We start from the raw sequence: 113810 nt of genomic DNA on the forward strand, positions 1-113810 counted from the left end.
TTCACGCCGCATCTATGTGACCGGGCTCTCCGCCGGTGGCGCCATGACCTCGGTGATGCTCGCGACCTATCCGGACGTGTTCGCGGGCGGCGCCGTCATCGCCGGCTTGCCATATGGCATTGCCGGCAATGTCCGTGAAGCATTGAGCGGCATGATGCAGTCGCCACAGCGCCCAGCGGCCGAATTGGGCGACCTCGTGCGTAACGCTTCCAGGCATAAAGGGCCGTGGCCGAAATTGTCGGTGTGGCACGGCAGCGCCGATCGCACGGTGAGCCCGGGCAATGCCGATGAGATCGTCAAACAGTGGCTCGATGTGCATCAATTACCGCTCGCGCCGATGTCGACGGGCGATGTCGACGGCTATCCGCGTCAGGTCTGGTGGAATGCCGACGGTGAGACCGTTGTCGAATCCTACACCATCACCGACATGGCCCACGGCACGCCGCTTGGCGCGACCGACAATGACGAGCGCTATGGCGAGCAAGGTGCCTTCCTGATCGAGGCAGGCATCTCGTCGTCCTATCACATTGCGAATTTCTTCGGCCTGACCGACCAAATTCGTCAACCCAGGACAGCGCCTCATGCGGCTTCAAAGGCCGTTTCCAAGACCATTCCGGTCGACCCGACGGGCATCTCGCGCGAACGCGCCGGCGTCATCGCGATGACGGTTCCGGTGCCTGCACCCGAGCCGGATCTGGCCACGGATTTGGTACCGCGCCCGACGCGGGTTCACTACGCCAAAAGGGTGCAGTCTCCGCGCCGCCGCGGCATTGATGTCGGTGAAGTCATCACCCGGGCGCTGACCGCCGCGGGCCTGATGAAATAGCGATCGATTGCGGCTCACATCTCGCCGGTGAGGAACGGATTGGTCATCCGCTCCTGACCGATGCTGGAGCCTGCGCCATGGCCGCAGACGAAGCCGACATCGTCGCCGAGCGGCAACAGCTTTTCCTTGATCGAGCTGATCAGCGTGGCATGGCTGCCGCCGGGCAGGTCGGTGCGCCCGACTGAGCCTGCGAACAACACGTCGCCGACATGGGCGAAGCGCAATTCCTTGTTGTAGAACACCACGCTGCCCGGTGAATGGCCGGGGCAGTGCAGGATGTCGAAGGTCAGATCGCCGATCGAGACCTGATCGCCTTCGTCGAGCCAGCGGTCGGGCCCGAAATTGCGCACGCCGGTCATGCCGAAGCGCTCGCCGCTCGAGACGACGTTGTCGAGCAGATATTTGTCGGCGATGTGCGGCCCTTCGATCTTCACGCCCAGCGCGTCGCGCAATTCGGCTGCACCGCCGACATGGTCGATATGGCCGTGCGTCAGCCAGATCTTCTCGACCGTGACGCCGGTCTGCTGGATCGCGGCCTGGATTTTTGGCACGTCCCCGCCGGGGTCGATCACCACGGCCTTCTTCGATGGCTCGTGCCAGATGATGGTGCAGTTCTGCTCGAACAGCGTCACCGGAACGATGATCGCGCCGGCCTTCGGCGGAATGTCATTCTGGTCGTGGTTTTGGTTCTGGTTTTCCTGGGTCATGGCCGCAGATTGCCGATTTTTGGCCTCTCGCCAAGGAAAAGATTCGCGAAAGATTCGGAAAAGATTTGCGCATACGGCGAGCAAGGACTGCCCGCAACCGATTAGGTCTTGGCTCGACCACGGCGTGCCGCCAGGTTCCGCAGCGCCAATATTTCGCGCAACCACTGCCGTCTGGGCTGGGCGGGAAAGCCGCCCCAAACCGCGCCGGCGGGGACGTTGTCATAAACGGTAGACCTCGAAAGCAGCATCGCGCCCTTGCCGACGGTGATATGCGGGATGATGCCGGTGCGCGGTCCCAGGATGACGAAATCCTCGATGGTGACGCTGCCGCTCAAGCCTGATTGCGCAACAATGATGCAATGGCGGCCGATCATGCAGTTGTGCCCGATCTGGCACAAATTATCGATCTTGGTTCCTTCGCCGATGATGGTGTCGCGCAATCCGCCGCGGTCGATCTTGGTGCCCGATCCGACCTCGACGTCGTCGTGAATGACGACGCGCCCGATCTGCGGAATCTTGATATGTCCCTTGCCGTCGGACACGTAGCCGAAGCCATCCTGGCCGATATGGCACCCGGGGTGGATCACCACCCGGTCTCCGACTTGGGCGTGGGTGATGGTGCTGCCGGCGCCGATGGCGCAGTCGGTCCCGATCTGAACCCGTTCGCCGATCATGGCGTGCGCGGCGATCAGCGTGCCGGCGCCGATTTTGACGGAGGGCCCGATCACCGCGAACGGATCGATCGTAACGTCAGGTCCGATCTGCGCCGTGGGATGCACCACCGCGCTCGGCGCGATACCTTGCGTGCCGAACGCCGAGACCGGACGCAGCGCGCTGCCATACATCTGGCGTGCGACCGTGACGAAGGCCTCATAGGGCTTGCGAACGTTCAATGTGACGACCCCGGCAGGGGCCTGGTGGGCGAACCGTTCGGTGGTCAGGACGGCGCCGGCTCGGCTCGTCGCGAGCGCTTCGGCATATTGTGCGTCTTTGACAAAGGTCAGATCATCAGCGCCGGCGCGGTCGATCGGCGCGATGCCGGTGATGATTCGGGACAGGTCGGCGCCCGCACACGGGTTTGCTCCCGTGAGCGCGGCAATCTCTGCCACGCTCAAGCCCGAAGAGTTCGAGAAAAAACTGAACTCGACCACGAGCTCTACCCCCTGCGGATCACGATAGCCGGGCCAGCCGACGATCCCAAGTCTATTCGGAAGTCTATCGGGGCAGGGTCGCGCGAATCGTGCTTCCGGGACGGAACCGGCCGCCGGTCAAATCGTCGCGGCGCCTGCGGCGCCGGCTTTTGCGGCCGACATATCGGGGGCCAACCCGGCCATCCCGGCCCGGTGCGATTGCGCACCAGGCCGCGACGACACGCGAAGGTTTAAGGCGCCGGCGTTACCGCTTGATCTGCGCCTTCAGCGTATCCTCGACCACGCGGTCGAACGATGACGCCTTCGCCGGAGCCTTGGCGCGCGCATCGGCGACATATTTGTCGCGCTTCGCCACCAGTGCGCCGAGTTTCTCATTGAGTGCCTTGCGCTGGCTCATCTGCTTGTTGACTTCGTCGACGCGCTGCTCGGGCTTCATCGCGCGCAGATTGTCGGGCAGGTCTTCCTCCTTGATCGAGGAAAAGCTGCTGCGGCCGGCCGAAACGTCGGCGACCAGATCGCCGTCGCCGGTGACGGCTTCCGACGTCGCCTTGGAGCGCTTGTTGATGTAGCTCGCCATTTCAGACGCCTGTGAAGGCGCTGCCGCGGCGACCCTCGATAATTGCTGCGTCTTGTCTTCGGTTCGCTTTTGCATCGCGCGCGGTCCGTATGGGATCACGGTGCCGTTGATCTCGCGCTGCAGGATGATGATGTCCTCGTCATACGGCGTTTCGATCACGACCACCTGTCCGCCATCCTGCGGAATCGGAATGAAGCGGCCATTGCCGTTCTGGGCGATATCGCGCCACACCCGTTCGGTGTCGGCGGCGTTGCCGGCGAGCACCGCGTTGACGATGATGTCCTTCTGCTTCGCCACTTTCAGCGTTACCGGATATTTGGTGTCCTGCGCGTAGTCCATGTGCGGCGGCGCGTCGCCGACCAGGAACACGATCCGCCTGACATCGCCGCCGTCGGTCCATTGCAGCTTGTTGACGGCGATATCGAGCGCCTCGTTGACGCTTTCCGGCCAGTCGCCACCGCCACGGGCCTTCAACTCCAGGAGGTTGGCGTAGAGATCCTGGATGTCGCGGGTGAGTTCGACCTTCCTTGTCACGTAGTCATCGCCGATGTCGCGGTAGGCGACGAGGCCCATGCGGATCTCGGCGTCGGGATTGGAATCGACGATTGCGGTCGCGATCGACCAGATCTTGCGCTTGGCGGCTTCGATCAGGCCGCCCATCGAGCCCGTGGTGTCCAGAACGAACGCGACTTCGACCGTGGGCTTGGCGACGGCCTGCGACAGGCCGGCGGAAAGGGGTAGCGTAGCGAGAGCGAATGCGAGCGAGCGAAGCGTGATGCCGTGATCCCTGAAGCGTTGCTTCATGGTTTCTCTCCTCCATGTGTTCCGTCCCTCGGAACCCAGGTTCCCTCGGCTTCGCGGTGGCGTGTGGTCCAAATCAAGGCGCCTTGGGTACGAATTTGCGGCGCATTCCGCGCCGCAGCCCGGATGGCGACCGGTGCGGAATCGGATAGGCTAGGGGGCATGGAATCGCCCGCCCGCCAGGTCAGCCTCGTACCGCCGCCGGACCGCCGCCAGTCGGAGACCGCGCTCGCGATCGCGCGCGGCACCGCCAGGATGCTGCGAACGCTGGGTTTTTCCTGCATCAGTGAATTGCCTTTGCCGTCCGGCCGGCGCGCCGATCTGGTGGCGCTGAACGAGAAAAGCGAGATCTGGATCGTCGAGATCAAGTCGTCGGTGGAGGATTTGCGCGCCGACCAGAAATGGCAGGACTACCGGATGCATTGCGACCGGCTGTTCTTTGCCTTCACGCAGGATCTGCCGTGCGAGATTTTCCCTGAGGGCACCGGCCTGATCGTTGCCGATGCCTATGGCGCCCATCTGCATTGCGAGGCGCCCGAGCATCGCCTGGCCGCGCCGACCCGCAAACTGATGACGGTGCGGTTCGCGATGGCCGCGGCGCAACGGATCAACCGGCTGGTCGATCCGCAGGGCCATTCGGAGTTTTAGCAACCGCCGTCACTGCGATGAAGTCAGCATCGACGACGTCGTTATTTGGGCCGGTTGATGATGGTGTCCTGGGTCGGCGTGACGATGCAGATGCTGCGATCGTTCCACTGGATGCCGTAGCCGAAGATGATGATGCTGCCCTTGGGCGACGCAAGTCCGCCACCGGCAACGATATCGAGCTCCTGCAGGCTCAGTTCGCGGGTCTCATGGCTGGTTGCGTTCATGTCGGTCTCTCCCTTGTCCCGGCGAAGGACTTGCTGCCGTTCGCAAAACCTTATGCGGCGGCACGGATCGTCGCCGTGACGCGAGTCACATTACGGGGACCTGGGAGCTTTTCTGACGTGCCAATCCCGCACGATGGTCCGTGATCAGGCGGACCATCGGCGATCACGCAGGCAAGAACCGCCTAAGCGGACTTGCCGTAATTATAGAATCCCTTGCCGGTCTTGCGGCCGAGATGGCCGGCGGCGACCATTTCCTTCAGCAGCGGCGCGGGCCGGTATTTCGGGTCGTTGAAGCCTTCGTAGAACACCTCCATGACCGACAGCATGGTGTCGAGGCCGACCATGTCGGCCAGCGCCAGCGGGCCGATCGGGTGGTTGCAACCGAGCTTCATGCCTGCGTCGAGGTCCTCGGCGGTGGCGATGCCTTCCTGCAGCGCAAAGATTGCCTCGTTGATCATCGGGCACAGGATGCGGTTGACCGCAAAGCCCGGGCTGTTTTTCGCCGTGATCGGCACCTTGCCGACCCGCTTTGCAAATTCTTCAGCCAGGGCGTGGGTGTCGTCGGACGTCTGCAGGCCGCGGATCAACTCCAGCAGCGCCATCAGCGGCACCGGGTTGAAGAAGTGCATGCCGATGAAACGGTCCGGACGGTCGGTCGCGGCAGCGAGTTTGGTGATCGAAATTGAGGAGGTGTTGGTCGCGACGATTGCGCGCGGATTCAGCGTCGCGCAAAGGTCCTTGAGGATCTTGATTTTCAAATCCTCCCGCTCGGTCGCGGCCTCGATCACGAGGTCGCAATTGGCAAGTTTGCCATTGTCCGTCGTCGCGGTGATGCGCGCCAACGCGGCCTGCCGGTCGGCGTCGGTCATCTTCTGCTTGTTGACGAGGCGCTCCAGGCTGCCGGTCAACGTCGCCATTCCCCGCGCCACTGCGGCATCCGAGATGTCGATCATGGTCACCTTCAGCCCTGCCGCCGCGCACACCTGCGCGATGCCGTTACCCATCGTACCCGCCCCGATGATGCCAATCGTTTCAATCATTGCTACGTGCCTCCATTGCTAAACGCCGGTACCCGAGGGATGCCGGCCTGCTCCAATCGCCCTTGATGGCCCTCGTTAGCAGAGCGCGGCGCTCATCGGTAGCGAAACCAGCCATGTTTTTCCCACGGCGTCGATCGGCATCATTTCACCCTTGCTGAGGCCGCGATTAGCTCCTTGCCATCAGCGGTCCTGATTGTCAGCTGGACCGGCTCGGCGCTGCTGCCTGCAGGAATCGGCGCAAAAATGCGATTCCCGTTTTTCGGATCGGCCGTCACGGCATCGTCGAACAATACCACTTCGCCGCGTTTCATGATGATGCGCAGCGGTGTCACAGGTTCAATGCTGAAGAACTGAAGGGTGGCACCGGACGCCTCGGCGACAAGATTGATCAGGATATTCGCGTTCGCATGCGTCACGTTGCTCATGCCGACGGTCGGGCTGTAGGTTTCCGGAATCGACACCTCGCTCCGTGCCGGAAACTCGGCGCTGTGGAAGAACTCGTCCGACACCCCCGCCCATAATTCGACATAGGGCCGCGCCGGGTTCGGATCCTTGCGCTGGTCGGTTTCGTTCGTGAACGAGGGATATCCCCACGTCCACATTTTTAGGCCCCGCGTGATCGTGTTGTCCGCGATACGGATGATCCCTTCTTCATTGTCGTGGTTGATCACGCCCCAGAAATTGCCGCCCTGCATATCCGGCGCCGCATAGGCGATGCCCATCGTCGGCCAGTTCTTGAAGTAGCGCAGTCTTTCGAAACGGCGGGTGCCTGCGTCTGCACTCGCGTCGCCCTCGGCTATATTCTTCGACCAGGCAGGCGTGTGGTAGGCCGCGACAGGCGCGATGATCTCGGCGCCGCCAGTGGTTTTGGGATTGTGCGGATCCGACCCCGGCGCCAGTGTCGTGCAGGTCCAGTACTCGTACGGGATTGTCTTGTCGTTTGGGTTCTTCAGCACCAGGCGCGCATCGACCGCGGCACGATCGGCCTTCAGCGTCACAAAGTAAGTCGCTTCGATGCCGCTCGATCCCTTCCTGAATTTCGCCGGCGCCGCCGTATACTCGAAATTATCCGTCAGCGACATCGACACCGTCACTTCGTCGGCGCTCTCCTTCACAACCCTGTAGTGCCACGGCTTTGACCACGTCCTGCCGTGCTCGGCATCCGGAAAGGTGGGAAAGATGCCGCCATACACCATCAGCCAGTCGTAATAGAAATTGCCTTCGCCCATCCCGTAGGGCACGCCGACTTCGGTGCGGTACAGCTGTTCGTGGCCGGTCGGCTTGTAGATGATGGAAAGAATGCGCCCGCCGAATTCGGGCAGCAGCACGACCTTCAGATAGCGGTTTTCGAGCACCCGGCCCTTGAACGTGCGATCGACGGTGGTGTTCTTGTCGAGCGACCCGTTGACGAAACCGTTCTCGCCGGAGGTCGTATATTTGACCGTGCTCCAATGCACCGTCTGCTCGCTGAGCGACACCTGGTCCGGCGCCGCCGACGCCGCAAGCGCGGCATGAAATGTCCAGATCGCCGAAATCACTCCGGCCGTGAAGCGCAGACCGATACGCGGGGGAGCACCAATTGCCATGGACGTGGCCTTTGACTGACCGGGCGATCCTATCGTGCAACGGCCGGTTTGTTGAGGCGATTTGGTGCGATTTCTCCCCTGCCGGCTCGAAGTATCTCACTTCGTGCCCGGCGAGGGCAACGCTGTCGCCGCCGCGCCCCGCCTCAAATGCAAAGGCTGAGTATCTTGATGCGGCAGTCGCTTGATTTTGGCCGGGATGCGGGAGCGGCCTCGCGTTTCACAGCAACAAGCGGCTCCGTCTCTTTCTTGTTCTTGCCCTTGGGCCGCTTCGGCTCGTAATCGCCGGCGATCACCATGGCCCAGTAGGTGCGCTTGCCGCTGGCATCCCTGGCGCTCGCGATCCCGACGCGTGACGCATTTTGCAACAGCAGGTTCTTGCGGTGCCCGGAGGAGTCGATCCACTGGCCGAGCGTCTTCTCGAAACTCTCGTATCCATAGGCAATGTTCTCGGCGGCGCGGCCCGCACCCGCCGGCGCGACCCGCCTGGTGAACGGGCCGAGCACCTCATGGCTGAGTTCATTCTTCGCCGCCATCGCGCGCGCCTGATCCATCGCGATGCGGTCCAGCGTTGCATCGCGCACGACGCGGACCTGGCCATGCTTGAGGCGGAAGCCGGAGATCAGTTCGGCCGGCGACTCGGCGGCCATCGCAGGCGCGGCGAGCAGCAAAAAGCCCGCCATCAGTCCGCCAACGGCGCGACGTGTCATCGTCCCCCAAATACCCATTGTTCAATAAACCAGCGCCATATCTGGCTGCTTATCCATCGTTAATGTGGACGACTCAAGGCACGGGGCGTGTATTCCCTGGCACTTGACCGACAGCCGGCGGGGGTCGCAGGCAATAGCTTGGTCAGCCGCAGTTCCAAACCGCGCCGATCGGCGTCCGCGTCCAGCACGGGCCAAAGCTGCCGCCATTGTAGCGGCCGCCGTAAAAACCGGGACGGCCGAAATAGCGCCAGGCGCCATCATAGCCGTAATAACTCGGGACCGGATCGATATACCAGGGACGCTGGTTGCGGCGCGCGGCGCGCAAAACCGCAGCTCTCTGGGTGTAAGCCGGGCGGCTGTTGTTCGGAGGCTGATGATAGCCCGGCAGGAAGCCGTAGCCCTGCCAGCGTGGCGCCGGCCGCTTATGGGCAGGAGCAGCCGGCGCGACGACCGGCAGGAGTGACAGGACAACAGCAATCAATGCAAACACGAAGCGCGACATGCGCGCACCATAGACGGCCGGCTGTTGGGAGGCGATTCAAATCTAAGTGCACGGTCCAGCGCAACTATTTCCGGTTCGCTTGCGAGCGGCTGCATGCGCCAACAGCGGCTATTCCCCTCAACGGACATTGCGCTAGCGTATTTCAGCTCAATTGGGCCGGTTCTCGCTCGCCTCTTCGCCTCAAAGTGCTAGAATTTGGTGTGCTGGGGGTTTGCAATGCTCAGCGCCGATCGGCGCCGGCTCACTCATAAGGGAGCGTGATCATGGCGAATGTAATCGATGTCGCAAAGGCCGCAGTCACCGCATACAACGAAAAGGACTGGAGCAAGGCCAGGGACATCCTGGCTGCCAACGCCGTGTACGACGAGAAGGGAACGAACCGTCGCATCAAGGGCGCCGGCGAGATCATCGAGGCCTGGCAGGGCTGGGCCAAGGCCTTCCCCGATTCGAAAGCCACATTCGTGCGCGAGTTCGCCAGCGGTGACACCGCGGTCCTCGAGCTTGTCTGGAAAGGCACGCACACGGGCCCGCTCCAGACTCCAGCAGGTACCATTCCGCCTTCGAACAAGCGGATCGAGGTGCCGGCCTGCCAGATCGTCCAGGTCGAGGGTGGTAAGGCCAAGAGCGCCGTGCACTACTTCGACCTCCTGACAATGCTTACACAGATCGGTGCCTCTGGCGCGGTAAAGACTGCCGCGTGAAAGGCAAAGCCGTTCCGTCCAGTTGGAGAAGCCCGCCGGCGTGAGCCGGCGGGCGCACGCATAAGGACGACGATCGAAGCCAGGCTCGTCCGCAGACTCTCGGGCAGCACCGCGACCTGCGAACTCGTCGGCTCTGCCGGGTTCGGCTGCGACGGTTCTAATGCCGTTCGTCCGTCCGAGCGGAAGACCGAGGATTGAAATAAGCAGGGCGCGGACTCATGAATGATTTCGTATTGCCCACCACGCGATACGCGCTCAGCGGCGATACAAACATCGCATATCAGACTATGGGCGGCGGCCCCATCGACATTCTCATGGTTCCCGGGATCGTGTCCCATGTCGAATTTTCACACGAGCTTCGAGGATACACGGCCTTTTTGCGTCGCCTTTCGACATTCGCACGCGTCGTCACATTCGACAAAAGAGGTCAGGGATTGTCGGACAGGCTTTCTGGCACTCCGTCGCTCGAACAGCGCATAGATGACGTTCGTGCCATCATGGACGATATCGGATCACGCCAGGCCGTGCTCTGGGGTTTCTCCGAAGGTGCCCCGATGAGCGCCCTGTTTGCCGCCACCCATCCCGACCGGGTGTCGCATCTCATTCTCTTCGGCGGCTATGCGAAGGCATTCGCCACGGAAGAAATGGTCCTGGAGCGCGTCAGGCTTTGGGGGACCGGCGCCATGATCAGGCAGCTCATCCCCGATCAAGCAGCGGATCCCGAAGCCGTCGCCCAGTGTGCGAAGTTCCAGCGGTTATCGGCAAGTCCGGGAACCTACAAGGCATTCGGCCTGTTGAATACCCTCATCGACATCAGGCCGATTCTTCCCAGCGTGCGCGTGCCGACGCTGGTCCTTCATCGGCGTACTGATACCCTCGTTCCCATTGAACATGGTCGCAGTCTTGCAGCGCAAATACCTGCTGCAAAATTCATCGAGCACGAAGGCGGCAATCACGCATTCTGGACCGGTGATGTGGATACGCTAATTGGCGACGTCGAAGAATTTGTAACGGGACACCGCGAAAGCTCATCGGAGAGTCTTGAGCGGGTGTTGGCCACCGTTCTTTTCACCGATATCGTTGAATCGACGCGCCGCGCCACTGAGATGGGCGACCAGACATGGCGGCGATTGCTGGATAGCCACGATCAAATCGCGAAGCAGATGATCGACAAACATCGCGGATGTTTGATCAAGACCACTGGCGATGGAATTCTGGCGACGTTCGACGGACCGGGGCGGGCTGTTCGATGTGCCCTGGCATTCGAAACCGCGGCCAAGCAGATCGGATTGCCGCTACGCGCGGGGCTGCATACCGGCGAGGTCGAAATGAGAGGTCGTGATATCGGCGGGGTCGCGGTGCACGCGGCGGCTCGCGTCATGGGGGAATGTGGTCCCAGCGAGGTTCTGGTATCGAGGGTCGTCACCGACTTGGTGGCCGGCGCAGGCCTGAAGTTCTCCGAACGCGGATCGCATGAACTGAAAGGCCTTCCGGGTCGTTGGGATCTCTTCGCGGCGAGCTTCTAAGCTTCGCATCGTGCGGGAAGATAAAATCGTCAGCTTACGGAAACGCGATCGTGATCTTGCCGAAATGGCCGGCCTGCTGCATCAGCCGCAGCGCGCCCGGCACTTCGGTGAAACCAAGCGTTCTGTCGATCACGGGTTTCATGCGGTTCTGCCCGATCGCCGCGGCCATGTTTTCAAACATTCTCCGGCTGCCGACGGAGAGCCCGATCACGTGCAGGTTCTTGCTGAACAGGGTAGGGATCGAGACCTGCTGGGAAAAGCCCGATAGCACCCCGATCACGAGGATGGTGCCGCCGACGCGCGCGGCCTCGAGCGATTGCTGAAAAGTGTCCTTGCCGCCGACTTCCACGATGTGATCGACGCCGCCGCCGGCCCAGTCCGCGGCAGCCTTGCCCCATTCGGCGACCGCGCGATAGTTGATCGTATGGTCCGCGCTGAGCGCTTTCGCGCGTTCGAGTTTTTCGTCGCTCGATGACGTCACGATGACCGTGGCGCCCGCCAGCTTGGCGAACTGCAGCGCGAAAATCGAAACCCCGCCCGTGCCCTGCACCAGGACGGTCTGGCCCGGCCGGAGCCGGGCTTCGTCGAACAGCGCGCGCCAGGCGGTGAGTGCCGCGCATGGCAAGGTGGCGGCCTCGGCAAAGGTCAAATGATCGGGAATGCGGCTGACGCCTTCGGCGTCAAGCAGCAGCAATTCCTGCAGCACACCTGGGCGCGTGCCGCCAAGCGCGAGGCGGCGGCCGCTGGCCGAAGGCCCGCCGTCGAACCAGGATTGAAAGAACATCGGGCACACGCGATTCCCGACCGAGACCCGGCTCACGCCTGGTCCCACGGCGACAATTTCGCCGGCTCCGTCGGAGAACGGGATCAGCGGAAGCCTGTACGCGCCGCCCTGGCCCTGGACGGTTATCAGGTCGCGATAATTCAGCGATGCCGCGCGCATCCGGACCACGACCTGGCCGGGGCCAGGCTCAGGCTCCGGCCGATCGACCAGTTCCAAGGCGTCGATCGACCACTCGCGTGCGACTTGCCAGACTTTCAACAAAGCCTCCTTTATTCGCCGATGCTACGCCGCGAAATACCCGCCGTCGACCACCTGCGACGCGCCGGTCATGAACGAGGCCTTGTCGGAACACATCCAGACCACGGCTTCCGCGATTTCCTCGGGCACGCCCATGCGGTTCATCGGCACCTTCGCCAACGTGGCATCGAGCCGCGTCTCCACCACCTCCTTGGTCATGGGTGTGGTGATATAGCCGGGATTGACGCAGTTCACGCGGATGCCGTCCTGCGCATATTCGATCGCCGCGGTCTTCGTCAGCCCAACCACGCCGTGCTTTGCCGCCACATAGTGCCCGGATGTCGCCAGACCAATCAGCCCGGCGATCGAGGCGGTGTTGACGATGGCGCCGCCACCGCCTTGCGCCAGCATTTGCGCGATCTCGTGTTTCATGCAGAGCCACACGCCGGTGAGGTTGATCGCGAGCATGGTGTCGAACGAGATCTGGCTGAGTTCGTGCAGGCGCTGGCGTCCGGGGCCAACCGATCCGCCGGCAACGCCGGCATTGTTGAAGGCGCAGTCGATCCGTCCATAGGCCGCCACGGTGCGCGCGACCATCGCGGCAACGTCGCCTTCTGCGGTGACGTCGCCGCCGATCGCAATGGCCTGACCGCCGGCCGCGTTGATCAGGGCGACGGTGCCGGCCGCGTTTTCCTCGGTGCGATCGGCTACCGCGACCCTCGCACCCTCGCGCGCCATGGCCAGCGCCGTCGCGCGTCCGATGCCCGAGGCGCCGCCCGTTACCAGCGCCACCTTGCGCTCAAGAATGCCTGCCATGTCTGTTTTCTCCTGCTAGCCTAGGCCGCCATCGACCGTGAAGCACTGGCGCGTAATTCGGCTGCTCTCGTCGGACGCCAGAAACAGCGCCAAGCACGCGATGTCGTCGGGCGTCACCGCGTCGGGAATGTCCTGACGCGTGCGAAGCTCGGCGATCTTCTGCTCGTCAGGATACCACAGCCGGCGCTGGCGCTCGGTGATCACCATACCGGGTGCGATGGCGTTGACGCGGATGCGGTCTGGTCCGACCGACCGGGCCAGGGAATTGGTGAAGCCGACAATCGCCGCTTTCGCCGCCGCGTAGACCGGCAGCGCCGGTGCGCCGCGGGTCCATGCCACGGATGACATGTTGATGATCGAACCGCCGCCGCGGGCCTGCATCTGCGGCACCACGGCCTGTGCGGCGAAGAAAACGTGCTTGAGGTTGACGGCGATCGACCAGTCGAATTCCGCCGGCGTCACTTCTGAAAGCACCTGGCGCTGGTCGTTGGCGGCGTTGTTGACCAGTACCGCGGCATCGCCGAGCGTGGCGTGGACCGTGGCCATCGCGGCGCGCAACGCGTCGATATCCAGCAAGTCGCAGGGCGCGAACAGCGGCGCGGAGCCGGACGCATCCGTCACCTCGCGCACCAGCGCTTCGCCGGCGACGGCGTCGATGTCGAGGAAGGCGACACGGGCCTTTTGTGCCGCGAACGCACGGACGAACGCGGCGCCGATGCCGCTGGCGCCTCCGGTGATCAACACGACACGGCCTGCAAGGCTGGGATAAAGGGCATGGGTCATGCGATCAGGCGCTCCGTCACCGGGTCGAACAGGCAAATCCGACGCGTGTCGAGCGCGAAGGCGGCAAGCTTACCCGGCTCAGGCCTGATGTCCGGCGAGATGCGCGCCAGCACCTGCTCCCCGCCGAGCCGCAGCAACACGATGGTCTCCGCGCCGGTGGGCTCGACCATCTCGACCGGCGCCTGGACGACGATCGGTGCGCCCGATGCGCCCGAAAAACTGCGGCTGCCCTCGGCAATGCATTCCGGCCTGATGCCAAGCACCACGTCGCGGCCGACAAAGGCTGCGGCCGCCTCGTACCCCTGCAGTCGAAGGCGGACCTCGTCCAGCCGCCCGGCGCCGATCACCACCACCGGCCCGCCATCTTCCGCTTCGAGCCGCGCCGGCATCGTGTTCATCGGCGGTGAGCCCATGAAGCGTGCGACGAACAAATTGGCTGGATAGCGGTACACCGTATCCGGATCGGCGAATTGCTGCACCTCGCCCTGATGCATGACGGCGATCCGCGTCGCCATCGTCATCGCCTCGATCTGGTCGTGGGTGACATAGACGATGGTCGCGCCGATGCGCTGGTGCAGCCGCTTGATCTCCATCCGCATCTCGACGCGCAGTTTGGCGTCGAGGTTGGAGAGCGGTTCGTCGAACAGGAACAGCAGGGGATCGCGCACCAGGGCCCGGCCCATCGCCACGCGCTGGCGTTGGCCGCCGGACAATTGCGATGGCTTGCGGCCGAGCAATGGCTCGATCTGCAGCAGCCGCGCGACATTGGCCAGCGCCTTCTCCTGCTCCGCCTTCGGAACATGGCGGCATTCCATGCCGAAGGTGATGTTCTGGCGCACCGTCATCGACGGATAGAGCGCATAGGACTGGAACACCATCGCGATGTCGCGGTCCTTTGGCGCGATGTCGTTGACGACCCGTCCGCCGATCTCCACGGTCCCCGCGCTCGGGCGATCGAGCCCGGCCACGATGTTGAGCAAGGTGGATTTTCCGCAGCCGGATGGTCCGACCAGCACGGTGAATTCGCCGCTCTCGATGTCGAGGTCGATCCCCTTCAACACTTCCAGATTGGCGTACCGCTTCGACAGGGCACGAATGCTCAACGCTGCCATGACTTCCCCTTCAATGACTTCCCCTTCATTTCACGGCGCCGGCGGTAAGGCCGCGTACGAAGTATTTGCCACCGATCAGGTAGATCAACAGGGTAGGTAGGGCCGCGATCATCACCGCGGCGCTTTGCACGCCATGATGCGGGATGTCGGCGACCGCGGCCGAGAGCGCGATCAGCGCAGCGGTGACCGGCTGCTGTTGGCCGGTCGTGAATGTCACGCCATAGAGGAACTCGTTCCAGATATGCGTGAACTGCCAGATCACGGTGACAACCAGGATGGGCGGCGAGAGTGGGAGAATGATGCGCCAGAAAATACGAAAGAACCCGGCGCCATCGATGCGCGCGGCCCTAATCAACTCCTGCGGGATGGCAACGTAGTAGTTTCGGCAGAACAAGACGGTAAAGGAGAGTCCCTGGATCGTGTGGATCAGCACCAGGCCCGTCAGCGTGTTCATCAGCCCGGTATCGCGCAGCACGATGGTCCACGGCAGCAAGCGCATCTGCTGCGGCAGGAAGATGCCCAGCGTGACGATGCCGTAGATCCAGTTGTCGCCGCGAAAGCGCCAGAGCGAAACGGCGTAACCGGCGACCGCACCAAGCAGGGTGGAAAAGATCGTCGCGGGAATCGTCACGAGCGCGGAGTTCAACATGTAGGGGCGGATGCCGACACAGGTCTGCGCGACGCAGAAGTCGGACCAGGCTGTGAGGTAGTTGCCAAAGGCCCACTGCCGCGGCCAGCCGATCATCGAGGTCTGGACGATTTCCTCGTTGCTGCGCAGCGAATTCAGCACGACGACGATTAGTGGTACGAGCCACGCCGCCGCGACCAGCGAAACGACGAGATAGATCAGCATGCGGCTCGGCGCGAAGGTTCGATCACGCATGGGGGGCCCGACGTTGCTGGAGATATTGCCACGCCGCGTAAGGCAGCAGCACCGAGAGAAGAATCAGCAACATCAGCACGGCCGCCGCCGCCCCCCGGCCGAGCAGGTTGCGTTGGAACATCAGGTCGTAGACGACAAGGGCCGGCAACTGGGTCGCGATTCCAGGGCCGCCGTTGGTCAGCGCGCGGACGAGGTCGAAGGTCGAAATGGCGAACTGCAGCTGGATCACGATGACAGTTATGGTGATCGGCCAGAGCGTCGGCAGGATGACGCGCCGGTACATCCGGACCGGTCCGGCGCCGTCGATCTGCGCCGCTTTGATCAGGTCGGCATCGACGGACCTGAGGCCGGCGAGGAAGAGCGCCATGGCGAAGCCCGAGGATTGCCAGATCGCAGCGATGACGATCGTCCAGATCGCCATGTCGCGGTCGATCAGCCAATCGAACCGGAAGGAAGTCCAGCCGAAATCGTGGACGAGCTTCTGGATCCCGATGCCGGGATTGAGCAGCCAGCTCCAGACCGTGCCGGTGACCACGAACGACACCGCCAGGGGGTAGAGGAAGATGGACCGCAGCACGTTCTCGCCGCGAATGCGCTGATCGAGCAGGATCGCGAGTATGAGACCTGTCACCAGGCTGAGCAGCACGAACGCACTGCCGAACAGCAGCAGATTGTCGAAGGCGATTTGCCAGTTCCGCGACGCCAAAACCGAGGTGTAGTTGCGCAAACCGACCCAGCCCGACACCGGGACCAGCGTGGACGGCGTGAACGAGATCCAGATGGTCCACAGCGAAAACGAAACGAGGTGCGCGGCCGACAACAGCAGCGGTACCCAGATCGTCAGATACTCGGGCAGCCGGCGCACCATTTCAGGTGTCGTCGGCCGCCCTGCTCGCGGTGCCGCGGCGTCTGTCAACGCGCGCTCTCGACGGCCTCGGCGAGGCGGGTGACTGCCTGCTCGGGCTTGATCGTCTTGTTCTTCACATACTCCGTGATCACGTCGATCAACGCAGCGGTCAGGCCGTTTTCCTGTGCCATGTTGTGCGCGACGCTGAGGACCGCCTGATTACTGGCGATCGCGTCTTTCAGAGCTGCTGCGGTTCGGCGTTGACCGTCCGACCAGCCTTCGCCGGAAAGATCAACATCGGTGCGCACGGGTATCGATCCCGTGATCTGCGAATACATGGTCTGGATGGCGGGATCCATGACGAGCTGGGCCATCAGCGCCTGGCCGGCTTGCAGGTCGGGCTCCTTGCGCTGCCAGAATATGAACGCGTCGGCATTCAACAGGAACACCGGCTTGCCGTTGTCGCTGGGGCCGGGAGCAATCATGAAGTCCTCGAACTTGAAACCGGCATTGCGCAACACGCCCTGCGCCCACCCGCCCATGATCATCATGCCCATGTCGCCGTCGACGAAGCGCTTCAGGTTGGTCGAAAAGTGCTGGGCGCCGACGTTGGGGTCCATCCAGTCGGCGATCTTGCGTACCTGCACGAAGGCGGCTTTGACCTCGGGGCCCTCGAGGGCCTTCTTGTCGAGGTTCATGATGGCTGCGCGGTATGCGGCGGGACTGATGCCTGCCAGGGAGGCCTCGAACTTCTGCCCGTCATCGGGGCGGGTGCCGCCGTTGGCGATGGGATAGGCGACCCCGCCCGCTTTCATCTTTTCGGCCAGGTCGTTGAAGTCTGCCCATGTGACGGGGATCTTGTCGGCCTTGGCCTTGTCCATCGCGCGCTTGGACAGAAACAGCATGTTGGTGCTGTAGATCTGCAACGGCAGCGCAATCCACTTGCCGCCGGGCTTGTGCAGTTTCGCAAGGTCCGGGGCAACGACCTTTTCGTAGCCGGCGGCAGCGACTAGCTCATCGAGGCTCACGGTCGGGGCGATCTTCGACCAGGCCGCAATCTCGGGTCCCTTGAGCTGCGAACAGGCCGGCGGATCGCCGGCCATGATCTGGGCGCGCAGCTTGTTCATCATTTCGGTGGTGAACCCGGGAACCGGCGAATGTTGCCAGACGCCGCCCCTCTCCTCGAATTTCTTACCGAGCGCCGTGATGGCCGCCCCATCGCTGCCGGCAGACCATTGCGAGATGGCGGTCAGGCGCGGCTTGATCGCGCTTTGCGCGCGGGCGAACGCCGGCAGCGCAAGCGCGGCCGCGGATCCAGCGAGCAGACGACGCCTTGTGATCATTGGCATGGTACGTTCCTCCCGGTTTCAAACCTTGACGCGTTTGCCGCGTCGTTCATTGCTTGTCAGGCGGCCTCCGCCGATGAGGCCGGCATGCCGCCGCGGCAGGCCAGACAGCAGGCTGCAAAGGCGAGCGCGGCATTCGGATCATTGCCGCTCGAAGGCGGCACGAAAGCGAGTGATACCTGGGCGAATTTCCGCCCGCCCATCACGCAGGCATCGATCCCGTCGATCAACGCCTTTCGATCTGCTTCCGCGAGAACAGACGGCCAGCCGCTGATGGCCACGCCGGCACAAGGCTTGACGTTCAGCGTATTGCCGATCGCAAGGCCAAGCCGGAACAGCCGGCGCCGCAGTTCCTGGCGCATGCGGGCGGAGATCGGGATCGCATTCACCCACTCGTCGCCGAGCTGCAGCAATTCCGGCTCGCCAACACCGAGAAGCCCGGCCAAGGCCGGAAGCGACGTATAGGCCTCGACACAGCCATGATGGCCGCAGCGGCAAGGCGGACCGCCGTCGTCGAACACCATGTGGCCGAGCTCGACCGGCTGCAACGCATCGGCCTCGATCGGGTCGTCCATCCAGGCGCCTGCCACGCCCTGGCCGACAAAGACGAACAGATGCGGGCCGGTAAACGGATAGTCTTCCGTGCGGCAGCGATGAAACGTGGCGTGCGCCACGACCGAATTGGTGATCGCGACCGGCACGTCCGCAAACATCTCGGCAAGCATGCCGTGAACGCGCTTGACGTCGCAGGGAATGATCGGATTGACGAGCTCGCTCAATCGGCCAAGCCCCGGGACCGAAACGCCGATCTGCGAGAGCTGAACCCGATGCTGCCGCGTCCAGTCCTGCAGCGATTGCAGCGCCTGATGAAACAGCCGGCTGACGGATTTGACGGTTGGCGATTTCGGCAGTGGCAGGCGGTCGGTATAATGCAGCCCGCCGGAAAGCCCGCCGACCCCAACGGTCAGCCGCTGGCCGGTCAGCTCGATGGCGGCCAGCCTTACCGAGCTGTCGAGTAATACCAAACCGGTCGGGCCACCGAAGTAAGGCGCAGGCCGCCTCACTTCCTCGATCAGGCCCTCCGCCTTCAGATCAAACAGGATACGCGACAGGCTTGCCTCGGAGAGGCGCACGGCTTTGGCCAAAGGCGGTCGAAACATGCCGCCCGACTGAAGCAGATGCCCCAGAATGGCCGCACGCGTCTGCCGCCGACTTCTCGGCTGCTCCGGCATTTCCGTCCCTGTCGTCATTCTTACTTAGTGTAAGAATGTGCGCGCGAAACATTTCAACTGTCAAGGCGCTTGCCGGCTCAAGGCATGCGTTGTGTGCGCGGCAGCAAAATCGAGGGCGCAGGCGTTTGGTTCGAAGCTGGTGGCTCATTGATCTGCGTCGTGCGCGCCCTCCGCAAACCCGCATTGCCGCACAACCGGTATGCCGCCGCTGCGAGCTGCGCCGAGATGACGAACGCGAATAGTTGTGGTCTATCTGTCGCCGTACAGCGGGCCTTGAAATCAAAATAAAATCCGGCATCGACGCCGCGTCCAATAACGGTGGATCACTTGATGGCTGCAATCTATCCAGATCTCGAGGGCAAGTCTGTCCTGGTCACGGGCGGTGGGTCGGGGATAGGCGCGTCGATCGTGCGTGCCTTCGCGCGGCAGAAGGCCAAAGTCGGTTTTCTGGACATCGCCAGAGATCCTTCAACGCGGTTGGTCGATGAACTCGCTGCACAGGGATTTGCAGTCCGATATGAATATTGCGATGTGACCAATATCGATCATTTACGCGCCGCGATCGGCCGGATCAGGGCCGGCATTGGGCCGATTCGCGTGCTGATCAACAACGCGGCGCATGATGACCGGCATTCGGTCGAGAGCGTCACGCCGGAATATTGGGATGACAGAATTGCCGTCAACCTGAAGCACCAGTTCTTTGCCGCTCAGGCCGTCCTGCCGGACATGCAAGCCGGGAAAGACGGCGCTATCGTTAACTTCGGATCGATCTCCTGGATGACCGCGCAGGGCGGGATGCCGGTGTACACCGCTTCGAAGTCGGCCGTGCTTGGATTGACGCGCGGGCTCGCGCGCGACTACGGCGCCTGGAATATCCGCGTCAACGCCGTCGTTCCCGGCTGGATCATGACGGAGCGTCAGATCGAAAAATGGGTGACGCCGCAAGGCGAGGCCGATCTGATGAAGGCGCAGTGCCTCAAGCGCAAACTCTACCCGGACGACATCTCCCGGGTCGTGGTGTTCCTGGCCTCGGAAGAAGCGAGCGCGTGCACCAGTCAGCACTATGTCGTCGACGGCGGGAGAGTGTGAAGGACGATTTTGAGCCAGGCGTATCTGCCTAGGCGCCAGCCAGTACGTCGCGCACGTCGAGGCGTTCCCCGTCCGGCTTGCTGACGTAAAGATGGTCAGCCAGTACCGATTGCATGTTCTCAAACATCGAATAGAGGTCGTCACAGTAGACTGACGGATTGTCGTAGCCGTTCTTTTTGGAGAAGCGATGCGGAAGGTAGCCGCCGCCGCAGGCGTTCATGAATTTGCACTGCTGGCATTTCGCGGCAAGTTGGATGGAAGCATCGCGCGCGGCTTTCCAGCGCGGCTCGTTCCTGACGTCGTCGATGGCATGCTCGAAAATATTGAACTTGGTCTGCGTGAGGCCGTCGCCGGCAATCCGCAGCACATCGTGCGCCTCGACGGAACCGTCGGTCATGACCGTGCAGAGTTCGATAGGTTTGTAGCCGACGCCCTCGGTCGGCGAATTGTTGCCGAGCATGGCGGTGATCATGTCGCTGATGATCCGGATGTTGGCCGTGGGCTTGATCCGGTTGGCCTCCAGCCACAGGTCGAACAGGCCGTTGTAGAACGAACCAACGGATGCAGGGGTCTCGTCCACCGTCGCGTCGGGGATCATGATGTCGTAGCTGGAAATTCCGCATTCTGCGAAAAACTCGACATATTGTTCTGGCGGGTAGGCGGGATTGCAGACGGCGAGGGCGGTCATGCCGATGTCGCGCGATGCAAGCATGCGTGCGGCCCGTTCCGCCGCGGCGTGGGTGCCGGTGCCCTGAAACGTCTTGCGGTGAATGTCGTGAATGTGTTCGGGCCCATCCAGGCTGATCGCGACGGAAATGTTGCGCGCCTCGAAACAGTCCAGCCATTCATCGTCGATCAGCACGCCATTGGTGGTTACCGCGATCGGTATGTCGCAACCGGTCCGTGACGAAATGCCTTCGCAGGCCTCGGCAAAACGGTGGAAATTTTCAACTCCCCACAGCAGGGGTTCGCCGCCGTGCAGAATGATCGGGAAATCGATCAGGGAATACCTGGCGACGTGCTCTTCGATGCGCAGCAACAATTGCTGCAGCACGTCGTCACTCATCAGCTTCGGCTTGTCATAAACAGCCGCGTCGCGAAACCAGTAGCAATAGGAGCAGTCGATGTTGCATCGCGAGGCAACCTTGACAAGCAGCTGCGAGATCGGCTGCTCCTGGAAGCCGACCGCATCTGCCAAAGCATCTGTTGCGTCAGCCGACATGCCGATACCGGATGGCCCCAAGGAAACCACGAAGCAAAGCTAGTACTGGAAAAGCCTAGTACCGGATAAATCCGCCCCGGCGGAATCCGCCACCGCCGTAGTATCCGCCGCCTCTACGAAAACCACCGTAGCCTCCGCCGCCGCGAACAAAACCGCGTCTGAAGTAAACCTCGGTCGGTGTGACACCATTTTGCCCACGCAGATCACTCAGCAACGCCTCGATGCCCTGATGATCGCTCTGGATCGTTGCGCCCGGCCCATGCAGTTGCAGGACAGTCGATAGAACCTTCAGCGTGGTAATCGGCATGCTGTGCTCCGTTTTCTTGCGACGCAGTAAAAGGGTCGAACGAAGGCTGGTGTATCAATCAGCTGAGCAGCAGGAGATTATACCAATTCCATTGTCGCGGCAATGTGGCGAACTATTCGTTCAAAGAAGGTTTGGGGTACTTCATCTTGAAGTTGATCGATGGGGTACGAGAGCGGCCGGCGGCCGTGCCGCTATCCCGTTGCTTTCCCTATCCTCTTCTTAAGTCCGAAAATGCTGCAGATGCGCAGATGCCTGGTCTGGGGGCGCAAACTTTAAACTGGGCCAACATCCGGCATGCCTTGGAGAGGGATTCTCCCGCGGGATCAAGCTGGGTCTGCTTCCAGCGGTATATGTGGGTGGATCAATGGCTGGTGAAACCGACCACGGGGATCGGGACCGTCAGCCGATGATCAGTCCGCCGTCCGCATTGAGCAGTTCGAGTACCTCGTCGAGAATTCGCTCCCGCTTGAATTCGACCAGCTTGTCGCGGCTTGCCGATGATCGGCTGGGGAAAGCATCAGCGTGCCCTGCAGGAGGTGAGTTGATTTTGAGCGCCGACCCCGTCTTGAGTCTGCCCGACGGGCAAATCAGTTCGGTTTTACGGAAATCATGTCAAGCCCCGAAATGAAAAATATTTCTGTTTACCAGAACGCAAATCAGGGGCATATATTCGCCCATCCCGTCCCACTCAGAAGGGCGTCGGCCGTCGTCACGGACGTTGGACGGGTTGCGGTGGACGCTGGTTTACGCCTCGACGACGGCGTGGATAAGCGTACGGCAAAACCGTGTGGTCCTGGCGCCCGTGGCAGGCGTCAAGCTGTCGGAGAAGCGCAAGCGGGAACGGCAGCGACGGAGTCAACCAAGAACTCGTCTCCGGGGAGATCACGGCATAAGCCGTAAAGCCATTGCGCAGGGAAGGCCGGGTGTTCTCCGCTGCCCTGTATGCTCGTGTGCACTTTGTTTTGTGCAAACCGCACGCGAGACCGCGGGTGCAGCGCGCACCCGGTCTTCCCTGCGCCCTCTCATGAGAGGGCAAGGAGATTTCTGGCAAAGCTCGGGCGCAGTGCGTCGCGAGAACGCGAAAGTGCGTTTGGTGCTCAGCGTAGCTACAAACACCGCTGTCGTCCCGGCCTTGAGCCGGGACCCATACTCCGCGGCCCCTATTGTTGAAAAAAGAAAGATAACGACTGCAGTGCAAAGCAATTGCCGCCGGTGGCTATGGGTCCCGGCTCAAGGCCGGGACGACGATAGTAACGCCGGGACGACAAGGAGAGAATCTACTCCGCCGCCTTCGCCGTTTTCCCGAACATCCTAGTCGGCGCCGGAAAACCGCACGACGTGCCGTCCGTCACCTTGACCTGATCCTCCCACGGCAGCCGGAACGTACCCGCCACCATGTCCTGCATGAACGTATACGGGCAATCCATCGCGCCGCCTTTCACCGCGACATAGCCGCGGTGCCAGAGCTGGTAGATGTTGTTCTCGACGCCCCAGTGGATCCGCGCCTCGCGCACCAGGTCGGGGCGGACTTCGGCGGTGATGATCTCGTCGGCGCGGCCGGTGGTGCCGTGGGCGATGATGCTGCCGTCGAAATTCACGATCATGCCTTCGCCCATGGAGTCGAACGAGCCGTCGGAGCCGCACATGCAGACGTTGGCGGTCACCATCAGGTTCTGGAAGGAATTGGCCTGATTTGTAAAACGCCAGCTTTCGCGGATCGGCGCGGTGTAGCCGGCGGTGCGGATCATGATCTCCGCACCCTTGTAGGCGCATTCGCGCGCCATCTCCGGGAACATGCCGTCATGGCAGATGATCAACGCGAGCTTGGCGCCTTTCGGTCCCTCGATCACGGGAATACCGATATCGCCGGGCTCCCACGGCTCGACCGGGATCCAGGGATGGAATTTCCGGTAGTAGAGCTTGATCTCGCCGTTGTTATCGATGATCAGGCCGGAATTGTAGGGATTGCCGTTCGGGTTGAACTCCATGATCGAGAAGCAGCCCCAGATATTGTTGTCGATACAGGCCTGCTTGAAGGCGGCGACCTCCGGTCCATCGAGCCGGCACATGATCTCGGGATTGGTATCCATCGACAGGCCGTGCAGCGAATATTCGGGAAATACGACGAGATCCATGGTGCCGAGATTGCGACGCGCCTTGCCGACCATGTAGACGATGCGCTCGGTCTGGCGTGCGAGGTCCGCCCTGGTCACGACAACAGGCAATTGCAGTTGAACCAGCCCGATCACGACGCCTTCCGGCGATTTGTTGAGGCCTCCAAGTCCGTTCATGTGTTCCTCCCGAATTTGTGGCGCTGCGGCAGACCGCCGGCGTTTCGACGTTGCGATACCGCGATATTTAGCAACAAGCGTGCCAACTCATTGCCGGCTTGCGCAAGAATTGTACAATGGCATGCGCCTTGCTTAATCTCACCGGAAATTACTCTCGGTCGGGCGCTTGCATCATGACGAACTCAAAGGGGCCATCCATCGGCAAGGTCGCCGCCGAGCCGGAGCCGATCGCGCTCGAGTGGGCGGCGACTGCGCTTCTGATCATCGACATGCAACGCGACTTCATGGAGCCCGGCGGCTTCGGCGAGACGCTGGGCAATGACGTGTCGCAGCTGGCGCGCGCGGTGAAGCCGATCGCTTCGGTGCTGTCAGCGGCGCGCGAAACCGGCATGCTGGTCATCCACACCCGCGAGGGACATTTGCCCGACCTGTCCGACGCACCGCCCGCCAAGGTCGAACGCGGCGCGCCGTCATTGCGGATCGGCGATCCCGGACCGATGGGGCGAATCCTGATCCGCGGCGAGGCCGGCCACGACATCATCCCCGAGCTCTATCCGCTCGACTCAGAGATCGTGATCGACAAGCCGGGCAAGGGCGCGTTTTACGCCACCGAACTCGGCGACATCCTGGAGAAATACGGCATCGAGAATTTGCTGGTGTGCGGCGTCACCACCGAAGTCTGCGTCAACACCACCGTGCGCGAGGCCAACGACCGCGGCTATCGCTGCGTGGTGCTGGCCGACGGCTGCGCATCCTATTTTCCCGAGTTCCATGAGATGGGCCTGAAGATGATCAAGGCCCAGGGCGGCATCTTCGGATGGGTCACCAATTCGTCTGCGGTACTGGAAGCGCTCGCACCGGAGCTCGCAGCTAGCCGCCTTTGACGGCGCCTGCGGTCAGCCCGGCCACGATCTGCCGCTGCGCCAATACCGTGAGCAACAGGACGGGGAAGGTCACGATGAGCGCGGCCGCCGCTAGCGGTCCCCAGCTCAACTGGTCGAACGAAATCATGTTGTAGACCGCGACGGGCAGCGTGCGCGTCTCCCGTCCCGCCAGCACGATGCCGAACACGAAATTATTCCAGGAGAAGATCACCGCGAGAATGAAGGCAACGGCAAGCCCCGGACGGGCAATCGGCAGCGCCACGTGAAGGAACACCTGCCAGCGCGTGGCGCCGTCGATCAGGGCGGCTTCCTCGAGCTCCAGCGGCGTGGTCTCGAAATAGCCGATCATGATCCAGATCACGATCGGCACCGTGACCACGAGATGGATGATGATCTGCGGCACCAGCGTGCCGAGCAGTCCGAGCCACTGGAACAGCAGGAACAGCGGGATGAGATAAGACAATCCCGGCGTGATGCGGGCGATCAGGATCACGATCGCGGATTTATGCGCCGCCATCCGCGCGATGCCATAGCCGGCGGGCACGCCGACCAGCATGGCGAGGCCGGTCGCGGTGCCGGTCACCACGAGGCTGTTGATGAAATAGGTCAGGAAGCGGTTGGAGGCGAGCACATCGGCATAATTCTTCCAGGCAAAGCGCTCGGGGAAAAACACCGGCGGGTAGGCGGCGTTGTCGACCTCGAACTTGACCGACAGCGAGGCCATCCAGAGAAAGAACAGGATCGCGGGTGAGACGACCACGAAGATCGCAAACCACAGCCCGATCTTGCCGAGGATCTGACGGAGATTCATGCGCCGCTCCCGATCTCGGTCCACATCGTGCGCTGGCGCAGATGCAGCATCAGTGCCGCCATCGCCACGATCAGCAGGAAGAAGATCACCGCGATCGCCGAGCCATAGCCGAGGTCGTAATAGATGAAGGCGACGCTGTAGAGATAAAGGTTGATGGTCTCCGACGCCGAGCCGGGCCCGCCTTGCGTGATTGCGAAGATGATGTCGAAGCTCTTGACCGCGTCGATCATGCGGATCATGCCGGCGATGAACAGGAACGGGGTGATCAGCGGCAGTGTGATGTAACGGAACACCTGCCAGACGCTGGCGCCGTCGATCTGCGCGCTTTCATAGGGCTCGGTCGGGATCGCGGCGAGGCCGCCGAGCACGATCAGCATCACCAAGGGAGTCCATTGCCAGGTTTCGACCAGCACCAGCGAGGGGATCACGGTGCCGGGATGGAACACCCACAATTGCGGCGGCAGGCCGACCAGCGACAGCAGGTAATTGAGCACGCCGAGCTGCGGGTGAAACATCATGGTCCAGACCAGCGCGATCGCCACCGGCGTCGCCATCATCGGCATGATGAAGACTCCGCGCAGAAAGCCGCGGCCGGGAAACTTGGCGTGAAACACCACGGCCGCAAAGGTGCCGAGGATCAGCGGCAGCAGCACCGACAAGGCGGTGTAAAGCAGCGTGTGTCCGACCGCTTCGACGAAGCGTGGATCGTTCGGCATTCGAACATAATTGGCGAAGCCGACAAAGGTGGTCGGCGAGCCGACCTTCCACTCGTTGAGGCTCATCCAGATCGTGAACACCCATGGGAACACGATCACGGCGAGCACGACGACCAGCGCCGGCACCACGAACGGCCAGTAGGTCGGCGGCCGCCATTCCTGCCCCGGCGCGGGATCAGCCGCGGCCGGAGTGACTTCTGCTATTGCCTTCACGCTTTTTCACTGCGCTCCAGGATCGGGCGGAACTGCTCATGAGCCTTCTTCAACTCCGTCGCGGGGTCAGCACCCGAAAGGGTCGAGGTGAGGGCCGCGCCGACGAGATCGCGGAATTCGGCGACGGGAATGATGACGGGCAGGCCGAGCTTGCTGATCTTGGCGGAATCGATCACCGACTGCAGCCATTCCTTCGGCATCTTGACCCCGCTCTGGATCTCGGGGTCGTTGAGGATGGAGTTGCGGAACGGCACGCCGCCGCCGGCCTGCAGCAATCGCGCGCCTTGCTTCTTCGAGACCGCCCATTGGCAGAGCAGATAGGCGGCTTCCTTGTTCTTGCTGGCGGCTGCGATGCCGATGCCGTCGCCATAGGTTGCCGAATACTGTCCCTTGGATCCCTTGGGCACCACGGTGTAGCCGACCTTGCCGACGATGCGCGAGGCGGCCGGGTCTTCCAGCGGCGGCGCCCAGCCGACGCCGTCGATCCACATCGCCGAGCGGCCCTGCGTGAACGAGGCCATCGACTCCATCCAGTTGAAGCCGGCGACGCCGGGAGGCGCGACCTTGGTCAGCAGCGTCTGGTACAGCTTGGTGGCTTCGATCGCCTCCGGGCCGTCGGTCAGGATGCCGCCCTTGGCATCGAGGAATTCGCCGCCGGCGTTGAGGAAGAAGTTGGTCCACAGCGTCATGTTGGCGTTGCGCAGGCCGCGCCCGACGAAGCCGAAGGTGCCTTCCTTGGCGTCGGTGAGCTTTTCGGCGGCCGCGACCATCTCGTCGAAGGTCTTCGGCACCGCCACGCCCTTCTTCTGGAACAGCTCCTTGTTGTAATAGAGGATGAAATAGTCGACCGACCACGGCAGGGAGTGCATCTGTCCCTTGTCGTTCTTGGCGTATTGCAGGCCGCCGGCCGAGAAATCGCTTTCGACCAGGTCGGGCGCGGTGAGGTTCGGGTCTTTCATGTAGCCGGAGATGTCGGCGAGCCAGCCGGCCTTCTCGAACTGGCGCTTCTGCACGTGGTAGCTGACATGAACCACGTCGAAGCTCGGCTTGCCCGAAGCAAGTTCGATCACGGCCTTCTGGCGCTGCTGCTGCTCGGGGATTTGCTCCGATTCGACCTGGATGCCGGTGAGTTCGGTAAATTCCTTGATGTTCTTTTGAAAATTGTCGCCGCGCGGGCCCTTGGCGAGGATCACCTCGAGCTTGGTGCCGGCGTATTTTTTCCACTGCGGTTCGGCCGCGCGGGCCGGAAAGCCGGTCAGGCTCAGCGCGCCTGCGGCGGCGGTGCCGGCCAGAACGGAACGGCGCGAGATCAGATGATTCTTCATTGTTTTTCTCTCCCTGGGTCGGCTTGTTTTGCGGCGATAGTAACGTCCGTGCGTGGCCTGCCTAGCCCCCTTGGTGCGGTATTATGGTGGAAGGGGCGAGGGGCGAGGCGGCGGATCAGCCGCTTGCGTGCCATCGAAGCAATTCGTTGCTTGCGGCCGCGCCGTCAAACCGTGTTCCTGCAATGGTTACCGGCGATGGCAAGCACCAACGCATCGCGCGGCTTGCAATCGTATCTATATAATGTACTATTAGTACAGTTAATGTCGAGGCACCGGAGCCGGGCACATGACGACCAGCGGCGACTATCAGGTCTTCGAGGCGGGCGACGTCCCGCTTCAGTCTGACGTCGTGTTCCCTTCCATGCGTCTCGCCTACAAGACCTATGGCAGCTTGAATGCGCGGAAGGACAATGTGATTGTCTATCCGACGTCGTTCAGCGCGCAACACTTAGACACCGAATGGCTGATCCAGCCCGGCGGCATCCTGGATCCCGAGCGCTACCTCATCATCATTCCGAATCTGTTCGGCAACGGCCTGTCTTCCTCGCCGTCGAATTCCGGGATCACCCCGTTTCCGGCGATCAGCTATCACGACGCGGTCGCGGTTCAGCGCCGGTTGCTGGTGGAGCAATTCGGCATCGCGAAGATCGCGCTGGTCTATGGCTGGTCGATGGGCGGCATGCAGGCCTACCATTGGGCGGCCTGCCATCCCGACATGGTGGAACGCGCCGCCATCGTCTGCGGCAGCGCGCGGTGCTCGCCCTATAATCACGTGTTCCTCGAGGGCGTGAAGGCGGCGCTGATCACGGACCCCAATTTCAGGGATGGCCGCTTCACCGCCAAACCAACCGCCGGCCTTCGCGCCATGGGGCGCATCTATGCGGGCTGGGCGATGTCGCATGCCTTCTACAGGGATGAGGTCTGGCGCGAGGGAGGCTTCACCTCGCTGGAAGACTATCTGACGCGCTCCTGGGATGAAGCCTTCGCACGGCGCGATGCCAATGATCTGCTCGCGCAGATCGGCATCTGGCAGCGTGGCGACATCAGCCGGTGTGCCGAATTCGACGGCAACATCGGCCGCGCGCTAGCAGCGATCAAGGCGCGGGTGCTGTTGATGCCGGGACAGACCGACCGTTACTTCGACGTGCGCGACAATGAGGACGAGATCGGCAAGCTCGTCAATGCGAAGTCCGCTGAACTTCACCCCATTCCGTCGATCCACGGTCACCGCGCCGGAAATCCGATCAACTACCCTGCGGATCGCGCATTCATCAACGCCGAGATATCGGCGTTCCTAAAACGTTGAAAAACAGAACCCATCCAACGAGGCGACTGCAACCATGAACATCGTGACGTCAGTTGAACCAAAACTCCGGGAGAAGCCCCTCAGTCCCGCGACGCTCCGCGAACTCTCGGAACGATCGGATCTTCGAGGCGCGGTTCGCACCGTCAGCCATTACGGCGCAATTGCTATCGTCGGGACCATGATATGGGCGGTCTCCTCGAATTACGGATTGGCGTGGGCCTTGCCGCTGATCGTCGTGCAAGCCTATCTGGTGGCCTTCCTGTTCATGCCGATGCACGAGACCGCCCATAAGACCGCGTTCCGGAGTCGCGCGCTGAATCCTGTCGTCGGTCATCTGTCGGCCTTCATGATCGCGCATCGCTACGAATATTACTGCCTGTTTCACTGGGACCATCATCGCTACACGCAGGATCCCGACAAGGATCCGGAATTGATCGTCGGCCCCAAGCCGTCCTCGGACACGCAACTCGCGATCGCCTATAGCGGTCTTGTCCAGCTCGCCGGCCGTGAGGCGCTGATGCTGCGTCACGCCCTGACCGGCAAGGTCGCACTGCCCTGGATTCCCGAGAACAAGCGCCACATCATCGTGCGGGAAGCGCGCCTCTATCTCGCGGGTTACGTCGCGCTGCTGCTGATCTCGCTTGCGCTGCATACCGCTATTCTGCTCTGGGTCTGGATCGTTCCGCTGCTGATCGGCCAGTTGATCCTGCGGCCCTACCTCTATGCGGAACACACCGGATGCGAACGAACGCGCAGCGCCTTCGACAACACCCGCACCACCTATACCGGCACCGTGATGAAGTGGTTCGCATGGAACATGCCCTATCACGTCGAGCATCACGCCTACCCGTCGATACCCTTCCATGCGCTGCCAAAATTGAACCGGATTGTCGACGACCGGATTGCGTTCCGGGGGCAGGGCTATCTGGCCGTGACGCGCGAGACGTGGGCCTGGTTCCGCCGCGAGCGGCGCAAGCACGTCGATGGCGTCAGCGGCTCATGATGATCAGCAGGGTGTCGACGAGATTGCGGGCTTGCGCCGGCGAGATCGGTTTGATGCCGAAGATGTAGCGATAGAACAGGCTGCCGTAGATCGCGTCATACAGGTCTTCCGGCGCGCCCGCCGCTCCGATGCTGCCATCCTGCTGGCCGGCAGCGATCAGTTCAACCAGGGCTGTCCTTCGGTATTGCAGATAGCGCTCGTAGAAGATTTCCGCCGACCCGGTGTTCGAAATGCATTCGGAGATCACCGCGAGCTGTACCTTGCCGAACTCACCCTGCAGCGCCTTCGCATAGGCCGCGGCGTGGCTTCTCAGGCGGTCTGCCGGCGTGCCGATGCTCGGCAGCGGCAGCATCAAGGAAGCATGGTTCAGGAACGCATCAATCAGCAGCGCCTCGCGCGACGGCCACCATTTGTAGATGGTCATCTTCGAGACGTTCGAATCCCGCGCCACCGCATCGATGCTGGTGGCGGCAAGGCCCGTGGTTGCCATCAGGGTGTAGGCGCTCTGCAGAATAGCGTTGGTCGTCTCGGCGGAACGGGGGCGGCCACGGCGGGTCGTTGCCGTGTCGCCGTCCGGTTCGCCCTTGCCCTTCGCCATGATCCGGCTGTCCCCTGATACAGCGACAAGCGCGGTCGGCTACGCCTTGACAAAGGCGAGCAGGGTGCCGTTGCCCGCGGCAGGTGGCACGATCACGCCGCCACCACCGTTGCGAACCCCGGTTGCGCCAAGCGCCTTCTCGGCTGCGGTGACGTCGGCCTCAATCACCAGTCCCGCGCCGCCACGCTCGGGCAGACCGTTCAGCGATACCTCGGGGTAACGCTTGCTCAGTTGATCCCTGGTCAGGAACACGAAGTCGGCGCGATCGGAGCCTGAGGGTACTGCGATGGCGCCGTCCTGCTCGGTTCTCGCGTCGCGATCGATCATGCGCGACATATGCGCGGCGTCGTTGGCGGGTTCCGGCGAAACGATCAGCACCTGCCGCAGTCGTTTGGCACCATTGGCATGCTTCATCAGTTCGGGAATCCACACCGTCTCGCGCGTCTTGTGCTGGCAGGCGAAGATGCGCACGCCGCCCGGCGCTTCCGCGGTCGGCCATTGGAACGTCCGGAATTTTGCCGCCGAGAGGGTGCCATCGGGCATCGTCACCGGCCGCTCGAAATCGGTCGGTCCAACCGGCGGATAGCCGCGCGCGCGGATTTCTTCGGCGCCGTCGGCGGAATCCACCGCGGTAAAAGCGATGCGTTCGATGCCCTCGCCGCGCTTTTCCAGAAACGCGCGCGCCGGAGCATTATGTTCTGTCGGCGTCAAGACACCGAGCAATTCCATATAGTCAGGGTCGAACATGATGGTGTAATTGCCCGATCCCATATGCGCGCTGTGGGTGCCGCGCGGCGACACCGTGAAGCCGAGCCGCCTGTAATTTTCAGCTGATTTGTCGAGGTCCTTCACCATGACCACGGCGTGATCGATTCCGATGACGTTCTTGAGTGCCACTCTGCCATTTCCCCGGGCTGATGATGCGTACTAAGCTAACCATTCGATCTGCCGCCCGCAAGAAAGGATCACGATGAATAGCGCCGAAGTCCGCTGGCCGCCTTCGCTGTGGGCAGCAGTGACGCCGTCAGGGCCTAAGCTTCCGGAATTGACCGGGACGCAGCAGGCCGATGTGATCGTGATCGGTGCGGGCTTCACGGGGTTATCGACGGCGCTACATCTGCGCGAGGCCGGGGTCGATGTCGCGATCGTGGAAGCCGCAGAGCCGGGATGGGGCGCGTCGGGTCGTAACAACGGCCAGGTAATTCCGACGCTGTCGCGGCCCGACCCGGAAGACATCATTGCCAAACACGGCGTGGTCGGCGAGCGCTTCGTCGGAATGCTGCGCGATAGCGCGTCGACGCTGTTCGAGGTGGCGCGGCGTTACAAGATCGAGGCCGAGCAGGAGGAGGCCGGATGGGTGCAACCGGTGCATTCACCGGGCCGCATCAAGATTGCGGAAAGGCGTGTGCGGCAATGGTCGAAGTTCGGCGCGCCGGTTGAACTGCTGTCGCGTGAGCAGGCGCGCGACATGACCGGGTCGGATGCATGGTACGGCGGCTTCTGGAACAAGACCGGCGGCCACATCAATCCGCTGGCGCTGGCGCGCGGGCTTGCACACGCGGTGCTGGCCCTTGGCGCGCGTATCTACGCCCGTTCGCCGGCAATCAGTTTCGAGCGTCGCGGCGATCGCTGGGTGGTAAAGACCGAAAAGGGCGAGATCAGCGGCCGTGCGCTGGTGGTTGCGAGCAACGCCTATAGCGGTGAATTCTCGAAATCGCTTGTGCCCGACATGGCACACGAGGTGATGCCGGTGCTGTCCTGGCAGATGTCGACGCAACCGCTGTCGGACAATGTCCGCAAGACGATCATCCCCGGCCGGCAAGCGCTCTCCGATACCCACGGCGAATTGTATTTCGCGCGCTATGACGCGCGAAATCGCCTGATTACCGGCGGCGCCGTGCTCGGCCCCGGCAACAAGGTCGAACGGATCAAGGCTCTTGTGACGGAACGGCTGCAGCGGCTGTGGCCACAGATCGGCGAGGTCGCGTTCGATTATGTCTGGAACGGTTATGTCGGGATGACGGCGGACTTCTTGCCGCGCATCCACAAACTCGGGCCCAACGCCTATGGCTGGACCGGCTGCAACGGCCGCGCGGTCGCGCTGACGATCCCGCTTGGCAACGAATTGTCAAAGGCGGTCCGCGGCGTGCCGGAAAGCGAACTGGCGCTGCCGTTCACGGAACCGGTGCCGTTCGTGATGCACGGAGTGCTGCGCAAAATCGCCCCCTGGATGCTGGTGCTCTACCGGCAGCGCGACGCGCAGGAATTGATGAAGGGCGATCGTTTCGAGTTGCTCCGATGGGCGGAGTATTTTCTCGCCTCGCGCCGGCCGCAGTGACCGCTGAGCAGCGATCGTTCTAGCTGACGATCAGGCGTCGCGCTTGCGCGTGAAGTCGCCGCCGGGGATCGAAGCCAGCAACGCCTGCGTATAGGGATGCTGCGGGTTGCCGAACACTTCGCCCGCGAGGCCTTGCTCCACCACGGCGCCATCCTTCATCACGGCGACGAGATCGCAGATTTGCGCGGCGACCCGCAGATCATGCGTGATGAAGACGATGGAGAGACCGAGCCGCTGTCGCAATTCGGCGAGCAGCTTTAGCACCTGCGCCTGCACCGAGACATCGAGCGCGGAGACCGGTTCGTCCGCGACCAGCACGGCCGGCTTGAGCGCGAGCGCACGTGCAAGACCAATGCGTTGCCGCTGGCCGCCCGAAAATTCATGCGGAAACCGGTCGCCGGCGGAAGGATCGAGCCCGACCAGCGCAAACAATTCCCGCGCATCGGCGATTGCCTTGGCGCGCGGCGTGCCGTGCACGATCGGTCCCTGCGCCACCAGTTCGGCCGCCTTGCGGCGCGGATTGAGCGAGGCGAACGGGTCCTGGAACACCATCTGGATGTGACGGGTCTCGCGGCGGACGTTCTCACGCGACATCTTCGCCCAGTCGTTGCCCTCGAGCAGGATCGCTCCCTGGTCCGGATCGATAAGCCGAACGATGCAGCGCGCCAGCGTCGACTTGCCTGATCCGGACTCGCCGACGATGCCGAGCGTCGCGCCTCTGGGCAGGGAGAGCGATACGTCCTTGACCGCGGGCGTCACGCGCGCGCCGCGGCCGAGGAAACCGCCGGTGCGGTAGGTCTTGGAAACATCCGATATCGTCAAAATGTTCTCGGCCGCGAGCGCGCGCGGCGGCGGCGCCTTCAGCGGCGGCACGGCGGCGATGAGTTGCTGGGTGTAGGCATGCCTGGGATCGTTCAGCACCGTATTGGCCGGGCCCTGTTCCACGATCGCGCCGTGCTGCATCACCACGACGCGGTCGGCGATCTCGGCGACGACGCCGAAATCATGGGTGATGAACAGCACCGCGGCCTTGCGGCGTTGCTGCAGGTCACGGATCAGCTTCAGGATCTGGGCCTGCGTCGTGACATCGAGCGCGGTGGTCGGTTCATCCGCGATCAGAAGCTTTGGGTCGAGCGCAAGCGCCATCGCGATCATCGCGCGCTGCCGTTGGCCGCCCGACAATTCGTGCGGATAGGCCTTCGCCGCGACCTTGGGATCAGGGATCCGCACGTCGGCGAGCAGGGCCAAAACCCTGGCGGCGATTTCGGTCTTGGACAGTTCGGTGTGGATCGAAAACATCTCGGCGATCTGATCGCCGATGGTGCGCAGTGGATTGAGCGCGGTCATCGGCTCCTGGAAGATCATCGCAATGCCGGCGCCGCGCACCTGGCGCATTTCGGCGACGGTGGCGGAGGCGAGGTCGCGGCCCTCGAACATCACCCGGCCGGCGTCGATCGTCACGTCGTTGGGCAGCAGGCGCATGATGGCGTTGGCCATCATCGATTTGCCGGAGCCGGATTCGCCGACCACGCAGAGGATCTCGTCCGATGCGATCGACAGCGACACATCAGACAATGCGTGCCGCCGGTCGGCGCCCGCCGGCAGGCGGACGCCGAGGTGCTCGATCGAGAGGACGGTGTTCGGCGGCTCGCTCATCGGCTCTTCAGCCTCGGATTGAGCGCATCGTTGAGGCCCTGGCCGACCAGCGACACAGCGAGCACCGTGACCAGGATCGCGATGCCGGGGATCGCCGATACATACCACTGCACCCGCAGCACATCGCGGCCGAGGCCGATCAGGTTGCCCCAGGACGCCACGTTGGGATCGGACAGGCGCAAGAACGCCAACGCGCTTTCGAGCAGGATCGCGACCGCCATCACCACGCTGGCGTAGACAATGACCGGCGGCAGCGCGTTGGGCAGGATTTCGCCGAGGATGAGCTGGATGTCCTTCATGCCGAGGGTGCGGCCGGCCTGGACGAATTCGCGGTTGCGCAGCGACAGGAACTCGGCGCGGGTCAGCCGCGCCGGCGCCGGCCACGACACCACGCCGACCGCGATGGTGACGGTGGTCAGCGTCGACCCGAACACGGCGACCAGAACCAGCAGCAGCACGAAGTTCGGCAAGGTCTGGAAGGCCTCGGTGATCCGCATCAGCACGGTATCGACCCAGCCGCCATAATAGCCGGCGAAAGCACCGACGAAGATGCCGATCAAAATCGCAATCGCGGTGGCGACGCCGCCGATCAGCAGTGAAATCCGCGCGCCGTAGAGAATCTGTGCGGCGATATCGCGGCCGGAATTGTCGGTGCCGAGCAGGAAGCGCGGATTGGAGAACGGCCAGATCAGGGGGCGGCCGGCGAGCGCGAGCGGATCGCGCGGATAGAACCAGCCCGCGCTGACCGCCATTGCGATCACGATCAGGAGCAACACGAGGCCTGCGACCGCGGCAGGACTGCGGAAATAGCGTTTGACCGCATCCATCGTTCTACCCTTCCGCCGAGATGCGCGGGTCAAGCCGGGCATAGAGGAGATCGACGGCGAAGTTGACGACGATGACGAGGAGGGCGGAGACGAACACGATTCCCAGCAGCGTATTGAGGTCGCGCTGCACGACCGACTCGTAGGCCAGCCGTCCGAGCCCCGGCAAGGAGAACACGCTTTCGACCACCACCGACCCGCCCAGCATCGTGCCCGCCTGCAGGCCGATCAGCGTCACCATCGGGAGGAGGGCGTTGCGCAACACGTGCCGCGTCACCACGCGGGTCTCGTCGAGGCCCTTGGCGCGGGCGGTGCGGACATAATCGAGGTTGAGCACCTCCAGCATCGAGGCGCGCATGATGCGCAAATAAATGGCCAGGAAGATCAGCCCGAGCGTCAGTGTCGGCAGCACGAGGTGGCGGGCGATGTCGAGCGTGCGCCAGATGCCTACTTGCACTGTGCCGATATTCTCAAAACCTCCGGGCGGCAGCCACTGTAGATAGACCGAGAACACCACGATCGCCATCAGCCCGAACCAGAATGAGGGCGTGGCGTAGAATACGAGACCAAGCGTCGAGATCAGCGTATCCGGCCAGCGGTTGACACCACGCGCCGCGATCACGCCGAACAACAGACCGAAGAAGAACGCAAAGGACAGCGACGCCGTCATCAACAGAATGGTCGGCGGCAGCCGCTCCAGGATGACCGAAGCCACCGGCTTGCCATAGATCGAAGAGAAGCCGAGATCGAGCCGCACCAGGCGCCAGAGGTAGTTGCCGAGCTGGGCCGGCACCGAGAGGTCGAGGCCGTAAAATTTGCGCAGCTCGCGCGCGGTTGCGGCGTCGCCGCCGCCCATCTGCGCCATCATCGCATCGACGGTGTCGCCCGGCGCGAACTGCAGCAGCAGAAACACGCCGATCAGGATCAAAAACAGGGTCGGGATCGAGGCGGCGAGCCGTCGCCCCGCAAGGCCTAGGATGCGCATAAAGTATCTATAGCGTTTTCGAACGAAGTGGACACCGGTTTGCGCAATTGAATCGGAACGTTGGTACTTCAACCTCGCCCCGCTTGCGGGGAGAGGTCGGCGCGTAGCGCCGGGTGAGGGGGTACAGGTCTATCGATAGATCGAGATTGAGGAGAGAGCCCCTCACCCCGACCCTCTAAGAGCGAGCTTCGCTCGTCTCGACCCCGCAAGAGCGGGGCGAGGGAGAAGTCGAAGGCTAGGAGGAAAGCCAAAGATCGTGCCAGCTTGATGAGCCCCAACGCGGGGTGTTGGAGTGGTTGCGCGCCTTGGCCGAGATCACGGTGACGAAAATCTGCTCGATCGGCATCCAGACCGGCAGCTCGGTATTCACTTCCTTGACGAACTGGGCGTAGAGCGCCTTGCGCTTGGCGGGATCGACTTCCGTCGCCGCATCGTCGATGGTCTTGTCGACGGCCGCGTCGGTCCAGTTCCACTGGTTGGTCCAGGGCGCGCCCTTGGGCTGGCCGGAGCGATACCAGACCGTGGTCGAGACCGCGGGGTCGTTGCGGTACTGATGCCAGCCGGTCGCGAGATCGAAGGCGTGCTCGTCATAGACCTGCTTGAGGAAGCCGCCGCCATCGTTGCGCACGATCTCGACGGGTATGCCGATCTCGCCCAGGGATTGCTGGATAAAGGTCGACCACAGCGAGATGTCCTCGCCCCACGGCGCCGGCAGCAGTTTTAGCGAAAACCGCGTGCCGCCAGCGCCTGCCTTGAAGCCGGCCTCGTCGAGCAGTGCCGCGGCCTTGGCCTTGTCGTAGGGATATTGCGGCGTGTTCGGTCCGGGATAGAAATCCGTCGACGTCGAGGGGATCGGGCCGGTGCCGAGCTTGGCGAAGTCGCCGAGGAAGTTGTCGATGAAGAACGGCACGTTGATCGCGTGCGCGATCGCGCGGCGGACCTTGATGTCGGACAGTTCCTTACGGCGGAAGTTGAACTCGAGCGTGTTGGTGCGGGCGTTACCTTCATTGCCCTTGGTCGAAACGACGAAGCGCTTGTCCTTGGCGAGCCGCGCCATGTCCGAGATCGTGAGGCCCGAGAACGGGCTGTAATGCAGTTCGCCGGCTTCCATCTGCGCCGCCGCCGCGGCGCGATCGGTGATCACGCGCCAGACGATGCGATCGAGATAGGGCGCGTTGGGACGCCAGTAGTCCGGGTTGCGGTCGGCGATGATGTATTGGCCGCGTTCGTATTTGACGAACTTGAACGGGCCGGTGCCGACAGGCGCGAGATTGGTCGGATTCGGGCGGATGTCGCCGCTCTCGTAGAGATGCTTGGCCGAGATGTAGCCGAGGTCGGGCAGCGCGCGCAGCAGCAAATTGAGCGGCATCGGCCGCTCGTATTTGAAGATCGCGGTTTGCGGATCCGGCGTCTCGACGGCGGTGAGGAACAGCTGCAGCGTCGAGCCGTAGTTGAGGATCTTCTTCCACATGTTCATGGCGGTGAATTCGACGTCGGCCGAAGTGAACGGTTTACCGTCGTGCCAGGTGACGCCCTTGCGCAGCTTGAAGGTGACGGTCTTGCCGTCGGGAGAGGCTTCCCAGCTCTCGGCGAGTACGCCGACGGGTTTGCCGTTGGCGTCGAGGTCAACCAGATTTTCCTGAATCTTGCCGCTGATGATGTAGACGCCGGTGGACGCCTGAATGCTCGGATTGAGCTGGCGCTGCTCGGCGCCGTAATGAACGTTGAACACGCCGCCCTTCTTCGGGGTTTCCTGCGCGAAGGCCCGCATCGGATTGATGACATTGGCGGCAATCGCGGCTGATGTCAGCAGCGCGGTGCGGCGATTGATATCGAGGCGGGTCAAATCCATGCGAAACTCTCCGAAGGGTACATCAGGCGGTGCGCCGTTCAGCCGGCGGCGGGCTCTCCTGGATGCTACGATGGAAGGGGAACTGGAGTCATTTTCTAATCGCCGCCCGGTTCGGAAAATCCTTCCGGAAATCCGGACATGCGCGCATCAGCGTTGCGATCGCCGCCGTTTTATTCGGCATCAAAACCATCGCTCGCCATGACGGCGATCAGGCGCGGGAGTGGTCGGAGATCGTCGAAAAAGGCTGTCTGACAAGGCATTTCGCCGCATTCAGCCGGTTTAATGCACCGCCAAAGCCTTAAAAACTAGCCTATTTCCTGCGAATCAGTGCAAGTCAAATAGCGATATAGTTGTGCAGAATGTCGAAAAGCCTGTTTTTTTAGGCAATTTCCGCCATATCGTGCCTCTTCCAGAATCAAATGGAGCAACCATGGCTACCCAAATGTCTAAGTCGCAGCTGATCGAAAAGATCGCTACGTCCACCGAAGTTTCGAAGAAGGAAGTCAAGGGCGTGATGGACGCGCTCGTTGACGTTGGTCACAAGGAGCTGAAGAAGAACGGGGTGTTCCTCGTCCCCGGCTTCGCCAAGTTCGTTGTGGTCAAGAAGCCCGCGACCAAGGCTCGCAAGGGCACCAACCCCTTCACGGGCGAAGAAATGATGTTCAAGGCCAAGCCGGCGCGCAAGATCGTCCGCGCCCGCCCGGTCAAGGCCGCCAAAGACGCGGTGTGATAGCGAAAAGGCCTCCGGCGACGGAGGCCTTTTTTGCTCGGGCCATATTTCGAGCGAAGTGGTCAGCGGTTCGCGTAAGCGAAGCGCGCCAGAATAAGGCGGGATTCCGGTTCTGAACCTATCAGAGCCGGGGTGGCCGCTAGACCACCGGCGACCGGCCGCCATCGACATTGATGGCTGTCCCGGTGATGTAAGAGCCCTGCTCCGAGGCGAGGAAGCAGGCGAGGTTGGCGAATTCCTCCGCCGTGCCCATTCGCCCGAGCGGGACGCCTTTGGCGAGGTCGCGGGTAAAATCGTCGAAATCCGTATCCGGCGCCTTCTGGGCGTGCCGCTTGACCCATTGATCACTCACGATCAGCCCGACCAGCATCGCATTGACCAGAACGTTGTGCGGGCCGCCTTCGTTCGCCATGGCCTTGGTCAGCGCCATGCCGGCCGCCCGGGAGACCGAGGTCGGGGTTGACGCGGCAGCCGGCGCCTTGGCTCCGATGTTCAGCACGTTGATGATGCGGCCCCATTTGCGCGCCTTCATGCCCGGCCAGACCAGCCGGCTGAAACGGATCGCGGCGAACAGTTTCAGGTCGAGGTCGTCCTGCCACATTTCGTCGGTCACGGCCTCGAACGCCATCGCGCGCGAGGTGCCGGCATTGTTGACGAGGACGTCGACCGGGCCGAGATCGGCGGCGATCCTGTCATGGGCCTTGGCAATATCCGCCGCCTTCGAGACGTCGCAGACATAGTCGCGAACCTCGACGCCTTCCTTGGCGAGTGCCTCGCGCGCGGCCTTCAAGTCCTGTGCGCCGCGCGCCAGGATCGCGACCTTGGCGCCGGACTCGGCAAAGCGCCGCGCGACGGCGAGCCCGATACCCTTGCTGCCGCCGGTGACGGCGGCAACGCGGCCCTTCATGGTGACGTCCATTTTTTCCTCCCTGGATGCGGCGTCTGTGCCACCGCTCAGTGCTGTAACGCCATACGGGCCGGGAGGGTAGTTCTCCCCGGGCATGGCGAGGCTTGCGTTTTGCGGTCTGACGAACCCGTGAAGCGCAGAAATATCCATCCGGGAGAGCCGGTGCGCGCGACAAGGATCTTTCGCGTTTCGCGCCTGCGGGAACGGCAATCTTGCTATTTGCAGCGCGGCCTTGCGGGGGAGTGCGGGCCAGCCAAAATCAAGTCGAACCAACAATAGAGTCCAGGAGAATGCCATGGGCCTGCAACAAGCAAAACTCGAGTCGCTTCCCTTCGTCACCGGCGGACTCAACTACCTCGCGCCAACCCCCGGAAAGCCCCGCACTTACGCATTCGATCCACCGCCGGGCGAGCCCCGATCGACGGCGCTGCCCGAACCCCATCAAGTTCCGATCTTCGACGCCCGCCTGATCGCTGGCAGTCTTTCGCTGGACCGCGAGGGTTTTGCCCTGGTCCGCCACCCGACCAGCGTCCGGAATTTCTACGACGATAAGGAGGTGCGGAACGTCTACTATCCCGCCGCCGAAGCTTTTCTCCGCGCAACGTTGAAAGCCGATCGCGTCGTGATATTCGACCATACCGTTCGCAAGCGCGTGGAGGGTGCGGCCGATGTGCGGGACGCCGGCCCGCGCCAGCCGGCGACGCGTGTCCATGTCGACCAGACCGATTTATCAGGCGCCAATCGCGTTCGTGAGCATCTGCCCGACGAGGCTGACGAACTGCTGAAAGGCCGGGTCCAGGTGATCAATCTGTGGCGCCCGATCCGCGGACCGCTGCGCGATGCGCCGCTCGCGATGCTGGACGGCCAGACTGTGGCGCCCGGCGATCTCGTCGCCTCCGATCTGATCTATCCGAACCGGCAGGGCGAAACCTATTCGGTGAAGTACAACCCCGACCATCGCTGGTACTACATTCCTGAGATGACCGCGGACGAAGCGTTGCTGCTGAAGTGCTACGATTCGGCGACCGACGGCCGCACGCGGTTTGGGCCGCACACCGCCTTCATCGATCCAACGACGCCGAAAGACGCCGCACCGCGCGAAAGCATCGAGTTGCGGACGCTGGTGTTCCACAAGCACTGATCGCCTCGCCGGGAATACCATTTGGTATTCCCGGCGTATTGGTGTTACCCCGGCTGCAACAAGGCCGGGAAGAAACGAAACATGGACGGCGGCAAGGCCGACGACGCGGATGTCAACATCCGCGCACTGATTTTTGCGCTTCTGGCGCTGGCCTGCGGTCACATGCTGTCGACCCTGCTGCGCACGATCCCGGCCGTCAGCCTCGACGTGATGGCCGCTGATTTCAAGACGTCGCCGCAGACGCTGGCGAGCTTGACCTCGATCTATCATTTTTCGTTCGCGGCATCGCAGATACCGGTCGGCGCCGCGATGGATCGTTTCGGCGTGCGGCCGGTTTCGCTTTGTCTGCTGATTGGAACGATTGTCGGCGCGTTGGCGTCCGGCCTGGCAACCGGGCCGGAGAGTTTTCTGTTCGGACAATTCCTGCTCGGGGTTGCGAACTCGGGCATGTTGATGTGCCCGATGACGCTGGCCGCAAAGCAATTATCTCCGGCGCGGTTCGGCCTGTGGTCCGGACTGATCCTGTCGATCGGCAATATCGGCATGCTGCTGTCGTCGAGCCCGCTCGCCTTCGTCGTCGAACAATGGGGATGGCGGGCAGGGTTCTGGATTTCCGCCGGCTTCGGCCTGATGGTGGCACTGGCCGTCTATGCCCTGGTGCCGAACCAGCGGGCTGAGCATGCCGATCGTTCGTCGCCGCTGTCGCAGATGGCAAGCGTCCTGCGCATCGGCGTGTCGTATCGGCTGCGCGGCTTGATTGCCATTGCGCTGGTCTCGCTGGCGGCCGTGCTGGTGCTGCGGGGATTGTGGGGCGGTCCGTGGCTGATGGAGATCAAGGGGCTCAGTCGGATCGGGGCCGGCAACGCGCTTGGCCTGTTCACGATCGCGCTGATCGTTGGGCCGGCTCTGATCGGTATTTTCGACCGAAGCTTTGGCCATCGCCGCGAGGTGCTGGCGGCCACGCATTTCCTGGCGGCGCTGTTGCTCGCCTTGATGGCCGCGGGCGCGTCCCATTTTCCAATCTCGGACCTGTTCGGCGTTGCGGCGATGCCGGCTCAATATGACACCGTCCTGCTCGTGTTGATCGGTTTTGCCATGTCGGCGCAGCCGCTGGTGTTCGGCATGACGCGGCAACTCGTGGACCAGCAGAATACCGGCAAGGCGCTGTCAGCGATCAATCTGGCGTTCTTCCTGGGAGCGGCGCTGATGCAATCGGCAACCGGCGTGGTCGCGGCGCTGCTTGGATTACCTGCCGTGCTGCTGTTCATGGCCGCGGCGCTGATCATCGGGACAACGCTGTTTTTGCTGTATACCTAGCAGGCCGTTTCCGGTTTTCGTCATAAGCGGCTACAAGATCAGGCTGAAGTTCTAGCGCTGTGGAATATCGCATGTATCCGGATCCAAATTCTTCATCGCAAAAAATGTACAACCGCGCACTGGCGAGCCTGCCCGGCGGCAATACGCGCACCACGTCTTCATGAAACCGTATCCGATCTACGCCGCGCGCGGCGAGGGATGCCGGGTGTGGGACCTCGACGGCAACGAGTTCATCGATTGCATCAACAATTTCACCTCGCAGATTCACGGCCATGCACACCCAGTGTTGATCAAGGCCGCGACCGCGCAACTTGCGCTGGGATCGGCGTTCGGGATGCCGACCGAATCCGAGGTCGACCTTGCCGAACTGCTCGCCGCGCGAGTGCCGTCGGTCGACCAGGTGCGGTTCTGCAATTCAGGCACTGAAGCTGTCATGATGGCGCTGAAGGCCGCCCGCGCCCATACCGGCCGCCCCAAAATTGCAAAATGCGAGGGCGCGTATCATGGGTCCTACGATTATGCCGAGGTCAGCCTCGATCCGACGCCGGAAGCCTGGGGCCGCAACGCGCCGGTGTCCGTCGCCTACGCCAAAGGCACGCCCGACAATGTGCTGGCCGATGTCCTGACCATTCCCTTCAATGATACCGAGGCCGCTGTCAGCCTGATCCGCGAGCATGGTCCTGAACTCGCCTGCGTCCTTGTCGATCCCATGCCCAATCGCGCCGGGCTGGCGCCGGCCGATCAGGCCTATCTGGAGGCGCTGCGCAAGGTCACGCGCGAGGTCGGCGCGCTGTTGATCTTCGATGAAGTGATCACGTTCCGTCTCGGCTATCGCGGCGCGCAGGGTCTGTTCAATATCGACCCCGATCTGACCACGCTCGCAAAAATCATCGGCGGCGGGTTTCCGGTTGGCGCGGTGTGCGGCCACAAGGAATTCATGGCCGTGTTCGACCCTCGGTCAGGCAAGCCTGCGCTGCCGCATGGCGGCACGTTCTCCGCCAATCCGGTGACGATGCGCGCCGGTATCGCGGCGATGGAACTGCTGGACGAGGCGGCGTTCGCGCGGCTCGATGCAATGGGGGAGGCGGTTCGATCAGGGATCGACGCAGCGTTCCGCCGCCACAATGTTCCCGGCCGCACCGTCGGGCTCGGGTCGTTGCTGAAGATACATCTCGTCGATCGTCCGGTGCGCGACTATCGCTCGGCCTATCCGACCGAAGCGGAAGCCGGGCGTCAGGTGGTTTTCAACCAGGCGCTGCTCAATCGTGGCGTGCTGGCGGCGGGCAATGGATTGATGGCATTGTCGACCCCGATGACGGATGCCGATATACATGCGATCATCGATGCCGTATCGGGCGCGATATCGGAAGTGTCGGCCTCGCTCTAGGTTCAAGAACAACAAGGCAAGAATGTCCGCCAAGATCGATCCCATCACACGGTCCGTCGTCCAGCATCGGCTCAGTTCGATCGTAAAAGAGATGGGCGAAGCCATGCTTCGCACCTCCTATTCGCAGATCCTCAATTCCAGCCGCGACTTTTCGTTAGGGATTTGCGATACGCGCGCCCGCCTGATCGCCCAGGCCGATCATCTGCCGGTGCATGTCGGCGCGTTGCCATGGGCGACGATCGCGGTGGAGGAGCGCTTCAAGGACGTCAAGCCGGGCGACGTCTTCCTGCTCAACGATCCCTATTATGGCGGCAGCCATCTGCCTGATCTCACGGTCTTCGTGCCGGTGTTCGACGGTGACAAGCGGTTGCTCTGGACCATCGTCCGCGCCCACCAAAGCGATATCGGCGGCGCCACCCACGGCGCCTACAATCCCGGGGCAACGGAAATCTGGCAGGAAGGCCTGCGGATTCCGCCGATCAAACTTTCCGAGGCGGGACGGCCGCGCGAGGATCTGCTCGAGATGCTGGCGCTGAATGTGCGAAACCCGCGCGAGTTTCGCGGCGACCTTGCCGCGATGCTGGGCGCGGCGCATCTCGGCGAACGTCGCGTCGCAAAACTGTTCAGCGAATTCGGTGCGCCGGTCGTCGAAGCGGCGATCGAAGCGATCCTGGATGCAACCGAAGCGCAGACCCGCGCCGTGGTCTCGACCTGGAAGGACGGCGTCTTCCACGGCGAGGCGTTTCTCGACGATGACGGCCATGGACGCACGGATATCCGCATCGCGGCCAAGGTCACCAAGAAGGGCAGCGATGTCGAGGTCGATCTGACGCAGTCCGATCCGCAGTCGACCAGTTTTGTCAATTCCTCGCATGCCAACATGCAGGCCGCGGTCGCGATGGCCTTTGCTTATCTGATCGACGCTGACATCCCCAAGAATACCGGCGCGCTGCGCCCGCTGAAGGTGATCGCCAAGCAGGGGACGATCGTCTGGGCCGATCCGGGCCGGCCGGTGACGTTGTGCACGAGCCATCCTTCCAACGAGATCGTCGAAGCGATTGTGAAGGCCATGTCCGCCTCCTGTCCGGAACGCGCGATGGCTGGATGGAGCCGCAGATTCCGGATCGCGATTCAGGGCGAGGATCCGCGTACCGGAAAGCAGTTCATCTGGCATTTGTTTCAGGCTCGACCGGGCGGCGGTGCTTCGTCCGGCGGCGACGGTTACTCGTCGATCGGGGAATGGCACAGCGTCGGTGGATTGAAGTTCGGAAGTATCGAGGTCGCCGAGGCGCGCTTTCCATTGCACTTCCGTCAGCATGAATTCCGCCCGGGCTCCGGTGGCGACGGACAGTTCCGCGGCGGTCTCGGCGTTGCCCTCGATCTGGTGCTGGAGACCGAAAAGCCGTCGCGCGGCAACACCGCGGGCGACGGCGCGCGCCATGGTCCCTGCGGCATGCTCGGCGGCGAGGATGGCGAGCCGCATCATTATCGCCTGCTGTCCGAGGGACGTGAGCCGCGCGTGTTGCGCACCAAGGAAGTCGGCATCGAACTCCATCCCGGCGATTGTCTCGAGATACGCTCGTCCGGCGGCGGTGGCTGGGGGCCACCGTCCAAGCGATCAGCGGAGGCGCGGCGACGCGACGCCGAGCAGGGATTGACCAGTGTTTCCGCGGAGCGACGTGGCTGACGATGTACACAATCGGAGTTGACGTCGGCGGAACCTATACCGACCTAGTGGCCACGGATTCGTCCGGGCGAACCATATTCGCAAAATCGCCATCCACACCCGCCGACCAATCGATCGGCGTCATGACCGGCCTCGAAGAACTGGCGCGGCGATTGAACACGACGCGTGCGGAAATGCTCGCCGCCACAGATCGGCTGGTGCACGGGACCACGGTTGCGACCAACGCGTTGCTGGAGCGCAAGGGCGCCAAGGTCGCGCTCTTGACCACCGAGGGCCATCGCGACGTCATCGAAATGCGCGAAGGCCTCAAGCCCGACCGCTACGATCTGCGTTCGCCGCCGCCGGAGCCCTTGGTACCGCGCGAACGACGTTTTGGCGTTCGCGAGCGGCTGAAGGCGAATGGCGAGGTTTTGACTGCGCTTGATGAGCGCTCGCTTGACGAGGCCATCGCCGGCATCAGGAAACTGGGCGCGACCTCGGTCGCGGTGTGCTTTCTGCATTCCTATCTCAACCCCGTCCACGAACTTGCCGCGGTCGAGCGCCTGGCAAAAGAACTGCCTGACGTCAGCGTGTCGCGTTCCAGCGACGTGCTGCCGCAGATCAAGGAGTACGAGCGCGTCTCGACCACGATCGTGAACGCCTATGTCGAACCGATCGTGCGGCGCTATCTCACCAATCTCGAGCGGCGCCTGAAAGAGGCCGGCCTCAAGGGCAGCCTGTTCGTCATCCTGTCGCATGGCGGCATGGCGCCGGTCGAGGAAGCCTCGCGCCTCGCCGCGGGCACGGTGCTGTCAGGGCCGGCGGGCGGCATGTCGGGCGGTCGGCGCTGCGCCGAGCTGCTCGGCATTCCCGATCTGGTGCCGTTCGACATGGGCGGAACCAGCACGGACATCTCTCTCATTTCGGACGGACAGGCCTCGCTCTCCGCCGATGGCCTGCTGGCGGGCCAGCGCATTGCCTTGCGCAGCCTTGATATTGCGAGCATCGCTGCCGGCGGCGGCTCGATCGCCAGCGTCGATGGCAGCCGCACGCTGCGGGTCGGTCCGGAAAGTGCCGGCTCGATTCCGGGTCCGGCCTGTTACGGCAATGGCGGGCAGGCCGCGACCGTCACCGATGCCAATGTCGTGCTCGGTTATCTCGATGCCGCCGCCTTCATGGGCGGGCAGCGCCCGCTCGATCGCGCGGCGTCGGAAGCCGCGGTCGATCGTGTCGCCGCATCCATGGAGCTCTCGCGCGTCGAGGCCGCCGCGGGCATTTACCGCATGATCAATTTGAACATGGCGGACGGCATCCGCCTGATGACGTTGCGCCGCGGCGTCGATCCCCGGAAATTCGCGCTGTTGAGTTTCGGCGGCGCGGCGGGCTTGCATGCGGCCGAGGTTGCGCGCGAACTGGAGATCAAACGCATCATCGTGCCGACGGTGGCCTCCGTGCTGTCGGCATGGGGCATGCTGACCAGCGATCTGCGCTATGAGATGAGCCGCACGCATTATGGCAGGGCGGCGCGCATTTCCGCCGGCGAAGTGCGTGAGCTGTTCGGCGAACTGGAGCAGGCGGCTACCGGTCGGCTGCGCTCATGGTTCAACGGGCCGCTGTCGATCGAACGCTCCGCCGAAATGCGTTACGGCGAACAGATTTTCGAGATCGACGTTTCGCTGGATGGTCTTGACTGGAATGCGGCCGACCTCGTCGATCGGATCGAGCAGCGCTTTCATCGCAAGCACGAGGAACTCTATACCTATGCCTCGCCCGGGCAGGAGGTCGTGTTCGTCAACGCGCGGGTCGCGGCGGTCGGCGCCGTCGCGCCAAACGATCAGAACACGCGCCCGGCGGCGTCGGCGGGCGTTTGCGCGCCACGCGGCAAACGTCAGGCGTTCTTTGGCGGCTGGCGCGAGGTGCCGGTCTATGCGCTCGATGCGCTGCAGCCCGGGCATTCCCTGACCGGTCCTGCCATCATTGAGGCGGAAACCACCACGGTGCTGGTCGATAGCGGCGACCGCGTCAGCGTCAATGCGCTCGGGTGGCTGGACATAACCCTGCGCTGAACACAAAAATTGATTTCAACAGCGCCGGATTGGGCAGTATTATCCCAAGTGCTGGGTTAGGCGTCACAAGCTTGAGTTAGCGTGAAGCCATGTTCATGAAAACAATAAAAGAAGCTGGAACTATCCTGGCCCTGTTAGCCGCCGCGCTGTTCGCCGGCATGCCGATATCGGCGCGACAGGCCCATGGCGGCGGCGTCACCGATACCGAAATCCGCATCGGCAACGTCATGCCGTATACCGGACCCTTGGCCGCGTTCGCGGCGATCGGCAGGGCTGAAGCCGCCTATTTCGACATGATCAATGATCGCGGCGGCATCAACGGTCGCAAGATCAAATTCATCTCCCGTGACGACAGTTCCAATCCGAAGATGGCAGCGGAGCACACAAGTCAACTGGTGGAGCAGGAGAACGTGCTGCTGATGTTTGGCTCGTTCGGCACGCCGAGCAATCTGGCGACGCGGACCTACCTCAACGAGAAGAAAGTGCCGCAACTCTTTGTCGCGTCCGGTGACGAGGAGTGGGCGCATCCCAAACGATTTCCGTGGTCCATGGGCTGGCAGCCGACGTTTCGCGCCGAGGGACGGATCTACGCCAACTATATCCAGGCTTCCTATCCGAGCCGCAAGATCGCGGTGCTCTGGCAGAACGATCAGTTCGGACGCGATCTGTTCAGGGGATTGCAGGAAGGGCTCGGCGTCACTGCCCGCATGATCGTGGCTGATATCGCCATCGAGGCAGATATGTCGATCGATGCGCAGGTCGACATCCTCAAGAATTCCGGGGCCGAAGTGCTCGTGCTGAATTGCGCACCGCCAATCTCGGCGCGGGCCATCCGAAGAGCGGCCGAACTGGGTTGGTATCCGGTGGTGGTGCTGGTCAATGCGGCGGCTTCGATCGCGAATGCGCTGAGACCTGCCGGGCTTGCGAACGCCGCCGGCGTGATCTCGACCTCGTTCCTCAAGGACGCCGGCGACACCACCTGGAAGGAAGACCCTTCGATCAAGGCGTGGCTGTCATTCATGGACAAGTATTATCCCGATGGTGACAGGGAGGATAGTTACGGCATCTTCGGCTATGCCGCGGCCGAAACCCTGGTCCAGGTATTGACGCAGTGCGGCGACGACCTGTCACGCGAGAACATCATGCGGCAGGCCGCGTCGCTGAAGAACTATCAGAGCCCGATCATTCTGCCGGGCATTGCCATCAACACGGGACCTGCGGATTTTCATCCCATCAAGCAGATGCGGCTGGTGCAATTCGACGGCAACGCCTGGCAGCCGATCGGCGACGTCATCGAAAGCGCGTTTGCGAGCAGGCCGGGCGATAATTGAGGTTGGCGGTCTCTCGGTCGTCGTCCCGGCGAACGCCGGGACCCATACGCCGTGAAGTCAATTGTTACGGGAGGCGTCAGTTGTCTTGTTTCAACAATGAGGGCCGCGGAGTATGGGTCCCGGCTCAAGGCCGGGACGACACATATTGAGTCTGCGACCTAATTCTTCTGCCCGTAATTCAACAACCCGCCCTTGCTCTTTGCCGGATGGGCGCGCAGGCCTTCCTCGTTGGGTTCGGTGCCCCAGCCCGGCCGATCGGAAATGACAAGGTGGCCGTCGACGATCTCGGGCAGATGGGTAAACAGTTCGTGGTCCCACGCCAGCCGGTCGATGTCGGTTTCCATGATCCGCAAATTCGGTACCGCGGCGCAGAAATGCGCGTTCATCATGGTGCAGAGATGGCCGTAGAAATTATGCGGCGCGACGTTGACCTCGAAATGCTCGGCGGCGGCGGCGATCTTCATCGATTGCCACACCCCGTTCCACGGCGTGTCGATGATCGCGACATCCATTGCCTGTTCGTTGAAGTAGGGCAGGAATTCGCGCAGGCCCAGCAGCGTCTCGCAGGATGAGATCGGATGCGGGCTCTGGCGGCGGATATAGCCCAGCGCCTGCGGATTGAAGGTGTCGATCTCGACCCAGAACATGTCCATATCCTTGATCGCGCGCAGGATCTTCAGATAGCCCTCGGTCTTGGCGTTGAAGTTGAGGTCGAGCAGCAGATCGACATCGGGCCCGGCGCCGTCCCTGATAGCTTCGAGGTGCATGCAGAGATTGCGGATCACCGTGCGATCGACGTTGATCTCCGGCTCGAATGGCGAGCCGAAGCCGGGCCGCCAGCCCTGCGGCTTGCCGTCGGTGTAGACGAAGATGTTGGTCTTTAGCGCAGTGAAGCGCTTTTCGCGGACTTCGCGGCCTATCGACTTGACGCCGTCGAGATCAGTAATCGCGGGCTTGAACCAATCAGGATGATTGATGCGCCAGGTCGCGCAATGCGACCAGTAGACCCGGACGCGGTCGCGAATTTTTCCTCCCAGCAGTTCATAGCAGGGCACGCCGAGCGCCTTCGCCTTGACGTCGAGCAGCGCGTTCTCGATGGCGCCGAGCGCCAGCGCCACCACGCCGCCGGCAGCGGGGCGCGTTGCGGCAAACAGTTCCGCGTAAATCCGCTCGTGCTGAAAGGCGTTCTTGCCGACCACCCGCGCCGACAGCCGCTCGATCGCCGCCGTGACGCCGGGCGCGCCAAAACCCTCGTCATACTCGCTCCAGCCGACGATGCCGTCTTCGGTCATGATCTTGACGAAGTGATAGTTGCGCCAGCCGGCGTCGCAGGAGAGCGTTTCAACGCTTCTGATCTTGGATGATTTGGTCATGATTTCCTGCCCGGCTGTTGTTTTCGTTGACCGATAACAACAACGGATTGGCAGGAGCGTCAATCGCGCCTTGCTCGTCATGCCCGGAACAAGTGTACGGCCCGGCCATGACGGAAAATCTAAGCCGGCCTAAACAGCGTCGGTTGGCGTCGCTCGAATACCTGACGCCCGTTCTTGAAGCCCATCAGCACGTCGGGCAGTTCTGCGATCGCGTTCGGGCCGGTGTCGGTGTCGAGGATGACAAGATCGGCAGGGTTGCCTGGCGCGATGCCGTAATCCCGCAGGTTCATCAGGCGCGCCGGCAAGTCCGTCACCAGATCGAGGCAGGCGTCGAACTCGCTGATTCCGGCGTGGGCGACATTGGCGTAGAAATTGGCCATGCGCAGCAGCGACGCATCGCCGAACGGCGTGAACGGATTGAGCACGTTGTTGGTCGCGACCGAACACAGCACGCCGTTCTCGACCAGCCGGTGCGCCACGGTGAGGCCGCGCGGCGCATTGTGGGTGGCGTCGCGGCCCATCAGATAGAGATCGGTTGCCGGCAGCACGGTGACCGCGACACCGGCCTTCGCCAGCCGTTCGGTCGCAGCCTTCAGCCGGTCGGGCGGCAACGCCGAGAGTTTGGTGGCGTGCCCGATTGCGACACGGCCATGATAGTTGCGCCGCTCGGTTTGCCGGCAGACTTCCTCCAGATGCCACCAGGATGGATCGAGATCGAAGTCGAGATGCAGGTCGACGTCGACGTCGAATTGCTGCGCGAGGTCGAACACTCTTTCGAGATGCGCGTTCGGGTCGGTATCCATATAGGGACAGCCGCCGATCGCTTCGCCGCCGTCGCGCAGTGCCGCGATCAGGAGTTCTTCCGCGCCGGGATCGTTGGTCAGGCCTTCCTGCGGGAACACGCAGATCGACAGATCGATCGCCCAGGCATAGTCGCGCTTCAGTGCCTTGACCGCCTCGAAGCCGCGCAGCGCGATGCGTGGATCGATCTCGACATGCGTGCGCATCCGTGTGGTGCCGTGCACGATGGCGCGTTCGAGCACCCGCGCGCCGCGGGCATAGACGTCCTCGACGGTGAAATCGCGCTTCATGGCGGCAACCGCAGCGATCGCCTCGCCCACGGTGGCATGGTCGTGCCCGCAGCGGCCGAGCAGGCAAGCCTTGTCGAGATGGATGTGGGTGTCGACGAAGCCGGGGAGGGCGAGCTTGCCGCCGATCTCGATTTCGGGTGCGTCGCAGGCCAGATGTGCCTCGATGGCGGCGATCCGCCCCTCCGATACGCCGATATCGACGGGGGTGGCCGAAGCCCGGGTCCGGGCGTTGCGGAAGATCAGGTCGAAGGCGGTTCGCGCGCTCATCAGGACTTTAGCTGTTTCTTGGCTGGTTTGAGGTGAGGGGAGCCTAGCGGAAGAGTGCTTTAGAGGCAGCCCCAGATTGTGTGCAGTTTATAGGCCAAACTGTTCAAAATATGTGCATGCAATTGGAGGCCCCGATTGTAGTATTCTGGGATCAGGAGCAGCCGCCATGTCCATTTCCGCCAAAGCTGAAAAGCGCCCCCTCTCGGATGTCGAAGTGGTCGAAGCCTATCTCACGGCATCGATGATCCCGGATCCGGATGCGGCGGCGGCCTACATGAAGTCGGGCACCATCATCACCTTTACCGGCGGGCGCGAATTCGATCATCCGCGCGGGCCGACCGGCTTCAACGCAGCGCGCTACCGCTGGGTCAAGAAGAAGATGGACCGTTTCGACGTCTGCCCGGGTGCGGACGAGACCGTGGTCTACAGTATCGGCACGCTGTACGGCGAATGGATCGACGGCACGCCATTCGAAGGCAACCGCTATGTCGATCGCTTTGTCGTGAGGGGCGGCCAGATCGTGAAGATGGATGTCTGGAACGACAGCGCGGAACGCATTCTGGTTCAGAGAGGGATTGAGGCGTAGGGCATCCCAGTACTCGTCATGCCCGGGCTTGACCCGGGCATCCACGTCTTCGCTTCAGCTCAACAAGAAAGTCGTGGATGGCCGGGCATAGGCGAGCGTAAGCGACGCCGTCCTTTAGACGGCTATGCCCGGCCATGACGGAAAAACCGATTACCTCGCCCTCACCACCTTCGGCATTTTCACGACGCGCTCGCTCTCGCCCTCATCGGCGTACGGCGCCAGAATATCCAGCAAATCGCGGCCGCGCTGAGGAGCCGGCGCCACCAGGGCCCGGTTCGCCACGGAATCCAGATGGCTGTGCATCAGGCTCATCACCTTGGCCTCGTCACCCTTGACCAGGGCTGCGATAATCGCGCGGTGCTCATTGATCGCGCATTCCGACGAATGCGGGCGGCTGTACAGGGATAGCGTCAGGCAGCAGCGATAGGCGACTTCGCTGACGTAACGCACGAGGATCGGGCTGTTCGTCATCTGCGCGAGCAGGATGTGGAATTCGGTCGCAAGACGAATGGATACCGCATCGGTGCCGTCGCGCGCGCCATCCTCGGCGTCGACGTGGGCGTTCAGCGTCGCGATCTGGGCCTTTGTCAGTTTGCCGGCGAGCTGGCGCACCACCAGCCGTTCGAGCTCGATCCGGATATCAAAGGCGTCGCGGGCTTCTTGCCAGCTCGGTGTCGCCACGACAGCGATCCGGTTGCGGCGAAGTTCGACGAGGCCTTCCGCGGCGAGTTGCCCCAGCGCGTGGCGGGCAATGGTGCGGCTGACGCCGAAGCGTTCGCCGAGCGAATCCTCAGGCAGTTTTGCGCCGGGCTCCAGCGCCTGCTCGATGATGGCGCGGCGAAGCGCGCGGCAGATCACCCCGACCTTGTCGGATGATTCCGCATTCTTGCCGGCCGAGCGAGGCGCCATGAGCGAATCCCTGAAGGAGTGCTTCGAATGCGCCCTCATATCACAAATGGGAGACAATTGAGCGCCTGAATTGCATGCAGTTTGGCGGCCGAATTGCCTAAAAGGAATCCGCTGGTTTGGGCGTCTTTTTGCGATCCCATTGATTCCAAACGCGAGTTTTGCTGGCATCCGGCTTGCATGCACTTCCAGCCATGATGCGCATGCAACCAGATTCGGAATTCTCCGGCGCGCCGGTTTCGGCCCCCGCTGCACCCATCGCGATTGAGCTGTCGGACGCCTCCGTCACCTTCGGCCGTGGCGACCGCGCCGTGCCGGCGCTGTCGAAAACCACGCTTCGGATTGCCGACGGCGAGTTCGTCGCGCTGGTGGGGCCATCCGGCTGCGGCAAGTCCACCATCCTGCGGCTGGCCAGCGGGCTGGTTCAGCCGACCACCGGCGTCGTCATCGTCGGTGGCCGGGAAGTCGCGGCGCGGGCGCTGCGCGTCGGCATGGCGTTCCAGAATCCGACCATGCTGCCCTGGATGACGATCGAGCGGAACATCATGCTGCCGCTCAAGATTGTCGAGCCGTTTCGCTCGCAATTCCGCAAGCTTCGCAAGACCGAATTCCGCGACAAGGCCAATGCGCTGCTGGAGCAGGTCGGCCTCAAGGGCTTTGGCAGCCGTTTTCCCTGGCAGCTCTCCGGCGGCATGCTTCAGCGCGCCAATCTGTGCCGCGCGCTGATCCACGAACCGCGGATGCTGCTGCTCGACGAGCCCTTCGGCGCGCTCGACCAGTTCACGCGCGAGGAACTGTGGTCGATCCTGCAAGAGCTCTGGATGACCCACAAGGCGACCGTGCTGCTGGTGACGCACGATCTGCGCGAGGCTGCATTCCTCGCCAGCCGCATCTGCGTGATGAGCGCGCGGCCCGGCCGCATCGTCGACGACAGCCCGGTCACATTCAGCCGCCCGCGCACGGTGGCGATGACGTTTGAGCCAGATTTCGTGGCGCTGAACCAGAAGCTGCGCACTTTCATCGTCGATGCGCGCAGCGCGCCAGCCGAGGGGGCGACCTGACCATGTCCGCAAGCGATATCAGACAAAAGGCCTGGTCGGCGGCACTCATCGTGCTGTTCTTTGTCGCCTGGGAATTGTTCTGCGTGATGACAGGTATGTCCGACCTAGTGCTGCCGCGGCCGTCGGAGGTTTTTGTTACGCTCTACCAGAAATTCCCGCTGCTGTGGCCGCATATCCTGCAGACGCTGGCGACGACGATGATCGGCTTCGTGCTCGGCGTCGGGCTTGGGGTGGTGCTCGGCGCCGTCATCGGCGTTTCCAAGACGGCATACGACACGGCCTATCCGCTGCTGGTCGGATTCTCGTCGATCCCCAAAGTCGCTGTCGTTCCGATCTTCGTGCTGTGGTTTGGCTCAGGGTCGGTGCCGGCGGTGCTGACCGCGCTGTCGATCTGCTTCTTTCCGATCGTCGTCAATATCGCGACGGGGCTCGCGACCACCGAACCCGAACTCGAAGACGTGCTGAAAGCGCTTGGCGCCAGCAAGCTCGATATCCTCTGGAACGTCGGTCTGCCCCGCACCATGCCGTTCTTCTTTGCGTCATTGAAGGTTGCGATCAGCTACGCCTTTGTCGGCGCGGTTCTCTCCGAGACCGTGGCGTCGAACCGCGGCATCGGCAACGTGATGATGACTGCGTCCTCGAATTTCAACGTGCCGTTGGTATTCGCCGGCCTGTTCGTGCTCGCCGGCCTCGGCGTCGCGCTCTACGTGATCTTTTCGCTGATCGAGGGCCGCGTCACCGGCTGGGCCACCCGCAAGAACGACCTGATCGCGACATGACGATTTCACCAACCGCCATCCAACCCACTCGAGGAGGTTCACGATGTTAACGAAAATAGGCGCCGCGCTGTTGGGAGTAGCTTTGTTCGCAAGCGCCGCGAACGCGCAGGAAACCACCATCAAGTTCACGCTGGGCTGGAAAACCCAAGGCAGCGACGCTGCGTTTTTCTATGCCAAGGACAATGGCTACTTCAAGGAAGAGGGCCTCAACGTCGTGATCGACCAGGGCGAAGGCTCGGGTGCGACGGTGACGCGCATCATGTCGGGCGCCTATGACGCCGGCTTTGGCGACGTCAACGCCATCATCCAGAATGCCTCGACCAAGCCGCAGGACGCGCCTGTGATGGTCTACCAGATCTGGAACCAGCCGCCCTTTGCAATCGTTACGAAGAAGACCAGCGGCATCAACACCATCAAGGATTTCGAAGGCCGCACGCTCGGCGGCGCGCAGGGCACGCCGACCACGCGGCTGCTGCCGGTGTTCGCGCAGAAGAACAAGCTCGAGGGCGAGAAGATCAAGATCTCCAACATGGCGCCGAACCTGCAGGAGCCGATGCTGATCAAGGGCGATATCGACGCGGCGCTGGTGTTCAACATCACCAGCTATTTCAACCTCGTGCTGAACCGCCAGGATCCTGACAAGGACTATAAATGGTTCTCGTTCGGTGACTACGGCCTCGATCTCTATTCCAACGGCCTGATGGTCTCCCGCAAGCTGATCGCGTCCAATCCAAAGGCGGTCGCCGGGCTCGTCCGCGCCGTCAACAAGGGAATGATCGCGGTTGCAAAGGACCAGAACGCCGGCATGAAGGCGGCGCTGAATTACGACAATCTGATCAATGTCGACGTCGAAAAGCGCCGGCTGCAATATTCCTTCGACAAGCTGATCGTCTCGGCCGAGATGAAGGAAATCGGCGTCGGCGACGTCAAGGACGATCGCATGACCCGCGCCATCGGTATCATCGTCGAAGGCTATCAGCTTGCCCGGGCGCCGGCAGCGTCGGAAATATTCTCGCGCGAATTCCTGCCGCCGCGCGCGGAAAGGGAGCTAAAGTATACGGCGAACTAAGCTCGTCATTGCCTGCGACAAACGCGAAGCGTTTGCGCAAGGGAGCGAAGGGACGAAGCAGTCCATCTTTCCCCGCGTGGAAGCATGGATTGCTTCGCTACGCTCGCAATGACGACGGAGTGCTGGAATGCCTATGGAAGTTATCGCCCACAGCCTGTTCTCCGGTCCTGACCGCGGTCTGCTCGAAAACGCCGTGCTGCGGCACGACGGTGGTTTGATCACCTCCATTGATGAGGGAATGCCGCCCGCTACTGGCCCGCGCTCCCTCATCCTTCCGGCCTTCGTCAATGCCCACGACCATGCGCGGCCGACCGCGTCGTCCTTTGGCGCGATCGGGATGCCGCTGGAAAGCTGGATCCTGCGATCCGCGCTCGGCACGCCGGTCGATCCCTATCTCACCGCGGCCTCCGCGCTGGCGCGCTCGGCGCGGGCAGGGTGCGCTTCGATGATGGTGCATTACACGCGGCCGAGCGGGACCATGCCGCTGGTCGACGAAGCCAAGGCGATCGCGCGGGCGGCCTCCGATGTCGGCATTCGCATCGCGTTCGCTCTTGCGGTGCGCGACCAGAATCCAATCGTCTATGGCGATAGTGAGCCAGTACTCTCGGAGTTACCCAGTGACGATCGGAAGACGATCGAGGAATTGTTCGTCCGTGCGCCGATGTCGCCCAAGGCTTATATCGACCTTAGCGATACGATCGCGTCGGCGATCGCTGGCCCCAAGGTCGACGTGCAGTTAGGGCCGGCGGGCGTGCAGTGGTGTTCAAGGCCGTTGCTGGAGGCGGTCGCCGAAAATTCGGCGCTGACCGGCCGCCGGATCCACATGCACCTGCTGGAAACCATCTATCAACGCGCCTGGGCGGATGAGCATTTCCCTGACGGTATCGTTCGCTACCTTCGCGACATCGGCTTCCTGTCGGATCGGCTGACGCTGGCGCATTGCATTCATGCGCGGCAGGATGAAATCGAGATGATCGCCGCGTCCGGAGCGCGCATCGTCACCAATTTCAGTTCCAACATGCATTTGCGCTCGGGCCTCGCGCCGATCGCCGCCGCGCATCAATGCGGCTGCGCCATCGCCGTCGGCGTCGATGGCCTGGCGCTGGACGAGGATGACGACGTGCTGCGCGAGATGCGGCTGGTGCAGATGTTCCACGGCGGTCTCGGCTTCAAGCGAACCTGGACGCCAGCGGAGTTTTTCGGCCTTGCCGTCGCCAACGGCCGCAAGGCGACCGGCGCGCCGGGTACGGGCGCGTTGACGCCCGGCGCTCCGGCAGACTTCGTAACGATCGATCTCGACCGTCTCGATCGCGACCAGATCATGCCGGTCGATCCGATTGAACTGCTGTTCGCGAGAGGCAACGCGTCGCTGTTGCGAGAGGTGGTTGTCGACGGGCGCACGATCGTCAGCGAAGGCCATTGCACCGGTGTCGACCTTCCCGCGATCGAGAAGGAGTTGCGCGGCATCTACCGCGTCAATGCCGGCAAATTCGGAAACTTCCAGCGCGCGTGGCCGCCGCTTTCGGCTTCGCTTCAAAACTGGTTCGAAGCGCAACTGGATTGCAGTTAAGCACTTCGCATCGTTCGCCAATTCCGTATCACGGAAGAAAATTCCGCTTGCATCGACAGGCGGGCAAGGTTTCATGGTCAGCAACAAAAAACTGAACCGGCGCGCGCATGACGCCGGTCGTTTGGCCATGAGGAAGCGTGATGGGCGCGTTGTCGCATCTGCGGATTGTCGAGATCGGAAGCGCTGCGGCGACCAGCTATTGCGCGCGGTTGTTCGCCGATTTCGGTGCGACCGTGCAGAAGATCGAACCGCCGGCGGGTGATCCGCTTCGCCGCACCGCGCCGTTGACGCCGGAAGGTCACAGCGCCTGGTTTGCGTTTCTTAATTTCAACAAGTCGAGCGTGGCGCTCGATTGCAGTGACGCCGACGCTTCATCGCGCCTGACCGAACTGATCGCGGCGTGCGACATTTTGCTCGACGGCCGCGACATCGATGCGGCGAACTGTCCGGCTGTCGATCTCGCAGCGATCAAACAGCGCAACCCCGGCCTTATTCATCTCGACATAAGCTGGTTCGGTCGTGAGGGGCCGTATGCAAAATTCGAAGCGACGGACTCGACGATTCGCGCGTTGAGCGGACTGGTAAAGCTGGTCGGGCCGGTCGAGGGGCCGCCGATGCATGCGCCGGATTTCCAGACCGGCATCTTCGCCGGCCTCTGGGGCTTTATCGCGGCGGCTTCCTCGGTGCTGGGCCGGATGCAGGACGGTCGGGGACGGGCGAACTCCCTGAGCATCTTCGAATCCAGCATCGCGGTGACCGAGTACATCATGTTCGAGTCGTTCGTGCACGGCGACATCATGCGGCGCATGGGGGTTAACAGGTTCTGGCCGACGTTCCCGGCCGGCATCTACGAAACCAAGCAAGGCTGGCTCGGCGTCACCACGGTAACTCCGGCGCAATGGCGGTCGTTTTGCGAGATGCTGGCGCTGCCGGAATTGCGCGACGATCCGGCGCTGTCCTTGGGCGTCGATCGCCTGCAGCATATTGCTGACATCGAGGGCAAGATCGTGCCGCGGCTGAAACAGCGCACCGCGCAGGAATGGTTCGCCGAGAGCCTGCGCCGCAAGATTCCGATCGTGCCGGTACCCGATGTCGGCGACCTCATCGCCGACGAAGAGAAGAAGGCGCGCGGCGCAATCGTGCCGGTTATGATCGGCGACGAAACCGGCTTTACGGCAGGCTCGATGCAACGCTTGACCGGAACACCGCCACGTCGCGGCGGCGCGGTTCCCGATATCGGCGAGCAAATGCTCGGCTGTGCGCATGTCAGCGAGGCTGCGAAACGGGTACCGGTGCCTGCAGAGCAGGGATCAGACCGCCTGCCGCTGGAAGGCATCCGCGTCGTCGATTTCTCGATGGGTTGGGCCGGCCCGATCTGTACGCGCACGCTGGCCGATCTCGGCGCCGACGTCATCAAGATCGAGGCCACGCAATATCCGGATTGGTGGCGCGGGGTGGACCGGCGGCCGGCCTATGTTCTCGAACAGATGTACGAGAAATCGGTGCGCTACTGCATCATGAACCGCAACAAGCGCGGCATCACGCTCGACCTGACGCGTCCGCAGGGCCTCAATCTGGCAAAACGGCTGCTGGCCGATGCCGACGTTGTTGTCGACAATTACTCCGTCGAGGTGTTGCCGAAGCTCGGGCTCGGTTATGAGGTGCTGAGCAAGCTCAATCCAGAGCTTGTCATGATGTCGATGTCGGCCTTCGGCGCCGGCAGCGTGCACCGCGATTGCCGCGCCTATGGCTCGACGCTCGAACAAGGCTCAGGCCTGCCGAGCGTGGTCGGCGATCCCGGCGGCCCGCCTGTGATGAGCCACACCGCGTTCGGCGATGCCGTCGGCGGCTTGAACGGCTGCGCCGCGGTGCTCACGGCGTTGATCCACGCCAAGCTCACCGGCAAGGGCCAGTTCATCGATCTCGCGCAGATCGAATGCATGATGCCGTTTGCGGCGCCCTGGATCATCGCGCATTCGATCGATGGCAAGGAACCGGTCAGGTACGGCAATCGTCATCCGGATTTCGTGCCGCATGGCTGCTTCCCCTGCGCCGGCGCCGACAGCTGGATCGTGGTCGCGGTTTCCAGCGACGCGATGTGGCCAAAACTTGCAAAACTGCTCGGCCGTGCCGATTGGGCCACTGACGCATGGCTGAAGACGGCGGTGGGACGGCGCGCCATCGAGCGCGAGATCGAGGCCGCTATCAAGGCATGGACGTCGGCGCGCGACCCGGAATCGGCGATGAAGGCGTTGCAGGCAGCGGGCATCGCGTCAGGCGTCGTGCGGCTGCCGATGGAACTGCTGCAGGATCCGCAGCTGCATGCGCGCGGTTTCATTCAGGAAGTCGATCGCGCCTTTATCGGAAAACATCCGCAACCCTCGATGCCGTTCCGTGAGGGCGCAAAGCCGTTTCCGATCCGAAGCGCGCCGCCGACGCTCGGCGAACACAATCAGGAAATTCTCGGCGGGCTGCTCGGGCTTTCCGATGCCGAGATCGATCAGCTGGCCCGCGAGGGCATCATTGGAACCGAGATGCTGATGGAGGAACAGCTCGTGAAAGAGAAGAAGCGGGCGGCGGGCTGATGGCAGCGGCCCAGCCGGCACAGCGCGGATCGGAAGTGGTTGCGGGCGGCCCGCAAGCGCTGATGTCGGTGCGCGGCCTCGGCATCCGTTTCAAGACCTCGCACGGCGTCTGGCAGGCGACCCGCAAGATCGATTTCGACATCGCGCCCGGCGAGCGGGTCGGCATCGTCGGCGAAAGCGGCTGCGGCAAGACCATCACCGGTCTTTCGATTCTGCGGCTGTTGCCGAACAACCTTGCCGGGCTCGATGGATCGATCCACTTCGACGGAACCGATCTGGCGTCCTGCAGCACGCGCGAGATGCGGGCGATCCGCGGCCGGCGCATCGCGATGATTTTTCAGGAGCCGATGAGTGCGCTCGATCCGGTGTTCACAGTCGGCCATCAGATCGCCGAGACGCTGCGGGTGCACACCGGCGTCACCAAGGAGGAGGCGAGGGAACGGACGCTCGAGATGCTGCGCCGGGTCGGCATTGCCTCGCCGGAGCGCCGCATCGACGATTATCCGCACCAGCTTTCCGGCGGCATGCGCCAGCGCGTGATGATCGCAGCAAGCCTGATCTGCGGGCCACAACTATTGATCGCGGACGAGCCGACCACGGCACTCGACGTCACCGTCCAGGCGCAGATCCTGGAACTGTTGCGCGACCTCAGCGAGACTTCCAATACGGCGCTGATGCTGATCACGCACGATCTCGGTGTCGTCGCGGAAACCTGCACGCGCATGATTACGATGTATGCGGGCGAGGTGATCGAGGACGCCGCGGTCGATGACGCGCTGGTCCGGCCGCTGCATCCCTATACGTCGGGCCTGTTGCGCTCGTTGCCGCATCTGAGCCCGCGGCACGGCAAGCTGCCGTCGATCCCGGGCCGGGTGCCGTCGATCATGGACATGCCCAATGGCTGCCGTTTCAAGGCACGCTGCGCGCATGCGGTCGCCGGCTGCGAGAAAGAGCAGGCGCTGCTCGACGCCGGCAATGGCCGCAAGGTGCGCTGCTGGCGCTTTCGCGAGCTCGATCTGCCCGGTGCCTTGCAGCACGCTGCGACGGCACCGATCGCAGCGATGGTGGCCAGCCCATGACGCCGCAAGCCGCCAATAATGCCATCGTCTCGGTGCGCGATCTCCAGGTCGGCTTTCAGACCACCGATCGCCGCGCCATTGTGAAGGCGGTCGACGGCGTCAGTTTTGACGTTCGTCGCGGCGAGACCTTTGGCATCATCGGCGAATCCGGATCGGGCAAGACCACGATCGGCCGTGCGCTGGTGTTCCTGCTCAAACCCAGCGGCGGCGCGATCCTGCACAATGGCGTCGATCCGTTGGCGATGCCGCGGCAGCAGTTCCAAAGCCATCGCCGCGACTACCAGATCATCTTCCAGGACCCGAATGCGGCGCTGAACCCACGCATGACGATATTATCGTCGGTGCTGGAGCCGCTCGAACTGGCGCGCGCAGGATCGAAGGCCGAGCGGCTGCAGCGGGCGCATGAGGCGATGGACCGGGTCGGTCTGCCGCAGGACCTCGGCGAGCGCTATCCGCACCAGCTGTCCGGCGGCCAGAAGCAGCGCGTGGTGATTGCCCGGGCGCTCACGCTGCGCCCCAAACTGATCGTCTGTGACGAGGTGGTAGCGGCGCTCGACATGTCGATCCGCGGCGACGTGCTCAATCTGTTCGCCGAACTGCAGCGCGATCTTGGGCTTACATACGTCTTCATCACCCACGATCTCGCCGTGGTGTCCCATATCAGCGAGCGGATCGCGGTGATGTATCTGGGACGTTTCGTCGAGCTAGGCCCGACCGAAAAGGTCTCGGAACGGCCGCTGCACCCCTATACCCAGGCGCTGCTGTCGGCCGAGCCGCGGCCGTTGCCGTCGACCATGCGCGGCAACAATCGCATCGTCCTGCAGGGCGAGATCCCGAGCCCGATCGACCCGCCATCGGGGTGCCGCTTCCGCACCCGCTGCCAGTATGCGCAAGCCGTCTGCGCCGAGAAGACGCCGGACTGGCGCGAGCTGATGCCCGATCACTGGGTCGCTTGCCATTTCGCCGACCGCCCGAATTTTTCACCGAACTAACAGAAGAACCGCTGGAGGAATTGCCATGACACAGACGACGCGACGCGAGGTAATGGCGCTGATATCGGGCGCGCTGGCTGGTGCAACCCTCGGCGGCCACGCATTTGCGCAAGGCACGCCGAAGCGCGGCGGGATCCTACGCATCTCGGCGCCTGCCAATCCGTCGAGCCTTGACCCCGCCACCGGCGGCGCCGGTTCGGACCATGCCTTCCTGTTCACGATGTACGACACGCTGACCGAATGGGATTTCGAGACGCTCAAGCCCAAGCCCGGCCTAGCCGAGAGCTGGACCTTTTCGGACCCGACCACCCTGGTGCTCAACATCCGCTCCGGTGTGACGTTCCACGATGGCACGCCGCTCGATGCCGAGGCCGTCAAGTTCAACTTGGAGCGCAACAAGCGCGATCCGAAATCCAACATCAAGGCTGATCTTGCCGCGATGGAATCGGCTGCGGTGACCGGTCCGTTGCAGGTCACGTTGAAGCTGAGCACACCCGACGCTGCATTGCCCGGCATTCTCTCCGACCGCGCCGGCATGATGGTGTCGCCGGCCGCGGTCAAGGCCAGTGCGGCCGGCAATGTCGCGCGCACGCCGGTCGGCGCCGGCGCCTATGCTTTCGTCAGCTGGGCGGATGGCGAGAAGATCGTCATCAAGCGCAACGAGAAATATTGGAAGCCCAACCGTCCCTATCCAGATGGAATCGAGTTCTCGATCATTCCGGAATTGACTACCGGATCGCGGTCGGTGACCGCCGGCCAGAACGATCTGATGTACCAGCTGCCGCCGCGGCAGAAGGCGATCGTGGAGCGCGCCAGCAGCATCAAGATCTTCAACGGCCCGACGCTGTACGTGTTCCAGATCTTCCTGAACTGGGCAAAGCCGCCGTTCGACAACATCAAGGTGCGCCAGGCCTTCAATTTTGCGATTGATCGCGAAACCTTCGTCAAGGCGGCGCTCGCAGGCTTGGCCGAGCCCGCTTACATGAACCTGCCGAAAGCGCATTGGGCCTACGACAAGTCCGTCGCCGGACTTTATCCCTACGATCCCGACAAGGCGAAGAAGCTGCTCATTGAGGCCGGATTTAAGGACGGCTTACCGATCGAACTGGTCGGTTATCCCGATCAGGATTCGGTGCAGCGCCAGGAAATCCTGATCGAACAGTTCCGCAAAGCAGGCATGAATGTGCGCTTCTTGAATGCGCCGATCGCGGAAGCCTCTGCCGCGTTCTTCGGCGCCGAGAAGCGCGGCTCCGGCATTCTCGCGGCCTGGACCGGGCGGCCCGATCCCAGCCTGACCTATTCGCTGATGTTCACCAAGGACGCCTATTATAATGGTGGCCGGGGTGCGGTGCCGCCGGAGCTCGAAGCCGCGATCAAGGAGTCGCGGGCGTCCGAAGACATCGAGCTGCGCCGCAAGGCGTTCGCGACCGTGCAGCGGCTGGTGATGGAAAACGCCTTCGTGGCACCGCTCGCGTTCCAGTTCGAACTGGTCGCGATGAACAAGAAGGTGCAGGGCTACAGGCCGAACCTGCTGGGCAAGCCGAAATACGACGACGTCTGGCTGGAGAGCTAACCGAATGGCGCGACGAAGTCCGACAAGGGTCATCGGCGGCCGCCTGCTGCAGGCGCTGCCCGTGATCCTGCTCGCGACCTTCATGGTGTTCGCGCTGCTCAAGCTGGTGCCCGGCGACATCGCGGTGACGTTGGCCGGCGACAACGCCACCGACGCGCGCATTACCGAAATCCGGAAGGTCTACGGCCTCGATCGGCCGTTCCTGGTGCAGTATGGCGCGTGGCTGGCGAATGTCGTGCAAGGCGACCTGTCGCAATCACTGCTGACGGGCGAGAAGGTCGCAACCTCGATCTCGCGGGCCTTTCCCAACACGCTCCTTATTGTCGCGATCGCGCTGGTGCTGGCGCTGGTCACGGGAATCCCGATGGGGGTGATCGCGGCGATCAAGCCCGATGGCTGGGTCGACAAGACGGTCAGCATGATCGCCTCGCTCGGGGTCGCAATACCCGGCTTTTGGCTGGCGATGATCCTGGTCGCCGAGATTTCACTGAAGCTGAACTGGCTGCCGGCAACCGGCGCGAAATCCTTCAGCGTCTCGCCCATCGAGGCGATCCGGCATGCCCTGCTGCCGGGCATTGCGATTGCCGCCTACGGCATGGCCGAGGTGGCGCGGCAGTTGCGTGGATCGCTGCTGGAAGTGCTGTCGTCGCAATATGTGCGCACCCTGCACGCCAAGGGCCTCTCGATGACCCGGATCCTGTGGCAGCACGGGCTCAAGAATGTCAGCGTCAATCTGTTCACGATCATCAGCATCCTGGTCAACCGCATGCTGGCGGCGACCGTCGTGATCGAAGCCGTGTTTGCGATTCCGGGCCTCGGTAGCCTGATCGTGCGCGGCGCGATCCAGCGTGATTTTCCGATCGTGCAGGGCGTGGTCTTTACGATGGTGATCGTGGTCATTCTGGTGAACCTGATCGCGGACCTGCTGTGCGCGGCCGTTGATCCCCGGATCGAACAATGACGGATTTGGCGCTCGAAACCCCCAAGCGACTGGTCCAGCCGAGCCGGCTGCGGCGGTTTTTCCGCTGGCTGGCGGGCGATCTGCGCGCCGCGCTGGCGATCCTGGTGCTGCTGGTGCTGGTGATTGTCGCGATCGGCGCGCCCTGGATCGCGCCCTATCTGCCGACAGCGCAGGACGCCAACAACATGCTGGCCGCACCGGGGCCCGGACATCTGCTCGGCACCGACGATCTCGGCCGCGACATCTTCAGTCGGCTGATCTACGGCGCGCCGGCAACGGTGTATGCCAGCCTGCTCGCGGTCAGCGTCGCGGTTGCGATCGGCCTGCCGGTTGGGCTGGCCGCCGGGTTCTTCGGCGGCTGGACCGACGATATCATCAGCCGGATCATCGATACGTTTCTGTCATTCCCCGCCATCGTGCTGGCGATTGCGGTCACCGGCGCGCTCGGCATCGGCCTCACCAACGGCATGATTGCCGTGGGCATCGTGATGTTCCCGGCGCTGGCGCGAATCGTCCGCGCCCGGACACTGATCGTGCGGCAGGAGCTCTATGTCGACGCCTCCAGGTGTTTTGGGGCGCCGGCCTGGCATATCCTGTGGAAGCATGTGCTGCCGAACGCCCTGCAGCCGGTGATCGTGCAGGTCACGCTCTTGCTGGCGGCGGCGCTGCTGGCGGAGGCCAGCCTCAGCTTCCTTGGGCTCGGTATCCAGCCGCCAAACCCGAGCTGGGGCGCGATGCTGGCCCGCGCCTACCAGTATATGGAGATCGCGCCGGAGCAGATGTATGCCCCGGGGCTTGCCATTCTGGTGGTCTCGTTGGCATTCAATGCGCTGGGAGAGTCCTTGCGTATCGTGCTCGATCCGACCATGAAGGATCGATAATCCTTTTGCGGAAGCATTTTATGCCCTTCAATAAGCTCCTGATCGCCAATCGCGGCGAGATTGCCATTCGTATCGCGCGGGCCGCGGGCGAGACCGGCCTTGCCACTGTCGCGATCTACCCCACCGACGACGCGCTGTCGTTGCATGTCCGCTCCGCTGACGCAGCGCATGAAATCCCGGGGCGGGGCGCGCGGGCCTATCTCGACATCGAGGCGGTCGTGGCCGCCGCCAAAGCCACCGGCTGCGATGCACTGCATCCCGGTTACGGCTTTCTCAGCGAAAACACCTTTCTGGCCCGGCGTTGTGCGGAAGAGGGCATCACCTTTGTCGGCCCGTCGCCGGAGGCGCTGGATCTGTTCGGCGACAAGGCCAAGGCCAAGGCGCTGGCGAAGGAGTGCGGCGTGCCCATCATCGAGGGTACCAGCGGCCCGACCTCGCTCGACCAGGCCAAGGACTTCTTCGCGTCGCTGGGCTCTGGCGCCGCCGTCATGATCAAGGCTATCGCCGGTGGCGGCGGGCGCGGCATGCGTATCGTGGACGATGCGGCAAAGCTGGAAGAAGCCTATGTGCGCTGCCAGTCCGAGGCCAAGGCGGCCTTCGGCAGGGACGGCGTCTATGTCGAGCGCCTGATTCGCAACGCCCGCCACATCGAAGTGCAGATCATCGGCGACCATCACGGCGCGATCAGCCATCTGTGGGAACGCGAATGCACCATCCAGCGGCGGAACCAGAAGCTGATCGAGGTGGCGCCAAGCCCGTCGCTGAGCAACAGTCTGCGCACGCGGATCATCGACGCCGCCCGGGAACTCGCCGGCGCCGCGAACTACGACAATCTCGGCACTTTCGAATTTCTGGTCGACGGCGACGCGAGGGGCGACGCGCAGGCCTTCGCCTTCATCGAGGCTAATCCGCGGCTGCAGGTCGAGCACACCGTGACCGAGGAGGTGCTGGGCGTCGATCTGGTGCAGGCGCAGCTGGCGGTCGCCGGCGGCGCCACGCTGGGTTCGCTCGGCCTCGCGCAGGCCTATATTCCGAAACCGCGTGGCTACGCGATGCAGCTCCGCGTCAACATGGAGGTGATGGACGAGAACGGTGTCACCAAGCCGACCGGCGGCACGCTCTCCATGTTCGATCTGCCGGCCGGGCCCGGCGTGCGCGTCGATACGTTCGGCTATTCCGGCTACAAGACCAGCGCCGCCTTCGACTCGCTGCTCGCCAAGGTCATCGTGCGCGCGACCGGCCCAAATTGGGCCGACGTGGTGCAGAAGGCCACCCGCACGTTGCGTGAATTTCGCATTGGCGGCGTTGCCACCAATATCCCGTTCCTCGGCGCGGTGCTGGCGCATCCGGATTTCGTCGCCAACCGGATCAATACCGGCTTTATCGATACCCATGTCGCCGCGCTGGTGCACGCGGCGAACGATCTCTCGGCGCCGGAGCTGCTGGAAGCGGGCGCGGCCGTGTCCATTCCCGAGGCCCGCGAAGCCTCGGCTGGGTCAGCCGGTCCGGCCGGCTCCGTCCCGGTGCCGGCGCCGCTGCAGGGTACGATTGTCGCGATCGAGGTACGGGAAGGCGATCTCGTCCGTCCGGGCCAGCAAATTGCCGTGCTCGAATCCATGAAGATGGAGCATCTCGTGACCGCGCCGCATGGCGGCAAGGTGACCAGGATCGCTGCGGAAGCCGGCGTCACGCTGATGCAGGATGAGGCCATCCTGTTTCTCGAACCGGCCGAGATCGATGCGCATGACGTCGCGGAAGAAGAGGATGTCGATCTCGACCACATCCGCCCTGACCTCGCCGAACTGATCGCGCGTCACGCCATCACGCTGGATGAGAACCGGCCGGCCTCGGTCGAGCGCCGTCGCAAGACCAACCAGCGCACGGCGCGCGAAAACCTCGCGCAGCTCGTCGATGAGGGGTCCTTTGTCGAATATGGCTCGCTCGCGATCGCGGCGCAGCGGCGGCGGCGCAAGGTCGACGACCTCATTCAGAACACGCCGGCTGACGGCCTGATCTCCGGCGTCGCCACCGTGAATGCGGAAAAATTCGGCGCGGAAGGCGCGCGCTGCATGGTGATCTCCTATGATTACACCGTGCTGGCCGGCACCCAGGGCCATATGAACCACAAGAAGATCGACCGCATGCTCGGGCTCGCCGAACAATGGCGGATGCCGCTGGTGTTTTACGCGGAAGGCGGCGGCGGCCGTCCCGGCGATACGGATCGGTTGGGCATGACCGGTCTCGACGGGCCGTCCTTTGTGCAATTTGCAAAACTGTCGGGATTGGTGCCTGTCATCGGCGTCGTCTCCGGCTATTGCTTTGCCGGCAATGCCGCGATGCTCGGCTGTTGCGACGTGATCATTGCCACCAAAAACGCGTCGATCGGCATGGGCGGGCCGGCGATGATCGAAGGCGGCGGGCTTGGCGTCTATCATCCGGCTGAAGTCGGCCCGGTGTCGTTCCAGTCGCCGAACGGTGTGATCGATATCCTGGTCGAGGACGAAGCGGAAGCAACCTCCGCCGCGCAAAAATATCTGTCGTACTTCCAGGGGGCGGTGTCGGACTGGAAAGCGCCGGACCAGCGGCTGCTGCGGCGCGCGATCCCGGAGAACCGGCTGAGGGTCTATGACATCCGGACCGTGATCGACCTTCTCGCCGACGAGGGATCAGTACTCGAAATTCGCCGCGATTTCGGCGTCGGCATGATCACGGCGTTCATCCGCATCGAGGGAAAACCGTTCGGGCTGATCGCCAACAATCCAAAACACCTTGGCGGTGCCATCGATGCGCCGGCCGGCGACAAAGCCGCGCGTTTCCTGCAGCTGTGCGATGCCTTTGACATTCCGATCGTGTCGCTGTGCGATACGCCGGGTTTCATGGTCGGGCCCGAGGCCGAAAAGACCGCGATCGTGCGCCATGTGGCGCGGATGTTCGTGACCGGCGCCAGCCTCACGGTGCCGTTGTTCGGCATCGTGCTGCGCAAGGGTTATGGCCTCGGTGCGCAGGCCATGATCGGCGGCGGCTTTCATGCCTCGTTCTTCACGGTGGCGTGGCCGACCGGCGAATTCGGCGGCATGGGCCTTGAGGGCTATGTTCGGCTCGGCTTCCGCAAGGAAATGGAAGCGATCGCCGATCCCGAAGAGCGCGAGAAATACTACAAGGCCAAGGTCGCCGAACTCTATGCCAACGGCAAGGCGGTTTCGATCGCCTCCGTGCTGGAGATCGACGAGGTCATCGATCCCGCTGATACAAGGCACTGGATCATGTCGGGGCTCAGGTCGGTGCCGAAGCCGGAGCCGCGGAGTGGCCGCAAGCGGCCGTGCATCGATGCGTGGTGAGGACGCGAATCCATCCACGTCGTCCCGGCCTTGAGCCGGGACCCATACGCCGCAGCGCCGATTGTTCTTCGCACGCTGTTCGACGGCGTCGCTTCAACAATAGATGACCGGGGTTATGGGTCCCGGCTCAAGGCCGGGACGACATTTTAGCCCAGCCGCAACTCGTCATATCCCTTCGCCGCGACCTCGTCGCATCGCGCGCGGTAGGCCGGGGCGCTGCCGCTGTAGCGGGCGATGATGCGGGTTTGCTTGCCTTCGACGTTGGAATTGATGCCGGTCATCCAGGAATCGATCTCGTTGGACAACAGCCCGACGCCGAGCGCCTTGACGTGATCTGTCCATGACTGCACGCCGGCGGTGGTCGCTTCTATCAGCGTCAATTTATTATCCATCGCAAAGCGTACCAGCCCGGTCACCCAATCGACGCTGTATTCGATGCTGCGCGGGATGTTGCCGAGCGCGGTGTGCGGCCCCATCAGCATCATCATGTTTGGGAATTCGTGGACCATGATGCCTAGGTAAGTCTGCGGCCCGTGCTTCCACTTCTCCTGCAGCCGCGCCTCATTGACGCCGCGGAAGTCGATCTTGTCGAAGCTGCCGGTGAGCGCGTCAAACCCGGTCGCATAGATGATGATGTCGAACTCGAATTCCTTCGCGCTGGTCTTGATGCCCGCTTGCGTGATCCGCTCGATCGGTGTCTCCTTGATGTCGACCAGCTCGACATTGTCCTGGTTGTAGACCTCGAAGTAAAACGTCTCCAGCGGCAGCCGCCGTGTGCCGAACCCATGGTTCTTCGGAATCAGCTTCTCGGCGACCTCGGGGTTTTTCACCCGCTGGCGGATTTTCCGTGCCACGAAATCGCTGATCGTCGCATTCGCCTTGCGGTCGATCAGGATGTCCTTGAAATTCCCCTGCCAGATCCCAAAACCGCGCTCGCCATAGAGCCGCTCATAGTTGGCTTCGCGCTCCTCGTCGGACACCTCGAACGCGCCGCGCGTGTCAGGCGTGTGGACGAAGCAGGCAAAAGTCTCCTGGCAGCGGGCAAATATCTCGGGATAGCCGGCCTTGATTTTCTTCTGCGTCTCGGCGTCGATCTTGCCGTTGTGCAGCGGCGCTGCCCAATTCGCCGTTCGCTGGAACACCGTCAGATGTCCGACCTGCCCGGCGATGGTCTGGATGGTCTGGATGCCGGTTGCGCCGGTGCCGATGACAGCGACGCGCTTGCCGGTGAAATCCACCGGTTCTTTGGGCCAGCGCGCGGTGTGGAACGATGCGCCCTTGAAATCGCCGAGACCTTCGATTCGGGGCAGCGTAGGCGTCGAGAGCGGACCGATCGCCGTGATCAGGAAGCGGGAGTTGAAGCGGCTGCCGTCTTCCAGCGTGATCGTCCAGCTCCGGGTTTCTTCGTCGTAATGCGCGGCCTTGACCCGCCTTTCGAACTGAATGTCCCGGCGCAGATCGAACTTGTCGGCGACATAGTTGCAGTAGCGCAATGTTTCCGGCTGGCCTGCAAAATGCTCGGACCAGTCCCACTCCTGCAGCAACTCCTTGGAGAAGGAATAACCATAGGAATAACTCTCGGAATCGAAGCGTGCTCCGGGATAACGGTTCCAGTACCAGGTACCGCCGACATCGGTGCCCGCCTCGAATACGTGCACGCGCAAGCCCAGTTCGCGCAGCCGGTAGAGTTGGTACATGCCGGAAAGGCCGGCGCCGATGATGATGACGTCAAGATCCGGAATCGGCGTTGCTCCCAAGTCTGTTCTCAATGTATGTCCTTGGCACCAAAACTATCCGTTCTTGCGCCGGTGGACAAACCCCGCCTGGACGCGTGGCAGGGTTGCAGGTTTGCCGCCGGGCTGCCTCTCGCGCCTTTACTCATGGCCATATCTGCCCCTATCGTCGAAGGCAGGAGCGCCCGGCAAGCGGCGACGGAAACAGGGGAGGGACACGATGGCCCAGGCGCTGCGCAAGCTGGCCTCGATCGACGTCAGCGATCCCCATTTGTACCAGGACGACAATTGGCGGCCGCTATTCGCCCAGCTGCACCGCGACGATCCCGTGCATTATTGCGAGGCCTCGCCGTTCGGGCCGTATTGGTCGGTAACGCGCTACGACGACATTTTTACCGTCGAACTCGACCACGAGAACTATTCGTCGAACTCGGAACTTGGCGGTATCCAGATCGCCGATCAGCCCCTCGGCCAGGAGTTTGCCAACTTTATCCGGATGGATCCGCCGGGCCATACCGCGCATCGCCGCACCGTTTCTCCCATCGTGGCGCCGTCAAACCTCGCCAACCTCGAGGCGCTGATCCGTAAGCGGACCTCGGACGTGCTGGACGCGCTGCCGCGCCATGAGACGTTTGACTGGGTGGCGCGGGTCTCGACCGATCTCACCAACATGATGCTGGCGACGCTGTTCGATTTTCCCTGGGAGGACCGCGAGAGGCTGACCTGGTGGTCCGATGTTGCGATCGCCAATGTCGAAGCGCCGGATGCTGTCGTGCATTCGGCGGAGGAGCGCATCGCCGAACTCACCAAAATGGGCGAATACTTCCGCAAATTATGGGATGCCCGCGCCAACGCAGCACCAACCTTCGATTTGATCTCGATGCTGGCGCACTCGCCGGCGACCCAGAATCTGCAGGCACGCGAATTCATCGGGACGATTGCGCTTCTGATCGTCGGCGGCAACGACACCACGCGTAATTCCATGACCGGCGGGCTGATGGCGCTGGTCGAAAACCCCGAGCAGTTCGAATTGGTGCGCAGCCGGCGCGAACTGATTCCCAACCTCGTTTCCGAATCCATCCGCTACCACACGCCGGTACTGCATATGCGCCGCACCGCGCGCAACGATGTGGAGTTGGCCGGCCGCCAAATTGCAAAAGGCGACAAGGTGGTGATGTGGTACATCTCCGGCAATCGCGACGAGGAAAAGATCGATCGCCCCGACGAATTCATTGTCGATCGCGCCAAACCCCGGCAGCATCTCGCCTTCGGCGCCGGCATCCACCGCTGCGTCGGCGACCGGCTCGCCGAACAGCAAATCCGCATTCTTTGGGAGGAAGTGTTGCAACGGGATCTCAGGTTCGAAATCACAGGGCCGCCGCAGCGGCTCTATTCGAATTTCATCCGCGGCGTTCGTTCGCTGCCGGTAAGGATTGTGAATTGAACTCGTCATTCCGGGGCGATGCGAAGCATCGAACCCGGAATCTCGAGATTCCGGGTTCGCTTCGCGCCCCGGAATGACAAGAGGAACTGGAATGAACGATCCCGTTGACGTCCTGATCATTGGCGCCGGTGCCTCCGGCGCCGCTGTCGCCTGGAGCCTCGCCGATACCAAGATGCACATTCTCTGCCTCGACCAGGGCGGCTGGATGAATTCTTCCGAATATCCGAGCACCGGGCGTGACTGGGAAGCTAAGTTTTACGGCGACTGGTCGACCAGCCCGAATATCCGCGGCCGGCCCGAGGACTACCCGATCAACGATGACAATTCGCCGATCAAGGTGGTGAATTTCAACGGTGTCGGCGGTTCGACTGTCATGTACACCGCGCATTGGCCGCGGCTGCATCCGTCCGATTTCAAGGTGAAGACGCTGGACGGCGTCGCCGACGACTGGCCGATCGATTACGACGCGCTCACCCCGTTCTTTGAAGAGAACGACCGCATGATGGGCGTCTCGGGCCTATCGGGCGACCCGCGTTCGCCGCTGACGCGCCCGCCGATGCCGCCGCAGCCGCTCGGGCTCTCCGGCCCGCTGATCGGCAAGGCCATGAACAAGCTTGGCTGGCACTGGTGGCCGTCGGATACCACGGTCGCGACGATGGACTACGAGGGCAGGGCGCGCTGCATCAATCTCGGCCATTGCACGCCGGCCTGCGCGCAAGGCGCAAAAGCGTCTACCGACATCACTTATTGGCCGCACGCGATCCGCGCCGGCGTCGAACTCAAAACCCATTGCCGGGTGCGCGAGATCCTGACCAACGAGCACGGCATGGCCTCGGGCGTCGTCTACTACGACAAGGATGGCGTCGAGCAGTTCCAGCCGGCCGAGGTCGTGATCATCGCCTGCAACGGCGTCGGCACGCCGCGGCTGCTCTTGAATTCGGTCTCCGGCCGTTTTCCGAACGGGCTTGCGAATTCTTCCGGACTGGTCGGCAAGAACCTGATGTTCCATCCCTATGCGCAAATCTACGGCTTCGTTAAGGAGCCGACCGACAGTAACCGCGCGCCGCCGACCTGCCTCTGGAGCAAGGAGTTTTACGACACAGACCTCTCGCGCGGCTTCGTCCGCGGCTACGGCATCCAGTTCGGCCGCGGCGCAGGGCCGGTGTTCGAAGCCGTCGCGAGCGAGCAGAAGGGCATCTTGCCGTGGGGCGCGGATCATCACCGCGTCTTCCGCAAGCTCAATGGCCATCGGCTCGGGGTCTCGGCGATTTGCGAGGATCTGCCCGAGGAACACAACCGCGTCACGCTCGATCCCGTGCTGAAAGACAGCCACGGCATTCCCGCGCCGAAAATCGATTACACGATCAGCGAAAACAGCCGGAAGATGATGGCGCACGGACTGGCGCGGGGTAAGGAAATTCTCGAAGCCGCGGGTGCCACCGACCTCTGCATCAACGACCCTATCCCATGGGGCGGCTGGCATCTGCTCGGCACCGCACGCATGGGTACCGATCCGGCGCGCTCCGTGGTCAATGAATGGGGCCGGTCGCATGACGTGAAGAATCTCTTTATCGTCGACGGCAGTGTGTTCGTGACCTCAGGCGGCGTGAACCCGACCTCGACCATCCAGGCGATCGCGCTCTACGTCGCCGACCAGATGAAGCAACGTCTAGCCAATCTCTTCGACTGAGGCCGCCATGTCCGCACCCAATGAACTGACCTCAGCCCAGCGCGACGATCTCCGCATCGTCGCTGCGATGATCGTCCCCGCCAGCGACGAGTACAAGGTGCCCGGCGCGGACGACCCCGCGATCCAGGCCGACATGCTGGCGACGCTCGGCCGCGACACCGCGCTGGTACGAGAGGCGCTCGATCATCTCGCGCGCCTTTCCGGCAAACCGCTCGCCGACCTCGACCCGGTGCGGCGCGATGCGGTGGCGCAGGAGTTTCGCGCATCGGGTGGTGCTGCGGCCGCAACCCTCGTTCGCGTCATGCTGCAATGTTACTACCGCGACGATCGCGTGCTGCGATCGCTCGGGCTGGAACTTCGCGCGCCGTTCCCGCAAGGCTACACGCTGGAACAGGGCGACTGGTCGCTGCTCGATCCGGTCAAGGCGAAGCCGCCGAACTTGCGGCGGGCCACGTAAGCTCAGGGCAGGTTTGCGCGCAGGTTTAGGCTCTTGCGGCAAGGTAATCCCGTAACCATCTGACGGGCGAAGGAATTCGCCATGTTGGATTTTACCCCAGATAACGCCGATGACGCTCCGTCATTGCGCGCGACCGAACACGCCCTTGATAACGACCAGGCCCTGCTGGACGCCTATTCCAACGCCGTGATCGGCGTGACCGAGCGCGTCGGCCCCGCCGTCGTTCGCGTCGAAACTGGCCCCAAAGTGCGCACCGCGCGGGAGCGCGGCGGCCTCGGGTCGGGCATCGTGATCTCGCCGGATGGCCTGGTGCTGACCAACAGCCACGTGGTCGGATCGTCGAAAGAAATCCGGCTGCGAGATACCGAAGGTTTTGTCACCGCCGCGCACGTGCTTGGCGTCGATCCCGACACCGATCTGGCTCTGCTGCGCGCCGACGGTGCACGGGACCTGCCGTATGCATCGCTCGGCAATTCCAAGAGCCTGCGCCGCGGCCAACTCGTGGTCGCGATCGGCAATCCCCTGGGGTTTGAATCGATGGTGACCGCGGGTGTGGTGTCGGCGCTGGGACGTTCGATCCGCTCGGTGAGCGGGAGGACCATCGAGGACGTGATCCAGACCGACGCTGCGCTCAATCCCGGCAATTCCGGCGGGCCGCTGGTGTCGTCGGCAGCCGAAGTGATCGGGATCAACACTGCGATCATTCAGGGCGCGCAAGGCATCTGCTTTGCGGTCGCCAGCAACACCGCGCAGTTCGTGCTGTCGGAGATCATCCGCCACGGCTATGTGCGCCGCGCCTATATCGGTGTGTCCGGCCAGACCGCGCCGATCCCGCGGCGGCATGCGGTGGTGGCCGGCGTCGACAACACAATGGGCGCGCTGCTGGCGCAGATCGAGATTGATAGCCCTGCGGCACAGGCCGGCCTGTTGCCGGGAGATGTCGTGATCAAACTGGATGGCGTCGAGATCAACGGCGTCGACGATCTGATCCGCGCACTCGACCGCGACCGCATCGATCGCAAGCTGGAAATGGACGTGCTCCGCATGGGCAGGTTGCGGGCGGTGGATATTCATCCGGTGGAGCGCAAGCGCGCGGCAAGGCAGTAATTATTGTATCAGCGAGCTCTGCTCTTCCTCTCTCCGCTTGTGGGAGAGGGTGGACGCGACGCGTAGCGTTGCGTACGGGTGAGGGGTTGTTCTCCGCGGATAGAGACCTCTCGGCGGATAGAGACCCCTCATCCGGCGCTTCGCGCCACCTTCTCCCACAAGGGGAAAAGGAAGAAGAGACGCCCGTCGTTCGCGCGATATTACTGCCTCAACGCCGCCAGCAATTCATCCGGCGCTTCGACCATCATCATGTGGCCGGCGCCCGGCAGCACCACGACGCGCGCGTTCGGTGTTGCCGCCGCCAGCGTCTTGCCGGCCTTTACCGGGGTCATCATGTCGCGCTCGCCGAGAATGAACGTCGCGGGCACCTTGACGGCCACGGCTGCCGCGAGCGCGCCCTCATACGAATTGCAGGCGTTGAGATCGTTGTACAGCACACCCGGGCGGGTCTGCTGCAGCACGCGCTGCGCGCCCTGATGCATCCATAGTCCAGGCGCGAGGCTGCCGCCGAGTTCGGCCTTGAAGCCGAGACCCCAGATCGAGACCATGTCGATCGCATCGGGATTGTTGAACTCCGCGGCCTTGAGCAGGTCGGGGCCGACCGTCATCGTGGCCGCGGTGCCGATCAGGCTGAGTCCTGAAACCTTGTCTGGATGGCGCGCCGATGTTTCCAGCGCGATCAGCGACCCCATGGAATGGCCGACCAATTTTGCCTTGGGCGCGCCGGCCGCATCCAGCAGTGCCGCGGTCCAGTCGGCCATGTCTGATATCGTCGGCAAGGCATTGCCGGACGAACGGCCATGGCCGGGCAGGTCCGGCGCCAGCACGGCATAGCCGTGATGGGCGAACCAGCGGCTGTGCAGCGCCCAGGTCGAGTGATCGAAACCCGCGCCGTGCAGCATTACGACCGCGGGCAAGGACGGATCGAACGGCCGCCCGCCGGTGGCAACAAACGTATCGGACCCTTTGACTGACAGTTGCATGGCTCACACCTTCTGCGATGCGCGAAGCGCCTGGCCGAGATCGTCGATGATATCAGCCGCAGCTTCAATGCCGACCGATAGCCGCACCAGCTCCTCGCCGACGCCGGCGGCCTTGAGTTGCGCGGCGTCCATCTGCTGATGCGTGGTGCTGGCGGGATGGATCACCAGCGTCTTGGCGTCACCGACATTGGCGAGGTGGCTGACCATGCGCAGCGTCTCGATGAATTTCTTGCCCGCGGGCCTTCCGCCCTTGATGCCGAAGCTGACGATCGAGCCGGCGCCCTTCGGCAACAGCCGCAGTGCGAGTTGGTGGTCGGGATGATTTTCCAGCGCGGGATGCAGCACCCACTCAACCGCCTTGTTGGCTTTGAGGAATTCCAGCACCGTGAGCGTATTGCTCATATGGCGTTCCATGCGGACGCCCAATGTCTCCACGCCCTGCAGCAGCTGGAACGCATTGGTCGGCGACAGGCAGGCGCCAAAATCGCGCAGGCCCTCAGTGCGGGCGCGCATGATGAAGGCAGCCTGGCCGAACTGCTCGTCGAAGACGATGCCATGATAGCCAGCATAGGGCTCGGTCAGGACCGGGAATTTGCCGGAATCGTGCCAATCAAAATGGCCGCCATCGACAATGACGCCGCCGATCGCGATGCCGTGGCCGCCGATCCATTTGGTCGCCGAGTTCATCACGATGTCGGCGCCAAGCTCGATCGGCCGGCTGAGGAACGGGGTCGCAAAGGTGTTGTCGATCAACAGGGGTATTTTGGCGTCATGGGCGATTTCCGCGACCGCCGGAATATCCAGCACCTCGAGGCCGGGATTGCCGATGGTCTCGCCGATGACAAGTTTTGTGTTCGGCTTGATTGCGTCGCGGAACTCGTCGAGCGCGCGTGGTTTCACGAATGTCGTGGTGATGCCGAAGCGCGGCAGCGTATGCGCCAGCAAATTGATGGTGCCGCCATAGAGCGAGGAGGAGGCGACGATATGGTCGCCGGCGTTCAGGAGGGTGGCGATCGCCAGATGCAGCGCCGCCATGCCGCTCGCGGTGCAGATCGCGCCGACGCCGGCTTCCAGCGCCGCAAGCCGCTCTTCGAGCACCGCGGTCGTCGGATTGGAAATGCGAGTGTAGATATGTCCGGCGCGTTCCAGGTTGAACAACGCGGCGGCATGGTCGGAATCCTGGAACACGTAGGACGTGGTCTGATAGATCGGCACCGCGCGGGCGCCGGTGACGGGATCCGGGCGCTGGCCGGCATGCAGGCTCAGGGTTTCAAAGGCAGGCGGCTTGGGTGCGGGCATGCGGGCCTCGTCAAATCGTTTGGGTAGCCAGGGATTGTGTGTTGCCGGTTCAGACGTGCACGGCGGCGCGGACGCGGCCGGCATTTCCGAATACGCGTATGTATCGCTCGACTTCGGACGGCGAGCCTGTCGCCTTTTCCGGATTGTCCGACAGTTTGACGGCCGGCCGTCCATCCACCGACGTTACCTTGCAGACGATCGAGATCGGATCGAGATCGGCCGATCCATCCGGCGCGCAGCCGACGAAATCATTGGTGAGGTTGGTGCCCCAGCCGAAGCTGACACGGACCCGCCCGGTAAAATGGCGATAGGTCTCTTCGATCGAGCCGACGTCCATGCCGTCGGAGAACACCAGCAGCTTCTCCCGGGGATCACGGCCCTTCTGCTTCCACCACGTGATGATGTCTTCGCCAGCCGCAATCGGCGGCGCGCTGTCGGGGCGAAAGCCGGTCCAGTCGGCGACCCATTCCGGCGCATCGCGCAGGAACGGCTTGGTGCCGAAGGCGTCGGGCAGGGCGATCAGCAAATTGCCGCCATAGGTATGGCGCCATTGATCGAGGATGCGATAGGGCGCCCAGCGCAGCTCGGTATCGTCATTCGCAAGGGCCGCTGCAACCATCGGCAATTCATGCGCATTGGTGCCGATGGCTTCGAGATCATTGTCCATCGCGAGCAGCACGTTGGAGGTGCCGGTGAAGGAGGATCCGAGGCCTTCCTTGACCGCCTCGACGCACCAGCGTTGCCACAGAAAACCGTGACGGCGGCGGGTGCCGAAGTCGGACAACCGCAAGCCTTCCAATTTGCGCAGCCGCTCGACCTTGGTCCAGAGTTTTGCCTTGGCGCGGGCATAGAGCACGTCGAGCGCGAACCGCCCCTGGCCTTTCAGGGCCTGGCGTGAGCGCAGTTCGTTCAGGATCGCGAGCGCCGGGATTTCCCACATCGTGGTGTGGGTCCACGGCCCGTGGAAATGCAGTTCATACTGGCCGTCCACCTTGCGCAGCTCGTATTCGGGCAGGCGGAAATTGGCGAGCCAGTTGATGAAGTCCGGGGAGAACATCTGGGTCTTGCCGTAGAACGTATTACCGGCGAGCCAGATCAGTTCCTTCTTGGTGAAGCGGATGGAGCGGGCGTGGTCGAGTTGGGCGCGCAACTCGCCCTCATCGATGGTTTCGGCCAGCCGCACATGCTTGCTGCGGTTGATTACCGAAAACGTCACCTGCTGATCCGGGTAGAATTCCCGAATCATCTGCAGCATCAGCAGCTTGTAAAAGTCGGTGTCCAGCAGGCTGCGCACGATCGGATCGAGCCGCCAGCCGTGGTTGTAGGTCCGGGATGCAATATCTGTGACTGCCATGCTGGAACTGTATCGTGGTCGCGACGGCCCAACCAGTGGCTTTTGGCGGCGGCATGGCAGCTCAGCGCGCCATTTCCTGCCGGATTCGCCCAACGGTTGCGTGGATATCGCCCCATCCCGGCCGATCCGGGGCAAATTGTCGCCGCAGGTAGGCGGCCAGCTCCGCAACCTGGCCGTCGGTCAGGCTGTCCTTGAAGGCGGGCATATAGCCGAGGTCGCTGGTCACGGGGGCTTTGATGCCGTGCAGGATCACCTGGATCAGATTGTCAGGCACGGCGCTGTGCAAATTGCTGTTCAGCGCCAGCGACGGCCGGCTGCCGAACAGGGGCGCGCCGCCGACCTCGTGGCAGACCGCGCAGGCGCCCTGGTAGATCCGTGCGCCGACGCTGGAAGCCGCAACAAGCCTGGTGCTGGTCGCGGCCTCGAGTTTGGCAGCGAGCGCGTCCTGTGCGGGCTTATCGGTAGCGGTCTCGTTGAACGAGCCGAGATAGACGGCCATGGCGCGGATGTCCTGATCGGGCAGCGCGGCGAGTTCCTTCACGACCGGTGCCATCGGTCCCGCGGCGACGCCGTGCAAGCGCGACTCGCCGGTTCGCAAATAGGCGTAGAGCTCATCCTCGCTCCAGGGGATCGGCGCTTGCGACAGCGACGTCAGGGCAGGGGCTTCCCAGCCTTCCGCGAAGCCGCCCGCGAGGTAAGCACTTTGCTTCTCTGCACCCAGCGCGTTGCGCGGCGAATGGCAGGCGCTGCAATGGCCGAGGCCTTCGACCAGATAGGCGCCGCGATTCCATATGTCGGATTTGCTCGCATCCGCCTGGAATGGTTTTGGTTGATGGAATAGCGCGTTCCATCCGGCCAGCAGCGGGCGGATGTTGAACGGGAACGCCAGCTTGTTTTCCGGATTTTCCGCGCGCACCGGCGATTGCGCCATTAGATAAGCATAGAGCGCCTGCAGGTCGGCATCGGTCGTCTTCGCGAAATGCGGATAGGGAAACGCAGGATAAAGATGCTTGCCATCGCGATGGATGCCTTCGCGCATGGATCGCTCGAAGGCGGGATAGGACCACGCGCCGATGCCGGTTTCGACTTCGGGCGTGATGTTGGTGCTGTAGATAATCCCGAACGGCGTTTCCAGCGGCCGGCCGCCGGCGTTGAGCACGCCATTGATGCTGGTATGACAGACCGCGCAGTCGCCGAGCGCCGCGAGTTGCTGGCCGCGCGCGATGGTCGCCGCCGAATAGACCGACGCATCCGGCCGCGCGATCGGCGCGATCGCGCGCCACGGCAGCACGGCGGCGCCGACGCCGATCACCGCCGCGCATAACGCCGCCGCCGTCGCCAGCACGCCGCGCCGTCCGGCAAACGGGTTTTGCCATTTGGTCAGATCAGGTGCGGGCTGCGGCGCAGGCAGAGCCTCCGGCACCACTGTCGCTTCGCCATGCAATCCCCGCAAAATGCGTTCCGGCGTAAACGGCAACTCGCGAAACCGCACACCGGTCGCATCATAGATCGCGTTGGCGATGGCAGCAGCGCTCGGCACCGAGGCGGACTCGCCGACGCCGAGCGGCGGCTGATCCTGCCGCGGCAGCATCAGCACGTCGATCTTGGGCACGTCAGGGAATTTGATGATGGGGTAGGCGCCCCATTCGCGCGCCGTGACCTGTGCGCGGTCGAACGACACTTCCTCCATCAGCGCGCGGCTGGTCGATTGGATCACGTTGCCGTGGATCTGGTGACGCACGCCGTCCGGATTGATCATCAGGCCGGAATCCTGACCCGCGACCACGCGGGTGACGCTGACATCGCCGGTCGCCTTGTTGACCGCGACGTCGGCGATCCATGCCGACCACGCCGCGCCATAGCCCGGGAATTTGCTGTGCACATAGAGCGCATAGGCAAAGCCGCGCCCGCGCACGATGTCGCCCTCGGCTTCGGGCTCCTGTCGTACCGGCCGCGGTTTCCATCCCGCGCGCTCGGCCACCGCGTTGACGAGATCGACGGCCCGCGCGTCCTTCAGATAGCGCAGGCGGTATTCGATCGGATCGACGCCAGCCTCGGTGGCGAGTTCGTCGATATAGGATTCATGCGCGAAGGTATTAGGCAGCGCCGAGACGCCGCGAAACCAGGAGGCGCGCACGATCGGCGGCATGTCATGCGCCACCACGCGCATGTGATCGTAATCGTAAGGCGGGATCGCGGTGCGGTCGCCCATTTCGAACACGGCGGGCTCCGGCGCGATCCGCCCCGTCAGCAACAGCGCCAGCGTCGGCGCGCCGTTGGAGGGATAGCGCGTTGAAAAATCATATCCGGCCACGCTGCCGTCGGCATTCAGCCCGCCATTGACGTCCATCAATTGCCCGGTGCCCTTCGGCTCCCAGGCGTGTTCCTGCTCGCGCGTCAACTGCACGCGCACGGGACGGCCGACCGCGCGCGACAGCAGCAGCGCGTCGGCGGTGACGTCGTCGGCGCAGTTGCGGCCATAGCACCCGGCGGCTTCCATCCTGATAACATCGAGTTCGGCTTCCGGCCGTTCGATCAACAGCGCGAGGTCGGCGCGCAGGATGTGCGGGTTTTGCGTGCCGGACCACACCCGTACCGCGCCATCCTGATAGTCGGCGACCGCGCAGGAGGGGCCGATCGAGCCGTGCATCTGATACGGCCAGACGTAAGTCCGGGCCATCGGCTTGGCGGCGGACGCGATGGCGGCATCGACGTCGCCCTTGTCGATCAGCGTCCGCGGCGTCGATGGATTGGCGCGCAGTGCCGTTTGGAGATCGCCAAGGTCGGGCAATGTCGGCACCGGCTTCCAGCTCACCTTGAGCTGCGCCGCCGCCTTGATCGCGTTCTCTTCGCGCTCGGCAACCACGCCAATGAAATCGCCGATCTTCACCACGGCCACCAGCCCGGGAACATCGCGCACCGAGGCTTCGTCGACCGCGATCAAGCTGGTGCCGACGAACGCCCCGGCATCGATGCCGGCATAAGGCGGTCGCACGACGCGGCCATGCAACATGCCGGGCACGCGCATATCGTGGACGTAGACCAGTTCGCCGGTCGCCTTTGCCGGCAGGTCGACGCGGGGCACCGATTGCCCGACGATGGAATAGGCGCCGACATCCTTCAGCGGTACGTCGTCGATGAGCTCAAGCCGAATGATCTCGCCAGCGATCAATTCGCCATAACTGACAGTGCGGTTGTCCTTGCCGCGGATCAATCCATCCTCAATCGAGAGGTTCTCGACCGGCACCTCCAGCCGTTCCGCTGCACGTGCGATCAAAAATTGCCGCGCCTGCGCCGCGGCCTTGCGCAGCGGCACCGCCGTGATCTGGATGGTTTCGCTCGCGATCGTCGCGCCCTGGTTGGGGACAACAGAGGTATCGCCGAGCACGACAACGACGCGGGCAAAGGACACGTCGAGTTCCTCGGCGACGATCTGTCCGAGGGCGGTTCGGATTCCGGTGCCGAGATCGACATGGCCGTTATAGGCGGTGACCGAACCATCAGCGGTGATCTTGATGAAGGCTTCGAACGCACTCGCTTCTGTCGGACGAACGACCGACAGCGATCCCTGCTGTGGTACCTGCGTCGAAGGATTGTCCGACGTGGCCATCAGTCGTGTACCTCGACGACATGGCCCGCGGCGCGCATGGCGGCGCGGATGATCTCGATATGTGCGCCGCAGCGGCACAAATTGTAGCGCAGCGCCTCCAGAACTTCGGTTTCGGAAGGATGCGCGTTGCGCGTCAAGAGCGCCTTGGTGCTGATGATCATGCCGTTCAGGCAATAGCCGCATTGCGCGGCCTGCTCGTTGATAAAGGCCTCCTGCACCGGATCGGGATGCGCGCGCGAGCCGAGGCCTTCGAGCGTCACAATGTCGCGCCCGGTGCAGCCTTCAATCGGAATCACGCAGGAACGCGCCGCTTCGCCGTCGATCAGCACCGCGCAGGCGCCGCACTCGCCGAGCCCGCAGCCATATTTCGGTCCGTTCAAGGCGAGGTCGTTGCGCAGCACATAGAGCAATGCGGTGTCGGGCGCGGCGTCGACATCGCAGCTTTTGCCGTTGACGGTCAGGCGCATCGTGCTCTGCGTCATGCTCTGCGCCTTGATCCCCAAGAAACCCTAAGTCCGGTTGCGCTGCAAAATATCGTGCGGAAGGTGTTTCGAAGATACCGTTTGTATACAAACGTGCAAGCGGTGCGTTCCGCGGGCCGACTGCCGCCCACTTTATAAACAACGGCACGAGGCAAATGAGTTTTTATGCGGCAACCGCGCCTTTTCGCTGTTCCGCCCGCTTGACAGGATTTCCGTCCGCGCGCAACATCGTTCGTGTACGAACAAAATGATCGTCTCGCGGGAATGCGGGTATGATCGACGCCTCCCAGCGAGCAGGCTTGTTCACGATGACGGATACGACGACTGCCGGTGGCGACAAGATCCGCTGCGATGCCTGTCCGGTGATGTGCTACATCAAGCCGGGCGCGGCGGGCGCATGCGATCGCTATGCCAACCACGACGGTGTACTGGTACGCGTCGATCCGCACATCGTGCTGGAGCGAACGGTGTCGCATGGCGGACGGCTGGTGCCGTTCCAGGCCGGCGGCGGTGATTGGGACGGCAAGCTCGTCCGTGAGCCCAATGTGTTCGTGACTGCGATCGGCGCCGGTACGACGTACCCCGACTACAAGCCGGCGCCCTTCATCGTGTCGTCGGAGATCGACGGCGTCGACATGGTCACCGTCGTGACCGAAGGCATTTTCAGCTATTGCGGCGTCAAGGTGAAGATCGACACCGATCGCCATCTCGGTCCCGAGACCGCGACCGTCCGCGCGCAGGGCGAGGCGATCGGCCATGTCACGACAGGCGAATACGGCTCGCAGATGCTCTCGCTCGGCGGCGTGCATCATCTGACCGGTGGTTCCAAGAAAGAAGGGCGCGTCACCTGCGACGCGCTGATGGACCTCTCCAATTGCAAGCCGGTCGAACTCACGATCGACGGCGGCGCCACCGTGGTGGTGCAGGCCGGCTATCCACCGATCGTCAATGGCGTCGCGGAAGAGCGGATGCGGGTCGGCTGCGGCTCGGCGACGATCGGCATGTTCGCCAAGCAGTGGCACGGCAAGGTCGATGAGGTCGTTGTCGTGGACGACCACATCACCGGCGTTCTCTCGGAGCATCAGGCCGGCAAGCTGCTCGATATTCCCGATACCGGGATCAAGATGAAGGGGCGGCGCTCGACGCCGGGCCGTTATTTCCAGGTCGCCGAGCCCGGCACCGGCTGGGGCGGCACCAAGATCTCCGATCCCTTGTCGGTGCTGGGCCCGTTCAATCCAAAGGAGGCGCGGCCCGGTCTGACCATGCTGATGGTGTCGACCACCGGCGAGCATGCCGCCTATTACGTGCTCGACGAGGCGCTCAGGCCGGTTGAGACGCAAATGCCGCTCGATCTGAAGCTCTCGGTCGAGCGTATCCAGGAAAATTGCGAACCGGCGCTATGCACGGTGTTGTTCATGGGCGGCGCCGGCGGCTCGCTGCGCGCGGGTGTCACCGACAATCCGGTGCGGCTGACGCGGTCGGTCAAGGACGCGCTGACACGGGTCACCAGCGGTGGCGCGCCGGTTTATGTCTGGCCTGGCGGCGGTATCACCTTCATGGTCGACGTCACGCAGATGCCGGCGGGTGCATTCGGCTATGTGCCGACCCCGGCATTGGTCGCCCCGATCGAGTTTACCTTGCGGCTGTCGGACTATGCGGCGCTGGGTGGTCACATGGATTACGTCCGGCCGCTGGCCTCGCTCAAGGACAACACCGAAGTCCGCCCGATGCCCTACATTCCGGGACGGCACGCATGAAACGCCTCCCGCAAATTGCGCTTCTTCCTGACGGGAAACGGCTGCATTTGCAGGACGGTCCGATCGATCTGATCATCGAGGCCAAGGGGAACGCGGCGGAGGTCCGAGCCGCCCATGATGCTGCAGCGCGGCGCTTTACCGGCTTGCTTGATGAACTCTGCGAGGAATTGGCGATGCTGCGCCAGGCGGCTGATCCTGTGCAGTGCACGCTGAAAGGCATCGTCGCGCGCCGCATGCATGCGGCGGTGGCGCCGTTTGCGTCAGATCATTTCATCACACCGATGGCGGCGGTAGCGGGCTCGGTTGCTGAAGAGATTCTCGGCGCAATGCTGGGCGCAGCGTGTCTCGATCGCGCCTATGTCAATAATGGCGGTGACATCGCACTGCATCTGATCGGCGGCGAACAATTCAGCGTCGGCCTGATGGACCGGCCGGACCGCCACGGCCTGATGCGCACGATGATCGTCGATGCCGACGATCCGGTCCGGGGCGTCGCGACCAGCGGCCGCCATGGCCGCAGCTTCTCGCTCGGCATTGCCGACGCTGTCACCGTGCTGGCGCGAACGGCCTCAATGGCGGATGCCGCCGCCACCATCATCGCCAATGCCGTGGATCTGCCCGGCCACCCCGCGATTGTCCGCTGTCCGGCCAATGAATTGCAGCCCGACAGCGATCTCGGTACGAGCCTAGTTTCGCGCGATGTCGGGCTGTTGACCGAAGGTGAGGTTGAGGCCGCGTTGGGGACGGGGGTTGTCTGTGCCCAGAAGTTACTGGCAGCCGGATTGATCGAAGGCGCGGCGTTACGCCTGCTTGGCGAAACGCTCGTGGTCGGAACTACTGGCAGCGGGGTGCCTGCGTTGCATGCCCATCACGGAAGCGCGATAGAAAGTGCAGTTCATGCTTGAGCGGGAAAAAGGCAAATGAGCGCCATCATTCGCAAGATCGTCACGGTGGTCGAGGAAACCCATCTGGAGATGGGAAAGACAATCGCGCCGCCGACACGGCGCGCCGCGGCGATTGCCGTGATCGAAAATCCCTTTGCCGGAAAATATGTCGAAGACCTTTCGCCTTTGATCGCAATCGGCGAGGAACTCGGCGAATTGCTGTCGAAGCGGGCGGTGGCCGCCCTCGGGATCGATGGCGCCAAGGCACAAAGCTACGGCAAGGCCGCAGCGGTCGGCGAAAACGGCGAGCTTGAGCACGCGGCCGCGATCCTGCACCCGAAGATGGGCGCGCCGGTGCGCAAGGTGCTGAGCAAGGGCGCGGCGCTGATTCCGTCCTCGAAGAAGCGCGGCGGTCCGGGCACCACGCTGGATATTCCGCTCGGCCACAAGGACGCGGCCTTCGTGCGCAGCCATTTCGACGGCATGGAAGTGCAGATCAACGACGCCCCGCGCGCCAATGAGATCATGGTCGCTGTTGCCGTCACCGACAGCGGCAGGCCGCTGCCGCGGGTCGGCGGATTGACGGTTGCTGAAGTCAAGGGTGAAGACGGATTAAGATAATTTCTTCAACATTGGAGGGTGAGGGTATGCGACGGAGTTATTTGCTCGGAGCGGGATTGGCGATCGCAGTTGCAGGCATGGCGAATGCCGCCATGGCGCAGAGCGGAGAGATCAAGATCGGCGAGATCAACAGCTATTCGCTGCTGCCCGCCTTCACCGAACCCTACCGCAAGGGCTGGCAGCTCGCGGTCGAGGAAGTCAACGCCGCCGGCGGCATCAACGGCAAGAAGCTCGTGGTCGTCTCCAAGGACGACGGCGGCAAGCCGGCGGACGCCACCACCGCCGCCAACGAACTGGTGTCGAGCGAGAACGTCGCGATGCTGACCGGCACGTTCCTGTCCAACATCGGTCTCGCCGTCAGCGATTTTGCAAATCAGAAGAAGGTGTTTTTTCTCGCCGCAGAGCCGCTGACCGACGCCATCACCTGGTCAAAGGGCAACCGCTACACGTTCCGCCTGCGTCCTTCCAACTACATGCAGGCGGCGATGCTGGTGGAAGAAGCCGCCAAGCTGCCGGCCAAACGCTGGGCCACGATCGCGCCGAACTATGAATACGGCCAGTCGGCCGTCGCCGTGTTCAAGAAGCTGATGTCGGAAAAGCGTCCCGATATCGTCTGGGTCGACGAGCAGTGGCCGCCGCAGGGCAAGATCGACGCGGGCCCGGTGGTGCAGGCCGTGGCCGCCGCCAATCCCGAGGCGATCCTCAACGTCACCTTCGGTGCGGATCTCGTCAAACTCGTCCGCGAGGGTAACACCCGCGGCCTGTTCAAGGGGCGCTCGGTGGTGTCCTTCCTCACCGGCGAGCCGGAATATCTCGATCCGCTGAAGGACGAAACGCCTGAAGGATGGATCGTCACCGGTTACCCCTGGTACGACATCAAGACGCCTGATCACGACAAGTTCCTGAAAGCCTATCAGGCCAAGTTCAACGACTATCCGCGCCTCGGCTCGATCGTCGGCTACCAGACCATCAAGGCGGCTGCAGCGATCCTTGCCAAAGCCAACTCGACCGATCCGGAGAAGCTGATCGCCGCGGCCGAGGGCCTGTCGATGCCGTCACCGTTCGGCGAAATCACCTTCCGCAAGATCGATCACCAGTCGACGCTCGGTGCTTACGTTGGCAAGACCGCGCTGAAGGACGGCAAGGGCGTGATGGTGAACTCGGTCTATCGCAAGGGCACGGATTATCTCCCGAGCGATGCCGAAGTCGAAAAGCTTCGTCCGAAGGATTGAGGGCTGTGATCTTCTCCTTCTCCCCGCTCTTCGCGGGGAGAGGGCAGGGGTGAGGGGCTCTATCCGCAAGTACAGTGCTCGTTGTTAGACCTGTACCCCTCACCCGGATCGCAAGGGCGATCCGACCTCTTCCCGCAGGCGGGGAGAGATAAGCAAGAACGACCTGACCAACGCGCGAGCAACAGACCGCCCATGGCCTTCTACTTCGTTCAGTTCCTGACCGGTCTCGCCAGCGCGGCGTCGCTGTTTCTGGTCGCGTCGGGTCTGTCGATCATCTTCGGCGTGACGCGGATCGTGAATTTCGCCCATGGCGCGTTCTACATGCTCGGCGCCTATGTCGCGTTCACGTTGACCGAGCGTTTCTCCGGCGCGCTCGGCTTCTGGGGCGGCATCGTTGTGGCGGCGCTGGTCGTGGCCGTGGTCGGCGTGATCGTCGAAATGGTGCTGCTGCGGCGGATCTATCACGCGCCGGAGCTGTTCCAGCTGCTCGCGACTTTCGGCCTGACCCTGATGGTCGAGGACCTCGTGGTGCTGATCTGGGGGCCTGATGATCTCCTCGGCCGCCGCGCGCCGGGCTTCAAGGGCGCGGTCGATTTCTTCGGCCAGAACATTCCGACCTACGATTTGTTCCTGATCGCGATCAGTCCAATCGTGCTCGGCGGGCTCTGGCTGCTGTTCCAGCGTACCCGCTGGGGTGTGCTGGTGCGCGCGGCGACGCAGGACCGTGACATGGTCGCAGCGCTGGGCGTCAACCAAAAATGGCTGTTCACCAGCGTGTTCGCGCTCGGCGTCTTTCTCGCCGCGCTGGGCGGCGCGCTGCAGATTCCTCGCGACGCGGTGCATCACGCGCTCGATCTGCGGATCATCGTCGACGTGTTCGTCGTGGTTGTCATCGGCGGGCTCGGCAGCATCATCGGCGCGTTCGTGGCCGCGGTGCTGGTCTCGGAGCTCAACGCCTTCGGGATTTTGATATTCCCGAAGATTTCGATCATCCTGGTATTCCTGGTCATGGCGGTGGTGCTGATCGTTCGTCCCTGGGGCCTGTTCGGCAAGCCGGAAGCCGCCGCGCGTCGTACGCCGGGGCTATCAGTCAATCCCTGGCGGCCGCTGACGACAAACGAGCGCTGGCTGGCGATCGCCGGACTTGCGGTTGCGGCGATGCTGCCGCTATTCGCCGGCAATTATGCGCTCACCGTCGGTTCGGAAATCGCGATCTTCGTGATCTTTGCCGCCAGCCTGCATTTCCTGATGTCGGTCGGCGGGCTCGCCTCGTTCGGCCATGCCGCCTATTTCGGGCTTGGCGCCTACGGCGTCGCATTCCTTGCCAAGATGGCGGGGCTACCGATGATCGTGTCGCTGCTCGTCGGCCCGCTGCTCGGTCTGGTCGGTGCTGCCATCTTCGGCTTCTTCGCCGTGCAATTGTCCGGCGTCTATTTCGCGATGTTGACGCTGGCGTTCGCGCAGATCGTCTGGTCGATCGCGTTCCAGTGGGTCACGGTGACCGGCGGCGACAACGGCATTTTGGGCGTCTGGCCGGAGAAATGGGCGGCGGGTCCGGCGAGTTTTTACTGGCTGTCGCTGGGCATCGCCGCGATCGCGGTGGCCATATTGCGGGTGATCGTGTTCTCGCCGTTCGGTTTCGCGCTGCGCGCGACGCGGGATTCGCTGCTCCGCAGTGAGGCCATCGGCATCAACGGCAAACGCGTGCAATGGACCGCCTTTGTGATCGCAGGCACGGTCGCCGGATTTGCCGGCGCGTTGTTCGCGTACCTGAAAGGCAGCGTGTTCCCCGACAGCCTCGGCATTTCGCTGTCGGTCGATGCGCTGGTGATGGTGCTGCTCGGCGGCGTCGAGACTGTCTCCGGCGCCGTGGTCGGCGCCATCGTTTTCAAGGCGCTCAACATCTGGCTGGTGAGCCAGACCGATTTGTCCAAGCTTGTGCTCGGCGGCTTCGTCGTGCTGATCGTGGTGGCCTTCCCCAAAGGCATCGTTGGGGTGCTGGAGACGATCCGCAATCGCCGCAAGTCTTCAACGTCTGAATCATCGTCTAAGTCGTCCTTGGCCACTTCCCGGATCGAGACCGCCGAATGAGCATGGTCCCCACATTGCTGTCGGTCGAGAACCTGAGCAAATCCTATGGCGGGGTTCACGCCGTGCGCAGCGTTTCGTTTGCGCTGCGCGCCGGTGAAATCCTGGCGTTGATCGGGCCCAATGGCGCAGGCAAGAGCACCTGTTTCGACATGCTCAACGGCCAGAACATCCCCGACAGCGGCCGGATCAATCTGCTCGGCGAAGACACCGTCGGCAAAAAGCCGCGCCAGGTCTGGCGGCTCGGTGTCGGTCGCACTTTCCAGATCACCGCGACGTTCCCGACCATGACCGTGCGCGAGAACGTGCAGGTCGCGCTGGTGTCGTACGGGCGGCAATTATTCAATCTCTGGGGCTCGACGGCGCGTTACGCCCGCGAGGAAGCCGGCCGGTTGCTCGACCTCGTCGGCATGGGCGCCTATGCCGGGCGTCCCTGCGGCGAGCTTGCCTATGGCGACCTGAAGCGGCTCGAACTCGCAATCGCGCTCGCCAACCAGCCAAAGCTTCTGTTGATGGACGAGCCGACCGCGGGCATGGCGCCGCGCGAGCGCATCGAACTGATGCGGCTCACCGCGCAGATCGCCCGTGAAAAGTCGATCGGCGTGCTCTTCACCGAACACGACATGGACGTGGTGTTCGAGCATGCCGACCGCATTCTCGTGCTCAACCGCGGCAGCCTGATTGCCGAGGGCACGCCGGAGCAGGTCCGCGGCAACCCGCAGGTTCGCGCGATCTATCTCGGCGAGGGCCTGGTCTATGATTCGCGCCACCGCGAGGGAGCCGGCGCATGAAGCTCTCGGTTCAGGACCTCAACAGCTATTATGGCCCGGCGCATATCCTGTTCGATATCGCGCTTGAGGTTGGCGAAGGCGAGGTCGTCGCGCTGCTCGGCCGCAACGGCGCCGGCAAGTCCACCACCTTCCGTTCCATCGTCGGTCTCGTCCAGCAGCGCTCCGGCCGTATCCTGTTCGAAGGCAGGGACGTCTCCACCGAACCGACGCATGCGATCGTGCGCGGTGGGCTCGGCTACGTGCCGGAAGAGCGGCGCATCTTCACGGATCTGACGGTCGAGGAAAATCTCGAAGTCGGCCGCCAGCCCAAGCGTCCCAATGCGCCGCATTGGACCCGCGAAAAGCTATTCACGCTGTTTCCGAACCTTGGCGAGATGCGCGGGCGTCCTGGCGGGCGTATGAGCGGCGGCGAACAGCAGATGCTGACGATCGCGCGGACGCTGATGGGCAATCCATCCCTCGTGCTGCTCGACGAACCATCGGAAGGCCTGTCGCCGAAGATCGTGGAGCAGATGGTCGACGCCATCTTGGCCATGAAGAAGGAGGGCGTCAGCATCCTCGTCTCCGAACAGAATTTGCATTTCGCCCGGCTGATCTGCGACCGCGCCTACATCATCGAGCGCGGCAAGATCTGCTACGGCGGCACGATGGCTGAACTCGACGCGCGTCCGGACATCCGCGACGCGCATCTGTCGCTGTGACCGGCGGCGGCAAACAAGAAGAGAGAGTGCAGATGGGCAGGAGTGTTTCGGCGAAACGGAGCGTCAAGCCTGCGCGGCCGTCCTACATTCTGGACGAGCAGGTCGGCTTCATCCTGCGCCAGGTCTGGCAACGCCATTCGACGATTTTCGCCCGCGAGATCGGCATCAATCTGACCCCGACGCAATGGGCAGCTGTTTCGAAGCTGGCCGAGACCGGTCCGTGCTCGCAAAATCTCCTGGGCCGGCTGACCGCGATGGACGTTGCCACCATCAAGGGCGTGATCGACCGCCTTACGGCGCGCGGCCTGACCGAGACCAGCCCGGATCCGGAGGACGGCCGCCGCCTGCTGGTGAGTCTCACGCGGGCGGGGCAACAGCTCGCCGAAAAGGCCGCGCCCAATGCGCTCGCGATCACCCGGGAAACCCTGGCGCCGCTCGACGCCAAGGAGCGCGAGACGCTGATCGCGCTGCTGGACAAGCTGCGCTGACGCGGAGGCGTGCCTTAGTCAGAATCGCAGTGACGCCGCAGCGTTCGCGCTACGCCGCAAGGCTGAGCACCAGTGCAACCGCTCCGACCAGGATGAGGCTGACGGCCCATGACGTATCCAGATTGAACCAGCTCCGCGATACGAATTTGAGGCCGAGATAACGGTACACCAGCCACGCCAGGCATCCGCCGGCGGCAATCATCGCGATGGCGTGGACGACGGCGACCAGCCCGGCCATACCGAGATTGGCGTTGATGAGGCTCAAAGCTGCCTCGTGGCCCTTGTCGAGGTCGGCCTCGCGGCAGAGCCCGAGATAGATCGGCACCAGCATCAACCCCGCGCCGTGCGCGATTGCCACGGCAAAGGACCACAGACCCAGTTGCGTCGGCCGTATCCGCGCCAACGCTCTTGGATGGCGCCGATCGACAAGGCGAAAGATACCGAACCCGATGACAAGGAGGCTGGCGCCGATCTGGATCTGGCGCTGCCATTCGACGAGGTTGACCAGCAGCGCGAAGGGTAGGAGCACCAGCAGCATCGCGAGCAGATGGCCGGCTGTCAGCGGCACCAGCGCGGCGCCGAGCGCACGCGTCGTCCTTTCCATTAATCCGGCGGATACGGCGAGCGGCCATCCCATTCCCGGATTTACTCCGTGGTAGAGGCCGCTCGCGATGACAGCCAGCCAGAGCCAAGCCGGTGTCCAATCCACCGTGCTCACATTCAAGCCGACGGGTAGCAGAATGAATCGGTCGAACAGTCTCCACCATCGAGCCTGATCTGATGCGCGCGGTATCCGTCGGGGAAGCTCACGCAAAAGTCCTTTGCCAGTTCGAGGCCGCCTTTCGGGCTTGCATTGGCCATCACCTCGACGCCCGGAATTCCGCTGGGATAAAATTGGTCGTCCCAGGTCGAGTAGAGCGAGTTGGTCCAGTAGACGCGTTTGCCGTCGCGGCTGATCTCGACCATCTGGGGGCCGCCGGCATACGCCTTGCCATTCGGATGAGGCGTGCGGCGTGCGATGCCGCCGAGGTGGACCGATCCGGCAAGCTTGGGCTTTCTGGGATCGCTGACATCGTATTGACGCATCTCGCCAGTGCCCCAGCAAGCGACGTAAAGAAATCTGTCATCCATCGACAGGTCGATGTCAGTCACCAGCGGCGGCACGGCGCCAAAGCCCTGCAGCAGCGGCGGCAATTGCTCCTTCGATGCAGGCTCGGGCGGGATCGTCGCCGTTTTCTCGATGTGAAACTTGCCGCCCTCGCGCCACCAGGTCCAGATCGAACCTTCCAGATTCGTGGTGTCGACCACGACGCCGACGAAGCCGTACTCTTTGATGGGATCATGCGCGGGACGCACTTCCAGCGCCATTTGATGGTTGGCGCCGAGATCGATGGTCTGGACGTTTCGCCGGGCCCGCAGGTCCCAGAAGTGGATTCGATGGCCGTATTTGTTCGAGAGCAGATCCTCCGGCACGATTCCGTTCTCGAACTGCGGCGGCAGCGCCCACTCGCTGCTCACCATGTAGTCGCGGGGCAGGTTCCACCAGAAATCATAGTGCTTCTCTTGAGGACCGCGATCGATTTCCCAGCGTCCGAGCACTTCGAATGTCTCGCAATCCATGATGAAGATGCCGGGCGGTCCATCGGTGCCGTCCTTGCCGCCGCCGCCGAGCGTAGAAACGTAAATGCCATCCGGCCCGCAATGGATCGTGTGCGGCCGCGAGTATCCGGTCTTTTTGAAGACCTCTTCGGGCTCGATGATTTTGTGAATCTTCGCCTGGGTCGGATCTGGTTTGGTATCGACGATGTAGATCCGGGAGGACCGCATACCGGGGATGATGAGATAGCGGCGCTCGAGAAAGGCGTGTCCGGTGAGCGGCGACAAGGCTGATGAGCAGGCGTTCCATCCGAAATGGTGAAACTCGTCGCCCTTGTTGGGCATCGTCACGGTGTGGACGACCTGACCGAAACGCGGAGAGCCGGGCTTGACGTCGATCACGGCAAGCGCGTCGGGCTTTGAAAAGTCCGGGCTGAGCAGCAATGTGTAGACGAAGTTCTCAGGCGGAGCTTCCATCGCAAGCTTCGGCGACGCGTGAAACGTGGGGTCTGGTCTCATCGTCATCGGACTGCCTCCCTGTTTGCCTTGGTCAGTACCAACATGGCTCAGCGGCATGCAGCAGAACTAACCCGGCTCGTTGAGTCCTCTTGACTGTGCCGCCGGCGGGGTTCGCTTGTAGTGATCATACACCTCAATGCTATCAGGTGAAAGAAACGATCCGGGCTCCGATCCCGCGGCGACCGGGAAGCCGCACGGCCCGCGCCCGCCATCTCGAGACAAATGCCGGCGTCGCTCAACGCCAGGGAGCGCGAGATGCTGACGGATTTGTTGAACGAGATGCGGTGATTGCGGGTAGGGCGGGAATTTCACATAGTTGCGTCGGGTTGGATCCGGACACGGGGCGGGAAGCGCAATGAGCGACTGGTTGCACAATCTGCCTGTGCCAGTGATGGCGCTTTCCATCTTTGCCTTCACCTATCTGCTCGCCATCATGATCTTCGCAGCGGTTGCGGCACTCGCGACGGGAGAACGCGCAAAATCATTCCAGGCGATTTCGCCGGGCATGCTGCCGGTGCTGGGCATCATCTTCGGCCTGTTCGTCGCCTTCACCGCCGCCCAGGTCTGGAGCGACAATGATCGCGCCAGTACCGCGGTGAGCCGTGAAGCGAGCGCGCTGCGGGCCATCGTGCTGCTCGCCGCCGGCCTGCCGCCCGAACAGGAGGGCCGGGTGCGCGATCTCGTTCGCGGCTATATCGAGCAAACCGCCAAGGTTGAATGGCCGATGATGGCGGGGCAGACAGCCTCGCTGAGGCCAGCTCCTCCCGCGCTCACCGAGGCGCTGCAACTCGTTGTCTCGATGTCGCCGCAGGGCGCGGGCCAGCAGACCGCACAGCGCGAGATCATCAGCGCATTGGGAACAGCGCTGGATGCGCGCCGGCAGCGGATCATCATCAGCCAGGCCGAAGTCAATCCGGTTAAATGGTGGAGCCTGTATTTGCAGGCGATTTGCGAGCTCTTCGTGATCGCGCTCGTTCACTGCGGTAACCGGCTGGCATCGGGGATTGCGATGGCGCTGTTCGCGACCGGGGTCGCCGCCTCGGTGCTGCTAATCGCTGCGCACGACCGGCCATTCACCGGTCAAATTTCGGTCGGACCGGAGCCGCTTCTGCAGATCATGCCGGATGCGTCGACGGGCCGGTGAGCGCTGTATTCTGCGAGCGGGAGATCAAACGAGGCCCGGAGTGCCTAGGAGTCCGGGCCTCGTGATCAAACAACCCCTGGACATCGGTGTGATGACCGAAGTCCATCCCCCAGCTGTTCGCGAACGTTTTATAGGCAATGTCGCTTAAGGTGACTAACCCGGAGAACTACGGGGGGCGTCGGTTCAATCGCCACAAGTGTGGGCACGCTTGCGCTTGCGTCAATCGGGAACACCGGCGCGGCGTAGCCCTTCGTAATAATGCTCGAACTTCTCGCGCCTGCTGATCGGATAGCGGCGAATGTGCCGGCTTATTGAGAATTGCGGATCGAGCCCGAGCAGCGTTTCCGCGGCCATCTTCGCTTCTGCGTCTCTGCCAGTCGAGGCTGCGCTCGAAGCAAGAGCGGCCCAACCGGGCACATAGTTCGGATTGTGCTGCACGGCTCGATGGGCCCAGTCATGTGCCGCTTCGAGGTTTCCACCGACATGGTTTGCCACCGCCAACGCCTGAAAGATCGCGTAACCACGGGAATCCCGCGGGCTGAGGCGTCTCGCATGGTTGAGGTGCTTGATGGCAAGTTCGGTATCGTCAGCCCGTGTTCTGACAATGCCGCTTTGCAGGTAGGCGTGCGCGTGGTTTGGGTTTACGGACAGCGCCTCGTCGATATAGGCGATACCTTTCGCAAGGTCATGAGCGAACCAGGCAAAGCAATGACCGGCAGTGCCGAGCATGACCGGATCGAGGCGGTCAGCGCGAAGACCACGTTCGACGAGATCGAGAACCTCGGCACGTTCTCTGGCCTCGTCAACAGTCCAACCTTGCGTATACGTCTGTATGTAAGTGCGTGCCGCCAGCGCGTAGGCCGGAGTAAACGTCGGATCAAGTGTGATCGCCTGGAGGCAGTTGCTCAACATGGCCTGAACCGCGCCACGCGTGAATGCATCGGTCAGCGCCAGGGCGCGCAGATAGTAGTCGTAGGCGCCCAAATTCTCGGGCCGCTTTCGCCGCGTGCGCTCGATTTCAGCAAGCTGGATTGTGGGTTCCAGAATGCCCACCACCGCCTCGGTGATCCGGTCCTGCAAATCGAACAGGTCTTCCGCTTCGCCATCGTACTTTTCGCCCCACACATAGTTGCCGGTGGCCGTATCGACGAGCTGCGCAGTGAACCGGACTCGGCTACTGACTCGCCTGACGCTCCCCTCCAATACATACCGTACGCCAAGCTCGCGCCCGACCTGGCGGACATCCACAGCACGACCCTTGTACGTGAAGCTTGAGTTACGAGCGATTACGAACAGCCAGCGGTGCCGCGAAAGCCCCGTCAATATGTCCTCGGCCATGCCGTCAGCGAAGTATTCCTGCTCCGGGTCGCCGCTCATGTTCTGAAACGGCAGTACCGCGATGGACGGTTTGTCGGGAAGCGCAAGGGCGGCCTTCGACGGTTCTACCGGGATGTCGGCAATTGCCCCGCCTGCGGGCGGCTGCGTTTCCAGCACGGGACCAACAAAACGGAAGCCCTTGCGCGGCAGGGTCTTGATGAGGCGTTGTTCATGCCCGGTATCGCCGATCAGGCCGCGGGCGATATTAAGGCGGGTCGTCAGTGCTGCATCGGATACGATACGCCCGTTCCAAATGGCGCTGATGAGGTCATCCTTGCTGACCACGCGCTCCCTGTTGCGGATCAGGTAATCGAGCAGGTCGAATACCTGCGGCGCGATGGCGACGACGTCCGCCCCGCGCCATAGCTCGCGCCGGTCGGTGTCAAATGCGAACTCCCCGAAAAGATAGCGCAAACTGCCATTCCCTTGGGACAGCTCCCATCGTCAATCGGGAGCTCCGGCACCGCTAGAGCGCAAAGAGTAAGCCGCTGGTGAGGTAAATGTAAGTCCAATGTTAAGCGGGGCGTGCCCCGCCTTGGCATCCTCTTCTGGGGCAGTACCTGCCCGGGAGAACCACAATGAGCATGACCCATAGTGCAGGCGGATTGGGACATACGGCCGACTCTACGTCGCGCATCTTCAGCGCCCTCAGGAGTTGTTGGGGTGCGTTTCAAGAATGGCGTCAACGCGGACGCTCGCAGGATGAATTGTGCAGCCTGAGCGATCGGGCGCTAATGGATATCGGCATGACGCGCGGTGAGATCGAATACGTCGTCTCGAGTAGGTCCTTTGACGGCGAGGAGCGCGCTCCGCCGCTTCGATGTGATCGCCATGTCCCAAAGGTGCCTCAATCGAAAGTCGGCACGCTCACTCAATCACCTCGTCGGCGCGCGTGAGGACGGCCGGAGGCAGCTCGATGCCCAGTTCTTTTGCGACGCGGAGATTGATCCGGAGATAGAACTTGGTAGGTCGTTCGAAAGGCAGGTCGCCTGGCTTCGCGCCTTTCAGAACGCGATCAAGCTGCGAGATCAATTGACGGTTAGCATCGGAGAAGTCCGGCCCGAACGACATAAAGCCGCCGTTAGCGACCCAGTCGGGCGAAGGAAAGATTGCAGGTTTGTTGCTCGCGCCGACCAGCTTGATGACCTCTGCCATGTGAGCACTGATCAAGGCGTCTGGGACAAACACGAGGGCGTCAAATCTGGTAAGGACTTCTGGGCCTAAAGCCTTCGCAAGATTAGCGGGGTCATCGATGTTGATGGACTCGACCGTAAAACCGAGCTTACGGCCGGTCTCCAGGACAGGTGCCAGGCTCTGTGCACCGCTGCTTAGCTTTGTCGTCACCGTCCCGAGGCGGAGGGCGCGCGGGACAACCTCCCGCATCAGTTCGACGCGCTTTTCTGTGGTTTCCTCGGAAAAAACCGCGATACCGGTTACGTTGCGGCCGGGACGCGCGAGGCTATCCGCCAATCCCGACCCGACCGGGTCAACAGCGGTGAGCGCGACAATCGGAATTGTTTGAGTTGCCTTGTAAGCAGCCAGCGCGGCTGGCGTGCTTATCGCGAGAATGACGTCGATGCCGCCCTCTCGTACTAACTCTTGCGCCAGCCGAGGGAGCGCATCAACATTCCCCGCCGCGTCCCGAAACTCAAGACGAATATTACGTCCTTCGACGTAGCCGAGCTCCCTCAAAATCCTGCGGGTTCCTTCCGCCTGCGACGCAACGTGGACCGGGGCGAGACTTATGACGCGCGGCATTCTTGCCGGCTGTTGTGCTCTTGCCGTAAACGGCCACATCACCGCTCCGCCCAGAAGAGTTATGAACTGGCGTCGCCGCATGTGACCTCGCTGGTCGCTCTCCGCGCTATCGCCGAACTATAGCAGGCTTAGGCTGTCTGGCGAACGGCATGTGACCACCAACTCGGCGATAGCCACGTCGGCCATCCAAGTGCCGACAGGTGAGATGTCCGGTTTGGGTCAAACTGATAAGTCTGAGTGTGCAACTGGAGTCCGCTTTGCCCTCAGCAAGGGGCAACTTCAGCCAGACCTTTCAGGTCCGAAAAAAGCGCCAATACCCGACATCATCAGCAGGTCAGGACAGGGAAGGTGGGACCGCGGGGGCGGTGCACCACGGATTATCTCCCACGCCGCGGAGCCCCTGCGTGCTATCGTTCTGAGTATCGAAAATATCGGCCTTAGCCCGGGACGGAGTTGCCATGAACCGGCGCGCTTCCTCGACGTTCTCGGCGGCTCGGTCATCGCGTGGTGGCTCGGCTTCCCTGATGCGAATGGGCAGGAATTGAGAAAGGTCTATCGAGTGGGCTTTCTAACATTGTCTCAACTCAAATAGGATATTGTGGACATGTCGACGCTCACCCCGCATGGCGCGTGCCTGCTGTGGAAGCCGGAATTGATCTGGCTGAATGCCGTTTCCGACGCCATGCTCGCCGGCGCCTTCTTTGCTACCGCGTTCGTCCTCGGGTTTTTCGTGTGGCGACGCCGCGATGTTATGTTCCGCGGCGTATTCTGGACATTCGCCATCTTCGCCGCATTCTGCGGGGTGACCCGTCTGCTGTCGATCCTCACTTTGTGGGTGCCGGCCTACGGCATCGAGGCCGTTACCAAAGGCGTCCTGGCGCTGATATCGGTCGCGATCACGGCGGCACTGCTGCTGATGCTGCCGCGAATCCTGGTGCTGCCGACACGCAGGCAGCTTCAGCAGGCCAATGCGGCACTTGAGGAAGAAATCCGACAACGGCGCAAGGCCGAGGCCATGGTCAAACGTTTTCAGGAGATAGAGGCGAGCGAAGCCCAGGTCCGGCAAGCGCAGAAGATGGAAGCCATCGGCCAACTCACCGGTGGTGTCGCGCACGACTTCAACAACATTCTGACCGTGATCACCGGCACCATCGAAATCCTCGGCGAGGCGGTCAAGGATCGCCCGCATCTCGGCCAGATCACCGATATGATCAGCGCCGCCGCAGCGAGGGGGGCCGACCTGACGCGGCATCTGCTGGCCTTCGCCCGTCGACAACCGCTGCAGCCGCGCAACACTGACGTCAACGTCCTGGTCATCGATGCAGTACGGTTGCTACGACCGACCCTCAGCGAGCAGATCGAAATCGAATCGATGCTGGTGCACTATTCCGCGCCGGCCCTGATTGATCCCAGCCAGCTCTCGACTGCGATCCTGAACCTTGCACTGAATGCGCGTGACGCCATGCCGAACGGCGGCAAGCTGACGCTCGAAACCAAGAACGTCGTGCTCGACGAGAACTACGCCAGCATGAACAGCGAGGTTAATCCGGGCAACTACGTCATGATCGCGGTGAGCGATACAGGGGAGGGAATTCCCGGCAGCCTGCTCGACAAGGTGTTTGAACCGTTCTTCACCACCAAGGAGGTCGGGAAGGGATCGGGGCTCGGTCTCAGCATGGTCTACGGCTTCGTCAAACAGTCGAACGGACACATCAAGATCTACAGCGAAGAGGGCCACGGCACCACCGTGAAGCTCTACCTTCCGCAGGCGGCGGGTCTCCCGGACGCGCTGGCCGCCGAGACCGGCAACTCGGGGGGCGAACACGGCGACGAATCCATCCTGATTGTCGAGGACGACGCGTTGGTGCGCGAATACGTCGTGGCGCAGATCAGCCGTTTCGGGTACCACACACAGGCCGCGGGCAATGCCGCCGAGGCGCTGGCAATCATTGATCGTTCCGAACGCATCGATCTGCTGTTCACCGACGTGATAATCCCCGGGGGATTGAACGGTCGTCAGCTCGCGACCGAGGCGCTGAAACGCCGTCCGGGACTAAAGGTGCTTTACACGTCCGGTTATACCGAGAACGCCATCGTCCACCATGGCCGGCTCGATGCCGGCGTGCTGCTACTGCCGAAGCCTTACCTCAGTTCCGATCTCGCGCGGATGATTCGGACCGCGCTGGCATCGTGAATTCCTTGGGATGGGGAGGCGCTCCCTTGATCTAGGGAGTGGCGTCGCGCGGCCAGCGCCGGACCGGCATTCGCCGATGAGGTTGGCCGGCTTTGGATCCATCACATCGTTCTGACCGTCGACCGGAGAGGCCCGGTCTGCCCCTATGAGCGGACTTCTCAGGAAGGGCGGGTATAGCCACGGCCGGATGTCATGGCTCTGTGGCACAAGGCGTGCAGTGTATGCAGTGCTGGGAATTTTAGTGTCCCAGTTCAGGAATAAGCGCCGCCGGGCGATCCATTTCGATCCCGGCGGCGTGTCTTTTTGATACCTGGCGCCGGCCAGGCCGCCAGCCACGGCCGTCGACCGCGCGAGATGGATGATCATCTCTGCGTTCGTAGCTTGCTGCCGTTTAATGATGGGATATCTGAGGCTGCCGTTCCTTCGCTTCGTAGTATTCGGCCGAGAACTGAATTGACCATCGCGAGAAGAACGAACGCAACTTCTGGGTGGGCTTTTCCACGCCGAACCGTTCGGCGACATGCACCCCGCGCAGCCACCTTATCGCCGATGTGAGGCCGGCGGTGCGTTCGAGCCTCTCGACCGCCGCGTCGCCGGCGGTCTCTGCCTGCCGATAGCGAAAACCGATCTTTTTGATCACATACAGGCGCCTGATGGTTTCATAGCTCTTGAATACGCGCCGCACGAACGGATGTTTCCGGGCCTGTGGCCAGGCTGCCGGGTACACCGGCAGCACCAACAGCTTGCTCTTGGCGATGACCGTTGCGAGCGGATGCAGGAGTTGCATCCAGGCTGGCCAAGACGTGACCTTGGCAAACAATACCGCGTGCATCGCCGTTGCAGCCCCGAAGGAGATCGGGAGCCAAAGCACCGCGCCCAGGATCACGAGCAATGCGGTGTTCGGCGTCAGGTGCCGGCATTTTCGGAACACCCATGCCATGCCGCTTTCAAAGGCGCGGTACACAGCATGTTCGAACGCCCGATAACTGATCTTGCGCCGGAGCCACGACCAGTTCCGGCGGATCGACGTACCCCACTGTCGACGTTTCGTCTCGGAAAGGGGCAGGAAGCGCAATGCGCCGTTTATGACAGTAACGATGACATTGCCGAGAACCCTGACAGCGAAGAGCGGAAGCCAGACCACCTGCATTGCCAACGGGAAGGCGTAGTCGAGCAGGCGCATCAAGATCGAAAGAATGAAACGCAGGATTTTGTTGGCGGCGAGCGCGACAGAAACAAGCGGGATGATGATCACATCGTCGAGGGCACCGGAGAAGCGGCTATCCTCGTTCCATGCCGGGTTATGATCATGGGTCACGGTGCAACGGCTCCGGGCCGAAGACAGGGGATCGTGCCCGCTCAGATTAGCACACTGTGAGGGCCAGCGGGTGGCCTCAGATGGGGTTGTTGGAGCGATGGCGCGAGATCGGATTACCGCATGGCGCGTTCAGGTGCATCGGGGATTGCCGGCATCAAGGAAACCGTTCGAACTGAACGAGGTGCAGAGGCAGCGCCGCAACGATGTCGCGGTGGGCGGGCTAGCCCGTATTCCTGACCGCGTCAGCTAGCATGGCGTAAAGCTCGCGCTTGCTGAATTTCTTGGGCTGCCTCGCTACTGTCTTCCGCACCACATCCTTCGCCACCGGTCGGGCACAGTCGGCTAACAACACCGACCTTCGCTTCGGGACCGCCCTTATATTGGGTTTTGCTGTTGGCGGCTTGTGACCGCGTTTCAGGCCCAAACGAGTTAGCCTGCCGCAGACCGCGTTTCGGCTACATCCGAAACGGCGCGCGATCTGCGCGGCGCTCTGTCCGACGGCCCAGAGTTCTTTGAGCAGCGCTATGTCTTTCGCATCCCAACTCATGCGAGGCACTATACGCCAACTGCCAATTGCAGGCTATTCTAGTCTTCGTCGGGCTCGCGCACGACCGGTGGTTGGTCGCCGTTGCCTTCTTCGTCCTCTTCGTCTTCTTCGTCTTCCTCATCTTCATCAGGAACTCGGGGCGGCACCTCGTTGCCCTTGATCACGAAGGGACTCCAGTCGATCAACCTGGTGAAAAATTCCTCCGGGATGTGTCGCTTCATGTTGATGCTCCTCGGATGTGGACCCTAGGGGATTTTACCCCTTCTGTTCAGATTCCGCATGAGGGTTAGCGCCGCACAGGGTTTGCGGGAACGGACATTCATTTCGAGTTGCATTAGCGCCCACGGTCGGCCTGACGAAGCCGCACCGGGCGCGCCTATAGCCGGCGGCCTCTTGTTGGCTTCGTCATGTCAACTTCAGAGTAAGCTCGCGGAACGCTCTCAGATCAACCCTATGAGGATGAACGCAGCGATCTCGATCAGGGTAGCGGTCCCCAGGGTTGCGACGACAAGAAAGGCGTCGGCTGGCGATAAATCATGCATTGCGAGCCTCGCAGTCTTGCGAAGCCCCGAGACCCATGAACTAAATTCACGTAATCAAAAAAGGTTGCAGTTCCGAAGGCGCCACCAAACATAACTGGCCCGGAACGCCCGGACGCTATCTGCGTTTTATTGGATAGAGGATGGAATTCCCTCGCCGTCGGGGACAGTCCCAACAGAGGCCATGTGGTGTAACGCCCGCATGGCCCGTGTTTGTTGTTGGGTATTGCGCTGCGTAGTAACGTATTGCGCTGTATTACGGTGACAGTGCACCAATTCGGCGTTGGCGCCCGATCAATGGTCTTCCGGCCAACCGTCGATTGAGTGCACCTGTCGCCGCAATCCCGGCGCGCTCATTCCCTGCGGTCATGCTGCGCGCTGCCGACGGCATGATCCGATGGGAATATGCTTTCGTAGATCGCGCGGGCTTCCCGGATTAAACGGGCTCGCTCGAGTTCGGATTTCGGAACAAAACGGATGACTTCGCCCACGGGGGTCTCCAGGGTTGGAACAACATTCCACCAACAGTTGGTTCGGATATTCATGGTTGTAAGATCCACTCCGATCACAAGAACTTATTTCTCGACGGATATTGCGCTGTGAAAACCCCATCTCTTATCGGGGGCCGCTGGGGGAAAACTATGTGTGCAGGTTCCTTTCCGATGTAGGCGGCGCGAGGCCGAAGGCCCCCGGGGGGGGGGCCGATGGGTTCCGGTCACCGTGTTCTTACGGGCCGTAATTGGCAAACGGCTTGCGATGGGTGTGTCAGCTGTTCGGCATCCATGCACAAGATGTGCCGAACCAGGCCATTGGGAGCACGCAAATGAACATACAAGCTCGTTTTGAGACAGCGCGCGAAAGTGCAGTGCGAGAGGTCGCAGCAATAGGTAAGATGTTGGCTGATCTTGTTCGCACCGTTCAACTGATCGAACTTGAAATCGCAGCCCAAGAAGAGCGCAGCCGGGTCTCCGACCGATCCGACGTCAAATATCCGATACTGGCGAGGACGCTGATCGAGCGGCGCGACAATCTCAAGGTGACCATTGCCGCCCTTGAACAGCGTCACAGCGAGCGAGCGCTGCGCGAGCAGATGGCACCCGCGGCTTAACGGCGCGAAAAGCCGTGTCCGCTTACCGGGGCAAAGCAGACGTCCCGCCGCAAGGCCGCGACTTCCGTTTTTAACCCGGCACGGACATTTCAGTCTCAAGGACGTGATCGCGGCTGCCGAGACTAACCAAAAGCCTCAGCGGAAGCCCTAGCGGACCAGCTGGCTTACCGAGCCTGCCACCTGCATCGTCTGGTGCATCGCGGCAGCGAGCATGTCGTCAATGGGAAGGATCGTAAGCCACGATCGCTCGCTCTCGTGGAAACTCTGCGGGCGCGAAACCGTATCGAGCATGACGACGCGGAGCCCAGCGCCACGGAACCGCTGTATAGCATCGCCATTGAAAAGACCGTGCGTGCACCGGACTTCGACGTCGAGTGCGCCTTCATCCTGAAGGCGTTGCGCGGCGCCGAGGATCGAGCCGCCCGTATCGATGATGTCATCGAACATGATGACCCGGCGGCCCTTCACCGGTTCGCCAATGACGTCGAGCGGACGCGTCGCTCCGTTATCACGCTCCTTATCAACGATCGCGATCTGGTAGCGCGAACCGATCGCTTTACGGATCCGGCGAGCATATTTCGATGCGCCTAGATCCGGCGCCGCGATTACCGCATCTCCAAGATCTTCGCCGCGTTCCTGCTTGAGATGTCGGATGTGATCGACATAGCCCGGCAGGTTCGCGATCGGAAGCCGAACAAATCCCGTCTCCTGCGCAGCGTGCATGTGATAGGTGATGATCGTACGGATCCTGGGAGAGCTTTCCTCGATGAGTCGCAATACGACGGCTGCGGATATCGACGCGCGGTCGTCCGGCTCTCGGCGATCCTGGCGCAAATACGGGATGTTCGGGAAGACGCAGGTGATCGAAGCGACATCAGAACGTGTGAGGGCGTCGGCCGAGAGGAGATACCTCATGAGCGCGATGTTAGGATCCTCAGCCAGTAGGTCATGCAGGAAGTAGACATGCTTGCCTCTCACGGATTGTGGCACGTCTGGCAGGATTTCTCCTGTGGCAAACGTGTTGTACTTCATTTTGCTATACGAAACCTGAACCCCTTTTTCGTGCAGTCGCTTGATGATCCTCTTTGCGAAATCCTCCCGCCACGGGGAAAAGACCACCTCGAAGGGTTCCTTGTTACTGTGGAAATCGGGCATGTCGCTCATCGCAAATCCTCGGGCGTCAGGAGCGACAGATGGCGGAAAAAACTCAAGCTGACAAGTTCCGCCGTTGATCTTAGCGCGGGGCTATGCCGTGATCGAGTAACGGCGCTTCGATCCGCACACCTTGCTGCGGATGCTCAGGGCCGCTTGTGGCACAAAGCCGACATTGCCGCGACGTCGAGCCACGTCCGCTTTCAGGGGTAACTCGGAAGCCATTTGCTCGCATTGAGTGCTTCTCTGTTTGACCCATCTCGAAAGCAGGCTCTAGCGTTTCGAGCGAAGTGGATACCGGTTCGCGTGAAGAAAACGCGTCAGAACAAGAGTCTGGAGCTTCGGTTTTGCTTCAATCAGAACCGATAAGGCTCTAGTCCAGCAGCGGCCCGATATGCTTTGATGCGTGGGGCTGGAACCGAAAAGCATGGTGGCCTCATGTACATAGTCATTCGAAAGTACACCAAGGTTCGCTCGGTTGCGGATGCTGCTCGCCGCGCCAAAAGCGGCGTCGGTCAGATGCTAAGGGAATCGCACGGATTCAGATCCTATTATGTACTGGATGGGGGCGACGGCGTCGGTGTCGCTGTAATGATATTCGAGGACCGCGAAAGCGCCAATGCGGCGAACGAGAAGGTACTGGAGTTTGTTCAAGCAAGCCTGCATGATCTAAATCTTGGAGACCCTGAAATCATCGCCGGGGAAGTTTTGGTGAATATAGAATCTGATGCGTAATTGGGTGTGCCATCGCACATCTGAGAATCCTTAATCACGATAGTGAGTATGGATTCTCAGATGTGCAATTTGACGAGGGCAGGTGGGGCGGCGGCCGGTCAATCGCGTCCGGGCCATTTGGCCCGATAGCGGATTTCGCTGCCGTCGGCGTTCGGTTGCCAGGGTCCGAGCTGAGCGGCGTGCGGCGCCTTGGCGGTCAGTCCGATGCGGTACACGCGGGCGGGCAGGCCCTTGATCTTGACCTCTAGTTGGCGATGGGCGGTACGAAAGGCGAGCTCGACGTCGCCTGCGATCACCGGCCGGTCGCCGTCGCGGCGGAACTGGTTGAATCTTGGCGCGCCCGGCATGCTGTTCTGATCGGTCTGCAACTCGATCGCGACGTCTGCCGCGGAAGCCGGCAACGCCGCGCCCGCGGGAAGGCGGACTTCGAATTGGAGAAGCGGGGTGGCGGCGTTCGGGTTGAGCCACGGCGTGGCTGTCGTGACCGCGTAGACGTAGTATGCCGTGCCGGCGGCGGCGCAGAGCAGGATCAGCGCGCCGAATGCCCTCAAGCTGTTGCCGGCTAGGCTGCCGGTGTTCTCGCCTCCGCGCATCCGCATCGCGAGCTTGGTACCGAGTACGAGGCCTGCGATCGCCCCGGCCGGCGCGAAGACGAACACCGCCAGCAGCGCGGAACCGATGGGGTCGGCGCGGTTTCCAGAACCGACGAGTTCGACGATCAGCAAGGTGGCGGCAAAGCCAACTGCCGCACCCGCCACCCCGCCGGCAATTTGCGGTAAATTCTTCAAATGTCCCTCGAATGCTCGGACGGCGCAGCAGGCTGCGGCGCAGGCCGTCCGCATTTGACGTGACCGGCCGGCAATTCGTTCATGGCTTTGGAGGCGAAATCACAAAATTTGGCCCGACCCGCCGGGCGCGATGGCGATCCAGCGATCAAGGGCCGATTTTCCAGAGTGTCCGGATTGTCTTCCGCCCTCACTCCGTGCCGCCGAACACGGGCGTTGCGAACGTATAGCTGGGGTTGAGCAGGATGGCGTCCGCATGTCCGGTCAGACTTGCATTCAAGCTGACATTCACGTTTGCGGGAAATCTGCCGACCTGGATCTGCCGGGCGGCAGTGACGGCGCCGGGAGCCGCAACCGAGGTGTGGTAATTATACCTCCGCCATCGCCCAGCCCGGCACGCCGGGCGCGGCCGCAAGACTGCCAAACTGCCCGGGCAACCAGAACGAATAACCGTTCTCGTCCGCGCTGACCTGCGCGGGCGAAAATGCGGCGATCCCGATCGCGAGGATCAGACCGGCCTGGATCCGGCGGGCGCGCATCTCTACTTTCCGGAAGATCAACCCGCAGACCTCAGCGCCTGCCGACGCGATTCACCGGACCACCACGGTTCATAGGCGTGCCCGGACGCACTCCGACACCTCGGGCACCGACACCGGGTGTCACCACGGCCCGTGCGACCGGCCGCGCCACCAATCGGACGCCGGGCCTTACGACGCAGCCCGCCGGATAAGAGATGTACTGGCAGTACACGACGGCGCTGGCCTGTTCAGTGCTTGCGACCATGGACCCGGCGATCAGCAGCGCTGACAGCGAAATCGAGAGCTTCATTTTTGCCTCCTCCGTTCGGAAACGCTGAATGCGTTTCGTTAAGCCGAGTGCTGGTTAGGAAGCCGCAGAGCTCCAGAGCGCCGCGGTTCTTGTCTGTCGTTTAGAAGACCTTACCGGCAGGTCGTGGCGATCCGGCCGTAGGCATCGGCGACTTGCGTGCATGCGTCGCTGTTCTGAGCGCTCGCAGCGGGAATGAAGGAAATGCTAATCATGAGAAATGCCCCGATGAAAACGCTGCGCCGGGATATCGCTTGTATCACTTTCTCATCGCGCTTTCTGCCGTTGAATACGTCAATATCAATGTCCTTCCTTTTTCTCGACAGTAGCCGGCACCCTACGTCTCTGTTGCAAAGACTTCGGACGCAGCCGAATGATCATCTGGGCGGGCAAAGCTTGTCGCAGATCGAGACGGCATTTTTGATATTGTCCTGGACACTGCAGAGCTCATTGAGTCCTCGCACCGCCGCGCAAGTGTTGCGAGGGCCGTTCTTGATCTTCGGCATGGACGGCTCGACGATCCGCCAGGCATTACCGAACTTTGCATCGCAGTTGCCGCAAAAGAACGAACGCTTCATTTAAGCTGCGTGGAGGCTTTCGGCCGTCCGCCAGCAGCGCTGCTCGCCGAACTTCGTCTCCATGCAGCGCGCCGCGCTTTATCGCGTCCCGGACAGCAGACAAACGTCACGGCTGTGGCCGCGCTTTATGGCTTCACGCATTTCGGGCGGTTCGCGGAAATCTATCGGCGCCAATTCGCAGAGCTGCCGTCCGCGACCTTATCCAGGGCGCGAGGCGCCTGACCGCGGCGCTAACGTCGCTTTGGTCACTACACGGACTCTACGTTGCCGCGGCGCGTGCGTCTAATGCCCGACGATCTCCGGCAGCCGTGTCGCCGGCGGCGTGTTGCGGCTGCGCTGGGTACGGACGATGCCGTCGATGATGGTCATGCCGATGCCGGGCAGGTCGCCGAGCTGCACGCTGTGCAGAAGGTTCTTTCCCGGTGAATGCTGTGCCATGTCCATGATGACGAAGTCGGCGGAGCGGCCGACCTCGATCAGGCCGCAGTCGAGCGCGCGCATGCGGGCGGTGTTGCCGGTGGCGAGGCAGAAGGCGATTTCGGCCGGCAGTTCGCCGAGCGAGGACAATAGCGACACCATGCGCAAAATGCCGAGCGGCTGCACGCCGGAGCCGGCCGGCGCGTCGGTGCCGAGGATGACGCGGTGCAGGTCGCCCATCTCACGCGCGGTGCGCAGCGTGAACAGCGCCGAGCGTTCATTGCCGTTGTGAACCAGCTCCAGCCCGCGCTTGCAGCCCTCGCAGATGCAGCGGATCTGGTCGTCGGGCAGGGCGGTGTGGCCGCCATTGATGTGACCGACCACATCGGTGTCGGCTTCCAGCACCACGTCCTTGTCGATCAGGCCGGAGCCTGGGATCGAAGGCCCGCCGGTGTGGATCGTGCTCTGGATGCCGTATTTGCGCGCCCAGCCCACCATCTTGCGCGCAGTCGGGCCGTCCTTGACGCCGCCGAGACCGACTTCGCCGAGCAGCTTGACGCCGGCCGCGGCGAGCTCCTTGAAATCGTCCTCGACCATCTCGCTTTCGATCACGGGCGCGCCGGCATGGATCTTCACGCCGCCGGGCCGCAGATTCCAGAACGCGCGCTGCGCGAAGATCGCCATCGCCTTGACGCCGACGACGTCGCGGGGACGGCCCGGCATATGCACTTCGCCGGCTGAAATCATCGTGGTGACGCCGCCATGCAGATAGCTGTCGATCCAGCCCATCTGGTTCTGCCGCGGCGTCCAGTCGCCGGCGACGGGATGGACGTGGCTGTCGATCAGCCCGGGGGCGACCGTGGTGCCGTTGGCATTAACGACGGTCGTGGCGCCCTCGGTGTCGACGTCCTTGAGGCGGCCGATCGCGGTGATTTTGCCGTTCTCGGCCACGATCGTATCGGCGTCCAGGATCGGCTTTTCCAGCATCCCCGACAGCAGCAGCCCGATATTGCGGATCACCAGCTTGCTCGGGCCGCTTGCCTGGGGTGCGTCGTGCGCCATCGGATTTTCCTTGTTGTTCAATGCCTTCAGGGCGTTGCCGGCCATCTTGCCCGCGGCTTGACGGCGGGATCAAGAAGGATTATTCATTCGTACACGAATGATCGTATACGAATGATTTTGCCGACACAATCTGCCTCCAATCGGATCGAAAGATGAGCAATTTCAATCAGGAAAGCGTTCTCAGCGTCCATCACTGGACCGACACGCTGTTCTCCTTCACCACGACGCGCGATCCCTCGTTCCGTTTTCGCAACGGCGAGTTCACCATGATCGGGCTGAAGGTCGGCGAGAAGCCGCTGCTGCGCGCCTACAGCGTCGCCAGCGCCAATTATGAGGACCGGCTCGAATTCTTCTCGATCAAGGTGCCGGACGGGCCGCTGACCTCGCGCCTCCAGCATCTCAAGGAAGGCGACGAGATCATCGTCAGCCGCAAGGCCACCGGGACGCTGGTGATCGACAATCTGCAGGACGGCCGCAATCTCTATTTGATCGGCACCGGCACGGGCCTCGCGCCGTTTCTGAGCGTGATCAAGGATCCCGAAACCTATGAGCGCTTCGAGAAGGTGGTGCTGCTGCACGGCTGCCGCCGCGTCGCCGAACTCGCCTATGGTGAGATGATCACCAAGGAACTGCCGAACGACGAACTGATCGGCGAACTCGTGCGCAACCAGTTGATCTATTATCCGACGGTGACCCGCGATCCCTTCCACAACCGCGGCCGCATCACCGACCTGATCAATTCCGGCAAGCTGTTCGCGGATATCGGGCTTGCCCCGCTCGAAGCCGCGCATGACCGCGTCATGATCTGCGGCAGCCCGGCGCTGGTCGCCGACACCCGCACACTGCTGGGCGGCAAGGGCTTTGTCGAAGGCAATCACGGCGAGGCGGCGCAGTTCGTGGTCGAGAAAGCGTTCGCGGAGCGGTAACCGAGGACTGCGAGACCGGGCCCATCCTTTCTTTGCATGGGGTTGTTTTCGCTATTCTTGTGTCTGGGCCCTTTGGGGCCCATGACTAGGGTCGAATGGCCGGGGCTTCTAGCGGCATGCCCTTGGCCCGCGACATCAGATAAAGCTCCAGCTCGACCAGTTCAGGCGCGCCGTAATCATAGGCCTGCGCGCGGATGCCCGTCATGCAGGCGCGCAGCCGGCGCTGCAGCGATCCCAGTGATTGCCACTCCAGCCGATAAAGCGGGTAACCCGTCGGGTGTCCTTGCGTGATCGCCGATCCGGCCAGGCGCTTATCCCAATTCTCATCGTGGCAATTGGTGCAGCCGAGATTGAGCTGGCCCTGCCGCTGCATGAACAGCTCACGGCCCTTGGCGACGAACGGCGCTAGCTGCGGATCGCTACCGGTCTCGATCGCAGCCCCGCGCGATTGCTGCGCCACAAAGGCGGTCAGCGCCAGCAATTCGCGGCTCTCGTAAGGAAGCGGCGTCGCCTGCTGATGAGTGGCGCGGCACAGATTGATGCGCTGTTCGAGATCGACGGGCCGGCCGAGCGCCTTGTCGAAGGCGGGATAATGCGCCGCGACGCCCCTCATGCTCGCGCGCGCGTCCTGATGGCAATCGGCGCAGGCCTTGTTTGCAACGCCCGTCTTGCCCGCCCACAATTTCTCGCCGTCGAGCACCCACAGCATGCCGGGATTTGTCGTGTCGTCGTCCTGCATCGCCCTGGTGTCCGGCGCCATGAAGCTGGCGCCGGAGCGGCGTTCTGCTTGCGGAATTTCAGCGCCGGCGGCATCCACCGCGAGCAGAGCAGACAGAACGATGAGGCCGGCCAATCTCATTCGACGGTGATCGAGGCCGACGCGGTTTCGGAAAAGCCGTTATCGCCGATCCATTCGAACTCGAACTTGCCGCTCGCTGTCGCCGTGGTGAAGAAGGTGATGAACGGATTGGCGGCGATCGCAGCAAACAGATCGGCGCGAAAAATCTCGGTGCCATTATAGCGGCATGCAAAACTCGTGATGATGTCGCGCGGCACCACCTCGCCGGTGGCGGTATGCCGATAGCCGGTTTCCATGATGTGCGACATCAGCGTCTTGATCTCGATGATATCGCCGCGTTTGGCTTTGGCGGGAACGTTGATCAGTGCGGAGGCCATCAGATCACCTCATCAGTGCAGGCCGCCAGCGTCACCACGACGTCGACGCTGGCCGACCAGAACGAGCCGTCGGACAACCGCGCGATGGCGACGATCTTCTGGCTGTCGGCGAGGCGAATCCGCGTGGACACCTGCGCGCGGCCGGAATGCGGACCGAGATGGAAGTTGCCGATATTGGGCTGCGGGTTCTTCTCGTTGAAGATGTGGATGCTGCGGACGTGATCCTCCGGCGCCATCGGGCTCGCGACGTTGACGGTCAGCGGCACGGTGTTGCCGTTCTCGACCAGCGGCGGCACGTCGAGCTTGACCTTGCCGGTGCGCACTTGCGCGCCATTGGTGATGGTGCGGATCGCGGATGCGAGTTCGGCGGGCGTCGCTTCGCTCGGCCGCACCGTTACGATCGGGACGGCGCCGAGCACGGCCGCGCCGCCGGCGAGGCCGAGGAACTGGCGGCGTGTGGAATCCTTGTGTTGCATCGTCACTTCCTATTCGCGCAGCGTCACCAGATAAGCCACGATATCTTCGATCTGTTCCGCCGACAGGATCGGCTTGCCGCGCCACGCCGGACCAACACGATGCAGGCCGTCCACGCGATAATAGGACGGCATGATCGTCGCTTCATTGAGGCGGCTCGCGTCCACCAGCCGCAGCCGCAACTGCCCTTCCGACCAGCGGCTGCCGGAGCCGGCGAGGTTGGGGGCCAGATCGCCCTGAAATTTCTCTTCCGGAAACGGTCCGTTGTGGCAGAGGATGCAGGTGCTTTGGCGGTTGAGGAGGGTCGTCCGCCCGCGCGCGGGATCGCCGGGCGCACCGGTCAGCGACATCGCAATGGCGTCGCCTGTCACGGCGTAGCGGCGCAGCTCTTGCGCGGCAGCGAGGCCGGGCAAAGCGAGCAGTGCGCCCGCAAGGATCGGACCCGACATGCGCAGTTTAGCCAAAGACTTCCGCCGTGATGGTCGCGAACCAGGAATTCGCATAGTCGGCCTCGCGCGCGCGGAAGTCGCGCGGCACATCCGCCGGGCTGACGCCGCCGGCGCCTTCGACGTCGGCGAACAGCCCGTTCTTCGGCTGGTAGACGCCGGCGACCGAGAAGCCGTAGCCGGGGGCTGCCAGGCTGTAGCAGGTGTTGATCAGCTTCGGTGCCTCGGGCGTCCGGCCCGCGATCAGCGTGGCGACCGCGCTCGCGCAAGCCTTGGCCTGGGAATTCGCGGAGAACGCGGATTTCGGCATCGAGCCGGCAATACAGGCATCGCCGATGACGTGGATGTTCGGCGCCGATTTGGATTCGAAAGTGACGGGATCGATCGCGCACCAGCCGGTATTGTCGGTCGCGCCAGCGATGGTGGCGATGCGTCCGGCGCGTTGCGGCGGAATGACGTTCGCCACCTGCGCGGTGTGGTTGCCGAAATCGGTAATCAGCGTGTTGGTCGCCGGGTCGACGGAGTTCACCTTGCCGCCCTGTGACAGCGACACCCATTCGATCATTCCCGGATAAAGCTCCTTCCAGGCGTTCTGGAACAGGCGCTGCTTGGAGAAGGTGTCCTTGGCGTCGAGGATGATCAGCTTCGAGCGCGGCTTCTTGGTCTTCAGGTAATGCGCAATCAGACAGGCGCGTTCGTAAGGCCCCGGCGGGCAGCGGAACGGATTGGCGGGCACGGCGATCACGACGAGGCCGCCATCGTCCATGGCTTCGAGTTGCTTGCGCAGCAGCAGCGTCTGCTCGCCGGCTTTCCAGGCGTGCGGCATCTTTGCAGCGGCGGCTTCGTCGTAGCCGGGCAGCGCTTCGAAACGCAGATCGACGCCGGGAGACAGCACCAGCCGGTCGTAGGCGAGCGACGTGCCGTCGGCGAGCCCAACGGTCCGCGCCTTGGCATCGATCGCCGTTGCCGCCTGCGCCACCACGGTGACGCCGCCGGCGGCGATCTTGTCATAGCCGAATTGCTGTTCCTCGAGCGAACGCAGTCCGGCGATCACGTTGTTGCTGAACGGGCAGGCGGTGAAGGTTCGGTTCGGCTCGACCAGCGTGACCTGCAGCTTCGGCTCGATCTGTTTCAATGCGCGGGCGCAACTCGCGCCGCCGAAGCCGCCGCCGATCACGACGACGCGCGCTGCGGCCTGCGCGAATGCGGGCAGCGGAAACGCCAGCGCCGTCACGGCGGCAGCACCGGCGCCAACGAATTCCCGGCGGCTCATGCGATGGTTGATGCCCATGGCGGCCCCC

Annotated in this window: 105 protein-coding genes (1 of these 105 running past the window's edge); 49 read left to right on the forward strand and 56 right to left on the reverse strand. The window is 62.8% G+C overall.

Going from position 1 to position 113810, the window contains the following annotated elements:
* Positions 1-826, forward strand: partial view of a PHB depolymerase family esterase gene (locus JQ600_RS02665; protein WP_212391496.1) — the 3' portion only. It extends 422 nt beyond the left edge of the window; only the last 826 of its 1248 coding nucleotides appear in the window; its start codon lies off the left edge, out of view; it ends in the stop codon at positions 824-826.
* A gap of 14 nt (positions 827-840) precedes the next feature.
* Here JQ600_RS02665 and JQ600_RS02670 read toward each other — a convergent pair whose 3' ends face one another.
* The 3 genes from JQ600_RS02670 to JQ600_RS02680 all read right to left on the reverse strand — a co-directional run bounded on the left by JQ600_RS02670 (position 841) and on the right by JQ600_RS02680 (position 4065).
* Complete coding sequence (locus JQ600_RS02670; RefSeq protein WP_212391498.1) at positions 841-1533, reverse strand: MBL fold metallo-hydrolase; 693 nt, start codon at positions 1531-1533, stop codon at positions 841-843.
* A gap of 101 nt (positions 1534-1634) precedes the next feature.
* Positions 1635-2684 (reverse strand): UDP-3-O-(3-hydroxymyristoyl)glucosamine N-acyltransferase, encoded by a 1050-nt coding sequence (lpxD, locus tag JQ600_RS02675; protein ID WP_212391500.1) that lies wholly within the window; start codon positions 2682-2684, stop codon positions 1635-1637.
* Positions 2685-2928: 244 nt separating this feature from the next.
* Entirely contained in the window at positions 2929-4065 is a 1137-nt protein-coding gene (locus JQ600_RS02680; protein ID WP_212391502.1) for a VWA domain-containing protein, read from the reverse strand.
* Between the two features lie 159 nt (positions 4066-4224).
* Here JQ600_RS02680 and JQ600_RS02685 point away from each other — a divergent pair, with 159 nt between their 5' ends.
* The gene (locus JQ600_RS02685; RefSeq protein WP_192736364.1) at positions 4225-4710 is read left to right on the forward strand and encodes an MmcB family DNA repair protein; all 486 of its coding nucleotides are present in this window, start codon (positions 4225-4227) and stop codon (positions 4708-4710) included.
* A 41-nt stretch (positions 4711-4751) separates the two neighbouring features.
* Here the strand turns inward: JQ600_RS02685 and JQ600_RS02690 are convergent, their stop codons facing one another.
* From JQ600_RS02690 to JQ600_RS02710, 5 genes are all read right to left on the reverse strand, one after another.
* Positions 4752-4934 (reverse strand): hypothetical protein, encoded by a 183-nt coding sequence (locus tag JQ600_RS02690; protein ID WP_212268728.1) that lies wholly within the window; start codon positions 4932-4934, stop codon positions 4752-4754.
* A 182-nt stretch (positions 4935-5116) separates the two neighbouring features.
* Entirely contained in the window at positions 5117-5974 is an 858-nt protein-coding gene (locus JQ600_RS02695; protein ID WP_212391504.1) for a 3-hydroxybutyryl-CoA dehydrogenase, read from the reverse strand.
* Positions 5975-6114: 140 nt separating this feature from the next.
* On the reverse strand, positions 6115-7560 hold the full coding sequence (locus tag JQ600_RS02700; RefSeq protein ID WP_212489667.1) for a DUF5107 domain-containing protein: 1446 nt from the start codon (positions 7558-7560) through the stop codon (positions 6115-6117).
* 143 nt (positions 7561-7703) lie between these two features.
* On the reverse strand, positions 7704-8285 hold the full coding sequence (locus JQ600_RS02705) for a CAP domain-containing protein (protein WP_212391508.1): 582 nt from the start codon (positions 8283-8285) through the stop codon (positions 7704-7706).
* A gap of 124 nt (positions 8286-8409) precedes the next feature.
* Positions 8410-8769 (reverse strand): hypothetical protein, encoded by a 360-nt coding sequence (locus JQ600_RS02710; protein ID WP_212268731.1) that lies wholly within the window; start codon positions 8767-8769, stop codon positions 8410-8412.
* A 263-nt stretch (positions 8770-9032) separates the two neighbouring features.
* On the opposite strand from JQ600_RS02710, the gene JQ600_RS02715 reads away from it, so the two are divergent.
* Entirely contained in the window at positions 9033-9470 is a 438-nt protein-coding gene (locus JQ600_RS02715; protein ID WP_212391510.1) for an ester cyclase, read from the forward strand.
* Between the two features lie 218 nt (positions 9471-9688).
* On the forward strand, positions 9689-10996 hold the full coding sequence (locus tag JQ600_RS02720) for an adenylate/guanylate cyclase domain-containing protein (RefSeq protein ID WP_212489668.1): 1308 nt from the start codon (positions 9689-9691) through the stop codon (positions 10994-10996).
* Between the two features lie 34 nt (positions 10997-11030).
* On the opposite strand, the gene JQ600_RS02725 is transcribed toward JQ600_RS02720, so the two are convergent.
* The 8 genes from JQ600_RS02725 to JQ600_RS02760 are packed head-to-tail and all read right to left on the reverse strand — an operon-like array spanning position 11031 to position 19036.
* Positions 11031-12038 (reverse strand): NAD(P)-dependent alcohol dehydrogenase, encoded by a 1008-nt coding sequence (locus JQ600_RS02725; RefSeq protein WP_212489669.1) that lies wholly within the window; start codon positions 12036-12038, stop codon positions 11031-11033.
* Between the two features lie 24 nt (positions 12039-12062).
* On the reverse strand, positions 12063-12833 hold the full coding sequence (locus JQ600_RS02730; RefSeq protein WP_212391516.1) for a glucose 1-dehydrogenase: 771 nt from the start codon (positions 12831-12833) through the stop codon (positions 12063-12065).
* A gap of 15 nt (positions 12834-12848) precedes the next feature.
* Positions 12849-13616: an SDR family NAD(P)-dependent oxidoreductase gene (locus JQ600_RS02735; RefSeq protein ID WP_212391518.1), complete on the reverse strand. Its 768-nt coding sequence runs from the start codon at positions 13614-13616 to the stop codon at positions 12849-12851.
* On the reverse strand, positions 13613-14728 hold the full coding sequence (locus tag JQ600_RS02740; RefSeq protein ID WP_212391520.1) for an ABC transporter ATP-binding protein: 1116 nt from the start codon (positions 14726-14728) through the stop codon (positions 13613-13615). The genes JQ600_RS02735 and JQ600_RS02740 overlap by 4 nt, the downstream gene beginning before the upstream one ends.
* Positions 14729-14753: 25 nt before the next feature.
* The gene (locus JQ600_RS02745) at positions 14754-15611 is read right to left on the reverse strand and encodes a carbohydrate ABC transporter permease (protein WP_212268737.1); all 858 of its coding nucleotides are present in this window, start codon (positions 15609-15611) and stop codon (positions 14754-14756) included.
* Positions 15604-16479: a carbohydrate ABC transporter permease gene (locus JQ600_RS02750; RefSeq protein WP_212391530.1), complete on the reverse strand. Its 876-nt coding sequence runs from the start codon at positions 16477-16479 to the stop codon at positions 15604-15606. Before JQ600_RS02750 ends, JQ600_RS02745 begins: the two co-directional genes overlap by 8 nt.
* 44 nt (positions 16480-16523) lie before the next feature.
* The gene (locus JQ600_RS02755; protein WP_212391522.1) at positions 16524-17807 is read right to left on the reverse strand and encodes an ABC transporter substrate-binding protein; all 1284 of its coding nucleotides are present in this window, start codon (positions 17805-17807) and stop codon (positions 16524-16526) included.
* Positions 17808-17863: 56 nt separating this feature from the next.
* A complete protein-coding gene (locus tag JQ600_RS02760; RefSeq protein WP_212391532.1) occupies positions 17864-19036 on the reverse strand; it encodes an ROK family transcriptional regulator in 1173 nt (390 codons plus the stop codon).
* A gap of 330 nt (positions 19037-19366) precedes the next feature.
* On the opposite strand from JQ600_RS02760, the gene JQ600_RS02765 reads away from it, so the two are divergent.
* Entirely contained in the window at positions 19367-20125 is a 759-nt protein-coding gene (locus JQ600_RS02765; protein WP_283813458.1) for an SDR family NAD(P)-dependent oxidoreductase, read from the forward strand.
* A gap of 28 nt (positions 20126-20153) precedes the next feature.
* Here JQ600_RS02765 and JQ600_RS02770 read toward each other — a convergent pair whose 3' ends face one another.
* The 3 genes from JQ600_RS02770 to JQ600_RS02780 form a co-directional block, all read right to left on the reverse strand.
* Complete coding sequence (locus tag JQ600_RS02770; protein ID WP_212268739.1) at positions 20154-21347, reverse strand: radical SAM protein; 1194 nt, start codon at positions 21345-21347, stop codon at positions 20154-20156.
* 55 nt (positions 21348-21402) lie between these two features.
* On the reverse strand, positions 21403-21654 hold the full coding sequence (locus tag JQ600_RS02775; protein WP_212037920.1) for a hypothetical protein: 252 nt from the start codon (positions 21652-21654) through the stop codon (positions 21403-21405).
* Positions 21655-22931: 1277 nt separating this feature from the next.
* The gene (locus tag JQ600_RS02780; protein WP_212265150.1) at positions 22932-23945 is read right to left on the reverse strand and encodes a formamidase; all 1014 of its coding nucleotides are present in this window, start codon (positions 23943-23945) and stop codon (positions 22932-22934) included.
* A 173-nt stretch (positions 23946-24118) separates the two neighbouring features.
* On the opposite strand from JQ600_RS02780, the gene JQ600_RS02785 reads away from it, so the two are divergent.
* Positions 24119-24829, forward strand: coding sequence for a cysteine hydrolase family protein (locus tag JQ600_RS02785; RefSeq protein ID WP_212265149.1), 711 nt, complete (start codon positions 24119-24121; stop codon positions 24827-24829).
* Here the strand turns inward: JQ600_RS02785 and JQ600_RS02790 are convergent.
* The 3 genes from JQ600_RS02790 to JQ600_RS02800 are packed head-to-tail and all read right to left on the reverse strand — an operon-like array spanning position 24816 to position 27894.
* Positions 24816-25640 (reverse strand): carbohydrate ABC transporter permease, encoded by an 825-nt coding sequence (locus JQ600_RS02790; protein WP_212389038.1) that lies wholly within the window; start codon positions 25638-25640, stop codon positions 24816-24818. The two genes, JQ600_RS02785 and JQ600_RS02790, sit on opposite strands and share 14 nt — an antisense overlap.
* A complete protein-coding gene (locus tag JQ600_RS02795; RefSeq protein ID WP_409363303.1) occupies positions 25637-26560 on the reverse strand; it encodes a carbohydrate ABC transporter permease in 924 nt (307 codons plus the stop codon). Before JQ600_RS02795 ends, JQ600_RS02790 begins: the two co-directional genes overlap by 4 nt.
* A 5-nt stretch (positions 26561-26565) precedes the next feature.
* Complete coding sequence (locus JQ600_RS02800; protein WP_212389040.1) at positions 26566-27894, reverse strand: sugar ABC transporter substrate-binding protein; 1329 nt, start codon at positions 27892-27894, stop codon at positions 26566-26568.
* Positions 27895-28180: 286 nt separating this feature from the next.
* On the opposite strand from JQ600_RS02800, the gene JQ600_RS02805 reads away from it, so the two are divergent.
* Positions 28181-29200 (forward strand): alpha/beta fold hydrolase, encoded by a 1020-nt coding sequence (locus JQ600_RS02805; protein ID WP_212389041.1) that lies wholly within the window; start codon positions 28181-28183, stop codon positions 29198-29200.
* 34 nt (positions 29201-29234) lie between these two features.
* Positions 29235-30203 (forward strand): fatty acid desaturase, encoded by a 969-nt coding sequence (locus tag JQ600_RS02810; RefSeq protein WP_212389042.1) that lies wholly within the window; start codon positions 29235-29237, stop codon positions 30201-30203.
* Here the strand turns inward: JQ600_RS02810 and JQ600_RS02815 are convergent.
* On the reverse strand, positions 30190-30801 hold the full coding sequence (locus JQ600_RS02815; protein ID WP_212389043.1) for a TetR/AcrR family transcriptional regulator: 612 nt from the start codon (positions 30799-30801) through the stop codon (positions 30190-30192). The genes JQ600_RS02810 and JQ600_RS02815 overlap by 14 nt on opposite strands.
* 39 nt (positions 30802-30840) lie before the next feature.
* Entirely contained in the window at positions 30841-31698 is an 858-nt protein-coding gene (locus JQ600_RS02820) for a VOC family protein (protein WP_212265142.1), read from the reverse strand.
* A 73-nt stretch (positions 31699-31771) separates the two neighbouring features.
* Between JQ600_RS02820 and JQ600_RS02825 the strand changes: the two genes are divergently transcribed.
* Positions 31772-33139 (forward strand): FAD-binding oxidoreductase, encoded by a 1368-nt coding sequence (locus tag JQ600_RS02825; RefSeq protein WP_212389044.1) that lies wholly within the window; start codon positions 31772-31774, stop codon positions 33137-33139.
* Between the two features lie 30 nt (positions 33140-33169).
* On the opposite strand, the gene JQ600_RS02830 is transcribed toward JQ600_RS02825, so the two are convergent.
* The 4 genes from JQ600_RS02830 to JQ600_RS02845 form a co-directional block, all read right to left on the reverse strand.
* Positions 33170-34795 carry an ABC transporter ATP-binding protein gene (locus JQ600_RS02830; protein WP_212389045.1) on the reverse strand — a complete coding sequence of 542 codons (1626 nt, stop codon included), beginning with the start codon at positions 34793-34795 and terminating at the stop codon, positions 33170-33172.
* Entirely contained in the window at positions 34792-35622 is an 831-nt protein-coding gene (locus tag JQ600_RS02835) for an ABC transporter permease (RefSeq protein WP_192734916.1), read from the reverse strand. The genes JQ600_RS02830 and JQ600_RS02835 overlap by 4 nt, the downstream gene beginning before the upstream one ends.
* A 4-nt stretch (positions 35623-35626) precedes the next feature.
* Positions 35627-36604 (reverse strand): ABC transporter permease, encoded by a 978-nt coding sequence (locus JQ600_RS02840; protein ID WP_212389046.1) that lies wholly within the window; start codon positions 36602-36604, stop codon positions 35627-35629.
* Between the two features lie 235 nt (positions 36605-36839).
* Positions 36840-38456: an ABC transporter substrate-binding protein gene (locus JQ600_RS02845; RefSeq protein WP_212389047.1), complete on the reverse strand. Its 1617-nt coding sequence runs from the start codon at positions 38454-38456 to the stop codon at positions 36840-36842.
* Between the two features lie 29 nt (positions 38457-38485).
* Here JQ600_RS02845 and JQ600_RS02850 point away from each other — a divergent pair, with 29 nt between their 5' ends.
* Together JQ600_RS02850 and JQ600_RS02855 are read left to right on the forward strand one after the other, a co-directional pair.
* Positions 38486-38758 (forward strand): hypothetical protein, encoded by a 273-nt coding sequence (locus tag JQ600_RS02850; protein ID WP_212389048.1) that lies wholly within the window; start codon positions 38486-38488, stop codon positions 38756-38758.
* A gap of 128 nt (positions 38759-38886) precedes the next feature.
* Positions 38887-39186, forward strand: a complete 300-nt coding sequence (locus JQ600_RS02855) for an HU family DNA-binding protein (RefSeq protein WP_192734913.1) — start codon at positions 38887-38889, stop codon at positions 39184-39186.
* A 139-nt stretch (positions 39187-39325) separates the two neighbouring features.
* Here the strand turns inward: JQ600_RS02855 and JQ600_RS02860 are convergent, their stop codons facing one another.
* Positions 39326-40105: an SDR family oxidoreductase gene (locus JQ600_RS02860; protein WP_212389049.1), complete on the reverse strand. Its 780-nt coding sequence runs from the start codon at positions 40103-40105 to the stop codon at positions 39326-39328.
* A gap of 283 nt (positions 40106-40388) precedes the next feature.
* Here JQ600_RS02860 and JQ600_RS02865 point away from each other — a divergent pair, with 283 nt between their 5' ends.
* The 6 genes from JQ600_RS02865 (at position 40389) to JQ600_RS02890 (ending at position 49001) form a co-directional block, all read left to right on the forward strand.
* The gene (locus JQ600_RS02865) at positions 40389-41234 is read left to right on the forward strand and encodes a CmcJ/NvfI family oxidoreductase (RefSeq protein WP_212389050.1); all 846 of its coding nucleotides are present in this window, start codon (positions 40389-40391) and stop codon (positions 41232-41234) included.
* Positions 41235-41315: 81 nt separating this feature from the next.
* Entirely contained in the window at positions 41316-42551 is a 1236-nt protein-coding gene (locus JQ600_RS02870; RefSeq protein ID WP_212389051.1) for an MFS transporter, read from the forward strand.
* 160 nt (positions 42552-42711) lie between these two features.
* Entirely contained in the window at positions 42712-43938 is a 1227-nt protein-coding gene (locus JQ600_RS02875; RefSeq protein ID WP_249135649.1) for an aspartate aminotransferase family protein, read from the forward strand.
* Between the two features lie 22 nt (positions 43939-43960).
* A complete protein-coding gene (locus JQ600_RS02880; RefSeq protein ID WP_212389053.1) occupies positions 43961-45625 on the forward strand; it encodes a hydantoinase B/oxoprolinase family protein in 1665 nt (554 codons plus the stop codon).
* A gap of 2 nt (positions 45626-45627) precedes the next feature.
* Complete coding sequence (locus JQ600_RS02885; RefSeq protein ID WP_212389054.1) at positions 45628-47670, forward strand: hydantoinase/oxoprolinase family protein; 2043 nt, start codon at positions 45628-45630, stop codon at positions 47668-47670.
* A 95-nt stretch (positions 47671-47765) separates the two neighbouring features.
* Complete coding sequence (locus tag JQ600_RS02890) at positions 47766-49001, forward strand: ABC transporter substrate-binding protein (protein ID WP_212389055.1); 1236 nt, start codon at positions 47766-47768, stop codon at positions 48999-49001.
* Between the two features lie 158 nt (positions 49002-49159).
* Here the strand turns inward: JQ600_RS02890 and JQ600_RS02895 are convergent, their stop codons facing one another.
* Positions 49160-50374, reverse strand: coding sequence for a mandelate racemase/muconate lactonizing enzyme family protein (locus JQ600_RS02895; protein ID WP_212265130.1), 1215 nt, complete (start codon positions 50372-50374; stop codon positions 49160-49162).
* A 119-nt stretch (positions 50375-50493) separates the two neighbouring features.
* The gene (locus JQ600_RS02900) at positions 50494-51732 is read right to left on the reverse strand and encodes an amidohydrolase family protein (protein ID WP_212389056.1); all 1239 of its coding nucleotides are present in this window, start codon (positions 51730-51732) and stop codon (positions 50494-50496) included.
* Positions 51733-51898: 166 nt separating this feature from the next.
* Between JQ600_RS02900 and JQ600_RS02905 the strand changes: the two genes are divergently transcribed.
* Entirely contained in the window at positions 51899-52318 is a 420-nt protein-coding gene (locus JQ600_RS02905) for a nuclear transport factor 2 family protein (protein WP_212389057.1), read from the forward strand.
* A 150-nt stretch (positions 52319-52468) separates the two neighbouring features.
* On the opposite strand, the gene JQ600_RS02910 is transcribed toward JQ600_RS02905, so the two are convergent.
* Positions 52469-53227, reverse strand: a complete 759-nt coding sequence (locus JQ600_RS02910; RefSeq protein ID WP_212389058.1) for a GntR family transcriptional regulator — start codon at positions 53225-53227, stop codon at positions 52469-52471.
* 194 nt (positions 53228-53421) lie between these two features.
* On the opposite strand from JQ600_RS02910, the gene JQ600_RS02915 reads away from it, so the two are divergent.
* From JQ600_RS02915 to JQ600_RS02965, 11 genes are all read left to right on the forward strand, one after another.
* Entirely contained in the window at positions 53422-54285 is an 864-nt protein-coding gene (locus tag JQ600_RS02915; RefSeq protein ID WP_212389059.1) for an ABC transporter ATP-binding protein, read from the forward strand.
* A 2-nt stretch (positions 54286-54287) separates the two neighbouring features.
* Entirely contained in the window at positions 54288-55064 is a 777-nt protein-coding gene (locus JQ600_RS02920; protein ID WP_212389060.1) for an ABC transporter permease, read from the forward strand.
* A 43-nt stretch (positions 55065-55107) separates the two neighbouring features.
* Positions 55108-56133: an ABC transporter substrate-binding protein gene (locus JQ600_RS02925; RefSeq protein ID WP_212389061.1), complete on the forward strand. Its 1026-nt coding sequence runs from the start codon at positions 55108-55110 to the stop codon at positions 56131-56133.
* 127 nt (positions 56134-56260) lie between these two features.
* Positions 56261-57703: an amidohydrolase family protein gene (locus JQ600_RS02930; RefSeq protein ID WP_212489670.1), complete on the forward strand. Its 1443-nt coding sequence runs from the start codon at positions 56261-56263 to the stop codon at positions 57701-57703.
* 140 nt (positions 57704-57843) lie between these two features.
* Positions 57844-60288, forward strand: coding sequence for a CaiB/BaiF CoA-transferase family protein (locus JQ600_RS02935; protein ID WP_212389063.1), 2445 nt, complete (start codon positions 57844-57846; stop codon positions 60286-60288).
* Positions 60288-61367, forward strand: coding sequence for an ABC transporter ATP-binding protein (locus tag JQ600_RS02940; RefSeq protein ID WP_212265121.1), 1080 nt, complete (start codon positions 60288-60290; stop codon positions 61365-61367). The genes JQ600_RS02935 and JQ600_RS02940 overlap by 1 nt, the downstream gene beginning before the upstream one ends.
* Positions 61364-62359, forward strand: a complete 996-nt coding sequence (locus JQ600_RS02945) for an ABC transporter ATP-binding protein (RefSeq protein WP_212265120.1) — start codon at positions 61364-61366, stop codon at positions 62357-62359. The genes JQ600_RS02940 and JQ600_RS02945 overlap by 4 nt, the downstream gene beginning before the upstream one ends.
* Before the next feature lie 25 nt (positions 62360-62384).
* A complete protein-coding gene (locus tag JQ600_RS02950; protein ID WP_212389065.1) occupies positions 62385-63932 on the forward strand; it encodes an ABC transporter substrate-binding protein in 1548 nt (515 codons plus the stop codon).
* Positions 63933-63936: 4 nt separating this feature from the next.
* A complete protein-coding gene (locus JQ600_RS02955) occupies positions 63937-64893 on the forward strand; it encodes an ABC transporter permease (RefSeq protein WP_212265118.1) in 957 nt (318 codons plus the stop codon).
* Positions 64890-65774, forward strand: a complete 885-nt coding sequence (locus JQ600_RS02960) for an ABC transporter permease (protein WP_212265117.1) — start codon at positions 64890-64892, stop codon at positions 65772-65774. The genes JQ600_RS02955 and JQ600_RS02960 overlap by 4 nt, the downstream gene beginning before the upstream one ends.
* 20 nt (positions 65775-65794) lie before the next feature.
* Entirely contained in the window at positions 65795-69112 is a 3318-nt protein-coding gene (locus JQ600_RS02965; protein WP_212389066.1) for a carboxyl transferase domain-containing protein, read from the forward strand.
* Positions 69113-69258: 146 nt separating this feature from the next.
* On the opposite strand, the gene JQ600_RS02970 is transcribed toward JQ600_RS02965, so the two are convergent.
* Positions 69259-70869 carry a flavin-containing monooxygenase gene (locus tag JQ600_RS02970; protein WP_249135650.1) on the reverse strand — a complete coding sequence of 537 codons (1611 nt, stop codon included), beginning with the start codon at positions 70867-70869 and terminating at the stop codon, positions 69259-69261.
* Positions 70870-71065: 196 nt separating this feature from the next.
* On the opposite strand from JQ600_RS02970, the gene JQ600_RS02975 reads away from it, so the two are divergent.
* The 4 genes from JQ600_RS02975 to JQ600_RS02990 all read left to right on the forward strand — a co-directional run bounded on the left by JQ600_RS02975 (position 71066) and on the right by JQ600_RS02990 (position 75543).
* Positions 71066-72289, forward strand: a complete 1224-nt coding sequence (locus JQ600_RS02975) for a cytochrome P450 (RefSeq protein ID WP_212489671.1) — start codon at positions 71066-71068, stop codon at positions 72287-72289.
* 91 nt (positions 72290-72380) lie between these two features.
* A complete protein-coding gene (locus JQ600_RS02980; protein WP_212389067.1) occupies positions 72381-73979 on the forward strand; it encodes a GMC family oxidoreductase in 1599 nt (532 codons plus the stop codon).
* Between the two features lie 7 nt (positions 73980-73986).
* Complete coding sequence (locus JQ600_RS02985) at positions 73987-74436, forward strand: hypothetical protein (RefSeq protein ID WP_212389068.1); 450 nt, start codon at positions 73987-73989, stop codon at positions 74434-74436.
* Between the two features lie 81 nt (positions 74437-74517).
* Positions 74518-75543: a S1C family serine protease gene (locus tag JQ600_RS02990; RefSeq protein ID WP_212489672.1), complete on the forward strand. Its 1026-nt coding sequence runs from the start codon at positions 74518-74520 to the stop codon at positions 75541-75543.
* 200 nt (positions 75544-75743) lie between these two features.
* Here the strand turns inward: JQ600_RS02990 and JQ600_RS02995 are convergent, their stop codons facing one another.
* The 5 genes from JQ600_RS02995 to JQ600_RS03015 all read right to left on the reverse strand — a co-directional run bounded on the left by JQ600_RS02995 (position 75744) and on the right by JQ600_RS03015 (position 83271).
* Positions 75744-76526 carry an alpha/beta fold hydrolase gene (locus JQ600_RS02995; protein WP_212389070.1) on the reverse strand — a complete coding sequence of 261 codons (783 nt, stop codon included), beginning with the start codon at positions 76524-76526 and terminating at the stop codon, positions 75744-75746.
* Positions 76527-76529: 3 nt separating this feature from the next.
* Entirely contained in the window at positions 76530-77825 is a 1296-nt protein-coding gene (locus JQ600_RS03000) for an O-acetylhomoserine aminocarboxypropyltransferase (RefSeq protein WP_212389071.1), read from the reverse strand.
* Positions 77826-77874: 49 nt separating this feature from the next.
* A complete protein-coding gene (pncB, locus tag JQ600_RS03005; RefSeq protein ID WP_212389072.1) occupies positions 77875-79179 on the reverse strand; it encodes a nicotinate phosphoribosyltransferase in 1305 nt (434 codons plus the stop codon).
* A 61-nt stretch (positions 79180-79240) separates the two neighbouring features.
* Positions 79241-82789 (reverse strand): molybdopterin cofactor-binding domain-containing protein, encoded by a 3549-nt coding sequence (locus tag JQ600_RS03010; RefSeq protein ID WP_212489673.1) that lies wholly within the window; start codon positions 82787-82789, stop codon positions 79241-79243.
* A complete protein-coding gene (locus JQ600_RS03015; protein ID WP_212389074.1) occupies positions 82789-83271 on the reverse strand; it encodes a (2Fe-2S)-binding protein in 483 nt (160 codons plus the stop codon). The genes JQ600_RS03010 and JQ600_RS03015 overlap by 1 nt, the downstream gene beginning before the upstream one ends.
* Before the next feature lie 272 nt (positions 83272-83543).
* On the opposite strand from JQ600_RS03015, the gene JQ600_RS03020 reads away from it, so the two are divergent.
* The 8 genes from JQ600_RS03020 to JQ600_RS03055 all read left to right on the forward strand — a co-directional run bounded on the left by JQ600_RS03020 (position 83544) and on the right by JQ600_RS03055 (position 91833).
* Positions 83544-85028 carry a 6-hydroxynicotinate reductase gene (locus JQ600_RS03020; RefSeq protein WP_409363301.1) on the forward strand — a complete coding sequence of 495 codons (1485 nt, stop codon included), beginning with the start codon at positions 83544-83546 and terminating at the stop codon, positions 85026-85028.
* A complete protein-coding gene (locus tag JQ600_RS03025; RefSeq protein ID WP_212389075.1) occupies positions 85025-85933 on the forward strand; it encodes a UPF0280 family protein in 909 nt (302 codons plus the stop codon). The genes JQ600_RS03020 and JQ600_RS03025 overlap by 4 nt, the downstream gene beginning before the upstream one ends.
* A gap of 15 nt (positions 85934-85948) precedes the next feature.
* Positions 85949-86533, forward strand: a complete 585-nt coding sequence (locus JQ600_RS03030) for an amino acid synthesis family protein (RefSeq protein WP_212389076.1) — start codon at positions 85949-85951, stop codon at positions 86531-86533.
* A 26-nt stretch (positions 86534-86559) separates the two neighbouring features.
* Positions 86560-87765 (forward strand): ABC transporter substrate-binding protein, encoded by a 1206-nt coding sequence (locus JQ600_RS03035; protein WP_212389077.1) that lies wholly within the window; start codon positions 86560-86562, stop codon positions 87763-87765.
* Between the two features lie 192 nt (positions 87766-87957).
* Positions 87958-89856 carry an ABC transporter permease gene (locus JQ600_RS03040; RefSeq protein WP_212389078.1) on the forward strand — a complete coding sequence of 633 codons (1899 nt, stop codon included), beginning with the start codon at positions 87958-87960 and terminating at the stop codon, positions 89854-89856.
* Positions 89853-90644 carry an ABC transporter ATP-binding protein gene (locus tag JQ600_RS03045; RefSeq protein WP_212265102.1) on the forward strand — a complete coding sequence of 264 codons (792 nt, stop codon included), beginning with the start codon at positions 89853-89855 and terminating at the stop codon, positions 90642-90644. The genes JQ600_RS03040 and JQ600_RS03045 overlap by 4 nt, the downstream gene beginning before the upstream one ends.
* Entirely contained in the window at positions 90641-91345 is a 705-nt protein-coding gene (locus JQ600_RS03050) for an ABC transporter ATP-binding protein (protein ID WP_192734877.1), read from the forward strand. Before JQ600_RS03045 ends, JQ600_RS03050 begins: the two co-directional genes overlap by 4 nt.
* Before the next feature lie 32 nt (positions 91346-91377).
* The gene (locus JQ600_RS03055) at positions 91378-91833 is read left to right on the forward strand and encodes a MarR family winged helix-turn-helix transcriptional regulator (protein ID WP_212265101.1); all 456 of its coding nucleotides are present in this window, start codon (positions 91378-91380) and stop codon (positions 91831-91833) included.
* Between the two features lie 49 nt (positions 91834-91882).
* Here the strand turns inward: JQ600_RS03055 and JQ600_RS03060 are convergent, their stop codons facing one another.
* Both JQ600_RS03060 and JQ600_RS03065 read right to left on the reverse strand, forming a co-directional pair.
* The gene (locus JQ600_RS03060; RefSeq protein ID WP_249133215.1) at positions 91883-92470 is read right to left on the reverse strand and encodes a hypothetical protein; all 588 of its coding nucleotides are present in this window, start codon (positions 92468-92470) and stop codon (positions 91883-91885) included.
* An 83-nt stretch (positions 92471-92553) separates the two neighbouring features.
* Positions 92554-93954 carry a selenium-binding protein SBP56-related protein gene (locus JQ600_RS03065; protein ID WP_212389080.1) on the reverse strand — a complete coding sequence of 467 codons (1401 nt, stop codon included), beginning with the start codon at positions 93952-93954 and terminating at the stop codon, positions 92554-92556.
* A gap of 349 nt (positions 93955-94303) precedes the next feature.
* On the opposite strand from JQ600_RS03065, the gene JQ600_RS03070 reads away from it, so the two are divergent.
* Entirely contained in the window at positions 94304-95092 is a 789-nt protein-coding gene (locus tag JQ600_RS03070; protein WP_212389081.1) for a DUF4239 domain-containing protein, read from the forward strand.
* Positions 95093-95311: 219 nt separating this feature from the next.
* Here JQ600_RS03070 and JQ600_RS03075 read toward each other — a convergent pair whose 3' ends face one another.
* A complete protein-coding gene (locus JQ600_RS03075; protein WP_212265097.1) occupies positions 95312-96883 on the reverse strand; it encodes a winged helix-turn-helix domain-containing tetratricopeptide repeat protein in 1572 nt (523 codons plus the stop codon).
* Between the two features lie 170 nt (positions 96884-97053).
* Between JQ600_RS03075 and JQ600_RS03080 the strand changes: the two genes are divergently transcribed.
* Positions 97054-97365: a DUF1127 domain-containing protein gene (locus JQ600_RS03080; protein ID WP_212265162.1), complete on the forward strand. Its 312-nt coding sequence runs from the start codon at positions 97054-97056 to the stop codon at positions 97363-97365.
* Here the strand turns inward: JQ600_RS03080 and JQ600_RS03085 are convergent.
* On the reverse strand, positions 97337-98266 hold the full coding sequence (locus JQ600_RS03085) for an ABC transporter substrate-binding protein (protein WP_212489674.1): 930 nt from the start codon (positions 98264-98266) through the stop codon (positions 97337-97339). The two genes, JQ600_RS03080 and JQ600_RS03085, sit on opposite strands and share 29 nt — an antisense overlap.
* Positions 98267-98831: 565 nt before the next feature.
* On the opposite strand from JQ600_RS03085, the gene JQ600_RS03090 reads away from it, so the two are divergent.
* Positions 98832-100421, forward strand: a complete 1590-nt coding sequence (locus JQ600_RS03090) for an ATP-binding protein (RefSeq protein ID WP_212389083.1) — start codon at positions 98832-98834, stop codon at positions 100419-100421.
* Between the two features lie 391 nt (positions 100422-100812).
* On the opposite strand, the gene JQ600_RS03095 is transcribed toward JQ600_RS03090, so the two are convergent.
* The 4 genes from JQ600_RS03095 to JQ600_RS03110 all read right to left on the reverse strand — a co-directional run bounded on the left by JQ600_RS03095 (position 100813) and on the right by JQ600_RS03110 (position 103316).
* Positions 100813-101739 carry a hypothetical protein gene (locus tag JQ600_RS03095; RefSeq protein WP_249135651.1) on the reverse strand — a complete coding sequence of 309 codons (927 nt, stop codon included), beginning with the start codon at positions 101737-101739 and terminating at the stop codon, positions 100813-100815.
* Between the two features lie 220 nt (positions 101740-101959).
* Complete coding sequence (locus tag JQ600_RS03100) at positions 101960-102286, reverse strand: GcrA family cell cycle regulator (protein WP_212265094.1); 327 nt, start codon at positions 102284-102286, stop codon at positions 101960-101962.
* 38 nt (positions 102287-102324) lie between these two features.
* On the reverse strand, positions 102325-102507 hold the full coding sequence (locus JQ600_RS03105) for a hypothetical protein (protein WP_212265093.1): 183 nt from the start codon (positions 102505-102507) through the stop codon (positions 102325-102327).
* 671 nt (positions 102508-103178) lie between these two features.
* A complete protein-coding gene (locus JQ600_RS03110) occupies positions 103179-103316 on the reverse strand; it encodes a hypothetical protein (RefSeq protein WP_212265092.1) in 138 nt (45 codons plus the stop codon).
* Between the two features lie 248 nt (positions 103317-103564).
* Here JQ600_RS03110 and JQ600_RS03115 point away from each other — a divergent pair, with 248 nt between their 5' ends.
* The gene (locus JQ600_RS03115; protein ID WP_249133213.1) at positions 103565-103933 is read left to right on the forward strand and encodes a hypothetical protein; all 369 of its coding nucleotides are present in this window, start codon (positions 103565-103567) and stop codon (positions 103931-103933) included.
* A gap of 147 nt (positions 103934-104080) precedes the next feature.
* Here the strand turns inward: JQ600_RS03115 and JQ600_RS03120 are convergent, their stop codons facing one another.
* A complete protein-coding gene (locus tag JQ600_RS03120) occupies positions 104081-105097 on the reverse strand; it encodes a ribose-phosphate pyrophosphokinase (protein ID WP_212489675.1) in 1017 nt (338 codons plus the stop codon).
* A gap of 426 nt (positions 105098-105523) precedes the next feature.
* On the opposite strand from JQ600_RS03120, the gene JQ600_RS03125 reads away from it, so the two are divergent.
* Positions 105524-105820 carry a hypothetical protein gene (locus tag JQ600_RS03125; RefSeq protein WP_212265160.1) on the forward strand — a complete coding sequence of 99 codons (297 nt, stop codon included), beginning with the start codon at positions 105524-105526 and terminating at the stop codon, positions 105818-105820.
* A 98-nt stretch (positions 105821-105918) separates the two neighbouring features.
* On the opposite strand, the gene JQ600_RS03130 is transcribed toward JQ600_RS03125, so the two are convergent.
* The 3 genes from JQ600_RS03130 to JQ600_RS03140 form a co-directional block, all read right to left on the reverse strand.
* Positions 105919-106545 carry a hypothetical protein gene (locus JQ600_RS03130; RefSeq protein ID WP_249135652.1) on the reverse strand — a complete coding sequence of 209 codons (627 nt, stop codon included), beginning with the start codon at positions 106543-106545 and terminating at the stop codon, positions 105919-105921.
* A 428-nt stretch (positions 106546-106973) separates the two neighbouring features.
* Positions 106974-107144 (reverse strand): hypothetical protein, encoded by a 171-nt coding sequence (locus tag JQ600_RS03135; protein WP_212389086.1) that lies wholly within the window; start codon positions 107142-107144, stop codon positions 106974-106976.
* Positions 107145-107175: 31 nt separating this feature from the next.
* A complete protein-coding gene (locus JQ600_RS03140; protein WP_212265088.1) occupies positions 107176-107433 on the reverse strand; it encodes a hypothetical protein in 258 nt (85 codons plus the stop codon).
* Between the two features lie 210 nt (positions 107434-107643).
* Here JQ600_RS03140 and JQ600_RS37170 point away from each other — a divergent pair, with 210 nt between their 5' ends.
* Both JQ600_RS37170 and JQ600_RS37510 read left to right on the forward strand, forming a co-directional pair.
* Entirely contained in the window at positions 107644-108012 is a 369-nt protein-coding gene (locus JQ600_RS37170) for a hypothetical protein (RefSeq protein ID WP_283814725.1), read from the forward strand.
* Positions 108013-108017: 5 nt separating this feature from the next.
* A complete protein-coding gene (locus JQ600_RS37510; RefSeq protein ID WP_409363302.1) occupies positions 108018-108230 on the forward strand; it encodes a helix-turn-helix domain-containing protein in 213 nt (70 codons plus the stop codon).
* A gap of 60 nt (positions 108231-108290) precedes the next feature.
* On the opposite strand, the gene JQ600_RS03150 is transcribed toward JQ600_RS37510, so the two are convergent.
* Positions 108291-109487 carry an amidohydrolase family protein gene (locus JQ600_RS03150; protein WP_212389180.1) on the reverse strand — a complete coding sequence of 399 codons (1197 nt, stop codon included), beginning with the start codon at positions 109485-109487 and terminating at the stop codon, positions 108291-108293.
* 152 nt (positions 109488-109639) lie between these two features.
* On the opposite strand from JQ600_RS03150, the gene JQ600_RS03155 reads away from it, so the two are divergent.
* Positions 109640-110413 carry a ferredoxin--NADP reductase gene (locus JQ600_RS03155; RefSeq protein WP_192734861.1) on the forward strand — a complete coding sequence of 258 codons (774 nt, stop codon included), beginning with the start codon at positions 109640-109642 and terminating at the stop codon, positions 110411-110413.
* An 85-nt stretch (positions 110414-110498) separates the two neighbouring features.
* Here JQ600_RS03155 and soxA read toward each other — a convergent pair whose 3' ends face one another.
* From soxA to JQ600_RS03180, 5 genes are read right to left on the reverse strand one after another with little or no spacing between them, the layout of a single operon-like run.
* Complete coding sequence (soxA, locus tag JQ600_RS03160; RefSeq protein ID WP_212389087.1) at positions 110499-111272, reverse strand: sulfur oxidation c-type cytochrome SoxA; 774 nt, start codon at positions 111270-111272, stop codon at positions 110499-110501.
* Positions 111269-111589, reverse strand: coding sequence for a thiosulfate oxidation carrier complex protein SoxZ (soxZ, locus tag JQ600_RS03165; protein ID WP_212265085.1), 321 nt, complete (start codon positions 111587-111589; stop codon positions 111269-111271). The genes soxA and soxZ overlap by 4 nt, the downstream gene beginning before the upstream one ends.
* Entirely contained in the window at positions 111589-112065 is a 477-nt protein-coding gene (locus JQ600_RS03170) for a SoxY-related AACIE arm protein (protein WP_212389088.1), read from the reverse strand. Before JQ600_RS03170 ends, soxZ begins: the two co-directional genes overlap by 1 nt.
* 9 nt (positions 112066-112074) lie before the next feature.
* On the reverse strand, positions 112075-112512 hold the full coding sequence (gene soxX / locus JQ600_RS03175; RefSeq protein ID WP_192734857.1) for a sulfur oxidation c-type cytochrome SoxX: 438 nt from the start codon (positions 112510-112512) through the stop codon (positions 112075-112077).
* Between the two features lie 7 nt (positions 112513-112519).
* On the reverse strand, positions 112520-113800 hold the full coding sequence (locus tag JQ600_RS03180; protein ID WP_212389089.1) for an NAD(P)/FAD-dependent oxidoreductase: 1281 nt from the start codon (positions 113798-113800) through the stop codon (positions 112520-112522).
* Positions 113801-113810 lie beyond the last annotated feature (10 nt).

It is taken from the genome of Bradyrhizobium sp. AUGA SZCCT0176 (assembly GCF_018130145.1).
Classification (GTDB): domain Bacteria; phylum Pseudomonadota; class Alphaproteobacteria; order Rhizobiales; family Xanthobacteraceae; genus Bradyrhizobium.

Excerpts from the sequence above, each read along its gene's own strand:
- JQ600_RS02670 (WP_212391498.1), bottom strand. The coding sequence starts at position 1,533 with ATGACCCAGGAAAACCAGAACCAAAACCACGACCAGAATGACATTCCG.
- JQ600_RS02680 (WP_212391502.1), bottom strand. The coding sequence starts at position 4,065 with ATGAAGCAACGCTTCAGGGATCACGGCATCACGCTTCGCTCGCTCGCA.
- JQ600_RS02685 (WP_192736364.1), top strand. The coding sequence starts at position 4,225 with ATGGAATCGCCCGCCCGCCAGGTCAGCCTCGTACCGCCGCCGGACCGC.
- JQ600_RS02690 (WP_212268728.1), bottom strand. The coding sequence starts at position 4,934 with ATGAACGCAACCAGCCATGAGACCCGCGAACTGAGCCTGCAGGAGCTC.
- JQ600_RS02695 (WP_212391504.1), bottom strand. The coding sequence starts at position 5,974 with ATGATTGAAACGATTGGCATCATCGGGGCGGGTACGATGGGTAACGGC.
- JQ600_RS02700 (WP_212489667.1), bottom strand. The coding sequence starts at position 7,560 with ATGGCAATTGGTGCTCCCCCGCGTATCGGTCTGCGCTTCACGGCCGGA.
- JQ600_RS02705 (WP_212391508.1), bottom strand. The coding sequence starts at position 8,285 with ATGGGTATTTGGGGGACGATGACACGTCGCGCCGTTGGCGGACTGATG.
- JQ600_RS02710 (WP_212268731.1), bottom strand. The coding sequence starts at position 8,769 with ATGTCGCGCTTCGTGTTTGCATTGATTGCTGTTGTCCTGTCACTCCTG.
- JQ600_RS02715 (WP_212391510.1), top strand. The coding sequence starts at position 9,033 with ATGGCGAATGTAATCGATGTCGCAAAGGCCGCAGTCACCGCATACAAC.
- JQ600_RS02720 (WP_212489668.1), top strand. The coding sequence starts at position 9,689 with ATGAATGATTTCGTATTGCCCACCACGCGATACGCGCTCAGCGGCGAT.
- JQ600_RS02730 (WP_212391516.1), bottom strand. The coding sequence starts at position 12,833 with ATGGCAGGCATTCTTGAGCGCAAGGTGGCGCTGGTAACGGGCGGCGCC.
- JQ600_RS02735 (WP_212391518.1), bottom strand. The coding sequence starts at position 13,616 with ATGACCCATGCCCTTTATCCCAGCCTTGCAGGCCGTGTCGTGTTGATC.
- JQ600_RS02740 (WP_212391520.1), bottom strand. The coding sequence starts at position 14,728 with ATGGCAGCGTTGAGCATTCGTGCCCTGTCGAAGCGGTACGCCAATCTG.
- JQ600_RS02745 (WP_212268737.1), bottom strand. The coding sequence starts at position 15,611 with ATGCGTGATCGAACCTTCGCGCCGAGCCGCATGCTGATCTATCTCGTC.
- JQ600_RS02750 (WP_212391530.1), bottom strand. The coding sequence starts at position 16,479 with ATGGTGCGCCGGCTGCCCGAGTATCTGACGATCTGGGTACCGCTGCTG.
- JQ600_RS02755 (WP_212391522.1), bottom strand. The coding sequence starts at position 17,807 with ATGCCAATGATCACAAGGCGTCGTCTGCTCGCTGGATCCGCGGCCGCG.
- JQ600_RS02760 (WP_212391532.1), bottom strand. The coding sequence starts at position 19,036 with ATGCCGGAGCAGCCGAGAAGTCGGCGGCAGACGCGTGCGGCCATTCTG.
- JQ600_RS02765 (WP_283813458.1), top strand. The coding sequence starts at position 19,367 with ATGGCTGCAATCTATCCAGATCTCGAGGGCAAGTCTGTCCTGGTCACG.
- JQ600_RS02770 (WP_212268739.1), bottom strand. The coding sequence starts at position 21,347 with ATGTCGGCTGACGCAACAGATGCTTTGGCAGATGCGGTCGGCTTCCAG.
- JQ600_RS02775 (WP_212037920.1), bottom strand. The coding sequence starts at position 21,654 with ATGCCGATTACCACGCTGAAGGTTCTATCGACTGTCCTGCAACTGCAT.
- JQ600_RS02780 (WP_212265150.1), bottom strand. The coding sequence starts at position 23,945 with ATGAACGGACTTGGAGGCCTCAACAAATCGCCGGAAGGCGTCGTGATC.
- JQ600_RS02785 (WP_212265149.1), top strand. The coding sequence starts at position 24,119 with ATGACGAACTCAAAGGGGCCATCCATCGGCAAGGTCGCCGCCGAGCCG.
- JQ600_RS02790 (WP_212389038.1), bottom strand. The coding sequence starts at position 25,640 with ATGAATCTCCGTCAGATCCTCGGCAAGATCGGGCTGTGGTTTGCGATC.
- JQ600_RS02800 (WP_212389040.1), bottom strand. The coding sequence starts at position 27,894 with ATGAAGAATCATCTGATCTCGCGCCGTTCCGTTCTGGCCGGCACCGCC.
- JQ600_RS02805 (WP_212389041.1), top strand. The coding sequence starts at position 28,181 with ATGACGACCAGCGGCGACTATCAGGTCTTCGAGGCGGGCGACGTCCCG.
- JQ600_RS02810 (WP_212389042.1), top strand. The coding sequence starts at position 29,235 with ATGAACATCGTGACGTCAGTTGAACCAAAACTCCGGGAGAAGCCCCTC.
- JQ600_RS02815 (WP_212389043.1), bottom strand. The coding sequence starts at position 30,801 with ATGGCGAAGGGCAAGGGCGAACCGGACGGCGACACGGCAACGACCCGC.
- JQ600_RS02825 (WP_212389044.1), top strand. The coding sequence starts at position 31,772 with ATGAATAGCGCCGAAGTCCGCTGGCCGCCTTCGCTGTGGGCAGCAGTG.
- JQ600_RS02830 (WP_212389045.1), bottom strand. The coding sequence starts at position 34,795 with ATGAGCGAGCCGCCGAACACCGTCCTCTCGATCGAGCACCTCGGCGTC.
- JQ600_RS02835 (WP_192734916.1), bottom strand. The coding sequence starts at position 35,622 with ATGGATGCGGTCAAACGCTATTTCCGCAGTCCTGCCGCGGTCGCAGGC.
- JQ600_RS02840 (WP_212389046.1), bottom strand. The coding sequence starts at position 36,604 with ATGCGCATCCTAGGCCTTGCGGGGCGACGGCTCGCCGCCTCGATCCCG.
- JQ600_RS02845 (WP_212389047.1), bottom strand. The coding sequence starts at position 38,456 with ATGGATTTGACCCGCCTCGATATCAATCGCCGCACCGCGCTGCTGACA.
- JQ600_RS02855 (WP_192734913.1), top strand. The coding sequence starts at position 38,887 with ATGGCTACCCAAATGTCTAAGTCGCAGCTGATCGAAAAGATCGCTACG.
- JQ600_RS02860 (WP_212389049.1), bottom strand. The coding sequence starts at position 40,105 with ATGGACGTCACCATGAAGGGCCGCGTTGCCGCCGTCACCGGCGGCAGC.
- JQ600_RS02865 (WP_212389050.1), top strand. The coding sequence starts at position 40,389 with ATGGGCCTGCAACAAGCAAAACTCGAGTCGCTTCCCTTCGTCACCGGC.
- JQ600_RS02870 (WP_212389051.1), top strand. The coding sequence starts at position 41,316 with ATGGACGGCGGCAAGGCCGACGACGCGGATGTCAACATCCGCGCACTG.
- JQ600_RS02875 (WP_249135649.1), top strand. The coding sequence starts at position 42,712 with ATGAAACCGTATCCGATCTACGCCGCGCGCGGCGAGGGATGCCGGGTG.
- JQ600_RS02880 (WP_212389053.1), top strand. The coding sequence starts at position 43,961 with ATGTCCGCCAAGATCGATCCCATCACACGGTCCGTCGTCCAGCATCGG.
- JQ600_RS02885 (WP_212389054.1), top strand. The coding sequence starts at position 45,628 with ATGTACACAATCGGAGTTGACGTCGGCGGAACCTATACCGACCTAGTG.
- JQ600_RS02890 (WP_212389055.1), top strand. The coding sequence starts at position 47,766 with ATGAAAACAATAAAAGAAGCTGGAACTATCCTGGCCCTGTTAGCCGCC.
- JQ600_RS02895 (WP_212265130.1), bottom strand. The coding sequence starts at position 50,374 with ATGACCAAATCATCCAAGATCAGAAGCGTTGAAACGCTCTCCTGCGAC.
- JQ600_RS02900 (WP_212389056.1), bottom strand. The coding sequence starts at position 51,732 with ATGAGCGCGCGAACCGCCTTCGACCTGATCTTCCGCAACGCCCGGACC.
- JQ600_RS02905 (WP_212389057.1), top strand. The coding sequence starts at position 51,899 with ATGTCCATTTCCGCCAAAGCTGAAAAGCGCCCCCTCTCGGATGTCGAA.
- JQ600_RS02910 (WP_212389058.1), bottom strand. The coding sequence starts at position 53,227 with ATGGCGCCTCGCTCGGCCGGCAAGAATGCGGAATCATCCGACAAGGTC.
- JQ600_RS02915 (WP_212389059.1), top strand. The coding sequence starts at position 53,422 with ATGCGCATGCAACCAGATTCGGAATTCTCCGGCGCGCCGGTTTCGGCC.
- JQ600_RS02920 (WP_212389060.1), top strand. The coding sequence starts at position 54,288 with ATGTCCGCAAGCGATATCAGACAAAAGGCCTGGTCGGCGGCACTCATC.
- JQ600_RS02925 (WP_212389061.1), top strand. The coding sequence starts at position 55,108 with ATGTTAACGAAAATAGGCGCCGCGCTGTTGGGAGTAGCTTTGTTCGCA.
- JQ600_RS02930 (WP_212489670.1), top strand. The coding sequence starts at position 56,261 with ATGCCTATGGAAGTTATCGCCCACAGCCTGTTCTCCGGTCCTGACCGC.
- JQ600_RS02935 (WP_212389063.1), top strand. The coding sequence starts at position 57,844 with ATGGGCGCGTTGTCGCATCTGCGGATTGTCGAGATCGGAAGCGCTGCG.
- JQ600_RS02940 (WP_212265121.1), top strand. The coding sequence starts at position 60,288 with ATGGCAGCGGCCCAGCCGGCACAGCGCGGATCGGAAGTGGTTGCGGGC.
- JQ600_RS02945 (WP_212265120.1), top strand. The coding sequence starts at position 61,364 with ATGACGCCGCAAGCCGCCAATAATGCCATCGTCTCGGTGCGCGATCTC.
- JQ600_RS02950 (WP_212389065.1), top strand. The coding sequence starts at position 62,385 with ATGACACAGACGACGCGACGCGAGGTAATGGCGCTGATATCGGGCGCG.
- JQ600_RS02955 (WP_212265118.1), top strand. The coding sequence starts at position 63,937 with ATGGCGCGACGAAGTCCGACAAGGGTCATCGGCGGCCGCCTGCTGCAG.
- JQ600_RS02960 (WP_212265117.1), top strand. The coding sequence starts at position 64,890 with ATGACGGATTTGGCGCTCGAAACCCCCAAGCGACTGGTCCAGCCGAGC.
- JQ600_RS02965 (WP_212389066.1), top strand. The coding sequence starts at position 65,795 with ATGCCCTTCAATAAGCTCCTGATCGCCAATCGCGGCGAGATTGCCATT.
- JQ600_RS02975 (WP_212489671.1), top strand. The coding sequence starts at position 71,066 with ATGGCCCAGGCGCTGCGCAAGCTGGCCTCGATCGACGTCAGCGATCCC.
- JQ600_RS02980 (WP_212389067.1), top strand. The coding sequence starts at position 72,381 with ATGAACGATCCCGTTGACGTCCTGATCATTGGCGCCGGTGCCTCCGGC.
- JQ600_RS02985 (WP_212389068.1), top strand. The coding sequence starts at position 73,987 with ATGTCCGCACCCAATGAACTGACCTCAGCCCAGCGCGACGATCTCCGC.
- JQ600_RS02990 (WP_212489672.1), top strand. The coding sequence starts at position 74,518 with ATGTTGGATTTTACCCCAGATAACGCCGATGACGCTCCGTCATTGCGC.
- JQ600_RS02995 (WP_212389070.1), bottom strand. The coding sequence starts at position 76,526 with ATGCAACTGTCAGTCAAAGGGTCCGATACGTTTGTTGCCACCGGCGGG.
- JQ600_RS03000 (WP_212389071.1), bottom strand. The coding sequence starts at position 77,825 with ATGCCCGCACCCAAGCCGCCTGCCTTTGAAACCCTGAGCCTGCATGCC.
- pncB (WP_212389072.1), bottom strand. The coding sequence starts at position 79,179 with ATGGCAGTCACAGATATTGCATCCCGGACCTACAACCACGGCTGGCGG.
- JQ600_RS03010 (WP_212489673.1), bottom strand. The coding sequence starts at position 82,789 with ATGGCCACGTCGGACAATCCTTCGACGCAGGTACCACAGCAGGGATCG.
- JQ600_RS03015 (WP_212389074.1), bottom strand. The coding sequence starts at position 83,271 with ATGACGCAGAGCACGATGCGCCTGACCGTCAACGGCAAAAGCTGCGAT.
- JQ600_RS03020 (WP_409363301.1), top strand. The coding sequence starts at position 83,544 with ATGATCGACGCCTCCCAGCGAGCAGGCTTGTTCACGATGACGGATACG.
- JQ600_RS03025 (WP_212389075.1), top strand. The coding sequence starts at position 85,025 with ATGAAACGCCTCCCGCAAATTGCGCTTCTTCCTGACGGGAAACGGCTG.
- JQ600_RS03030 (WP_212389076.1), top strand. The coding sequence starts at position 85,949 with ATGAGCGCCATCATTCGCAAGATCGTCACGGTGGTCGAGGAAACCCAT.
- JQ600_RS03035 (WP_212389077.1), top strand. The coding sequence starts at position 86,560 with ATGCGACGGAGTTATTTGCTCGGAGCGGGATTGGCGATCGCAGTTGCA.
- JQ600_RS03040 (WP_212389078.1), top strand. The coding sequence starts at position 87,958 with ATGGCCTTCTACTTCGTTCAGTTCCTGACCGGTCTCGCCAGCGCGGCG.
- JQ600_RS03045 (WP_212265102.1), top strand. The coding sequence starts at position 89,853 with ATGAGCATGGTCCCCACATTGCTGTCGGTCGAGAACCTGAGCAAATCC.
- JQ600_RS03050 (WP_192734877.1), top strand. The coding sequence starts at position 90,641 with ATGAAGCTCTCGGTTCAGGACCTCAACAGCTATTATGGCCCGGCGCAT.
- JQ600_RS03055 (WP_212265101.1), top strand. The coding sequence starts at position 91,378 with ATGGGCAGGAGTGTTTCGGCGAAACGGAGCGTCAAGCCTGCGCGGCCG.
- JQ600_RS03060 (WP_249133215.1), bottom strand. The coding sequence starts at position 92,470 with ATGGGATGGCCGCTCGCCGTATCCGCCGGATTAATGGAAAGGACGACG.
- JQ600_RS03065 (WP_212389080.1), bottom strand. The coding sequence starts at position 93,954 with ATGACGATGAGACCAGACCCCACGTTTCACGCGTCGCCGAAGCTTGCG.
- JQ600_RS03070 (WP_212389081.1), top strand. The coding sequence starts at position 94,304 with ATGAGCGACTGGTTGCACAATCTGCCTGTGCCAGTGATGGCGCTTTCC.
- JQ600_RS03080 (WP_212265162.1), top strand. The coding sequence starts at position 97,054 with ATGACCCATAGTGCAGGCGGATTGGGACATACGGCCGACTCTACGTCG.
- JQ600_RS03085 (WP_212489674.1), bottom strand. The coding sequence starts at position 98,266 with ATGTGGCCGTTTACGGCAAGAGCACAACAGCCGGCAAGAATGCCGCGC.
- JQ600_RS03090 (WP_212389083.1), top strand. The coding sequence starts at position 98,832 with ATGTCGACGCTCACCCCGCATGGCGCGTGCCTGCTGTGGAAGCCGGAA.
- JQ600_RS03100 (WP_212265094.1), bottom strand. The coding sequence starts at position 102,286 with ATGAGTTGGGATGCGAAAGACATAGCGCTGCTCAAAGAACTCTGGGCC.
- JQ600_RS03105 (WP_212265093.1), bottom strand. The coding sequence starts at position 102,507 with ATGAAGCGACACATCCCGGAGGAATTTTTCACCAGGTTGATCGACTGG.
- JQ600_RS03120 (WP_212489675.1), bottom strand. The coding sequence starts at position 105,097 with ATGAGCGACATGCCCGATTTCCACAGTAACAAGGAACCCTTCGAGGTG.
- JQ600_RS03125 (WP_212265160.1), top strand. The coding sequence starts at position 105,524 with ATGTACATAGTCATTCGAAAGTACACCAAGGTTCGCTCGGTTGCGGAT.
- JQ600_RS03135 (WP_212389086.1), bottom strand. The coding sequence starts at position 107,144 with ATGCGCGCCCGCCGGATCCAGGCCGGTCTGATCCTCGCGATCGGGATC.
- JQ600_RS03140 (WP_212265088.1), bottom strand. The coding sequence starts at position 107,433 with ATGAAGCTCTCGATTTCGCTGTCAGCGCTGCTGATCGCCGGGTCCATG.
- JQ600_RS37170 (WP_283814725.1), top strand. The coding sequence starts at position 107,644 with ATGAGAAATGCCCCGATGAAAACGCTGCGCCGGGATATCGCTTGTATC.
- JQ600_RS03150 (WP_212389180.1), bottom strand. The coding sequence starts at position 109,487 with ATGGCGCACGACGCACCCCAGGCAAGCGGCCCGAGCAAGCTGGTGATC.
- JQ600_RS03155 (WP_192734861.1), top strand. The coding sequence starts at position 109,640 with ATGAGCAATTTCAATCAGGAAAGCGTTCTCAGCGTCCATCACTGGACC.
- soxA (WP_212389087.1), bottom strand. The coding sequence starts at position 111,272 with ATGAGATTGGCCGGCCTCATCGTTCTGTCTGCTCTGCTCGCGGTGGAT.
- soxZ (WP_212265085.1), bottom strand. The coding sequence starts at position 111,589 with ATGGCCTCCGCACTGATCAACGTTCCCGCCAAAGCCAAACGCGGCGAT.
- JQ600_RS03170 (WP_212389088.1), bottom strand. The coding sequence starts at position 112,065 with ATGCAACACAAGGATTCCACACGCCGCCAGTTCCTCGGCCTCGCCGGC.
- soxX (WP_192734857.1), bottom strand. The coding sequence starts at position 112,512 with ATGTCGGGTCCGATCCTTGCGGGCGCACTGCTCGCTTTGCCCGGCCTC.
- JQ600_RS03180 (WP_212389089.1), bottom strand. The coding sequence starts at position 113,800 with ATGGGCATCAACCATCGCATGAGCCGCCGGGAATTCGTTGGCGCCGGT.